A 115,343-nucleotide genomic window follows, 5' to 3' on the forward strand; every position below is an offset into this window, starting at 1 on the left:
GGCGCGACCGCACATGCCGTAGTTGCCGGCGCCGAACGAGCCGCCGATGACGACGGTGAACTTGGGGACGACGCTGCAGGCGACCGCGGTGACCAGCTTGGCGCCGTCGCGGGCGATGCCGGCGTTCTCGTACTCGCGCCCGACCATGAAGCCGGTGATGTTCTGCAGGAAGACCAGCGGGATGCCGCGCTGGTTGCACAGCTCGATGAAGTGCGCGCCCTTGCGGGCCGACTCGCCGAAGAGGATCCCGTTGTTGGCGACGATGCCGACCGGGTGGCCCCACACGTGCGCGAAGCCGGTCACCAGCGTCTCGGCGTACAGGGCCTTGAACTCGCTGAACCGGCTGCCGTCGACGACGCGGCGGATGACCTCGCGGACGTCGTACGGCGTGCGCGTGTCGGTCGGGACGACGTCGTGGAGCGTCGCCGGGTCGAGCGCCGGCTCCTCGACCTCCCGCACCTCCCACGGAGCAGGGGGTGCGACCGGGAGGGTGTCGACGATCCCGCGCACGATCGCCAGCGCGTGGGCGTCGTCGTCGGCGAGGTGGTCGACGACCCCGGACCTGCGGGCGTGGACGTCGCCGCCGCCGAGGTCCTCGGCGCTCACGACCTCGCCGGTCGCGGCCTTCACCAGCGGCGGGCCGCCGAGGAAGATCGTCCCCTGCTCCCTGACGATCACGGTCTCGTCGCTCATCGCCGGCACGTAGGCACCGCCGGCGGTGCACGAGCCCATCACGCTGGCGATCTGGGGGATGCCCCGCGCGGAGAGGTTGGCCTGGTTGAAGAAGATCCGCCCGAAGTGCTCGCGGTCGGGGAACACCTCGTCCTGCATCGGCAGGAACGCGCCGCCGGAGTCGACGAGGTAGAGGCACGGCAGCCGGTTCTCGGCCGCGACGGCCTGCGCACGCAGGTGCTTCTTGACCGTCATCGGGTAGTAGGTGCCGCCCTTGACGGTCGCGTCGTTGGCGACGACGACGACCTCGCGGCCCTCCACCCGGCCGATGCCCGTGACGATGCCGGCGCTGGCCACCGCGCCGCCGTACATGTCGGTGGCGGCGAGCGCGCTCAGCTCGAGGAACGGGCTCCCCGGGTCGAGCAGCCGGTCGACCCGGTCGCGCACCAGGAGCTTCCCGCGGCCGGTGTGCTTGGCCCGGGCCGCCTCGCTGCCCCCCAGCCGGGCGGCGGCCAACCGCTCGCGCAGGTCGGCCACCAGGTCACTCATCTCGCTCACCCGCTCAGGTTAGCGATCGTTAACCACCCCGTCCACCGGCCCGGGCGGGGTAGTCCCGGACGTTCGGCCCCCCTTTCCGGGCGGAGGTGGGGCCGATCGTCCGGGACTACCCCGGGCGCCCACTCCTCGGACGGAAATTGTCTAGTGATTCAGTATGGTTCAGGATGGCGAGCACCCGACCCGAGGAGCGTTCCGCATGTCCTTCCGTCCCGAGACCCTGGCGGTCCACGCCGGCCAGGAAGAGGCCGACCCGACCACCAACGCGCGTGCGGTGCCGATCTACCAGACGACGTCGTACGTCTTCAACGACACCGAGCACGCCGCGAACCTGTTCGCGCTCGCCGAGCCGGGCAACATCTACACGCGGATCATGAACCCGACCCAGTCGGTCTTCGAGGAGCGGATGACGCAGCTCGAGGGCGGCGTCGGGGCGCTCGCGACCGCGTCCGGCTCCGCGGCGACGACGTACGCCGTCCTCAACGTGGCCGGCACGGGCGACAACATCGTGGCGCTCTCCACGCTGTACGGCGGCACCTACGCGCTCTTCGCGCACACGTTGCCCCAGTTCGGCATCACCGTGCGGTTCGTCGACCCCGAGAAGCCCGAGGACCTGGCCGCCGCCGTCGACGACCGCACCCGCCTCGTCTTCGCCGAGACCGTCGGCAACCCGAAGATCAACGTCGTCGACATCCGCGCCTGGGCCGACGCCGCGCACGCACAGGGACTGCCGCTGATCGTCGACAACACCGCCCCGACGCCCTACCTCGCGCGGGTCTTCGACCACGGCGCGGACGTCGCGGTGCACTCGGCCACGAAGTACATCGGCGGGCACGGCACCTCGATCGGCGGCGTCATCGTCGACTCCGGCAACTTCGACTGGGCGGCGCACGCCGACCGGTTCCCCGGGCTGACCGGCCCGGACGCGGCGTACCACGGGGTCGTGTGGACCGAGGCCGTCGGCAACCTGGCCTTCATCATCCGCGCCCGCACCGTGCTGCTGCGCAACACCGGAGCCGCGATCACGCCGATGAACTCCTGGCTGTTCCTCCAGGGCCTCGAGACGCTGCACCTGCGGATGGAGCGGCACAGCGCGAACGCGCTGCGGGTCGCGGAGTTCCTCTCCGCGCACGCGGAGGTCTCGTGGGTCAGCTACCCGGGCCTGCCCGACAGCCCCTACAAGGACGTCGCCGACCGCGTCCTCACCGGCCGCGGGTACGGCGGGCTGCTCAGCTTCGGGGTGAGGTCCGGCCGCGAGGGCGGGAAGCGCTTCATCGAGGCGCTCGAGCTGTTCTCGCACCTGGCCAACATCGGCGACGCCAAGTCGCTGGCCATCCACAACGCCACCACGACGCACTCCCAGCTCGAGCCCGCCGAGCTCGAGGCGGCCGGTGTGCCCGAGGACATGGTGCGTCTCTCGATCGGCATCGAGCACGTCGACGACCTGATCGCCGACCTCGAGCAGGCGCTGGCCGCCACCAAGTGAGTCACCGGTGAGCCCCGCATGACCGACGCCGAGCGGGTCGTCCTCGCGACCGAGGACGACCCGCTCGTGCTGGAGCACGGAGGCCGGCTCGACCACGTCGAGGTCGCCTACGAGACCTGGGGAGAGCTCGCCCCGGCGCGCGACAACGTGGTCTTCGTCTGCCACGCGCTCACCGGCGACGCGCACGCCGGCGGCGACGGCGGCTGGTGGGCCAACCTCGTCGGGCCCGGCCGGCCGCTCGACACCGACCGCTTCCACGTCGTGTGTCCCAACCTGCTGGGGGGCTGCCGCGGCACCACCGGCCCCTCGTCGCTCGACCGCGCGACCGGACGCCCGTGGGGCCTGGACTTCCCCCTGCTCACGGTGCGCGACCTGGTCGCGGTGCACCGGCGGCTGCTGGCGCACCTCGGCGTGGAGCGGCTGCACGCCGCGATCGGCGGGTCGCTCGGCGGCATGCAGGTGCTGCAGTGGGCGATCGACGACCCGGCGGCGATCGACCGGGCGGTGCTGGTGGCGGCGTCCTCGCGGCTCTCGGCCCAGAGCATCGCCTTCTCCGCCGTCGCCCGCGACGCCATCATGCGCGACCCCGACTTCCAGGACGGTCGGTACGTCGGCACCGGTCGCCGACCCGACCACGGGCTGGCCGTCGCCCGCCGGATGGCCCACATCACCTACGTCTCCGAGGGCTCCCTCGAGGCGAAGTTCGGGCGCGCCCGGCTCACCGACGGGCCGCCCACCCACGCCACCGACTTCCAGGTCGAGGCCTACCTCGACCACCAGGCCGCGGCGTTCCTCGCGCGCTTCGACGCCCTCTCCTACCTGTACCTGACCCGCGTCATGGACTACTTCGACCCCTTCGCGGACGAGGGCGCCGCGGCCCGGGCCGGGTCCGGCGGCACCGACTTCCTCGTGGTCTCCTTCGACACCGACTGGCGCTTCCCCACCGCCCAGTCGCGACGGATCCACGACCACCTCGCCGCGGCCGGCGCCGCGAGCCGCCACGTCGAGATCGCCTCGCCGTGGGGGCACGACTCGTTCCTGCTCGAGCCGGCCGGTTACCACGACGTCGTCCGCGAGCACCTGGCCCGGCGCCCGGGGTGGGCCGTGGACGGTCCCGGACCACGGCGTTAGCGATCGCTAACCTGGACGCCATGACCGGGGCCACGACCACCCGCCGCGAGCAGATCCTGGCGACCGCCGCCGACCTGTTCGCGCGCCGCGGGTTCCACGGCGTCTCGGTCGCCGACCTCGGCGCCGCGTGCGGCGTCTCCGGGCCGGCGCTCTACAAGCACTTCGCGTCCAAGGACGCCGTCCTGGCCGAGATGCTGGTCTCGATCAGCGAGGAGCTGCTGAGGGTCGGGCGCAAGCGGGTCGAGGACGCGGCCGGCCCCGCGGACGCCGTCACCCGGCTCGTCGAGTGGCACGTCTCGTTCGCCCTCGGACGTCGTGCGCTGATCGTCGTCCAGGACCGTGACTGGTCCTCGCTGCCCGATGCCGCCCGCGAGCAGGTGCGCACCCTGCAGCGCTCCTACGTCGACCTCTGGGCCGCCCAGCTCCGCCTGCTCGACGACTCGTTGTCGCTCGACGCGGCCCGGTCCCAGGCGCACGCGGCCTTCGGGCTGATCAACTCCACCCCCCACAGCGGGCTGCTGCCCGACGGCGTCATGCACGACCTGCTCGCCGGGATGGCACTGCGCGCGCTCGGCGTCGACGGAGCCTGAGCCCGAGCCGCGGCTCCCTCGAACGCCGGGTCCACGAAGCGCAGGGTCCACGAAGCGCAGGAGCCGGCGCCGGCCCCGAGGCGACACCGGCTCCCGACGAGCTGCTCCGGGTCAGCGCACGACGCGGACCACCGTCGTGGTGCTGGACGCCTTCACCGTCGGCGTGCCGAGGAAGCGCACCGTGAGGGTCTTCGAGCCGACCTTGGCGAACTTCTTCAGCGTGATCACGACCCGACCGGTGCTGTCGACCCTGCCGGTGCCGATGACGGTGCCGCCGAAGCGGACCTCCACCTTGCCGGACACGGCCGCACCGGGCGCGGCCACCTTGACGGTGACCTTGGCCTGCGTCGTCCGCACCTTGATCCTGCCGGGCGCGACCTTGGTGACCGCGACGCTCGAGGCGACCGGCGCGACGACCGGCGCGGTGACGGTGACCGGGACCGGCGCCGAGGTGCCGGCGGCGGTCAGGTCGTCACCGGCGTACGCCGCCTGCACCTGCTGGGTGCCGGCCGTGGTGAACGGACCGACCTGGGCGGTGCCGGTGCCGTCGGGGCCCAGGGTGATCGCGCCGACGGTCTGGCCGCCGGCGGTGAGGACGACCTGGCCGCTCGGCGCGAGGCCGAACTCGTTGGTCGCCGTCACCGTGACGGACGCCGCGGTGCTCTGGCCGACCTTCAGCGACGCCGGGCTCACGCTCAGCGTGACGGTCGGCGCGGCCTGCGTCGGCGCCCAGCCGGCCTCGGCGACGCCCTTGCGGTACCGGGTGTCGGCGGGGTTGGTCGGGTCGTAGCCGGCCTCGATGTTGCCGGCGGAGTCCTCGGAGTACCAGTAGATCCTGGTGCCCTTGTCGACCACGAGCTTCTCGCCGGGCTCGCGCACCGACGCCGGCTGGATCATCGGCGACGCCGCGGTCGGCTGGGTGCCGTCGAGGGTGTAGTGGATGTCGGCCGACTCGTTGCTGGTGATCCGGACGTTGACCTTGGTCGGGTCGTCGGCCGTCTCGGTGACCACCAGGGTGGACTCGGCGGGCGTGACGTCGACGTCGAGGTCCCGGGCGACCCGGACGAGCTCGATGAGCCCGTTCGCGTACTCGAGGGTCTCGTCCTTGGCGTTGGCGACACCGACCTCGGCCGGGGTGACCGGCGTGAGGTTCGGGTTGCGGAACGGCGGCTGGAAGGTGCTGCCGACCTCGAAGCTCCAGCCGTAGATGCCGTACTTGTACCAGGCCTGGTCACCGGAGTTGCCGGCCGCCGAGTAGAGGACGTCGATGATCGGGCCGGTGCGGGCCGGGGTGACCGACAGGCCACGGTGCCGCTTGATGCCGGTCAGGATCTTCTCCGAGGCCTCCCAGAAGAACGCCTCCTCCTTGACCGAGGGACGCGGCGACGCCTCCCGGTCGGCGGTCTTGTAGGCGCCGGGCGCCCACATGAAGTAGTTGCCCGAGGAGTGCATGTTCATCGAGAACTTGATGTTCGGGTGGGCCATGATCCAGTCGACGTTCTGCGCCTCGGGCTCGGAGAGCTCGGCCGGGCCGGCGTTGGTGTCGCTGGTGCAGCTCACCGTGGACGGCGTCGCGCCGGAGTACCCGTCGAACGCGCTGTACATCTCGAAGTTGCGGTTGACGTCGACGCCCCACTGGTTGCGGGCCAGGACGTCGTTGCTGCCGCCCTCGGTGCAGTAGCGCTTCATGTTGCGACGCTGCGAGGCGTAGTCGTAGAACGAGTAGTGCCCGCCGTCGGGGTTGATGGACGGCGCGATCCAGATCTCGAGGTTGTCCACGAGCTCGCGGGTGCCGGCGTGCGAGTCGTAGTTGCGCAGGAGGCGCTCGGCGGTCTCGAGGGTCACCAGCGGCGGGACCCACTCCCGGGCGTGCTCCTGGGCGTAGGCGAGGACGCCCGGCTTGGAGCCGTCGCGCGTCTTGCCGATCTTGATGGCCCACACGGTCTGCGGCTCGCGGGAGACCGACTGGGGGGCGGACAGGTTGTCGCTCAGCGCGATGACCGGGGTCGCCGACACGACGCCGGCGCCGGTGTTGCCGCGGTAGGTGTAGACGTCGACCAGGTCCATCGCGGCGGTGTTCGTCCTGAGTGCGGCGATCACCTCGGCCGCGCTGCTGATGATCGCGCCCGAGGCGTCGGTGCGGGCGTTGACCTTGATGAAGCTGTCGGTGACCGAGATCGACAGCGGCGACGACGCGACGCCGGGGTCGGCGATCTGCGCGGTCACGTCGTTGCCACCCTCGTGGCCCCAGGCGCGGGTCTCGATGCCGATGCGCGAGGCGTTGCCGGGCGTGGTGCCCGGGAACAGCTGCACCGACGCGCTGCCGGCGTTGCGGATCTTCGCGGCGTCGGCGTTGGAGATCCCGACGACGGGGATGGTCACGCCGGCGACGGTGCCGGTCGGCGCGGTGCCCGCGCCGCTGGTGTTGTTGGCGAGCAGGACGGCGACCGCACCGGCGGTCTGGGCCGCGAGGGCCTTCGCCTCCAGGGTGCAGGTGCCACCGCGCTCGACGACCGCGATCGTGTTCGCGAGCGAGGACAGCGGCTGGCAGGCCTGGGCGGCGACGTCCGGGTCGACGCCGGCGGCGGTGACCCGGCGGGCGGTCGTGGCCGCGGCCGGGAAGCCGTCCGGGGTGACGGCCGTGGGGGCCCAGGCGCCGGTGCCGGCGGCGTACGTCGAGGTGACGGTGGTCCCGCCGACGGTCATCACGAGGCGGTTGGTCGGCTCGAGCATCGCCATCGCCTTGCGGCGGTAGCCGTTGGTCTGGTTGGGCAGCGCGATCAGCTCGGAGATGTCGGGGTAGGTGTCCGCGAGCTGCTTGATGCGGGCGTAGAGGTCGGTCGGCGTCAGGTAGCTGTTGACGAAGTCCTGCTGGTAGCCGGCGCCCTTGAACGGGTCCTTCTCCGACCCGGTCGGCAGCCAGTCGCGGACCTTCGCGACCGCGACGTCACCGGACGGGCTGGTGATCCGGATCTGGTCGGGGCGCACGGGGAGGCGGCCGCCGCCGCCCTTCTCGTCGGTCATCACGTTGGACGCGCCGCGGTGGTAGAGGTACGCGCCGGCGTCGACGAAGCGGCTGATGACCTGGGTGCCGCCGGAGCCCATCGGCGTCCCGGGGCCGCTGTCGCGCTCGACGGTGAGCGGGGTGTTCTCGCTCAGGCCGTTGGCCCACTTCGCCTCGACCGACAGGGTGCCGACACCGAAGGAGGTGTAGTAGTCGGCCCGCACGATCTTGACGTCGGAGACGTCCTCGTGGGTGGCGTCGGCCGCGAAGTTGCGGGCGGCCTTCGTGGTCCTCGCGATCGTCGCGGCCCGCTCGGCGAAGGCGCGCTCGGAGTCGGCGTCGCTGTAAAGCGTCTCGCCGATCGTGTAGCCGGCCTCCTCGAGGGCAGCGATCTCGGTGTCGGTGACGACGGCACGCACGACGAGGACGTCGCCCTCCTGCTCCACCCCGTGGTCGAGGTCGACCCCGGTCGCGACGAGCCGGTCGAGCTCGGCGGTGTCGGCCAGCTCGACCTCGACCACCTTCGTCGACTCGTCGGGGAAGCGCTCGAGGACGACCTCCGGGTCGGGGGCCGCCGTGGCCGGCGCTGCCTGACTGCTCGTGCCGGCGAGCGCGGTGCTCGCCAGCAGGGCCGTGCCCAGGACGGCGACGCCGATCCTGGCTGCGCGACCGCGCTGTCTCTTCAGGGGTGATCGGGACACGTACCGCTCCTCGGGATGGTGGCGGAGAGGTCCTCGGGGCGCACCGGACTCGGCGTCGGCCCGGTGGGGCCGACGTCGACGAAGGGGGAACGACCAAGGACGTCGGGGGGTAAAGGGAAACCAACCAGGCAACTGCATTACCCGTCAACGACTGGTCTGGACCTGAGGCGCCGACTGCCGAATCGTGATAAGGGTGCCCTCACCCAGCCCTCGCGCCGGCTCGCGCCGGCTCGCGCCGGCTCGTGCCGGCCTCACGGAGCCCGCACGCGCCCCGGCCCGGCGCCTACCCGCGCGGCCGCCGGTCCGACCGGTGACGGGCAGGTGCGGCCGCAGCCGGTGCGAGGACCCGGACCGGGCCCACCCTCACAGCAGGTGGTCGATCGATCCGGCGTCGCCGGTGTCGAGGAGCTCGAGGATGCGGACGGCGCGGGCGGCGGCGTCGACCGCGGAGTCGAGCTCGGCCTCGTCGTCCTGGTCCTCCTCCAGCGACGAGGGCGGCGCGACGGTGCGGGCGTGCAGCCGGGCGAGCAGGTCGTCGCGGGGCAGCCCGCGCAGGTGGAGCAGGACCATCGGGTCGGCGTCGACCAGCCAGGCGACCTGGGACAGCACGGCGAGCGCGTGCGGGCAGGGGTCGAGCCAGCCGACGCAGGTGCACGTCGCCTCGAGCTCGTAGCCGTCGGGCAGGAGCTCGACGCCGGCCTCGTCGGCGTGCTCGACCAGGCCGTGGGGCAGGTCGCCGGCCAGCAGCGAGCCGACCCGGCCGGCCTCCGCGGCGACCACCTCGACCAGGCCGGCCAGACCCTCGGCGTCGAGGACCGGCAGCCGGCAGTCGACGGTGACGAGCCCGTGCTGGACCCGCTCGTCGGCGACGGCCGCGACCATCCGGCCGGTGGCCAGCGAGATCCCGCCGACGGCGCCGCGCCGCGCGAGCGAGCGGCCCTGGCGCAGGTCGCTCTCGGTGTAGGCGGCCTCCTCGACCGCGCGGACCCAGGCCTTGCCCCACCAGGTCGTCGCGCGCGGTGCGCCGCGGCGCGCCGGGATCGGCGGGTGCGCGACGACGGCGGCGCTCACCGGGTCACCGGCCCCGCGCCGTCATCGGCGCAGCTCGACGAGGTCGCGCAGCTCGTCGTCGTCGAGCTCGGTCAGGGCCTGCTCGCCGCGCCCGAGGACGGCGTCCGCGAGCGCCCGCTTGCGACCGAGCAGCTCGGCGACCTTCTCCTCCACGGTGCCGCGCATGATCATCCGGTGCACCTGCACCGGCCGGGTCTGGCCGATCCGGTAGGCGCGGTCGGTGGCCTGCTCCTCGACGGCGGGGTTCCACCAGCGGTCGACGTGGACGACGTGGTCGGCGCGGGTCAGGTTGAGCCCGGTGCCGCCGGCCTTGAGCGAGAGCAGGAAGACCGGGACGTCGCCCGCCTGGAACCGCGCGACCATCGCCTCCCTCTCGCGCACCGGGGTGCCGCCGTGCAGGAGCTGGTGCGGCACGCCCCCCTTGGCGAGGTGGGACTCGAGCAGCCGGGCCATGGCGACGTACTGGGTGAACACGAGCAGCGCCCCGCCCTCGGGCAGCACCGTGCCGACGAGCTCGTCGAGGAGGTCGAGCTTCTCCGAGCGGCCCGTGAGCCGGACCGCGCCGGACTGCTTGAGGAACTGGGCCGGGTGGTTGCAGATCTGCTTGAGGCCGGTGAGGAGGGCGAGGACCATGCCGCGGCGGGCGTCCTCGTCGGCACGCTCGATGCGCTCCATCGTGTCGCGCACGAAGGCCTCGTAGAGGACGACCTGCTCGCGGGTGAGGGTGAGCGGGTGGTCGGTCTCGGTCTTGGGCGGCAGCTCGGGCGCGATGCCGGGGTCGGACTTGCGGCGCCGCAGCAGGAACGGCTCGACGAGGTCGGCGAACTGCCGCGCCCTGGTCGGCTCCTGCCCGGACTCGATCGGTGCGGCCCACGCCTTGCGGAAGGCGTTGCGGCTGCCGAGCAGGCCGGGGATCGCCCAGTCGAGGATCGCCCAGAGCTCGGTGAGGTTGTTCTCCACGGGCGTGCCGGTGAGCGCGACCCGGGCGGCGCTCGGGATGGTGCGCAGCGCACGGGCGGTGGAGGACGCGGGGTTCTTCACGTGCTGCGCCTCGTCGGCGACGACGAGGTCCCAGCCGACGGCGGCCAGCGTCCTCGCGTCGACCCGCATGGTGCCGTAGGTGGTGAGCACGAACCCGGAGCCGGAGCCGTCGATGGTCTGCTCCTCGGGCCCGTCGGGCCCGCCCAGCCCGTCGAGGCTGCGCTGCGACCCGTGGAAGCGGCGCACGGCGGTGCCGGGGGCGAACCGCCGGATCTCGGCCTCCCAGTTGCCGAGCAGGCTCGCCGGGCACACCACGAGGGTGGGGCCCGGGTGGCCCGCGGCGACGCGGTGCAGGTGCAGCCCGATGAGCGTGACGGTCTTGCCGAGCCCCATGTCGTCGGCCAGGCACGCACCGAGACCGAGCGAGGTCAGCTCGGCCAGCCAGGTCAGCCCGTGCTTCTGGTAGTCGCGCAGCTCGGCCCGCAGCGCCGCGGGTGGCTCGACCGGGTCGCGGGTGGCGGCCGTCGTGAGCCGCTCACGGACCTTCAGCAGGGACGCGCCGACGACCACCGAGGTCTCGACGTCGGGCTCGACCTGGACGACGCCGGTGAGGACGGCCGCGACCGCCTGGGCCGGCTTGACGGTGCGGATCAGGCGCTTGCGGGCCTTCCGGGCGACGCTGGGGTCGACGACGGTCCACGCGCCGCGGAGCTTGAGGACCGGCGACGCGGCCTGCGCGAGGGCGTCCATCTCCTCGGCGGTGAGCGGATCGCCGTGCAGGGCGAGCTGCCAGCGGAAGCTGAACAGCGTCTCGGTGCCGAGCAACGGCTGGTTCAGCGGCTCCTCGCGGTGCCCGGCCGCAGCCGCGCCCTGCCGCGGCGTCGCGTCGAGGACGGCGGTCGAGCTGAGGTCGCGGCCGAGGGCGCGCGGCCAGAGGACGTCGACCCCGCGCTCGCCCAGCGCGCCGACCCCGTGGTCGAGCAGGCTGACCAGCTCGTCGGTGTCGAGCGTGATCTCGTCGGGCACCCGCAGGGCCAGCAGCCGGTCGAGGACCGGCCAGGCGTCGGCGGCGCTGCGCAGCGCGATGCTGGCGTGGGTGCGGGCCCGGTCGCCGAAGCCGTGCACGTCACCGTCGGCGGTGAACAGCAGGCCGGCGTCGCAGACGTGGAGCGGGTCCTGCTCGTCGTGGACCTGGAGGACCACGCGCAGCGAGCCGCCGACGAGCTCCTCCTCGTCGGCCTCGACGCGCAGCGAGATCCGCACGAGCTGCGGCAGGTCGGCGCGCGCGGCGGGCGTGCGGTGCCGCGCGATCCGGGCCTGGAGCCGCTCGGCGAACGCGTCGGCACCCGCCCCGGACCGCACCGGCTGCCGGGGCGGCGCACCGGCGCCGACCGGGCGCCGCGACGTGCTCACCGGCGCGCTGCGCGGCATCGTGTCGGCGACGGCGTCGAGCACCTGCCGCACGACGTCGGCGGCCGAGGCGACGTCGAGGTCGTCGTGGGCGCGGGCACGGGCCAGCTGCTCGACGCGGGCGCGGTCGGCCTCGTCGAGGGGCGCGACCCGCCAGCTCGCGAGGTCGGCGCCGGGGCCGAACTTGCCGGCCGCCACCAGCCGCATCCCGAGCAGGACGGCACCGGCGAGCAGGCCCACGCTGGGGTGGACGTCGTCGCGGCCGCGGGCCTTGGTCAGCACCGGGAGCGCGGCCCGCATCGGGAGGGCGATCGTGCGCCGGTCGTCGCTGAACTCCACCACGCTGTCGCGGGGTGGATCGGCGGCGCGGAAGGTCGCGACGCCGGTGACGGGCACGAAGCTCACGGGCGACCTCGGGGAGGGGTGACGGCAGGGACTCCGACGGTAACGACCGGCACGGACAGCAGGTTCCCCGGTCGCCTCCGACGGGTCCTCCGGCGGCCCTGCGGCGCGTCCTCCGGCGCGTCCTCCGGCGGGTCCTCCGGCGGGGCCTGTGGAGGACGGGAGCGGGACGACGCCGTCCTGGGTGACCCTGGCCGCATGAACCCGACACCGCCCCGGAACCCGCCCCTCCGTCCCGTGATCCGCAGCCAGGCCGACCTCGAGCGCGTCTGGCGGGACCTCATGGAGCCGCTCGGCTTCTCCGGCCACAGCACCTGGATGATGCTCGTCGACGCCGACGACCGCCCGCTCCCCCGGCTCACCCAGGTCGAGGACTGCGACCGGGTGCCCGAGCCGGAGATGCTCACCGGCTTCGCCGAGCTCGCCGGCCACCTGCTCGAGGAGGTCGCTCCCGGCGGACGCTGCGCGCTGCTGCGCAGCCGGCCCGGCGCCGGCGTCACCGACGTCGACCGCGCGTGGGCGCGCGGCCTCGTCGAGGCCTGCCGCGAGCTCGGCGTGGCGACCGACGTGGTGCACCTGGCCACCGACGTCGACCTGGTGCCGCTGCCGCTCGACGCCCTCGCGGCGTGACTACCGCCGGCGGCGGCGGGCGGCGCGCACCGCTGCGAGCGCCGCGTCGGCGGCGTCGAGCGCGGCCGGGACCGTGCGGTCGGGGTCCTCCCAGGTCGCCGGGTCGACCGGAGCCGGTCGCAGGTCGTCGAGGTCGCCGACCACGTCGACGCCGGAGCCGCGCGCCCAGGCCACCCACTCCGACGTCCGCTCCTCGACCCAGCCGGCGTGGCGTGGGTCGAGCCGGACCCGCGGGGAGCCGCGGTCCGTCAGGGCGTCGCGGACGACGTCCTGCACGACCGCGTGCAGCCGTCCGCCCCGCGACGCGGCGACGCCCAGGCGCTCGTTGAGGGCGCGGAGGAGCTGCGCCTCGGGCAGGCCCACGGCGTCGTTGGACCGCGCGGCCTCCTCCGGCGCCCAGGCCGGGTCGAGACCGGCGACGCCGAGGAAGCGCGTCCACAGCAGGGTCCGGTCGCCGCCCTCGGGAGGCACCGTCACGAGGTGCACCCGGCCGGCGTCGCCGAGGGCCTCGGTCCAGCGACCGAGCACGCTCGCGACGTCGTAGGCGCGCATCGGCTTGAGCGCGCCGTCGCGAGCGGCGTCGAGGTAGGCACCGAAGGTCCGGGTGCCGCCGTGCTTGAGGCCCTCGAGCCACCCCGAGACGAGCTGGCGCGCGAGGTCGCGCGCGGTGTAGACGACGTCCAGCACGGCGCCGGTGCCGCGCAGGTCGGCCACCGCCCGAGCCACCGCCGCGGCGTCCGCGCGCGCGAACGCCTCGTCGCTGACCACCGCGGTGCCGCCGGTGGCCACGTGGTCGCCGACCACCGTGACGAGCCGGTCCCACCAGCCGTCGGTGTAGCCACGCCCGCGCCCCAGGCGGACGCCGGTCAGGTCGAGCGCCGCGCGGAAGGCCAGGCTCGCCGGCCCGTCGGCGGCGTCGGCGCGCGGCACCAGGACGCCGTGCACGGCGAGCGCGACCGCGTTGCGGTGCAGCCGGCTCTGCAGGTAGGTCGTGCCCGACTTGGGCGCGCCGACGTGCAGCACCACGCGTCCCGGCTGCCCCGACCCTCTCCTCACCCGACGCATCCTGCCGGACGCCGCCGGGTCGAGGGCCGCTCGGTCAGCCGGCGTACGGCGGCGGCGGGGCGGACGGGGGAGGGCCGGCCGGGGTGGGGCCGGACGGGGTCGAGCCGGCCTGCGCGGCGATCCGGCGGGCGCGCGCGGCGACCAGCAGCAGCGCGGCGCCGCCGAGGACGCCGACGACCAGCGCCCACAGGCTGGGCCGCTCGACCGCGAGCACGGCCATCCCGGCGGGCAGGACCGAGGCCGTCATCGCGACGCCGACCAGGCGGAAGCCGGGGGCGTCGGTCAGGTAGGCCGCGACCAGCCAGGCCGCGACGAGCAGGGTCGCGAGGGCCAGGATGACGTAGACGTCGTTGTCGTAGCTGGGCTCCTCGGGCGGGCCGGTGGCCTCGGGGTCGTAGGACGCGAAACCCGCGAAGAGGCTGGCGAAGGCGATGAACGCCATCAGCCCGAGGTAGGCACCCACGGCGACGACGCCCGCCGACACGCCGACGACGACCCGGGCGGCGGGCAGGAACCAGGCGATGGCGCTCACGAGCAGCACGAACACGGCGATCGCGACGGCGGCCTGGATGAAGCCCTCGTCCTCGGTGTCGAGGATGCCGGTGTCGTCGAGGGTCTGGCCGTAGACCAGGAGCAGGCCGAGGACCGCGGCCACGACCGGCGGCGCGCTCGGCGACAGCACGTAGGCGGCCGCCGCGAGCGCGACGACGAGGACGCCGGAGACGTAGGCGGTCGCGCCGGCGTCGTCGAGGGCGACGCCGATCATCAGGCCCGCCCCGACGGCGCCGAACGCGAGCGGCCACGACGACAGGTCGGTGGTGCCCTCCGCGCCGGCGTAGAGGAACCGGATCCCGGCGCCCACGACGAGCAGCCCGATCGTGGCGGCCAGCCCGACGCCGTACGTCGACCAGTCGAGCTCGCCGTCCGCACGGGAGTACACGGTGGAGATCACGATCGTGGCGGCCAGCAGCGCGACGCCGAGCCCGACGATCGCGCTGTCGGCGCGGAGGGTCGCGGGGCGCGAGGCCGGCTCGGCGGACGGCGGGACGGGGGGCGGCGGCGGGGTCGCCGAGGAGGCGAAGGGAGCGGTGGTCACGGAGGGCACCGTGCCCCGTGTGGCCGGATCTAGGCCTGCAGGCCGGGCAGCACCTCGCGGGCCACGCTCTCGAGGACGTCGACCGAGCCCTCGTAGGGCGAGTCCGGACGCGGCCAGTGCGTGATGAGGTCGGTGAACCCGAGCCCGGCGGCCCGGCCGGCGAGGTCGGCGAAGAACGCGGTGCTGGTCAGCGCGAAGCGGCCCGCCCCACCGAGCTGCGGGGCGGCGTCGGTCAGCAGGTAGCGGGGACGGGGTCCGCGCCCGGCCGCCTCCAGCGCCTCGTCGTACGTCGCCACCGCGGTCGCGAGGCCCGCGAACCACTCGTCCACGGTGTCGGCCGGCCCGCCGGTGGTGACCCAGCCGTCGCCCACCGTGGCCGCGAAGCGCAGCGAGCGCGGTCCGTTGGCGGCCACCAGCAGCGGGGTCCGGCGCAGCGGCGGCAGCGTGCGGGCGTCGGCGGTCGAGAACCACCGTCCGGGGGAGGTCACGTGGTCGCCGTCGCGGAGCTGGACGAGCAGCCGGACGAGCTCCTGGAACCGCTCGACACGCTCCCCCACGCTCAGCGCGGTGTCGCCGAGGACCTCGGCGTCGAGGTTGCCGCCGGTGCCGACGCCGAGCAGGAACCGGCCGTCGCTGACGTCCTCCAGGGCCTGGGCGTCACGGAAGAGCAGGTAGGGGTGCCGGAAGTTGGGCGAGGCGACCAGCGTGCCGAGGCCGATCCTCGAGGTGACCTGGGCGGCCGCACCGAGCACCGGGGTGGACGACGTCCAGGGCGCGTCCGGCAGGCCGCCCCACACCAGGTGGTCGTAGGTCCAGGCGTGGTCGAAGCCCATCTCCTCCACGGCCGCCCAGCGTGGACGGGCCTCGGCCCAGGGAAGGTCGGTCAGCAGGGTGATCCCGAAGCGCATGCCTCGACCCTACGAGCCCCCGGGCCTGCGCACCCGCAACCCTGGCCGACCGTCACCGGCGCCCACTACGCTCCGGCGCATGAGCGATCCGGTGATGTTCACCCTCGACCCGTCCGAGGAGGTCACGCACTGGTACAACATCGTCGCGGACCTCCCGACCCCGCCTCCGCCGCCGCTGCACCCGGGCACGCACCAGCCGGTGGGCCCCGACGACCTGGCGCCGCTGTTCCCGATGGAGCTGATCGCCCAGGAGGTCACCGGCGAGCGGTACGTCGAGATCCCCGAGCCGGTGCTCGAGGTCTACCGGCAGTACCGGCCGAGCCCGCTGCACCGCGCCCGGCGCTGGGAGCAGAAGCTCGGCACGAAGGCCCGGATCTACTACAAGTACGAGGGTGTCTCCCCCGCCGGCTCGCACAAGACCAACACGGCGATCCCGCAGGTCTACTACAACGCCGTCAACGGCATCACCCGGCTGACCACCGAGACCGGCGCCGGTCAGTGGGGCACCGCGCTGTCGTACGCGTGCTCGCTGTTCGACGTCGAGTGCGAGGTGTGGCAGGTCGGGGCGTCCTACGACACCAAGCCGCAGCGCCGCACGCTGATCGAGGTGTTCGGCGGGAAGGTCCACCGCTCCCCGAGCCGGCTCACCGAGTCGGGGAGGGCGTTCGCCGAGGACCACCCGGGCTCGCTCGGCATCGCGATCTCCGAGGCGGTCGAGCTGGCGGCGAAGGACGAGGGCGCCAAGTACGCCCTCGGGTCCGTGCTCAACCACGTGCTGCTGCACCAGACGGTGATCGGCGAGGAGGCGTTGCGCCAGCTCGCCAAGGCGGGCGAGACGAGGGTCGACCTCGTCGTCGGCTGCGCCGGCGGCGGGTCGAACTTCGCCGGCCTCGCGTTCCCGTTCCTGCGCGAGAAGCTCGCCGGCACCCAGGACCCGCGGATCCTCGCCGTGGAGCCGACGAGCTGCCCCACGCTCACCCGCGGCGAGTACCGCTACGACTTCGGCGACACCGCCGGCCTCACGCCGCTGATGAAGATGTACACCCTGGGCCACGACTTCGTGCCGTCGCCGATCCACGCCGGCGGCCTGCGCTACCACGGGATGGCGCCGCTGGTCTCCCACGCGGTGCACGAGGGTCTGATCGAGGCGACCGCCCTGCACCAGCGCGAGTGCTTCGAGGCCGCGGTCGAGTTCGCCCGCACCCAGGGCGTCGTCCCCGCCCCGGAGTCCTCGCACGCCCTGGCCCAGGTCCGTCGCGAGGCCCTGGCCGCGACCGACGAGCAGGTCATCGTCGTCGGTCTCTCGGGTCACGGTCTCCTCGAGCTCGGTGCCTACGAGAGCTTCCTGGCCGGCCGCCTCGAGGACGACGCCCTCTCCGACGCCGACCTCGACGCGGCGCTGGCGGGGGTCCCCACGATCTGACCCGTCAGGTGCGCGGACGCCGCACGCCGACCGGGACGCGCGGAGGTCGAGGAGGCCCAGGAGGGCCCGGAGGGCCGAGGCGTGCGGCGGGCGACGTCAGCGTTCGACGCCGAGGGTGAGCGGCAGGACGGCGTCGGCGCCGCGGGCGCGGAGGGCGACGGCGGCGCGGGTGAGGGTCCAGCCGGTGGCCACGAGGTCGTCGACGAGGAGCAGCGAGCTGCCCTCGACCGGCTCGTCGAGCTCGAGGGCGAAGCGGCGGCCCACGGCGGAGACGCGCTGGGCGGAGTTCATCGCGCCGCGGCCGGGCTCGATGTCGGGGTCGACGACGGCGTAGCGGCCGACGACGGGCCTCTTGAGGAAGCGGGAGAGGTTGGCGGCGAGGTCGGCGGTGAGCATCGGGCGGCTCATCGACTCGACGACGACGATGCCCTGCACCTGCGGGCGCCAGTCCATCAGGACGTCGACCAGGGCGCGCGCCAGCCCGTCGGGGACCGGGACGTCGCCGGCGCCGGCGGCGAAGAGGCCTCGCAGGGCCTGGCCGTGGCCGAGGTCGGTGAGCCGGGCGACCGCGCGGCCCTCGTCGGCCCCGGCCGCGATCTTCCCCTTGAGCTCGATGCCCATCGCGGCCAGCCCGGTGGGCCACATCCGGCGGGGCTCGATCGGGACGCCGGGGCGGCTCAGGCGCTCGGTGGCCTCGGCGACGGCGACGTCGGAGACCGCGGCGTCGAGGGTGAGGCCGCCGCAGTTGTCGCAGCGTCCGCAGTCGACGGCGTCGGGGTCGTCGAGCTGCTCGCGCAGGTAGCGCATCCGGCAGACGTCGGTGTCGAGGTAGGCGAGCATCGCGGCCTGCTCGCGCTCGCGGGCCTCGCGCACCCGGCGGTAGCGCTCCTCGTCGTAGGACCAGTCGCGTCCGGTGGCCTCCCAGCCGCCGCGCACCCGGCGGACCGCGCCGTCGACGTCGAGCACCTTGAGCATCTGCTCGAGGCGGGTGCGGCTGAGCTCGACGCGGGTCTCGAGGCCGGCGGTCGACATCGACCGGCCCTCCTCGGCGAGCACCTCGAGCGTCTGGCGGACCTGCTGCTCGGGCGGGAAGGAGAGCGAGCCGAAGTAGGCCCAGATGTCGCGGTCCTCCAGGGCGGGCAGCAGCACGACGGTGGCGCTCTGGCCGTCGGCGAGACCACGGCCGGCGCGGCCGACCTGCTGGTAGTAGGCGACCGGGGACTGCGGCGCCCCGAGGTTGACGACGAAGCCCAGCGTGGCGTCGAAGCCCATCCCGAGCGCGCTCGTGGCCACCAGGGCCTTCACCCTGCCCTCGGCCAGCGCCGACTCGAGGCCCAGCCGCTCGGTCTGCTCGGTCTGCCCTGAGTAGGCCGCGACGTCGTGACCCCGGGAGCGGAGGTAGTCGGCGACCTCCTGGGTCGCCGCGACCGTGAGGCAGTAGACGATGCCGGAGCCGGGCTGCTCGGCGAGGTGGTCGGCCAGCCAGGCCAGCCGCTGCTGCGCCGTCTTGAGCCGGACGACGCCGAGCCGCAGCGACTCGCGGTCGAGCGTGCCGCGCAGGACCAGCGCGTCGGTGCCGAGCTGCTCGGCGACGTCGGCGGTCACGCGGGCGTTGGCGGTGGCGGTGGTGGCCAGCACCGGGATGCCGTCGGGCAGGTCGCCGAGGAGGGTGCGGATGCGGCGGTAGTCGGGGCGGAAGTCGTGGCCCCAGTCGCTGATGCAGTGCGCCTCGTCGACGACGAGGAGGCCGCACGTCGCCGCCAGCTCGGGCAGCACCTCGTCGCGGAAGCCCGGGTTGTTGAGCCGCTCCGGGCTCACCAGCAGGACGTCGACCTCGCCGGCCGCGATCGCGCGGTGCGTCTGGTCCCACTGCTCGAGGTTGGTGGAGTTGATCGTGACCGCCCGGATGCCGGCGCGCTCGGCGGCGGCGATCTGGTTGCGCATCAGCGCCAGCAGGGGCGACACGATGACCGTCGGTCCGGCGCCCTCGGCCCGCAGCAGCAGCGTGGCCACGAAGTAGACCGCCGACTTGCCCCAGCCGGTGCGCTGCACGACCAGGGCACGGCGCCGCCCGACCGCGAGGGCCTCGATCGCCGTCCACTGGTCGTCGCGCAGGCTCACGTCGTCTCGACCGACCAGGGCGCGCAGGTGCGCCTCGGCCCGCTCGCGGGTCACGGTGGTCGTCGGGGACTCCATGGGGTGTGTCTACCAGCGGCCACCGACGGCCCGCTCCGGCCCTCCACAGGGGACCGCACCGGCCGGCACCGCGTCGGGCCCGAGGCTCGCGCCGGCCTAGACCACCGGAGGGCCTGACAGGTTTCCCCCAGGATTCCGAAAGCCTCGTGAGGACGCTGTCGACATGCGCCAGAACCCCACGCCACGTCGCACCACCACGACCACCTCCGGCAGCGCGGGCTCCGTCGTCCTGGAGGAGCTGCCGGCCGCCGAGTCGGGCCCGGACCGCGTCGTCTTCGTCACGAACGCCGTGCGCCGTCGCGGCGGGCTCCGCACCCGCGGCGAGCAGCACCGTCCGGTGCTGGCCGTCGTCGTCCGCTGAGCGGGGGCTCGGCGGACCGACGGCGCCGCCGCTACCAGATGCGGACCCGCGCGGCCGGGTCGAGCCACAGCCCGTCGCCCTCGACGGTGCCGAAGACCTCGTGGAACTCGTCGAGGTTGCGCACGATGTTGGCGCGGAACTCCGGCGGGCTGTGGGGGTCGACGGTGAGGTACTGCTGCTCCTGCTCCGGGCGCCGCTTGGTGCGCCAGACGAAGGCCCAGTTGAGGAACAGCGTCTCGCGCCCCTCCTGGGTGGTCTCCTCGCCGTGCCGGGCGCGGTTGATCGCGTAGGCCTTGAGGGCGATGGTGAGGCCGCCGAGGTCGCCGATGTTCTCGCCGACTGTGAGTGCGCCGTTGACCCGCTCGCCGGGGAGGGCACGCGGCTCGAAGACGTCGTACTGCTCGACGAGGGCCTTGGACTTCAGCTCGAAGGCGGCCTTGTCGTCGGGGGTCCACCAGTCGTTGAGGTTGCCCTGGCCGTCGTACTGCGCGCCCTGGTCGTCGAAGCCGTGGCCGACCTCGTGGCCGATGACGGCACCGATGCCGCCGTAGTTCTCGGCCGGGACGGCGTCCGGGCTGAAGAACGGGCTCTGCAGGATCCCGGCCGGGAAGCAGATCTCGTTGGTGCCGGGGTTGTAGTAGGCGTTGACGGTCTGCGGCAGCATGAACCACTCGTCGCGATCGACCGGCGCCCCGATCTTCGCGAGCTGGCGGTCGGTCTCGAACGCCGACGCCGCGTGCACGTTGCCGAGCAGGTCGTCGCGGGTGACCCGGAGCCCGGAGTAGTCGCGGAACCGCTCGGGGTAGCCGATCTTGGGCCGGAAGGTCGCGAGCTTCTCGTAGGCCCGTTCCTTGGTGGTGTCGGTCATCCAGTCGAGCGCGGAGATCGACTGCCGGTAGGCCTCCATCAGGTCGGCGACCAGCTCGTCCATCAGGGCCTTGGACGCCGGGGGGAAGTGCCGCGCGACGTACTCCTTGCCGACCGCCTCGCCCATCGCGCCCTCGACGAAGGCGACGCCGCGCTTCCACCGGGCGCGCAGCTCGGGCGTGCCGTTGAGGGTGCGGCCGTAGAAGTCGAAGTTGGTCTCCACGAGCTCGTCGGTGAGGTAGGCCGCGCACGAGCGTAGGACGTGGCTGAGCAGCCAGGCCCTCCAGTCCTCGAGCGGGACGTCGGCGAGCACCGTCGAGAGGTGCTCGAAGTACGACGGCTGCCGCACGCACACCTCGGCGATGGTGGCGCGGTTGCCGCCGAGGTTGGTGACGTAGGCGTCCCAGTCGAAGCCGGGGCAGAGCTCGACGAGCTGGTCGCGGGTCATCAGGTTGTAGGTGCGCTGGACGTCGCGGGTCTCCGCGCGCTCCCAGTGCCCGGCGGCCAGCCGGGTGTCGATCGCCAGGACGGTGGCCGCCGCGGCGTCGGCGTCCTCGTGCCCGCCCAGCGCGAGCAGCCGCGTCAGGTAGGCGAGGTAGGCCTCGCGCTTGTCGGCGAACTTGTCGTCGCGGTAGTAGGACTCGTCGGGCAGGCCGAGCCCGCCCTGGACGAGGTTGACGAGGTAGCGGTCGGAGTTCTTGTCGTCGTTGTCGATGTAGGAGCCGAACAGGCCGTGGCCGCCGAGCCGCTCGAACTCACCGAGGAACGCCGCCAGGTCGCGGACGTCGCGCAACCCGTCGACGGCGGCGACGAGCGGCCGCAGCGGCTCGATCCCCCGCGCGTTGATCGCGTCGGTGTCCATGAAGGAGGCGAAGAGGTCGCCGATCTTGCGGGCGTCCTCGTCGTCCGGCCCGACGTCGCCGCGGGCGGTGGCGAGGGCCAGGGACTCGATGATCTCCTTCACCTGCGCCTCCGCCGCGTCGGCGAGCTGCACGAACGGGCCCCAGCTCGAGCGGTCGCTGGGGATCTCCACCGTGTCGAGCCAGCGGCCGTTGACGTGACCGAAGAGGTCGTCCTGCGGGCGGATGTCGAGGTCCATGCCCTCGCGGGCGTCGTCGAGAATGCTCACGATCATCGAGCCTATCCGCCGGGGCCCGACGTCCGTAGGGTCGCGGGCATGACCTCCTCGTTGCGCGTCGTCGCCACCGTCCCGATCGACCCTGCCCGCGCCGCCGACGCGGCGCCGGCCCTGGCGGCGCTCGCCGAGGCCTCTCGGGGCGACGCGGGGTGCCTCGCCTACGACGTCTACGAGTCGGCCGCGGTGCCCGGGCTCTTCGTCACGGTCGAGGAGTGGGAGTCGCAGGCCGACCTCGACCTCCACATGACCCAGCCCCACGTCGCCACGGCGTTCGAGGTCGCCGGGCCCCTGCTGCAGGGCGAGGTCGCGATCCACCCGCTCACCTCGCTCTGACGTCCGCCCGGCGGGACTACCGCACGGGGGCGGGGCGGAACGCGCCGTCGGCGAGGAGCGGCACGGTGGTGCTGGCGTCGGTCTCGGCGGCGATCCGGACGTCGGCGGCGAAGCCCCGGGTGACGAGCTCGGCGCCGCTGGCGCAGGCGAGCAGGGAGTCCCGCAGCGTCCCGGCGACGGCGCGGTACGCCGCCGCGGCGTGCGCCGCCTCGGGGCTCGCGACGCCGGGTCCGACGGCGTCCTCGAGCGCGGCCAGGACGGCGCCGGCGCCCCAGAGGTCCTCGACGGCCGGGCGGAGGGTGCCGTCGGGCCAGCGCTCGCCGGCCGCGACGACGGCGACGGTCGCGCCGTCGGCGACCAGCGGGGTCAGCCAGGCCGCGACCGCGCCGGCGTTGCGCAACGACGCCCCGACCACCGCGCAGCCGCGGTCGGCGAGGGCGAAGCAGATCGCCGAGCCGTTCGGCGAGGGCAGGACCAGGCGTGCGGGCACGTCGGCCGGGGCGAGCGAGGCCAGGCTCGCCGGCGAGAGGGAGACCCCCGCCTGACCGTACCGCGCCTCGAGTCGTCCGACGGCCAGGACGGCGTGCCGTTCCGCGGCGTGGGCCGCGGCCCGCTCGTCCCGCCAGCGGTAGGGGTGGACCGTGACGCCGCGGTCGAGCGCGACGACCAGCGTCGTGGTGAACGACAGCACGTCGACCACCACGGCAACGTCCGCCGGGACGTCCGCCGGGACGTCCGCCGGGACGTCCGCCGGCACGCCGGCAGCGACCGCCGCCGCGCCGGTCGGCCCCCACTCCAGCCGGACCCGGTGCCCGGCCTGGGTGTGGGCGGGGTCGAACGGGTCAGTCACGGACCCGGACGACGAGCTTGCCGAGCGCCCGGCGCTCGTCCATGTCGACGAGGGCCTGGCCGAAGTCCTCGAGGTCGTAGAGCCGGCCGACCGGGGGCCTGACCGCCCCGGACTCGATCATCGGCACCAGCCGCGCCCACTGCTCCTGCATGTAGCCCGGCGTGCTCATGGCGAACTCACCCCAGGCCGCGCCGCGCACGTCGGTGTTGGTGAGCAGCAGCCGGTTCACCTTGACCTCGGGGATGCCGAGGCCGGAGGCGAAGCCGAGCACGATCAGGCGACCCTGGCGGCGCAGGCAGCGCAGCGAGTCGAGGAACGCCGGACCGCCCACGATGTCGGCGACCAGGTCGACGCCGGCGCCGCCGGTGAGCTCCTTGACGGCGTCCTTGAAGCCCTCGAGCAGGACGACGTCGTCGGCTCCCGCGTCGGTCGCGGTCTGCTTCTTCGCCTCGGTGCTGACGACGCCGATCACCCGCGCGCCCATCCCCTTGGCGACCTGGATGGTCGCGGTGCCGAGGCCGCCGGCCGCGCCGTGCACCAGCACGGTCTCGCCGGAGCGCAGTCCGCCGCGCTCGTGGAGGGCGAACTCGGCGGTCAGATAGTTCATGGGCAGGGCCGCGCCCTCGTCGTACGACATCGCGTCCGGCAGCGCGAAGGTGAACTCGGCCGGGATCGCCACCCGCTCCTGCGCGCCGCCCCAGCCGCCGACCGCCGCGACCCGCTGGCCGGGTTCGAAGCCGCCGCCGCTGATCACCGTGCCCGCGACGTCCACCCCGAGCGAGAAGGGCGGGTCCGGCTTCATCTGGTACTCGCCGCGACTGAGCAGCAGGTCGGGGAACGCGACGCCGACGCGGTGCACCTCGACCAGGACGTCGGCGGGTCCGGGTGTCGGCTCGGGGACGTCGTTGACGACGAGGTCGGAGGGTCCGGTGAGGGTGACGACCTGGAGTGCGCGCATGACGGCCATCCAACCAGCGCCCCGGTGCCGGCCCGCCGGGGTGCGTCCCAGCGGCCGGATGACCGGCCCTCGTGCCCGCCACGGCAGCGCCGCGAGACCGACGCCGCGAGACCGGCGCCGCGAGACTGGCGCCGCGAGACCGGCGCCGCGAGACCGACGACCGCGCCCGGAGGAACCTTCCCCGGCGTCGGCCCTTGACGTCCCCCGGCGGTCGGCGAAGGATGCGAACAACGGTTCGCGTTCGTGGGCCGTGTCTCTCGGGAGGTCCACCATGTCCACACGAGCCACCAGCCCCGCAGGCGGGCGCCGAGCGATCAGGCGGACGGCGGCCGTCGCGACGGCCGCGCTCGCGCTCGCGTCCCTGAGTGCCGCCGGCCAGGCCCGGGCGGCCGACCCGGCCCTCGGTCCCGTCGAGCAGGAGCGCACCGCCCCGGTCGAGCAGGAGCTCGGCGGGGTCGAGCAGGAGCGCGGCGGCGTCGAGCAGGAGCGCACGGTCGCGGCGGAGCCGGCTGCGGCGGCCGCCGCCGACCTGCCGTCGACCGCGGTCGCCATGGGCGACTCGTTCATCAGCGGCGAGGGCGCCGGCGACTACGCCGCGGTCACCGACCAGCACGGCGTCAGCCAGGGTTTCCCGGGCTGGTCGGCCCCCAACGCCAACCCCTACTTCTGCCACCGCTCGCCGAACGCGAGCATCGCGGTCGCCGACCTGCCCGGCATCGCCCAGCGGGTCAACATCGCCTGCAGCGGCGCGCAGCCGCAGGACATGGCGAACCCGTCGAGCGCCCGCGAGAGCGGTCGGACCGTCGCCAGCCAGATCGACCAGCTCCGCCAGGTCGCGGCCACCGGCGACATCGACCTGGTGCTGATCGGACTGGGCTCCAACAACGCCCAGTTCACCTTCGGCACCGTGGCCGCCGAGTGTGCCGGCCGCTTCGTCGGCGACGGCTACACCGGCTGGTGGGAGGTCTGGATCGACCTCATCAACTGGATCAACGGCACCGAGCTCAACGAGGACCCCTGCACCGACGCCGACCTCGGCAGCCCGGCGCAGTTCGCGGCCGCCCAGGCCGACACCACCGCCGCCCTGCGCCAGGTGGTCGACGTCCTGGCCGAGATCGACCCCGACGGCCAGCACCGGATCGTGCTGCAGGACTACACCAACCCGCTGCCCGAGGCCTTCGCCGACCCGTACCTCACCGAGGCCGGCCGCGACGACGAGCGCGACAAGTACCGCGGACTGGTCGACGAGCGGTACGCCGCCGGCTGCCCCGCCGACGTCGCCACCCTCGCCCCGGCCCACCGGTTCAGCCAGGGCCTCGGTGCGATGGTGGGCGGCGCGGCCGCCACGCTGCGGGCCGAGCGTCCCGGCCTCGACCTCACCTACCTGAACGTGCAGCACGCCTTCGACGGCGCCCGGCTGTGCGAGCAGGCAGGCAGCCCGGGCAACGCCCTGGCGACCCCGCTGCGGGTGATGGACGGGCCGACCGGCGTCAAGGTCGAGAGCTTCTCGCCGTTCGACAAGCTCGACATCAAGCGGGTCACCACCACCTGCCAGGACTACTACCAGACCTGCCAGGAGTCGTGGCACCCCAGCGCGGCCGGCCACCAGGTCCTCGGCCAGTGCCTCGCCGACGCGTGGGGCGCCGCCGCCGGCGACCTGACCTGCGCGCGCCAGCCCGACGGCTCGGTCAGCGTCGGCTGACGCCCGCCCGCCCATGACCAGCGCCCGCGCGCCCCAGCAGCACCGGTCCCGTGCCACCGTCGAGCGGATCCTCGACGCGGCGGAGACCGAGATCGGTGAGCTGGGGCTGGCGGGTGCCAGCACCCGCGGCATCGCTGCCCGGGCCGGGCTCAGCGTCGGCGCGCTCTACCGGTTCTTCCCCGACAAGGCCGCGGTCTCCGACGCCCTGGCCCGCCGCTACCTCGCCGACCTGATGCCGCCCTACGCCACCACGGTCGCGGGCGTCGGACCCGGCGCCGACCTCGACGCGGTCGTCGCCACCCTGGTCGGCCAGGCCGCCGAGCTCCAGCTCACCCACCCCGGCTACTACCGGCTCACCGAGGAGCTGCCGCCCGAGTGGGGCGACTCCCCGGCCCACCAGGTGCGCGAGCAGGTGCTCGACCTGTTCACCGCGGCGATCCGCGCCGCCGGCATCGACGCGCCCGACGCCGACGTCCGCCGCGTCGTCGCCCTCTGCGTCGAGACGGTCCGGCACGCCCTGGTCCGCGCCCCCGTCCGCCAGGGCCGCGACGCCGCCGTCGACGAGCTCGCCCGGATGGTCTCGGCCTACCTGCGCGCCCGCTTCGCCGTCTGAGCCGCGTCCGCTGGTCGGGATTTCCCCGGTCGACCGGGGAAATCTGAACTTGTCGACCGGGATCCCGGTCGACAAGTTCAGGGATGGGCCGCCCAGTCGTGGCCGACGCCGGTTTCGCTGCCCGAGGGACACTGGAACCATGAGCCCCGACAGCACGGATGCCCGGGGCACGATCGTGTACGACGCCGACTGTGGGTTCTGCACCCGCACCGCCGACTGGGTCGGATCGCACGGCACCGCGACCACCCAGCCGTGGCAGACCCTCGACCTCGAGCCGCTCGGCCTCACCGTCGACGACGTCACCACCGCGGCGTACTGGCTGGACGCCGACGGCCGGGTCGCCGCTCGCGGCGCCGGCGCGGTCGCCGCGGCCCTGAAGTCCTGCCCAGGCGGATGGCGGGTGCTCGGCCACCTCGCCTACGCCAAGCCGGTCCGTCCGCTCGCCGACGTCGTCTACCGCTGGGTCGCGGCGAACCGGTACCGGATGCCGGGAAGCACCGACGCCTGCCGGATCTCCTAGCCCGGAGGTCGCGCCGCCCGGTCAGGCGCCGTCCGGGTCGGCCGCGCCGTCCGGTCAGCCGCGCCGTCCGGGTCGGCCGCGCCGTCCGGGTCAGCCGGGCCGTCCGGGTCAGCCGGGCCGTCCGGTCAGCCGGGCCGGACGATCCGGTCCAGCTCGAAGTGCATCGGGTCGGTGTAGCTCCAGTCGCCGCCCCAGGCGAAACCCCACCGCTTGAAGATCGCGACGACGCCGCGGTCGATCTCGCCGACGGTGCCCCGGCCGTTGCCGGGGACGTTGATGTCGAAGGCCAGGCCGAACGAGTGGTTCGAGAGCTTGGTGGAGCCGGCGATGAAGCGCGGGTAGTAGCAGCCGGCGTACTCGCCGGGGTGGATCTCGGCGGCCAGACCCTGCGTCACGATCTCGGCGAGCGCCGCCTTGAGCTGCGGCATCATGTACTTGTTGCAGGTCACCGAGCCCAGGATCGGGACCACCTCGGTGGTGATGTGGCTCGCGACCCAGACCGGGTCGGGCACGATCCGGCCACCGGTGGTCGGGGTGTAGTTGAACACCCCGACGGCGTCGGCGAAGGTGCCGAGGATCTGCACCGACAAGAACGCGTCGGGGTCGAGCCCGTAGCGGGCGACGGCGTCGAGGTTCTGCACCGAGACGGCGTCCCCGACGATGTCCTCGATCGGCTCGCGCAGGGTGCCGGGAGCGGTCTCGCCGGTGTTGATGACCAGCGCGTTGTCGGGCACCATCCCGAGCGCCTCGCCGCGCTTGGCGTTGACGACCATGTCGATCTGCTCGACCTGCGGCGCGTAGGCCCCGACGTGGACGGCGTCCTCGCCGCCGCTGCCGAGCTGGACGAAGTCGTCGGGCTGGAGCGGCAGCCTCTCCTGCAGCGCCGAGGCCACCGCGACCTCCCCGCGGGCGACGCGGTCCCACTGGTCCTGGAAGTCGGCGCTGTCGGCGACGGTGAACAGCCGGTACTGCGCGGGGTCGACCGCGGCCAGGTTGTAGACCTTGTTCTCGACCGGCACGTTCGACAGCGAGATCGTGGTGACGGCGACGACGCCGTCGAGGTCGGCGATCCGCTCGACGACGCCCGGGTCGAGGGTCGCCTTCGAGGACACCAGGATGTCGCCGACCGTGACCGGGCCGGTGCGCCGACCGGGCGGCTCGACCGCGAACGCCGGGTCGAGGGTCGGCGCCCCGGTGCTCTCCGGGCTCGGGGTCACGTCCGGGGTCGCGGGCGTCTCCGTGCCGGCGCCGGGGGCGCTCGGGGCGGGCTCCTCGGTTCCGTCGGCGCCGCCGGTGCCGTCGGTGCCGCAGGCGGTCACCAGCAGCACCGCCGTCGCGGCGGCCAGCGTGCGGGTGCGTCGGCCCATGTCCCCTCCTCGCCGTCGAGGGTAGAGGCCGTGCCCAGGCCGCGCCGCCGATCCCACCAGCCCGCCCGTGGGCCCGCCGGCGTGCCCAGCCCTCAGCGCAGCACCCGGGCGGCGATCCAGGCGAGGTCGTCGGCGGTCGCGGACGGCGGCGCGCTGGGCTGCATGACGTGGCTCAGCACGACGCGCACCACCATGTCGACGGCGGCGTCGAGGTGCGCCGCGTCGAGCGGGACGTCGTACGGGGCGATCCGCTCGACGATCACGCCCTTGGCGACGCCGAGCAGGGACTGCGCGTGGGTGGTGAGCAGCGGCAGCAGCTCGGTGTCGGCGCCGTGGGTCGCCGACACGACGGCGTGCAGGAGGCGGTTGTCGTGGGCGTGCTCGAGGACGCCGCGCGCGGCGCCGCGGATCGCCTCGACCAGGTCGTCGGGGTGGGCGTCGAAGGAGAGCTCGACGACACCGAGGAACCGCGTCAGCTCGCGCAGGATCATCGCCTCGGCGAGCCCGGCCTTGGTGCCGAGCTCGTGGTGGACGGTCTGCCGGCTCACGCCGACCGCGTCGGCGAGGCGCGACATCGTGACCCTGGCCCAGCCGTCCTCGGTGGTGAGCCGGACGGCGGCGTCCACGATCCGCTCGTGCAGGCTCGGCGTCGCGGGCAGGGTCACGACGTCCAGCCTAGGCAGCGGCGGTCAACCCCCACCCGGGGAGACCCCGCCGCACGACCCCTCACGACCCCTCACGACGCCGCACGACGCCGCACGACGCCGGGCGACGCCACGACCTCGGGCGGCCTCAGGCGACCTCGGGCTCGACGGCGACGAAGTCGACCTTCTCGCGCACACCGCAGTCGGGGCAACACCAGTCGTCGGGGATGTCGGCCCAGGCGGTGCCGGCGGCGAACCCCTCGAGCTCGTTGCCCGCGTCGACCTCGTAGGTGTAGCCGCACCCGGGGCAGCGCGCGGCCAGCACCTCGGCGGCCGCGGCCGCGGCCGCGAGGGCGGCGTCCTCGGCGGCGACCCGCTCGGCCTCGAGCACCGCGGCCGGCCGCGGGTAGCGGGCGAGATACGCCTCGCGCCGGCCCGGCTGGATGTTGGCGAGGGTGACGTCGCCGCCGAAGTGGCGCACCACGCGGGCGTCCATCACCCGGCGGAAGACCGGCGGGACGAGGGCGAGCACGATCATCCCGGCGTACCCGGTGGGGAGCACGGGGGACTCCTCGAAGTCGCGCAGGGTCTGGTAGCGCCGGGTCGGGTTGGCGTGGTGGTCGCTGTGCCGCTGCAGGTGGTAGAGCAGCACGTTGGTGGCGATGTTGTTGGAGTTCCACGAGTGCGACGGGTCGACCCGCTCGTAGCGCTGCCGCTCCCCCACGCCGACCTTCTGCCGCAGCATCCCGTAGTGCTCCATGAAGTTGACGACCTCCAGCAGCGAGAACGCGACGACGGCCTGGAGCACGAGGTAGGGCACGATCGCGACGCCGAGCCACGCGACCAGGGCGCCGAACAGCACCGCCGACATCAGCCAGGCGTTGAGGACGTCGTTGCCGAGGTGGAAGGGATGGGTCTTCCTCCGGGCGTAGCGGCGCTTCTCGATCCGCCAGGCGCTCCGCAGCGAGCCGAGCACCGTGCGCGGCCAGAACGCGTAGAACGTCTCCCCGAGCCGGGCCGAGGCCGGGTCCTCCGGCGTCGCGACGCGCACGTGGTGGCCGCGGTTGTGCTCGATGTAGAAGTGGCCGTAGAAGCTCTGCGCCAGCGCGATCTTGGAGAGCCAGCGCTCGTTGGCCTCCCGCTTGTGGCCGAGCTCGTGGGCGGTGTTGATGCCGATCCCGCCGATGGTGCCGATCGAGACCGCCAGCCCGATCTTGTCGAGCGTGGTGAGCTCACCCGGGCCGAACGGGGCGCCGTTCGCGACGAGGTGCAACGCGCCCACGAAGCCGGCGTACTGGATCGGGAGGAACAGGTAGGTGATCCACCGGTAGTACCGGTCCTGCTCCAACGCCTCGATCGCGTCGTCGGGCGGGTTGGTGCGGTCCAGCCCCGCGACCAGGTCGATCGCCGGCACGACGCCGAGGACGACGATCGGCCCGAGCCAGAACCACACCCCCCACCCGGTCCACGCCCACATCCCGGCGGCGACGAACGCCAGGGACGGCACCACCAGCCCGATCAGCCACAGGTGGCGCTTGCCGTCGCGCCAGGCCTCCGTCGACCCGTCGGGGACGGTGCTGCGCGGGACCTGCTCGGACCGGGTCTGCCCCATGGCTGCCTCCTGCATCGCTGCTGGTTGACAGAAACGTAGGCGATGTCAAGCGACTTGACAAGAGGGGCCATCTTGTCAAGTCAGTCGACGGTGCGCGCCAGGTCGACCATCTCGGCGAGCTCGGCGGCCCCCGGGACGTCGCGCGCGACGAGCGGGTCGACCCGCTCGGCGAGGTCGTCGAGGGTCACGGCGCGCTCGGCGAACGGCTCGGCGCCCTTGACGACCTGCGCCAGGTCGGCGGCCGCCGTCGAGAGCTGCCACGCGTCGGACGGCGCCCCGTCGTTGCCGTCCGAGCCCGGGTCGGCGGCCAGCAGCTCGATCGTGGCCTCCTGCGGTTCGCCGGTCTCGACCGAGCGCCACAGCACGGTCGCCCGGCCGATGCTCGCGCCGGGCTCGACGCCGTCCGCGAGGGTGACCTCGTAGAGCGCCGTGGCGCGGTGGCCGGAGCCCAGCTCGCCGGCGTCCACGGAGAGGTCCTCGAAGTCCTCGTCGGCGATGTCGCGGTTCTCGTAGCCGATCAGGCGGTACGACTCGACCACCTCGGGGTCGAGGGCGACCTGCGCCCGGGCCTCGGCAGCGACCGGGACCAGCGTCGTCGTCAGGTCGGTGCCGAAGAGCTGCTCGGCCTCGTCGTAGGTGTCGACGTAGGAGTAGAAGCCGTCGCCCAGGTCGGCGACCTGCTCCATCAGGTGGTCGTTGTAGCTGCCCATGCCGAACCCGACGGTGACCAGGTGGATCCCGTCGGCGCCCTCCTCGGCGATCCGCTCGGTGATCGAGCCGGGACCGGTCGCGCCGATGTTCGCGACGCCGTCGGAGCAGATGACGACGACGTTGACGGCGTCCTCGTCGAAGGCCTCCCGTGCCTGCTCGTAGCCGAGCCGCAGGCCCGCCTCCAGGTTGGTGCCGCCGCCGGGACGCAGCTCCTCGATGGCGTCCAGGATCGCGTCCTGGTCGCGGACCGGGGTCGGCTCGAGGATCGACTCGGCCTCGTCCTGGAACGAGACGACCGAGACGGTGTCGTCGTCCTCGAGCTCCTCGGCGAGGACGGCGAGCGAGGACTGCACCAGGCCGAGCCGGTCGCGGGTGTCCATGCTGCCGGACCGGTCGACGACCAGGGTCACGTTGACCCGCGGGCGGTCGGCGGGGTCCACCTCGCGGGCGCCGACGCCGACCCGCACCACCTGGGCGCCGTCCATCGTGGGCGACAGCCCGGTCTCGGTCACCAGACCGAGGTCGGCGTCGGTGGGCGGCGCGTCGCCGTACGGCAGGGCGTTGATCCACTCCTCGGGCCGCACCGACTCGGGCGGCACCTCGTAGCCGTCGTTCATCAGGGTCCGGGCCACGCCGAACGAGCCGCTGTCAACGTCCAGGCCGAACGTCGACAGCGGGTCCTCCTCGGCCCACACGAAGCCGTTCGTGCCGGCCTCGCGGAACTCGTTCAGCTCGTCGGGCGCCGGCTCGTAGGGGCCGTCGTCGGTGCCGCGTGCGCCGCCTGGCGAGGGAACCGCCTGCGGCACCGCCCCCGAGTCCTCCATCGGCGCCACCTCGTAGTCCTCGTAGTAGTCGCTCGGGGCGCCGGTCGCGGCCGACCCGCCGGAGTCGCCCTCGCTCGAGTCGTCGCCGCTGCACCCGCTCAGCACCAGCGAGGTCGTGAGGCCGAGGCCGGCCAGGATCGTGGTCGCTCGTCGTGTGTCCATGCGGGGTCCGACGACGGCGTCGGGCGTCCGGTTCCCGGGTCGGGGCGGACGACGTGTGCCGCAGGTCACCACGAAGGGGACAATGGCGCCATGACCCCACCCGCGCCCTCGTTCGACGTCGACGAGGACGACCGCGCCGAGCCTCCGACGTTCCTGCGGGTGCTCAAGCGGTGGCGTGCGGTGATCGTGCTGCTGCCGCTGCTGGTCGGGATCGGCATCGCGGCCAGCATCGGCGCCTCGATGCTGTGGGCCGACGACGCCGACGCGCCGGGGCCGGAGCCCGACGTCACCTGCTGGGACCGCTCGGTCGCGCCGGCGTCCGAGTGCCCGGAGCCGACCGGCCTCGTCGGCCTCCGCTGGGTCTACCCCGACCTCCCGGCCCGGGCCGCGGGCTGCACCCCCGAGGGCAGGGCCGACGAGGCGACCGGCACGCTCGCCTACGTGTGCACGCTGCCGCTCGGCGGCGACGAGGTGCGGGTGCTCTACACCCGGCACGCCACGACCGAGGCCGGGCTCGAGCGCGCCGCCCGGCGCCACCCGGGCGTGACGGCGGAGGAGGACGACGGTCGCGTCGTCTACCGCGACGCCCGGCCCGAGCGGGGCCGCTGGTCGCTCACCGCGGCGTACGCCGACCACCCGTTCTCGGTGACCGTCGAGGCCGCGACCGCCCGGCTGCGCGACCTCGCGCTCTCCGAGCTCGTCTCCCGCGCTCCCGACGACGTCACGGTGCGTCCCACCGGCTGAGGGCCCGCGCGCGCTGCCCGGTCGGGCTCGGACTCCGTCGCCGCGACCGCTCAGCCGCGGATGGCGGCGGCGACGGCCTTGGTGACGTCGGGGTGGAAGACCGTCGGGATGATGAAGCTCGGGTTGAGCTCGTCGTCCTTGACCACGAGCGCGATCGCCTCCGCGGCCCGGATCAGCATGTCGATGGTGATCTCGGAGGCGCGGGCGTCGAGCAGGCCTCGGAAGACACCCGGGAACGCCAGGACGTTGTTGATCTGGTTGGGGTAGTCGGATCGGCCGGAGGCCACCACGGCGGCGTACTTGCCGGCCTCGCCGGGGTCGACCTCGGGGTCGGGGTTGGCGAGGGCGAAGACGACGGCCCGGTCGGCCATGTCCTTGATCCACTCGGGGTCGAGGATGTTGGGTGCGCTGACGCCGACGAAGACGTCGGCACCCTGCAGCGCGTCGCGCAGCCCACCGGTGACGCCGCGCGGGTTGGTCTGCCCGGCGAGCACCTGCTGGGCCGGCGAGAGACCCTCGAGGTCGGGCACCAGGCAGCCGACGCGGTCGTAGACGACGACGTCGGTCACCCCGGCCGCGATCAGGAGCGTGACGATCGCGGTGCCCGCGGCGCCGGCCCCGGAGACGACGATGCGGGCGGAGGCGAGGTCCTTCTCGACGACCCGGAGGGCGTTGGTGAGCGCGGCGAGCACGACGATCGCCGTCCCGTGCTGGTCGTCGTGGAAGACCGGGATGTCGAGGCTCTCGCGCAGCCGCCGCTCGATCTCGAAGCAGCGCGGGGCGGCGATGTCCTCGAGGTTGATGCCGCCGAAGCCGGGGGCGATCATCTCGACCGCCTTGACGATCTCGTCGGTGTCCTGGGTGGCCAGGCAGATCGGCCAGGCGTCGATGTTGGCGAAGCGCTTGAAGAGCGCGGCCTTGCCCTCCATCACCGGCAGCGCGGCGCCGGGACCGATGTTGCCGAGGCCCAGGACGGCCGAGCCGTCGGTGACCACCGCGACCGAGTTGCCCTTGATGGTGAGCCGGCTGACGTCGTCGGGGTTCTCGTGGATCGCCATGCTGACCCGGCCGACTCCCGGGGTGTAGGCCATCGAGAGGTCGTCGCGGTTCTTCAGCGGCACCTTCGAGGCGACCTCGATCTTGCCGCCGAGGTGGAGCAGGAAGGTGCGGTCGGAGACCTTGTGGACCTCGACGCCGTCGATCGCGTCGACGGCCTCCTCGAGCAGCTTCGCGTGGTCGGCGTCGCCGGCCGAGCAGGTGACGTCGAGCACGAGCCGGGTGTTGTGCGACTCGACCACGTCGATGGCCGTGACGATCCCCCCGGCCGCGGCGATCGACGTCGCCACCGCTCCCACGACCGCGTGGTCGGGCGCGGTGTGCAGGCGCATGGTGATCGAGTACGACGAGGTGGTGGCGGTCCGCGACATTCGCTCACCCTGGCGCGCCGGTCGGGTTACGGGCAAGTAGCCGGGGGTTGCGGTCGTAGTGGTCGCGGCCGGCGGCCGGTCACCCCACGCCGAGGTGCGCCAGCAGGTTCTTGGAGAACCGGTCGCCCATCGTCGCCATCACGCCCTTCATGGCGGTGCGGACGGCGGGGCCGGACAGCCTGGGCAGCGGCAGGTCGACGCAGATGTCGAGGCTGGTCTCGAGCCGGACGGCGTCCGCGCGGCCGTCGACGTCCGACAGGGCGTACCAGCCGTGGACGCCGGCCCGCTCCTTCGCGCCGCGGGGCGGGTCGTGGACGAACTCGATCCGCTTGCCGTCCTCGAGCGTCATCTGCTCGGTGAAGGTCGCGGAGAAGCCCTTGCCGAGCACGGTGAGGCCGGACAGGTGCCAGATCCAGTGGTCCTCGCCCTGCGGCTCGATCCACTTGATGAACGGGGTGAGCTCGGCGACCAGGGCCGGGTCGACGAGCACGTCCCACACGCGTTCGCGGGCGACCGAGACGATCGCCTCCGCCGTCGTGGACGCCGAGAAGGTGCTCACGTCAGGCCCTCGAGCCGGCGAGCGCCTTCTCGATGTCGCCGGCCATCTTCTCCGGCTTCGTGGTCGGCGCGTAGCGGTCGATCACCTGGCCGTCGCGACCGACGAGGTACTTGGTGAAGTTCCACTTGATCTTGCCGCCGAGCAGGCCGCCCTTCTCCGACTTCAGCCACTGGTACAGCGGGTGCGCGCCGTCACCGTTGACCTCGACCTTGCTCATCATCGGGAACGTGACGCCGTAGTTCTTCTGGCAGAACGCGCCGATCTGCGCCTCGTCACCCGGCTCCTGCCCGCCGAACTGGTCGCACGGGAAGCCGATCACCACGAGCCCCTGGTCGGCGTAGCGCTCGTGGAGCTGCTGCAGGCCCTCGTACTGGCCGGTGAAGCCGCACTCGGAGGCGGTGTTGACGACGAGGACCACCTGGCCGGCGTAGGCCGAGAGGTCGACCGGCTGCCCGTCGAGCGTGGTGGCGCTGAAGTCCTTCAGAGAGGTCATGGGCCCGATCCTCTCAGGCCCGGTCCCACCGCACGATCTCCGCCAGGGGGAGGCGCTCGCGCACGCGCTGCTCCCGCTCCCGGTCACGCTCGGGGACCAGCGCCGGGTCGCCGCGGACGCCGATCGCGATGGCGCTCATCAGCCGCACGTGGTCGGGGACGCCGAGCGCAGCCGCGGCGCCGTCCTTGTCGAAGCCGGCGAGCTGGTGGGCGTGCAGGCCCATCGCCCGCGCCTGCAGCGTGACGTGCGCGGCGGCCTGGCCGAGGTCGTAGCGCGCGTAGTCGGGGTCCTTGACGTCGACGACCTCGCAGCCGGCGACCAGCACCACCGACGCCGCCGGGACCCAGCGGGCGTTGCCGCGGCTCAGGTGCGGCACGAACGCCGCGTGCGCCGCGCTCCCCCGCACGGCCACCACGAACCGCCACGGCTGGGAGTTGCCTGCGCTGGGCGCCCACCGGGCCGCGTGCAGCAGCCGGACGACGTCGGCGTCGGGGAGCACGTGGTCGGCGTCGAAGACGCTCGGGCTCCACCGCGAGCGCAGCGGCTCGGCGAGGTCCTCGGCTCCGGGCATGGGGGCGTGGTCCACGTCGTCAGTCCACCACGGCCCGCCGGGCACCTCGACCGACGTCACGGCCAGACCGTGCCGGTCGCGGCGGCCACGTGGTCGAGGAGCGCCCGGCGCGCGGCCGGGTCGGTGCGCCGCTGCACCGGGTACGTCGTCGGGCGCGGCCGGCGGTCGTGCCAGAAGTGGTGGGTCCCGGCGGAGTCGGGACGGGTCGCGACCAGCCACACCGCGGTGTCGGCGCCGCTCCCCGCGTCGCGCAGCAGCGGGCCCATCACCTTGTCGAAGCCCGGCAGGCTGTCGGTGATCCCCGGCGTCGCGGCCCAGCCCGGGTGGCAGCTCTCGACCCGGACGACGGGGCCACCGACGGGGCCACCGGCGACGTCGGGCCGGTCGTTCCACGCGTCGGCGATCTCGACCTGCATCCGCTTGGTGCGCGCGTAGCCGCGCACACCGGAGTACTCCTGCTCGCCCTCGACGGGGCGGAACTCGATCTCGTCCGGGGTGCTCCGCAGCCCCGCGCTGTACATCCCGCCCGACGACATCCACACGACACTGCCCGGGCTGCCCGGGTCCGCCCCGAGGAGCGGCAGCAGCCGCTCGGTCATCAGGTGCGGCCCGAGCACGTGGACGGCGAGCGCGAGCTCGTGGCCCTGGGCCGTCTCGGTGCGCTCGGTGACCATCGCGCCGGCGTTGTGCACGAGCCCGCGCAGCGCGCCCTGGTCGCCGTCGGCGGCGAGGCGAGCGGTCAGGTCGTCGCACCAGGCCCGGACGGCGTCCAGGTCACCGACGTCGCAGACCTCCTCGACCAGCTCGGCGCCCGGCAGCGTCCGGCGCACCTCGGCGACGACGGTGCTCACCTTGGCGGGGTTGCGCCCGAGCACGTGCACGGTCGCGCCGAGCCGCGCGAACGAGGTCACCATGGCCTCGCCGATCCCGGACGTCGCCCCGGTGACCACCACGCGTTGCCCGGCGAGGCAGCCCGGCTCGGGATCGGCCGGCCACCACCGGCGCCGCAGCGCCGGGCCGATCCTGGTGTAGCCGAGCACGAGCGACCGGTCCAGGACCGTGTCGAGGGCCGAGGTGAGGCGGGACGCGGCACGAGCGGACACACCGTGAGGCTACGGAGTCGGTGGCGAGGGCGTGATCCTCGGACGGGTGAGACCCCGACGAAGAAGCCGCCCCCCGCTCTCCCCCCACGGTCGAGCAGGGGACGACTGCCTCCACGGTAACCAGTCGACCCAGGGTGCACGGCCCGGGAACGCGCAACATTTACGCAAGGTTGGGGACGGACCGGCCGCTCCAGCGCGAGTCCGCGAGGTGCGACCGGAGGTTCACCCCGCCCCGCACTCCCGCCACCCGGCAGGACGGCGGCAGAGACCGAGCTGCAGGTACGTCTCGGTCTCGCCCGGCGCGTAGTACGTCGCCTCGAGGTAGCGCAGCCGTCGGCTCGGCACCGGCAGCCTCCACCGGGCCACCCCGCGAGCATCGGTGACGACGCGGGCGCTCAGCCGGCCCCCGGTCCTGCGCGTGGCCTGGAACCTCACGGTGGCACCCCGGACGGCATCCCGGGAGGCGCGGCGCACCAGCCGCACCTGGTAGGAGCTCGCCGTGACGTCAGCCGAGGAGAAGGCGTAGACCCGCCACGTCGGCGGACCGGGCTGCTGCGCCGCAGCCGACGAGACGGGGGCGGCCGATGCCGTCGGGAGGCCCGGCAGCAGCGTGGCGGACAGCGCGACCACGGTGAGGAGGGAGAGCAGGACTCCGCGAGGTACACGTCGACGCACGGGCGGTACCTGACTGGGGAAGGACATCGGTGCGCTCCTGGCTCGGCGTGCGGACGGTGACGGCTCCCCCTACCTGACCCGGACGGCCTCCGGTCAAACGTCCGCCAGCGCGGGACCGACGAGCGCGCGACCTCGGGGAGGGATCGCATCGTGACCTGCTCCCCGAACAAGCCCAGCCCGGAGGCCCAGCACGTCCAGCCGAGTCGCCGGCGCAGCTGGACCCGTGGTCTGCCGGGAGTCTGGCCGGATTCACCGGGGTTACGCGGTTCGGCGGGTGAGCGTGAGGTGGATGGGAGCGACGAGCCAACCGACTGCGGCGCAGAGGAGCGGCACACCAAGGATGAGCAGTCCGAGCGCGGTCCAGGGGGTGGGCGTGCCCGGGGCGTCGAAGACCTGGAGAAGCGAGGCGCCTGCGAGCGTTCCGAGCATGGCGCCGATGCCGGTGCCGAGGGCGCCGACCAGGAGGGCGTGGGCTGCGGAGGTGGCGCGTCGTGTCCATCCGGGTGCGCCGATCGCGGAGAGGGTGGCGGCGTCGTCGCGCCCCTCGGCGGCAGCCAGCGCTACGATCATTCCCACGACCAGCGCGATCAGCAGTAGGGCCCCACCGGCGAGAGGGAGAGCCAGGCCGGAGCGATCCTGGACCCAGGATTCCTCGGTCCAGACCTCGACGCCGTGGAGCCGTAGGCGTTCGACCTCGGCTGCGTCGATACCTCCCGTCAGCCATGCGGTCTGGGCCGGACGGACGTCGTAGCCGAGTCGTTGCGCCGCGGCGACACTGATCCAGGTGGCGTCGCTTGGGCGCCACGGCAGCTGAAGGACATGGGCTGGGACTTCGGTGCGGGCCGCGCTGCGATCGTTGCCGATGCGCAGCTCCGTGGTGTCGCCGCGGGCCGTCGACCTGCGGTTGACGACGAGTGCCTCTCCGGCCGCGAATGCCTCGCGTCCCGCGTCGTCGACACCGGCGAGCCGAAGGAAGGCGTCGTCTACGACCAGCACCTGACCACCCTGCCGGTCGGTGACCGGGCGCTCCCGGTCGCGGGCGACGTGCCAGGTCACCAAACCGTCTGCGCCGGCGACCTCGGCGCCGGTCCGTTCGAGACCCCGCAGCGCATTCTGATCGGCTGCCTGCGCGGTGCTGAGATACACCTCGGCGCTACCGGCCGGGCTGCTCGACGGCACGGGCGGTGGTGGCACCGAGGCCTGGGCGGTGAGGCCGAAACCCGTGATGACGACCCCGGTGGTGACGGCGCCGATGGCCAGGACCGCCGCCGTGGTGCGGGCGCGGTTCCGGGTAGCGTCGCGGGCTGCAAGACGCCACGGCAACCACCGCCCTCCACCGCTGCGCCCGACGATCGTGACCACCCACGGCAGCACCAGGACTGTCCCGCCCAGGGCGGTCAGCGCGCAGAGGGCGCCCAGGAGGACCGGTACCGGGGATTGCGATCCTCCGGTCGCGAAGCAACGCGAGGTCCAGAACCCACATGCCACGAGGCCAAGGACCGCGGCGCCAAGCAGTGCGAGCCCGGGGTTGCGGAAGCGGTGCCGAACGGCTCGCCTGCCCGCCGCGATGTGGCCGTCGAGCATCTGCGATGCCGTGAGACGACCGACCCCCCACGCAGGCACCGCCGCGGCCAGGACTGCACTGGCAAAGCCGAGCACGACGACGACAACGAGGCTGCCGATCGGAACGGTGTACTGGTAGATCGGCGTGTCGACCAGGCGACCGAGAGGTTCACGGCCCAGGAAGAGGATTCCGCCGCCTGCGGCGGCACCGAGGACGGAGCCGGCCAACCCGATCCACACGCCGGTGGCAAGGACCGATCGCCGAACGTCGGCGGGTGTGCCGCCCGAGGAGACCAGCAAGCCCAGCGCTCGTGATTGCCGGCGCGCGCTGACCGCGAACGCGGCGCCCACCAGCACCAGCACCTCGGTCAGCCCGATGCCGACGACCAGTGCGCCGACGGCGGCAGCGGCCGGGTCGACGGGCGGCGGCGTTGGGGCCTGAAGCCCCCAGCTGTGGGGATGAAGCGCGGCGTCTCGCATCCAGGACGACACTCCGACCTCAGCCAACGAGCTGTGCAGAGCCCGAGCCTGTTGCGAACTCAGGTCGGGCAGGTCGACCAGGTACTGAGCCGATGGGACATCACGGTCCACACCCGTGATGTCCGGTGCAGTTGCCCTAGCCAGGTACGGCGACGACGGGGCCAGGACAAGACGGTTGAACGTCTCGTTGTCGTCGTCGACCGGCAGCAGACCCACGACGCTGACATCGCCATCAGCAAGCTCAAGGGTGGCGCCGGATCGCAGGTGCCCGTCGACCAGGAGGCCGAGCTCGTCGGCGACCGGGAGGGACACTGCAGCCTCGTCGGGCGCGGTCGGTGCGCGACCCGAGGTGACCTCGAGGCCGAGGTAGCCGTGCGTGAGGGGATCGGTGAGGTCCACGATGTCCGCCCAGATCCGGCCTCCAGTGGCCAGGAGCACCTCGGTGGACCCCACGCGCGCGACACGCGAACCGGTGGGAAGCAGCCCGGACACATCGACGCTGGCGGGGTCGCGAGTCGCGCCGGACTGCTCGAGCGCCTTCGGAACAGAGGCCGTGGTGTATCGGCCGTCCTCGATCCGTACCCGGACCCGCGCGTACGGCGTCACCTCCAGTCGAGCTTCCGCCGCGCCGTTGAGGTAGTAGAGCTCGTTGGGCGCGTCGTAGTCGATGGTGGCGGCCATGGTCGCGGCGACTACGGCGGCAGCCACGGGCAGGGCGACCAGCACTGTGACGACGGCGGTTCGCAACTTGTGGGTGACCAGGTCGCGCCACGTCATTCGCAGGGCCGGGCGCCACCGGGCGGTCCAGGTCAGCACTTCAGGACCCCGCCAGCAGCGACTCGGGCTCGCTCGGACGCCCGGTGTCGTCGAGGACAGCGCCGTCGCGCAAGAAGACCACCCGGTCCGCCCAGGCGGCGTGGCCGGCATCGTGGGTCACCATCAGCGCGGCAACCCCGCGGGCACACCGTTCGCGCAGCAACCGCATCACCTGCTCACCGGTCTCGGAGTCGAGAGCGCCAGTCGGTTCATCAGCCAGGATCAACGACCGCTCGCCGACGACCGCCCGTGCGATCGCCACCCGCTGCTGCTGGCCGCCCGACATGTCCTGGGGCAGCCGGTCGGCCAGATCGGCCAGGTCGACCTCGGCCAGCGCCTGCACGGCCTGCCCACGCGCGGTTCGGGCGCGGACCCCGTCCAGCTCGAGGGGCAGGGCGACGTTCTCAGCCGCCGTCAATGACGGGATCAGGTTGAAGTCCTGGAAGACGTAGCCGACACGGCGGCGACGCAGCTTCGCGAGCTCCTTCGGCGACAGCTCGCCCAGCTCGGCTCCGTCGACGAGAACCTGCCCTGCCGTGGCACGGTCGAGCCCACCGGCCAGGTTGAGCAGGGTCGACTTGCCGGACCCGCTCGGCCCCATCACCGCCACCAGCTCGCCGACGCCGACGTGGACCGTCAACCCCCGCACGGCGTGGACCGCGGCGTTGCCGCGGCCGTGGATGCGGTCCACTTCGACCAAGGAGAGGGCCGTACTCATCGGAGGGCCTCCTGCGGGTCGGCAGAGGGCTGGTCAGGAACCTGATCTGACCCCGGGGCCGGGGCCGGCGCGGACGTCGCCGCGGCAGGGCGAGCGCGGGTGAGTGTGCCTTCGCAGTGCTCGAGCCAACGCAGCTCGGCCTCGGCCATGAAGCGGAGGTTGTCCAGCACCAGGATCCAAGCCAGGTCGGTGTCCCCGGACACCGTGGGACCGGGGTCGCGCTTGAGGCGGGTGAGCTCCTGGAGCCGCTGCATCGTTGCGACCCGCTGGACTTGGACGACTGCGCGGACATCGACGCCCGCGGCGGTGGCGGCCAGGGCGAGCTTGATGGCCAGCTCGTCGCGCGGGCGGTCGCCAAGGGTCACCGGCCTCGAGAACCAACCAGCCAGCGTCTCGCGGCCTGAGGCTGTGAGCTCGTACCGCAGCCGCCCCTCCCCATCAGGCGCATGCCCGGCGACTTGGCCGTCGCGCTCGAGCCGCGCCAGGGTCGTGTAGACCTGCCCCACGTTCAGGGGCCAGGTCGAGCCGGTGGCCCGTTCAAACTCGACGCGCAGCTGGTAGCCGTAGCGGGGGCCGTCCTGCAGGAGGGCCAACAATCCGTGAGCGATACTCATAGATACGGAGTATGCATACCGGGTATGCCCATCGCAACCGACACACCGCCCGCGCTCATACCGTCTTCCATCGGTGAGGACTGTCAGAGCCTCGGCTGCAGCGTTCGTTGGTCTCGTGCTCGCCGGGTACGGGCAACAGACTGCGATTGCAGACAGTGAGGACACCTCGGGTGCCGCGTGGGTCGAATCCGACCGGACGCGGGCCCCAACCGAGACAGCCGGACTCGTGACAGCCGACTGCCCTTCTCGTCGGAGCTCTGGGGGCACCATCGACGTCATGCCGCCGACCACTCGGTCCGAGGCGACAGCGTGGGCGCGGAGCCCGTACGAGGCGGCCCGTGACACCCAGACCGCGCCAGCGTTCGAGGAAACCCTGGGACGTGGCGAGCTGGTGGAGCAGGAAGCCTCGGGCAGGAAGGTCGTCTACGCCGTGATGGCGGGCGACAGGGAGGTCGGCCGACTCACCGTCCGCCCGGTGGGGTTCGGGGCGTTCGCGACCGAACAGGTGGAGGCGTGCAGCCCCTAGGCGGAGCACTCCCGCGCCGCCCGGCCATGCCGCGCACCGGCCCGACACCGATGGCTTCAGCGACTTCTTGCTGCGTGACCCAAGCCTCCTGGCGGGCCCTGCGCACGTTTGCACCTAGCAGCTCGAGGTCTGCCTGCAGGCCGGGGTCCCGCGACTCCTCGACGACCCGGGACGCGTCCGGACTGGCACATCCGTGGGGCCGGCACAGTCGTTCGAGACGCGGCGGGAGGAAGTGGCGGTACAACTCACGCCTTCTCCGCCGAGCCGGGAACGAAGAAGGCCCCTGACCGTCGTCCCTGGTCAGGGGCTTCTTCACATTCCTGGACCGACTCGGTGGAACCACCTGAACCGGTCCTGGTGCGCGAGGGGGGATTTGAACCCCCACGCCCTTTCGGACACTGGCACCTGAAGCCAGCGCGTCTGCCGTTCCGCCACTCGCGCAAGTAGCCGGGCAAGACTAGCCCAGGGCCTCGGGCTCCGGCCAATCCGCCCCCGCGCGGCCGGGATGCACCGGGCGGACGCGGTGCGTGGTGCGCCGCTCCCGCGCCGGGTCTCGCTACGATCGACCGAGCCTCCGGTCCACGGACCGGCGGTCGTCATGCCGTGCCGGACCTAGGAGCCGGGCACGGGAGGACCCACGACCGACGGACGACGAGCGACACGAGGAGGTGCGGGATGGGCGGGTTGCAGCGCTTCGAGCGGAAGCTGGAGTCGGTGATCTCCGGGGCCTTCGCGCGCACCTTCCGCAGCGCCGTGCAGCCGGTCGAGATCGCCGCCGCGCTCGAGCGCGAGCTCGACCAGAACGCGCAGATCCTCTCGCGCGACCGGCGGCTGGTGCCCAACGACTTCCACGTCGAGCTGTCCGGCACCGACCTGTCCCGGCTGGCGCCGTACGACTCCACGCTCGCGCGCGAGCTGTCCGACCAGCTGCAGAAGCACGCCGACGGCCAGGGCTACGTGTTCCCCGGCCCGATCCGGATCGACTTCGAGACCGCCGAGGACCTCACGACCGGGCGGTTCCGCATCCGCAGCGAGGCCCAGGCCAAGGTGGTCGGCACCGCCACGCACACCCAGGTGCGCCAGGCGCTCGCCGTCCTCGAGGTCAACGGCACCCGGCACCCCCTGCACCCGCCCGGCCTGGTGGTCGGGCGCGGCACCGACGCCGACCTGAGGATCAACGACCCCGGCATCAGCCGCCGCCACCTCGAGTTCATGATCACCGCCGGCCGCGGCGGCGACGAGCTCCCGCTGATCGAGGTCCACGACCTCGGGTCCACCAACGGCATCAGCGTCGACGGCCGCAAGGTGCCCCGAGCCACCCTGCACGAGGGTTCGCAGGTGAAGGTCGGGACCACGACCATGACGGTGCGCATCGTGACCGAGACCCACGACTCACCCAGTGAGCCAGGAGCTGCCGATGTCTGAGCTGACGTTCTTCCTCATCCGGATCGCCTACCTGGCGATCCTCTGGATCTTCGTCCTCGCCGCCATCTCCGTCATCCGCTCCGACATGTTCGGCGCCCGCGTCCCCGAGGCCGTGCGCACCGCACCCGGCCCGGCGCCGGCCAAGCAGAAGAAGCCGCCGAAGCGGCGCGGCTCCCCCACGCACGTCGCGGTCACCCAGGGCAGCAACACCGGCGCCACCGCCGGCCTCGACCGCGCGCCGATCCTCATCGGCCGCGGCACCGACGCCGCCATCCGCCTCGACGACGACTACGTCTCCACCCGGCACGCGCGAATCGCCGCCAGCGGCGACCAGTGGTTCGTCGAGGACCTCGGCTCCACCAACGGCACCTACATCGGCAGCGTCCGGATCACCCAGCCGACCACGATCACCCTCGGCACCCAGGTGCGGATCGGCAAGACCATCCTGGAGCTGAGGAAGTGACCGGCAACCCGGGCACCGACCAGCCGCTCGAACCCACCGACGGCCCGATGGGTGGGCCGGTGGGTGGGCCGGTGGGTGGGCCGGTGGGTGGGCCCGACGCGACGGCCGACGACGCCACCGTCGTCACTCCCCCGCCCGACGGCGCGACCACCGACGCGACGCTCGCCCCGGCCGCCCGTCCCGCCCTCGCGCTGCACTACTCGGCGATCTCGGACGTCGGGCGGATCCGCAAGGACAACCAGGACTCCGGGTATGCCGGCCCGTGGCTGCTCAGCGTCTGCGACGGCGTCGGCGGCGCGGCCCGCGGCGACATCGCCTCCAGCACCGCGATCTCCGAGCTCCGCAACCTCGACGCCGCCCCGCGCCCGCCCGGCGACGGCCACCCCGGCGATCCCGACGTCCTCGACCGCGTCACCGACGCCCTGCACGAGGCGCACGCCCAGATCGGCCGCCTCGTCGACGCCGACCCGGCCATCAACGGCACCAGCACCACCGCGACCGTCGCCCTCTTCGACGGACGCCGGCTCGGCATCGGCCACGTGGGCGACAGCCGCGCCTACCTCTTCCGCGACAACGAGATCTCCCAGCTCACCACCGACCACACCTTCGTGCAGAGCCTCATCGACGAGGGCCGGATCACCGAGGCCGAGGCGCGGGTCCACCCGCACCGCAACCTCATCCTCAAGGCCCTCGACGGCATCCACGAGGCCGAGCCCGACCTGTTCGTGCTCGAGCTCGTCGCCGGCGACCGGCTGCTGCTCTGCAGCGACGGCGCCAGCGGCGTCCTCGACGACGGGCGGCTCGCCGACATCCTCTCGATGGGCACGCCCGACTTCGCCGCCGTCGAGCTGGTCCGCGCCAGCCTCGAGGCCGGCAGCTCCGACAACGTCACCTGCATCGTCGCCGACGTCGTCGACGCCGAGACCGCCGCGGCCGACCCGGCGTTCGCCGAGCTCGAGCCGCTGCTCGTCGGTGCCGCAGCCGAGCTCAAGCGCAAGCTCCCGCGCGGGCTGTTCCGCGGCCACCGCTCGGGTGACACCGGCGAGCTCGAACCGGTCGACGCCGAGATCCCCGACGACCTGCCCTTCGCGATCCCGTCCGACCCGCTGCTGCCGCCCGACCCCGAGGCCGCCCGCTACGCCCCCATCCCACCGCCGCGCTACACCTGGCTGCGCCGCGCGATGGTGCTCGCGATCGTCCTCGGCCTGCTCTGGATCGGTGCCGCCGCGGCCTGGTCCTACGTGCAGCAGCAGTACTACATCGGCGAGGAGGACGGCGTCGTGGTGATCCACCACGGCCTCAACGCCTCCCTGCCGGGCATCGAGCTCTCCGACGTCGTGGTGGTGACGACGCTGGCCGTCGACGACCTCGAGGAGTTCGACCGCGAGTCGGTCCGCGACGGCATCCCGGTCGACGACCTATCCGAGGCGCGCGAGCGCGTCGAGGAGCTCGCCGCCAAGCGGACGACCGCCAGCGCGGCCGCCGGTGGAGGCGCGAGCTGAGCATGGCCACCACTCCGGGCACCGGGGCCCTGATGGGGTTCGTCCACCGCCGCCGGCGGGGGGCCGAGCTCTTCCTGCTCGTGCTGGCCCTCGCCGTCGGCGTGGGCGGCTACGCCGCCGTCGGCCTCGGCGTCGACGGCGAGGTGCCGGCCAACATCGTCGGCTACGGCGGCTGGCTGGCCGGGCTGATGGTGGCCGCGCACGTCGCCGTCCGCCTCGTCGCGCCGTACGCCGACCCGGTCCTGCTGCCCGTCGTCGCCGCCCTCAACGGCCTCGGCCTGGCCGTCATCCACCGCCTCGACCTGGCCGAGGGCGACTCCTTCGCGCCGCAGCAGCTGACCTGGATGACCCTCGGGGTGATCCTCTTCGTCCTGACCCTGCTGGTGCTGCGCGACCACCGGGTGCTGGCCCGCTTCACCTACACCGCCGGGCTGCTCGCCATCGTGCTGCTGATGCTGCCCATGGCCCCGGTCATCGGCAAGCAGGTCAACGGCGCCCGGATCTGGATCCACCTCGGCCCGTTCAACTTCCAGCCCGGCGAGGTCGCCAAGGTGCTGCTGGTCGTCGCCTTCGCCGGCTACCTCGTGCTGCACCGCGACGCCCTCGCGCTGGCCGGGCGCCGGGTGCTGTTCGTCGACCTGCCGCGGGGCCGCGACCTCGGTCCGATCCTGGTGATGTGGCTGATCAGCCTCGGCATCCTGGTCTTCCAGCGCGACCTCGGCTCCAGCCTGCTGTTCTTCGGGCTGTTCCTGCTCATGCTCTACGTCGCCACGGAGCGACCCGGCTGGGTCGTGGTCGGCGCCCTGCTGTTCAGCGGCGGCGCCGTCGCCGGCTACCGGCTCTTCGGCCACGTGCGGGTGCGCGTGGACACCTGGCTGCACCCGTTCGAGTACTACGACGGCGGAACCGGCGAGAACAGCTACCAGCTCGTCGAGGGCCTGTTCGGCTTCGCCTGGGGCGGCCAGATCGGCAAGGGCCTCGGCGAGGGCGACCCGGGCCGGGTGCCCGAGGCATCGTCCGACTTCATCATGGCCGCGATCGGCGAGGAGCTCGGCCTGACCGGCGTCCTGGCCGTGCTGCTGCTCTACGGGATCGTCGTCGAGCGGGCGCTGCGCACCGCGCTGATCTGCCGCGACAACTTCGGCAAGCTGATGGCCACCGGCCTGGCCGGCGTGTTCGCGCTGCAGCTCTTCGTCGTCATCGGCGGCGTCACCCGGCTGATCCCGCTCACCGGCCTGACCACGTCGTTCCTGTCCTACGGCGGCTCCTCGCTCGTCATGAGCTGGGTGATCATCGCGCTGCTGCTGCGGATCTCCGACCAGGCCCGCCGTCCCGTCCCCGAGCTGACCCCCGAGGTCGAGTCGTCGCCCGACGACGAGTCGACCCAGGTCATCAAGCTGAGCAAGACATGACCACGCGACGCGCAGGTGCGCCCCGACGTCCCTCGGCTCCCCGGCTGCGCTCCTCCAACGGACGACGCCGCAGGGACCCCGGAGAAGCCTCATGAACAAGCCCATCCGAAGCGTCTCGATCTTCTGCCTCCTCCTCTTCCTGGCGCTGATGCTCAACGTCACCTACCTGCAGTTCTGGGAGGCCGACAGCCTCAACGACCGTGCGGAGAACCGCCGGGTCAAGGAGGCCGCCTACTCCAGCGAGCGCGGCGCGATCCTGGTCGGCCGGACGCCGATCGCGGAGAGCAAGCCGGTCGACGACGAGTTCAACTACCTGCGCACCTACCCGGCGAAGGGCCTCTACGCGCCGGTCACCGGCTACTTCTCCTTCGGCTCCTCCAGCGGCATCGAGTCCTCCCAGAACGAGGTGCTCTCCGGCGACGACCCGCGGCTGTTCATCGGCAGCCTGGTCGACCTGCTCAGCAACAAGGCCCCGAAGGGCGGCAACGTCCAGCTGACCCTCGACCCCGACGCGCAGCAGGCGGCGTACGACGGCCTGGCCGCGCTCGGCGACGACGTCGAGGGCGCCGTGGTGGCCCTCCAGCCGTCGACCGGCAAGATCCTCGCGATGGTGTCGCTGCCGACGTTCGACCCCAACCGGCTGGCCTCCCACGACTTCGCCACCCGCGACGCGCTCTACGCCCGGCTGCTCGAGGACGACAAGGACCCGCTGCTCAACCGGGCGATCCAGACGCGGCTCTTCCCGGGCTCGGTGTTCAAGCTCGTCACCGCCGCCGCCGCCCTCGAGTCCGACAAGTACGAGGGCGCCGACGCGATGGTGCCCGGCGGCGCCACGTTCCAGCTCCCGCAGACCTCCGGCGAGGGCGGCCTGATCGACAACGAGGGTCGCTACTGCGGCAGCGGCGAGATCACCCTGCGCCTGGCGATGGAGCAGTCCTGCAACACCACCTTCGCGCAGCTGGCCATCGAGGTCGGCGCCGAGGGGATGCTGCGCCAGGCCGAGCAGTTCGGCTTCAACAGCAGCTACCTCGAGGACCTCGGCGGTCAGGTCCGCTCGAGCTTCCCCGACGAGCTGACGCCGCCCGAGGTGGGGCAGGTCGGGTTCGGTCAGTTCGAGGTGCAGGCCACGCCGCTGCAGATGGCGATGGTCGCCGCCGCGATCGCCAACGACGGCGTCGTGATGCGCCCCTACATCGTCGACGAGGTGCAGTCGGCCGACTACGACGCGCAGACCACCGACCCCGAGGAGCTGTCCCGCGCGATCAGCGAGGAGACCGCCGAGGCCCTGCGCGAGGTGATGGTCTCCACCGTCGACGACGGCACCGCGTCGCCCGCGGCCATCTCGGGCGTCTCGGTCGGCGGCAAGACCGGCACCGCCCAGCGCGGCGTCCCCGGCGAGCCGCCGTACGGCTGGTTCGTCTCCTTCGCCCCCCAGGACGACGCCGACGTGGCCGTGGCCGTCATGATCCAGGAGGCGCCCGGCAGGGAGATCGCCGGCGGCGCGCTCGGCGGCCCGATCGCGAAGGCCGTGATGGAGGCCATCATCCGATGACACGACACGGGAGGGGCACAGCATGAGCGAGCTCACCGACAACTTCGCCGACGACGCCGGCCGGTTCCGGCTCGAGTCGCGCATAGCCACCGGCGGGATGGGCGAGGTCTGGCGCGCCACCGACACCGTGCTCGGCCGCCAGGTCGCGGTCAAGCTGCTCAAGACCGAGTTCGCGGACGACCCGACCTTCCGGGCGCGCTTCGCCACCGAGGCCCAGCACGCCGCCGCCCTGCACCACCCGGGCATCGCGTCGGTCTTCGACGTCGGCGAGAAGGCGGCCACCGACGGGTCGGGCAACCCCCGCCCGTTCCTGGTGATGGAGCTCGTCGAGGGCCAGCCGCTCTCGGCCCTGATCGGCGGCGCCTCCGGCGGTCGCGACCTCGACCCGCAGGCCGTCCGCGACCTGCTGTCGCAGGTCGGCGAGGCCCTCGGCGCCGCGCACCGCGCCGGGATCATCCACCGCGACGTCAAGCCGGCCAACCTGCTCGTGACGCCCGAGGGGAAGGTGAAGGTGACCGACTTCGGCATCGCCCGCGCCGCCGACGGCGTCGGCATCACCCGCACCGGCGCGGTGATGGGCACGCCGCAGTACCTCTCCCCCGAGCAGGCCGAGGGCCGCCCGGCCACGTCGGCGTCCGACGTCTACGCCCTCGGCGTCGTCGCCTTCGAGTGCCTCGCCGGACGCCGTCCGTTCGAGGCCGACTCGCCCGTCGCGACCGCGCTGGCGCACCTGCGCAACCCGATCCCCGACCTGCCGGCCAGCGTGCCGGCCGACCTGGCCGCCGTCGTCCGCCGGGCGCTGGCCAAGAAGCCCGAGGAGCGGTACGCCGACGGCGCGGCCTTCGCGGCCGCGCTGCGCGACCCCACGGCCGCCGTCCCGGCCACCCGGGCCACGCCGCGCACCCCCGTCGCCCCGGTGGTGCCGGTGGTGCCGGTCCCCCCGGTCGGCGACACCACCGCCACCCAGGTCCTGGGCGCGGCCCCGGCGTACGACCCGACCCCGACGCCGCCGCCCACGGGGCCGGTGACCGGCACGACCGACACGGCCGGCTCGACGGTGCCCGACCGGAGGAACCCGTGGCCGGTCGTGGCCGCGGTCGCACTGATCGTCGCGCTCGCGATCGTGCTGACGCTGCTCCTCACCGGCGGTGACGACGACGGTGACGACACCACCGACACCAGCACGACCCCGACCCGCACCCGCACGCAGTCGCAGTCGCAGTCGGCGACGACGTCGGGCCCCGCGACGATCGAGCTCGACGCCTCCGACTACGTCGGCGACCCGATCGAGGACGTCGAGGACGCCCTCGAGGGCCTGGGCCTCCAGGTCCGGCGCGACGAGCAGGACAACGACGACCCGGGTCGCGACGGCGTGGTGGACGGCCTCAACCCGACCGGCACGGTGACCGAGGGCGACACGATCACGGTCAGCTTCTGGGGCGTGGCTCCCGAGGAGACGACGGAGCCGACGACCGACCCCACCACCGAGCCCACGACCGAGCCGACCACCGAGCCCACCTCGGAACCGCCGACCGAGCCCACCACCGAACCGACGCAGACCGAGACCAGCCCGACGCAGCCCACCGACGGAGAGAGCTCACCGTGAACGACCCAGCCCCCACCGTGGTCGGTGGCCGCTACGAGCTGGGCGAGATGCTCGGCCGCGGCGGCATGGCCGAGGTGCGCAAGGGCACCGACAGCCGCCTCGGCCGGATCGTGGCCGTCAAGCGGCTGCGCACCGACCTGGCCAGCGACGCGACCTTCCAGGCCCGCTTCCGGCGCGAGGCGCAGTCGTCGGCGTCGCTGAACCACCCCTCGATCGTCGCCGTCTACGACACCGGCGAGGAGCCGGCCACCGACGGCTCGGGGGTCGCCCAGCCCTACATCGTGATGGAGTTCGTCGCCGGCCGGACGCTGCGCGACATCCTGCGCGAGGGCCGCAAGATCCTTCCCGAGCGCGCCCTCGAGATCACCAGCGGCGTGCTCTCGGCCCTCGACTACAGCCACCGTGCCGGCATCATCCACCGCGACATCAAGCCCGGCAACGTGATGCTGACGCCGTCGGGCGACATCAAGGTGATGGACTTCGGCATCGCCCGCGCGATGAGCGACGCCGCGAACTCGATGACCCAGACCGCCGCCGTCGTCGGCACCGCGCAGTACCTCTCCCCCGAGCAGGCGCGCGGAGAGTCGGTCGACTCCCGCTCCGACGTCTACTCCGCCGGCTGCCTGCTCTACGAGCTGCTCACCGGCCGGCCGCCGTTCGTCGGCGACAGCCCCGTCGCGGTGGCCTACCAGCACGTGCGGGAGCAGCCCTCCCCGCCGTCCGACCACGACACCGAGCTGCCGCCCGCCGTCGACGCGATCGTCCTCAAGGCGCTGACCAAGCGGCTCGAGGACCGCTACCAGTCGGCCGGCGCGATGCGCAACGACATCGAGCGCTACCTCGCCGGCCGCCCGGTCGAGGCCACCGTCCCGCCACCGGCCCCGGCGCCCGAGCCGCCCCCGCCGGCGCCCGTCGCCGCCCCGGTCGCGACGCCGCCGCGGCGCCCCGAGCCGACGCCGCTGCCGCTCTCGCACGAGCCCGGGCCCCCGCGCACCGGGTTGTGGGTGCTGCTCGGCCTGCTCGTCGTCGCCCTGCTCGTGGCCGGCTGGTTCCTCGTCAAGGACGAGCTGTTCCCCGAGCCGCCGGAGCGCACGCCGGTCCCGGGCGTGATCGGGATGACCGAGGACCAGGCCCGCCAGACGATCGGCAACGCAGGGCTCACCGTCGACCCGCAGGTCGTCTACGAGAACAGCGACACCGTCCCGGCCGAGGAGGTCATCGAGCAAAGTCCCTCCAAGGACGACTACGTCGCCCCGGGCTCACCGATCACCCTGACCGTCTCCATCGGCAAGGAGGAGGTGGCCGTGCCGAGCGTCGTCACGTTGTCGCTGAAGGACGCCAAGGCGGAGCTCCGGGAGCAGGGCTTCACCAAGGTCCGCCAGGAGGAGGTCGAGAGCGACCGGCCCCAGGGCGAGGTGCTGACCCAGAACCCCGCGGCCGGCACCATGGTCGAGAAGGGCGCCTCGATCACCCTCGAGTACTCCGAGGGACCCAAGGAGGTGCCGTTCGTCATCGGCAAGACCGAGCGTGAGGCCACCCGGCTGATCGAGGAGGCCGGCTTCGTCGTCGACGTCCGGCCGGACGCGGTGTCGACCGAGGTCAAGGGCACCGTCACCGACCAGGCCCAGGAGGCCGGCCAGCCGCTGCCGCAGGACAGCGTCGTGGTGATCTTCGTGTCGGTCTACGTCGAGCCGACCACGACCTCCCCGCCGCCGACCACGCCGCCGACCACCACGGACCCGGCGCCGACCGACCCGTTGCCCACCGACCCGCTGCCGTCCCGCGGCCCCGCTGCGTCGGACGACGACGAGGACTGACCTGCCGCTCGACGGTCCCTGGCTGCTGCCCGTGCTCGTCGCGGGCCCAGCGGGTGCCCAGCGCGTGCCCAGCGCGTGCAATTGCCGACGTGTGGCCAGTTTTCAGCGCCGAACGTGGCCGATTCGCGGCAATTGCGCGCGCTGGGCAGGTCCGACACCCCACCCGCAGCGGGGCCGATCAGTCCTGGGGACGGGCGGAGTCCATGGTGATCAAGCCTTCGTACGGCGGCGCCTCGAGCTCGGGCTCCTGCTCGAGCTCCCAGCCGATGCCGATGTCGGGCGAGGCGGCGTCGAGCCGGAAGCCGGTGACGTCCTGGTCGGCGTCGATGGCCGCCTGGAGCGTCTCGGGGTCACCGACCGCCTCGATCTCGTAGGGCTCCGGGTAGGGCACGCCCTGGAGCTGGACGGTGCTGCCGGTGCACCGGATGCCGGTGGTGCTGACGACGCGCTGCCCCTGGATGGTGACGGCGTCGGCGCCGCCGGCCCACAGGGCGTTGACGACGGCCTGGATGTCCTGCTGGTGCACCACCAGGCGTTGCAGCCTGGCCTCCGGGTCGGGTTCACGCAGGGCGTTCTCGAAGGCGTCGTCGGGCGCGTCGGACAGCACGATGCGCAGCCCCGGCCCGCTGACCGCCTCGAGACCGGCCGGCCCCCTGAGCGTGTCGGCGACGCGGTGCTCGCGGCGCACGCGGGCGTCGTCGATGTCGTTGGTGAGCGCCTCGACCTCGGTCCGGAGGGCGGCCGCCTCGGCCTGGAGCGCCTCGTAGGACTCCGACTCCGACTGCGTCAACGACGCCAGGTCGGTGTAGCGACCCGGGCGGAGGTCGGTGCCACCGCTCGTGGTGGCACTCGCGACGAAGAGCACACCGGACAGCAGGACCACGACCGGCGTCCCGATCCGCCACGGACCGCGCGAACGCGCGACCGGAGCCGCGACCTCGGCTCGGCCGTCGGCTCCGGTGTCGGCTCCGGCGTCGACTTCGGGGTCGACCGGGTGGGCTGGGTCCATGCCGACTAAGGTAACTCGCGACCGCGACGCGCCGTGGCGCGCCCGGCCCCGTCCGCAGCACCCATCAGATCGGAACCGACCCGTGGCCAAGCTCAAGGCGAAGCAGCAGACCTTCGACCCCGACCGGGGGCCGGTGGTCAGCATCCGCTTCGCGGTCGCGATCGCCCTGGTCGTCCTCGGCATCGCATGGATCGCGTTCTACTACATCGGTGTCCGCGCTCCCGACGGCCTCAACTCCGAGGGCGCGCCGTACCCCGCGACCGGTCCGGGCTTCATGCAGGACCTCGACCAGTGGAACTACCTGATCGGCTTCGGCCTGTTCTTCCTCGGCCTGGTCGTCGCCGCGCACCCCTCCACCCCGCTCGGCCGCGGCCGCGGCGTCGTGGTCGGCATGCTCGGCTGCTTCCTGCTCGGGCTCGCCTGGATCTGCGTCTTCTACGCCATCGCGAACCAGGCCGACCCGTCGCTGCCGATCTTCAACGACCTCGGCCAGAAGAACCTGGGCGTCGGTATCGCGTTCATGGCCGTCGGCTTCACCTTCGCCACGCGCTGGGAGTGACCCGACGCGGGAGCGCGACTGCCTCCCGCACCGGCGCCCACCGGCGCCACCCCTGCTGAAGCTCCGGAACGACCCCGGCCCTCGCCCAGACGGCCGGGGTCGTCCTGCGTCCACAGCCAGAGTTATCCACAGGCTTCTCCACACCTGTGGAACGAATGACACGCATGTAGTTATCCACCGGTTGTTCCACAGCTGTGGACAACTGCCCCCACGACGACGCCGACCCGTCAGTGATCGCTGACGGGTCGGCGGGCGTGGGACCGGGGTGGAGACGGGGCGGGGGTGGGCTCAGGCCAGGGCGGCCGAGCGGGCGATCACGGCGAGGGCCAGCAGTGCCGTGAAGGCGAAGAGCAGGCACCCCTGCACGACCGCCCGGCGGGGACCACGCGGGGCGTAGATGAGCGCTGCCGTCACGACGACGCCGCCGACCAGGCCACCGAGGTGGCCCTGCCAGGAGATGCTGAGGCCGGGCAGGAAGGTGATGACGACGTTGACGAGCAGCAGCCCGCCGATGCTCCGCAGGTCGCTGCCGACCTTGTGGACGATCACGGCGAAGGCGCCGAAGAGCCCGAAGATCGCCGTGGAGGCGCCGAGCGTGTAGCCCTCGGTGCCGGAGAGCCAGTAGACCGCGACCGAGCCGGACAGGCCCGAGAGCAGGTAGAGCGCGACGAACCGGAGCCGACCGAGAGCGGCCTCGAGCTGCGGTCCGAGCACGTAGAGCGAGAGCATGTTGGCCCCGATGTGCCAGACCTGCTCGTGGGTGAACATGCTGGTGACGAGCTGCCAGTAGGCGCCGTCCGCGACACCGGGCACCCAGCTGCCGTCGCCGCCGCCGACCATGGCGCACGAGGCGGCGGACTCCACGCCGCGCCAGTACGACGCGGGGTCGGAGACCGACTCGCAGATGCCGCGCGCCGAGATGGCCAGGCGGCCCAGGAGCGGGCTCTGCGACCACCCCGTGACCACGATCGCCAGCCAGACGGCGAGGTTCGTCCCGATCAGGACGAACGACGTGAGGGCCGGGTTGGCCGAGCGGGCGCCGCCGTACGCGCCCTGGGCCTGCCGGGTGGTGCGGGCGCCCTCGGCGATGCACGTGGGGCACTGGAACCCGACGGCGGCGTCGCGCATGCAGTCGGGGCAGATCGGGCGCTCACACCGCTGGCAGCGGATGTGCGCCTCACGCCCGGCGTGCCGGTAACAGACCGGGACGCCGGGCGCAGGAGGCCCCGCAGGGCCGGAGGTGCTCAACGAGCCAAGCTCACTTCTCGGAGCCGCCGACGATCTCGACGGACTCGATCACGACGGGCTCGACCGGGCGGTCGCCCGCGGCGGTCGGCGTCGCACCGATGGCGTCGACGACGTCGCGCGAGGCCTGGTCGGCGACCTCGCCGAAGATCGTGTGCTTGCGGTTCAGCCACGGGGTCGCACCGAGGGTGACGAAGAACTGCGAGCCGTTCGTGCCCGGCCCGGCGTTCGCCATCGCGAGCAGGTAGGGCTTGTCGAAGACGAGCTCGGGGTGGATCTCGTCCTTGAACGTGTAGCCCGGGCCGCCGGTGCCGGTGCCGATCGGGCACCCGCCCTGGATCATGAAGCCCGAGATGACGCGGTGGAAGCCGAGCCCGTCGTAGAACTTGCCGGTGCGGCCGTCGGGCGTGCTGTACGCCTTCTCGCCCGTGGCGAGGCCGGTGAAGTTGGCGACCGTCTCGGGCGCGTGGTTCGGGAACAGGTCGATCGTGATGTCGCCCCTGTTCGTCTTGAGGATGGCCTGCTGGTCAGCCATGACTGCCCTTCGTGGTCGGGGTGATGAGGTGGGACGTGCGCACGCGCGCCCGTGGTGGACGCGCGTTCGTGCACCCGATCCTGCCACGCCGCCCACAGCCGCGGCGCCGGGCTCACCCGACCTGGGGTGGTCGGCGTTTGTCGCGACGTGGTTGGCTGGTCCTCCACGCAGACGTACGGCCGCGAGGCCAGGAAAGGGAGGCTCGACATGGGACTCCGCAAGAAGAAGTCACTCGTCGACCAGGCCCGCACGCAGGCCAGCGACTACGTCGACGCCCTCAAGCCGCACGTCGAGTCGGCTCTCGAGCAGGCCAAGGACTTCGTCCAGGACACCGCGATCCCCGCGATCCACGACGCGCGCGACAAGGCCGGCCCCGTGCTGGCCGACGCTCGTGACAAGGCGGGCCCCGCTCTCGCCGACGCCCGGGCGAAGGCCGCGCCGATCGTCGCCGGTGGCGCCGCGCTCGCCGTCGAGAAGGCCTCCGAGGTCCGCGAGAAGGCGGCCCCGCTCGTCGCGAGCGGCGCCTCGGTGGCCGCTGCGAGGGCGACCCAGGCCCGCGAGCTCGCCGACACCCAGGTCGCCAGGATCAAGGGCGAGGAGCCGAAGAAGAAGGGCAAGCTGAAGAAGTTCGCCCTCCTCGCGATCATCGCCGGCGCCGTCGCCTTCGTCGCCAAGAAGCTCCAGGGCGGCAAGGACGACAACTGGCAGTCCTCCTACAAGCCGACGCCGGCCCCCGCGCCCAAGCCGGCGGCCAAGCCGGCCACCGCGCCGACCGCGACGCCGGTCACGCCCGCCACCACCACGATCGACGACTCGGCAGGCGCCGCGCCCGACGAGGCGATCGCCGACGCCGCCGAGGCGCCGCACCCGGTGACGACGCCCGACGAGCCGGCCGAGATCGTCGACATCGACCCCGACGACAAGCCGAACACGCCCGACTGACCACGTCGAGCACCAGGCTCAGCCGCCCCGAGGACCCCGGTCCTCGGGGCGGTTCTGCTTGATCCAGTCGTCGATGCGCTCCCACCAGTCGAAGAGCCACTCGATGCGCGCCTCGCGCCCCTCCGGGATCTCCTCGCGCGGCACCTGCCACCACCGCATCACGATCTGCTTGTCCATCGGCAGCGCCCGCCAGAGGTCGCCGACGGTGAGCAGGTGGTCGAGCCCGGTGTGGGCGACGAGGACGACGTCGGCGTCCGGCGCCGCGTCCAGGGCCGCGATCAGTCCGCCCGGACGCGGGGCGAGCACGGTGGTCATCTGCTCGGCCCGCTGCGCCATCCGCTCGAGCCCGAGCCGCCGCAGCCGGGCGATCGCGCGGTCGCGACGCTCCTCGGTGAAGTTGCCGCCCTCGGGGAAGATCACGAAGGCGTCGTTCTCGTCGAGGCCGCTGGCCAGGGCGTGGATGAGGCTCGCGAGGTCGGCGTCCGGGCCAGGGTTCGGGGCGATGAAGCGGGCCGGGATCCGGTTCAGGAGGACGTCGACCGCCGGGTCCCAGGCCAGGGTGTCCTTCAGGACGACGCGCGGCTCGCGCTGGTACCAGTGCATCAGCGCGTGGATCAGCGTGAACGAGTCGCCCGGGCCGGCGTGCCGGCAGGCGACGAGGATCGGGACGCCGGGGTGGGCGTCCGGCGCCGGGCCATCCGTCGCGATCGACAGCTTGAGCACGCGACGCGCCTCGCGGAAGAACACCCACATCACGCCCTGGACCAGGTCGTAGTGCACCCCCTCCCAGTACGGCGTCCGCACCCGGCGCCCGAAGCCCGAGGCCAGCCACCACCCGAGGAGCACGACGAGCACGAGCGCCTCCGTCGTCAGGTACAGCACGAGGAGCCACAGCAGCCTCAGCGCCCGCCACCGACCGGGCAGCACCGGCGAGAGGGCGGCCGCGAGCAGGAGCCACACCGGCAGGGTCACCCAGGTCACGACCGCGAGGCCGACCACCGCGGGGGCCAGGACGAGACGGCGGAACCCGTGCCTCACGCGGGGACGTCGCGGCCGTCGAGGTAGGCCGTGCACGCCTCGTAGGTCTGCTCGATGCGCCGCTCGACGCTGGCGAAGTCGCGCGAGGCGCGCAGGGTGTCGTCCTTCTCGGAGGTCCCCCGCGCCGGCAGCACGTGGCACTCGACGCCGTCGGGCAGCTCGTCGAGCTCGCGGACGAAGCGGTGCCGGCGGGCGATCTCGAAGGCGACCCGCGCCACCTCCCACGGCTTGCGCGGCGCCTCGAGCGGCCGGTCGAAGCGACCGACCTGGAGCACGAAGACCCGGGTGGCCCCCAGCGCGACGGCGCGGCCCAGCGGCACCGAGTTCACGATGCCGCCGTCGAGGTAGTGCTCGCCGTCGACCTCCGCGGGCGGCAGCAGCCCCGGGACGGCGGCGCTGGCGATCACCGCGGGCACGACCGGCCCGCTGGTGAACCAGTGCTCGGCCGCCCGCTCGATGCTGGCCGCGCAGACCTGGAAGCGCACCGGCAGCTCCTCGAAGCGGACGTCGCCCAGCTCGTCGGCGAGCCGGCGGGCCAGCGGCTCGGCGCTGTACAGGTGGGTGCCGCTGGTGACCGCCCGACGCACCGTGCGCAGCGGGGTGTCCCCCAGGACGTCGCGTCCCGACGCCGCCGCGCCGCGCCACAGGTCGAGCAGCCGGTCGACGACGGCGAGCTCGGGCTCGCGGGCGACCAGGGCGCCGTTCATCGCGCCGATGCTGGTGCCCAGCACCAGGTCGGGCACCACCCCGTGCTCGAGCAGCGCGCGGACCATGCCGACCTCGACCGCGCCGAGGACGCCGCCGCCGCCGAGCACGAACGCGGTGGTCACGCCTACGGGGTCGTGGCGGGTGTGTCGGCGCCGTGCTCGCGGCGCACGCGGGCCGTGGCGCGGTGCTCGGCCCAGAACGACAGCAGGGGCACGGTGCCGCACAGGAGGGTGACGGCGGTGTAGGGGATGTCCCAGTCGGCCCGGCGGGAGAGCAGGAAGGCGGCGAACAGGAAGATCATGTAGAGCCAGCCGTGCGCGACGCCGAGGTAGCTGGTGATCCAGGCGCCGAGCTCCTGGCCACCGGTGCCGTCCTCGAGGAGGTACTTCAGCGGCACCCCGACCAGGATCAGCACGACGAGCAGCACCCCGACGATCGTCGCCATGACGCGGTAGGCGAGCAGGGCCCGGCGGATGTCGGGTCTGGTCTCGAAGCTCACGTCGACGACGGTACCGGGTGCTCCGCGAGCGCCGGGGCACGGGACTCGCGCACGAAGCGCCACCAGATGAAGCCGGCGAAGGCACCGAAGACCCACCACTCGATGGCGTAGAGGATGTTCTTCAGCGCGGTGGTGCTGCTGGGCTCGGGGAGCTCCTCGAGGTCCCCGGCCGGGAGCCCGTCGATGCCGTCCTCGGCGACGGCGTAGGCGCCGTACAGGTCGCCGTCGACCCGCTGGACGAGGTCGGCGACCCGCAGCTGCGGGAAGACGTCGTCGGTCGGGTCCTCGTCGGTGGCACCGGTGCCCTCCGGCGGCTGCAGCCAGCCGGTCACCTCACCCGCACCGGACGGCGGCGCCGGCGCGTCGGCCGGGTCCTCGACCCACCCGCGCACCACCGGGACCGCGGGCTGGTCGGCAGCACCGCTGGTGATCGGCGTGACGACCCAGTAGCCGTCGACACCCTCGTGCCGGCGGTCGGCGACGAAGACCGTGGCGTCGGGCAGCCAGGTGCCGCTGATCTCGACCGGCTGGCCGACCCGGGCGGCCGGGAACCCGTCGTCGGGACCCAGGACGTCGGCCAGGGCCACCGGCTCGCCCTGGGTCAGGTCGACCCGCTCGTCGTCCCGGTGCTGCTGCCACGCCTCGTACTGCCACACGCCGAGCCCGCCCGCCACCAGCACGCACACGAGGCCCACCAGGTGCGCCCCCAGCATCCTCGGGGTCAGCAGCTCACGCACCCCTCCAGGGTACGGAGCCGGTGGGGGAAGGCTCCGGTCGGGATGGTCCCGGCTGTCCGGGTCGCCGACCGCCCCGGACGACGAGCCGATCGGCCGGGACTGTCGCCCGGGCCGGCGCCGGTCTGCCACGATGCCGGGGTGATCCACCACCTCAACTGCGCGTCGTTCCACCCGCCGATCGTGGGCGCGATGGTGACGCACGTGCTGCTGGTCGAGCGGGCCGCGGGCCTGCTGCTGGTCGACACCGGGTTCGGGACCGCCGACGTGGCCTCCCCGCAGCGGCTCGGACGGGCGTTCAAGGCGCTGATGCGCCCCCAGCTGCGCGCCGACGAGACCGCGCTCGCGCAGGTCGCCGCGCTGGGGTACGCCGCGGACGACGTCACCGACATCGTGCTGACCCACATGGACCTCGACCACGTCGGGGGCATCTCCGACTTCCCCCGCGCCCGCGTGCACGTCTACGAGGCCGAGCTCGCCGCGGCGCGGGACCCGCACGGCATGGAGCACGGCCGCTACCTGGCGGCCCAGTGGAGGGACGCCGACTTCGTCACCCACGGCACCGGCGGTGGACAGGGCACCGGCGAGGACTGGTTCGGCTTCGAGTCGGTCACCGTGCTCGGCGACGACGTCCTCATGGTGCCGCTCGCCGGGCACTCCCGCGGGCACGCCCTGGTCGCGGTGCGCGACGGCGAGGGCTGGCTCGCGCACGCCGGCGACGCCTACTTCCACCGCGACGACCTCGCCGCCCCGCCGTCCGGGCCGCGCGCGCTGCGCGTCGTCCAGCGCCTGCTCGCCCAGGACGACGAGCGGCGCCTGGCCAACCGCGACCGCCTCGGCGAGCTCGTGCGCGGCGGCCACGACGGGCTGCGGGTGTTCAGCGCGCACGACCCGGTCGAGCTCGCGGCGTTCACCTCCGCGGGCTGACCGGCGACGAGTCCGTCGCCGGGGGCTACCGGCCCGGGGCGGAGCGTCGGGCCCGCTCCACGGCGGCCGGCACCCGCTCGACCAGGTACGGCGCCAGGGTGCGCACGAACGACGCCGTCAGGTGCGCCTTGTTGCGGTAGACCACGACGTTGCCGACGACCGGCAGGCAGGTCTCCTCGGTGCACATCAGGTCGCGCAGGTCGACCAGGGCCGAGCCCGGCGTCTGCTCCACCGCGCGGGCCAGGGCGTCGAACGGGCCGATCGCCTCGTCCCGGGCGCGGCTGCACCGGGCGACCGCCTCGCTCTCGTGCTCCTCGACGCACCGGACGACGTCCGCGGCGCCCGCCGGGTAGTCGCGCAGCGCCACCACCACGGCCCCCCGCGCGATCTCGGCCGCCCACGCCTCGTGGTGCCCGGCGACGGTCGCCTCGCGAGCGGTCTCGCCGGCCTCGGGCTCGGCGAGGTAGCCGCCCTGGTCGGCGGTCGTGAGGATGACGTCGTACGGCGGGCTCGCGGCCAGGTGCTCGGCGAGCGCCTGCTTCCACTCGCTGCACTCGCCGGCGTAGGTCTCGGTGCGGCCGCCCTGCGGCCGGGTGCCCCACGAGCAGCCGGCGCGGGTGGCGACGTCGACGTGCCACCCCAGCTCCGCCGCGAGGCTCTCGTACGCCGGCAGGTAGCCGTAGCTGTGGGAGTCCCCGACCGCGAGCACCCGCGGCGCCGCCGGGTCGTCGCTGCCGAACCCGCACAGCCGCAGCTCGGTCACCCCGAAGAACGCCCAGCAGTCCGGGTCGACGTAGTCGTCGATCGACGCGCTGGACGGTGGCGGGACGAGCGTGTCGCCGAGGTCGTCGCACCCCGTCGACCGCGGGTCCATCGCCGCCGCCCCCAGGCAGTCGGCGTCGCCCGAGAGCAGCCGCGCCCGCGCCTCGGCGAGCTGGTCCTCCTGCTCGCGCACCGCGGACCGCGCGCCGAGGACGGCGATCGCCGCCACCGCCAGCGTGGTCACCAGGGTCGCGGCGAGCACGAGCGCGCCCCGGTGGCCGCCACGGAGACCGGGCGCGGATCGGAGCGGGTGCTCGACGTAGGCCGTCGAGGCCCAGGCCAGCACCACCGTCACCACGGCGATGGCCAGCTTGTGCGCGGTGCCGAGGGGCTCGTCGGTGACGTACGGGACCAGGACGATCAGGGGCCAGTGCCACAGGTAGACCGCGTACGAGACGTCCCCGAGCCAGCTCACCGGCCGCCAGGTGCTCGCCCACGCCACGGGGCCCCGGTCGTGCGCGGCCAGCACCAGGACGGCGCCGAGCACCGGCACCAGCGCGACGGCGCCCGGGAACGCGCCACCGTCGAACGTCGCCGCGGAGACGAGGATCGCCCCGAGGCCGACCGCGCCGGCGACCTGCCGCGGCACCGGGCCGAGCCGCAGGCGGGTCGCCGCCAGCAGCGCGCCCGCCAGGAACTCCCACGCCCGGGTGAGGGTGGAGAAGTACGCGACGCCGGGATCGGTGCCGGTGCTCACCACCGACCAGGCCAGGCTGGCCGCCGCGAGGACGCCGAGCAGCGCGACCGGCCACCAGCGACGCGCCCGCTGCCCGGCCCGGCCGCGGGTGAGCAGCAGCCCGGCGACGAGCACGAGCGGGAGGGCGACGTAGAGCTGCTCCTCGACGGCGAGGCTCCAGTAGTGCTGCACCGGCGCCGGGGCGGCGTCGATCGCCAGGTAGTCGACGGCCTGGTCGGCGAGCACCCAGTTCTGGACGTAGAGCGCCGAGCCGGCGACCTGGTGAAGGAAGTCCTCGCGCGCGCTCAGCGGCACGACCGTCAGGACGGCGACGGTGACGGCCGCCAGCACCAGCAGGGACGCCGGCAGCAGCCGTCGCGCACGGCGTGCCCAGAAGCGGCCGAGCCGGATCCGCCCGGTGCTCCCGAGCTCGGCCAGCAGGTGTCCCCCGATGAGGAACCCGGAGATGACGAAGAAGACGTCGACCCCCACGAAACCGCCACCGAGCCGGTTCGGCCACAGGTGGTAGACGAGCACCAGGCCCACCGCCAGCGCCCGCAGACCCTGGATGTCGAGGCGCTGGGCACGACCGCTCACGGTGCCGGTGTCGCCCACGCTGCCTGCTGTGCTCATCTCGCGCGGCCCTCGCGGCTGGTGGTGGTGGAGCCTAGGGGACTCGAACCCCTAACCCCCTGCTTGCAAAGCAGGTGCGCTACCAATTGCGCCAAGGCCCCGTGCGGTCACGCCGGACCGCGGATCAGGTCAGTGTGCCTTGCGGACCGTGTCGGTGGCCTCGGCCCAGAGGGCCTGCTCGTCACGGCCGTCGGCCATCTTCTTGCGGACGACGACCGCGCCGGCAGCGGCGAGCGCGAGCAGCAGGATCTTCTTCATCGCATCTCCATCTCGCGCCGGATCGGGGGCAGCGGCCCCACGTGCGTGGGCCTAACAGGACTTGAACCTGTGACCTCTTCCTTATCAGGGAAGCGCTCTAACCGTCTGAGCTATAGGCCCGAACCGCCCGCGTGAGCAGGCGGTGGAACGTTACCTCAGGGCACCGAGGTGGTCCCAATCGAGGTGGGTCAGTTGTCCTCGGCGAGGGTGACCTCGATGCCGCCCAGGAGCGCGGCGGACATGTTGTACAGGAACGACGTCAGCGTCGCGATCGCGGTGATCAGGACGACGTCGACCGCGGCGACCAGCATCGTGAAGCCCAGCACGCGCTCGGTGCCGACGTAGTCCTCGATGTCGAAGTCGGCCGTGCTCGGCTCGTTGACGACCTCCTTGACGGTGTCGTTGATCGAGGTCCAGACACCGGCGGCCCCGATGACCTCCCAGATCATCGCCACGGCGACGACGGTGACGATGCCGAAGGCGATGGAGAGCAGGAACGCCGTCTTCATCACCGACCACGGGTCGATGCGGGTCAGCCGGAGCCGGGCCCGCCGCGGACCGCGCTGCTTGGCCTTGGTCGCCTTGGAGGTCGCGGTGGGCGCGGCCCGGTCGGTGTCGCGGTCGGCACCGTCGTCGGGCCGGTCACCGCCGGCCAGCTTGGCCTGGATGCGCTCGGCGAGCCCGGGCCGGACGACGGTGTCGCCGGCACCCGGCGACGCGTCGGGGCGGGGCTGCTTGCTCGGCTTCGGCTGCTTCGGGGCCTGGGGAGGCTTCGGCGTCCGGGCCTGCGGTGTCGGGCTCGCGGCCGGCGGCGGAGTCGTCGGCGGCGGGCTCGTCGGTGCGGGCCGATCACTCATCAGCCTTGGTCCTCACCCTCGGGTACGACGTCCGCGGCGGACGCCTCAGCGTCGATTGTGTCATCCGCTACCACATCCGAGGAAACCTCGACACCTCCGACACCCTCGCCGGCACCCTCGCCGGCACCCTCGACGACGTCCTCCTCGGGCAGCTCGCCCCCGGCCTCCTCGACGACCTTCGCCTCGATCGAGCGGGCCACGACGGCGACGGCGTCGCCCTTCTTCGGGGACACGAACTTCACGCCCTGCGTCGAGCGACCCAGCGGCCGGAAGTCGGCGTTGATGGGGCTGCGCACCACCTGGCCGCCCTGGGTGATCGAGAGCACCTCGTCGCCGTCCTCGACGATGAACGCGCCGACCAGGCCGCCGCGGTCCTCGTTGGTGAGGGTCATCGCCCGCACACCCTTGGTGCCGCGGTTGGTGAGCCGGTACTCGTTGATCCGGGAGCGCTTCGCGAAGCCGCCGTCGGTCATCGTGAAGACGTACTGCACCTTGACGTCCTCGCTCTCGTCGGCGTCCTCGGCCGCGGCCTGCGCGGCCCGGATCACCGACATCGAGAGCACGGAGTCCGCGTCGGCCGTCGCCATCCCGGTGACGCCGGACGTCGCCCGGCCCATCGGCCGCAGCTGCCCGTCGTCGGCGCGGAAGCGCACCGCCTGGCCGCGCCGCGACACCAGCAGGATCTCGTCGTCGGGGCCGACCAGCTCGGCGCCGATCAGCTCGTCGTCGTCCTCGCGGAAGTTGATCGCGATGACGCCGGCCTGGCGCGGGGAGTTGTAGTCACCGAGCCGGGTCTTCTTGACCAGGCCGTTGCGGGTGGCGAGCACGAGGTAGGGCATCTGGTCGTAGTCGCGGATCGCGAGCACCTGGGCGATCGACTCGTCGGGCTGGAAGCTCAGCAGGCCGGCGACGTGCCCGCCCTTGGCGTCGCGCTGGGCCTCGGGCAGGTTGTAGGCCTTCGTGCGGTAGACCCGGCCGGCGGTGGTGAAGAACAGCAGCCAGTGGTGGTTGGTCGTGGCGATGAAGTGCTCGACGACGTCGTCGCCGCGCAGGGTCGCGCCGCGCACGCCCTTGCCGCCGCGCTTCTGGCTGCGGTACTGGTCGGCGCGGGTCCGCTTGGCGTACCCGCCGCGGGTGATCGAGACGACGAGGTCCTCGTCGGGGATGAGGTCCTCCATCGACAGGTCACCGTCGGCGGCGATGATCTGCGTGCGTCGCTCGTTGCCGTACTTCTCCACGATCTCGTCGAGCTCGTCGGAGATGATCTGCCGCTGCCGGCCCAGGTTGGCGAGGATGTCCTCGAGGTCGGCGATCTCGAGCTCGATGGCGGCGAGGTCGTCGAGGATCTTCTGCCGCTGCAGGGCCGCGAGCCGGCGCAGCTGCATGTCGAGGATGGCCGTGGCCTGCACCTCGTCGACCTCGAGCAGCTCCATCAGGCCGGTGCGGGCGTCCTCGACGTCGGGCGAGCGGCGGATGAGCGCGATGACCTCGTCGAGGGCGTCGAGCGCCTTGGCCAGGCCGCGCAGGATGTGGGCGCGCTTCTCGGCCTCGGCGAGGCGGTAGCGGGTGCGCCGCTGGATGACCTCGACCTGGTGCTCGACCCAGTTGGAGATGAACTGGTCGATCGACAGGGTCCGCGGGACGCCGTCGACCAGCGCCAGCATGTTGGCGCTGAAGTTGGTCTGCAGCTCGGTGTGCTTGAGCAGGTTGTTGAGCACGACGCGCGCGACGCCGTCGCGCTTGAGGACGACGACCAGCCGCTGGCCGGTCCGGTCGGAGGTGTCGTCGCGGACGTCGGCGATGCCCTGCACCTTGCCCGAGTCGGCCAACTCGGCGATCTTGAGGGCGAGGTTGTCGGGGTTGACCATGTAGGGCAGCTCGGTGATGACCAGGCAGGTGCGTCCGCGGTTGTCCTCGTCGACCTCGATCACCGCGCGCTGGGTGATCGACCCGCGCCCGGTGCGGTAGGCGGTCTCGATGCCCTGGCGGCCCACGATCAGGGCGCCGTTCGGGAAGTCGGGGCCCTTGATCCGCTCGAGCAGCGCCTCCTGGAGCTCCTCGCGCGAGGCGTCGGGGTGCTCGAGGGCCCAGCGGGCGCCGTCGGCGACCTCGCGCAGGTTGTGCGGCGGGATGCTGGTGGCCATGCCGACCGCGATGCCGGCCGAGCCGTTGACCAGCAGGTTCGGGTAGCGGGCCGGCAGGACGACGGGCTCCTCGGAGCGGCCGTCGTAGTTGGGCTGGAAGTCGACGGTGTCCTCGTCGATGTCGCGCACCATCTCGAGCGCGAGCGGCGCCATCCGGCACTCGGTGTACCGCATGGCCGCGGCGGAGTCGTTGCCCGGCGAGCCGAAGTTGCCCTGGCCGTTGACCAGGGGCGCGCGCATCACCCACGGCTGCGCCAGGCGCACCAGGGTGTCGTAGATCGCGGTGTCGCCGTGCGGGTGGTACTGGCCCATCACGTCACCGACGACGCGCGAGCACTTCGAGAAGCCGCGGTCGGGCCGGTAGCCGCCGTCGAACATGGCGTAGAGCACCCGGCGGTGCACCGGCTTGAGGCCGTCGCGGACGTCGGGCAGCGCGCGACCGACGATGACGGCCATCGCGTAGTCGATGTAGGCGCGCTGCATCGAGGTCTGCAGCTCGACGGGCTCGATCCGGCCGCCGAGGGGAGGAGTGCCGCCGTCAGTGGGGGTCTCGGTCACGTGTCTTCGTCTCTCTGATCTGTTCTACCGATGTCTAGGACGGTTCTTAGAACCCTAGATATCGAGGAATCGGACGTCCTTGGCGTTGCGCTGGATGAAGGAGCGGCGCTGCTCGACGTCCTCGCCCATCAGGATCGAGAAGATCTCGTCGGCGTGCGCGGCGTCGTCGAGGGTGACCTGGAGCATCAGGCGCTGCTCGGGGTCCATCGTGGTCTCCCACAGCTCCTTGGCGTTCATCTCGCCGAGGCCCTTGTAGCGCTGCACCGGGTTCTCGCGGGGCAGCTTCTTGCCGGCCTCCACGCCGTCGCGCAGCAGCGCGTCGCGCTCGGCGTCGGAGTAGACGAACTCGTGCTCGGCCGGCTTGTTCCAGCGCAGCCGGTACAGGGGCGGCTGGGCCATGTAGACGTAGCCGCCCTCGATCAGCGGGCGCATGAAGCGGAACAGCAGCGTCAGCAGCAGGGTGTTGATGTGGTGGCCGTCGACGTCGGCGTCGGCCATCAGCACGACCTTGTGGTAGCGCAGCTTGTCGACGTTGTACTCCTCCTGGATGCCCGTGCCCAGGGCGGAGATGATCGACTGCACCTCGGTGTTGCCGAGCACCTTGTCGATCCGCGCCTTCTCGACGTTGAGGATCTTGCCGCGGATCGGGAGGATCGCCTGGATGCGCGGGTCGCGGCCCTGGCGGGCCGAGCCGCCGGCCGAGTCGCCCTCGACGATGAAGACCTCGCACTCCTCGGGCCGGTTGGACTGGCAGTCCGACAGCTTGCCGGGCAGCCCACCCCCACCGAGCAGCCCCTTGCGGGACCGGGCCAGCTCGCGCGCCTTCTTCGCGGCCTGCCGCGCCTGCGCCGCGGCCTGGGCCTTGCGGACGATGTCCTTGCCCTCCGCCGGGTTCTGCTCGAGCCACATCTTCAGCTGGTCGTTGACGATGCGCTGGGTGAAGCCCTTGGCCTCGGTGTTGCCGAGCTTGGTCTTCGTCTGGCCCTCGAACTGCGGCTCACCCAGCTTGATCGAGATGATCGCGGTCAGGCCCTCGCGGATGTCGTCGCCCGAGACGCGGTCCTCGGGCTTCTTCATCAGGCCCCACTCGGCACCGGCGTTGTTGATCAGCGAGGTGAGCGCCGCGCGGAAGCCCTCCTCGTGGGTGCCGCCCTCGTGGGTGTTGATGGTGTTGGCGAAGGTGTGGACCGACTCGGTGTAGGTCGTGTTCCACTGCATCGCCACCTCCAACGACATGTGGTTGTCGCTGGAGTCCGGGGTCTCGGCCTCGAAGGCGATGACGCTCGGGTTGGCGGGGGTCTTGGCGCGGTTGAGGTGCTCGACGTAGTCGACCAGGCCGCGGTCGTACTTGAAGACCTGCTCGGTGCCGCCGTCGGCCCCCGCGCCGAGCGCGTCGTGACCGGCGGAGTCGAGGTCGTTGTCGACCGTGTCGTCGGCGACGGCCTCGGCGACGGCGTCCGCCCCGACCCGCTCGTCGCGCACGACGATCTCCAGGCCCTTGTTCAGGAAGGCCATCTCGCGGATCCGGCTGGTGATGGTCTCCAGCGAGAACGTCGTGGTCTCGAAGATGTCGGGCGAGGGGTAGAACGTGATCGTGGTGCCGGTGCGCTCGCCCTCGGCCATCGTGCCGACCTGGTCGAGGCTCGTCGCGGGGTCGCCGACCTCGAACTCCTGGCGCCACTTGCGTCCGCGGTTCTTGACCTCCGCGATCACCCGCGACGACAGCGCGTTGACCACCGAGATGCCGACGCCGTGCAGTCCGCCGGAGACCTTGTAGCCGCCGCCGCCGAACTTGCCACCCGCGTGCAGGACGGTCAGGGCGAGCGTGAGCGCCGGCAGCTCCTGGCCGGGCGCGGTGTCGGTCGGGATGCCGCGGCCGTTGTCCTCGACCCGGATGCCGCCGTCGGCGAGCAGGGTCAGCACGATGCGGTCGCAGTGCCCGGCGAGCGACTCGTCGACGGCGTTGTCGACGACCTCCCAGATCAGGTGGTGCAGGCCGCGCTCGCCGGTGGAGCCGATGTACATGCCGGGCCGCTTGCGCACGGCCTCCAGACCCTCGAGCACCTGGATCGAGGAGGCGCCGTACTCGGCGTCGACGGTCGAGCTGCGCAAGCCGGGTGCGGCGGTGTCCTCCGGCTCGACCGGTGCCCGGACTACGTCGGCCCCGGCCTCCGGACCGGTCTCGGGAGTCGTCTCGGGGCTGGTCTCGGGCACAGACTGGTCAGACACGCGCGGGCCTCTCCGGAGGGTTGAGCAGACATGACGAAGGTCGCGGCACGCAGGTCCGAGATGGCGGGACCGGAGTGCGGGCGACCTCGGGCCCCATGCTACCGCTCCACGGGCCGCAATTCACGCGCGCCGCCCGGGGCGGGGGCCCGGCCGGGTGCAGAAGCGGCCCTCTGCGGCCCGTGAACGGGTCCTGGACGGCCCCGGAGGGGGGTGTCCTGGTCCCGGTACGGAGTCCGGCCCCTCAGATCGGCTGCACGGCGTCCACGTCGGTCCCGGGACTCCCGGGCCGCACCCGGGGTGTGAACTCCGGCGCGACGGTGCATGATCACCGCGTCGCGCCCACTCCCCCGCCCGGAGGCAGATGTGTCCACGCCGTACCGCCGCTTCCAGCACTGGCGCGCCGAGCGCCGTCGCCGCAGGAAGGGCGGGTGCGACGGGCTCGACGCCTGCGGCGAGTGCGGCTGCGACCTGTTCCTGCTATCTCCGCTGCTCCTGGCGCGGGTGCTGCTCGGCTCCTTCGGCGCCGGCGCCGTCGACCCGTACATCGTGCGCCCGGCCCGGTCCGGTGGCCGGGGGGCTGCGCGCCTGGTGCGGTCCTACCAGCTCCACGTCTCCGCCCGCCGCGCCCGCCCGGTCTGCCGGATGACGCCGACCTGCTCGCGCTACGGACTGCAGGCGCTGTCCGCGCACGGGCTGCTGCGTGGCACCTGGTTGATCGCCCGGCGGCTGCGGCGCTGCGGCCGGGCCGACGTCACCCTCGACCCGGTCCCCTCGCGCCGCTGAGACCGGCCCGGTCCGGCCGGCGCGTGCGGAGGCTGGTCTCTCCGGTGCCCCAGCCGCGCAATTGCCGCGAATTGGCCGGTCTCGGGCCGCCGCGTTGACCATCCCGCGGCAATTGCACTCGTCCGGCCACCACGGAGAGCCGGCGCCGGCACCCGCACGACCGCCGCTCAGCCGTAGGTGTCGCGGGGCCCGCGACCGTCGCGGGTCGAGCGCCGGCCCTTCTTCCAGGTCGGCAGGTGCGGACCGAGCACCTCCAGCACCCGCACCGTGCCCGGGCCCAGGTCGGCGTTGAGCCGGCCGAGGACGGTCGGGGTGAGCAGCTTGAGCTGGGTCGCCCAGGCCGTGGAGTCGGTGCGGACCACCAGGACCCCGTCGTTGAACGACTCCGGCGTGCAGTGCGCGGCGACGTCGTCGCCGACCAGGTCGGGCCACCGGGCGAAGACGCCGCGCATCCGCAGCGGGAGCTCCCAACCGCCGCGGCCGACCAGGCGGGCGACCTCGCCCTCGAGCAGCTGCGGGTCGCGCTCGTCCGGGTGTGCCCCGGAGAGCCGGCCGCGGCGGCGGTCGTCGGTCGGCGTGCTGCCCTGGACCGGACGCTGCCGGCGCCTGCGGCGGGCGGCCGGCGTCGTCCCCGCGGTGGCGCGGGTGATCTGGCGGGCGAGGTCGAGGCCGTCGTCGTCGCGGGGCGCGGCGGCCGGTCCGTCCGTCTGGTCGGCGGCGGCGGTGTCGTCGTCGTCAGTCGGGCTCACGGGTCACCTCACCCCCGCCGACCAGGTAGCGGACGCCGGCCAGCACGGCCGGCACGTCCTCGGGGACGGCGGCGGTGACCAGCACCTGCTCGGCGTCCGCGACGAGGGCCGCCAGCTGGGCCCGCCGCTCGGAGTCGAGCTCGGCGAACACGTCGTCGAGGATGAGGATCGGGTCGTCGCCGTCGGCGCGCAGCAGGTCGTAGGCCGCCAGCCGGAGCGCCAGCGCGAAGGACCAGCTCTCCCCGTGCGAGGCGTAGCCCTTGACCGGCAGCCGGGTTCCGGCGGCGTCGGACGAGCCGGTGTGGGAGAGCCCGAGCGACAGCAGGAGGTCGTCGCGGTGCGGTCCGACGAGGCAGACGCCGCGGTCCAGCTCGTCGTTGCGACGGCGTCCGAGCTCGGCGAGCAGTGCCTCGGTCAGGTCGCCGCGGTCGGGGGCGTGCGGGGAGGCCACGACCGAACCGGGGAGCTCGAACGACGAGCGGTAGGCGATGTCGGCGTCCTCGCGGGTCGCGCCGCGCGCGACGGTGGCGTAGGCGGCGCCGACGTAGGGGCGCAGCAGCTCGACCAGGGCGATCCGCTCGGCGAGCAGCTCGGCGCCGGCGCGGGCCAGGTGGGCGTCCCACACGTCGAGGGTCGACAGGGCGGCGTCCTGGCTGCTGGAGCCGCGCCGGGCGTGGCCGGCGGTCTTGAGGAGGGTGGCGCGCTGCTTGAGGATCCGGTCGAGGTCGGAGAGGGTCCCGCTCAGCCGGGGGGCGCGGAGCACCAGCAGGTCGTCGAGGAACCGGCGCCGGTCGCCGGGGTCTCCCTTGACCAGGGTGAGGTCCTCGGGGGAGAAGACGACCGTGCGCACCAGCCCGACCAGGTCGCGCACCCGCGGCAGCGGCGACTTGTTGATCCGCGCCTTGTTGGCCCGGCCCGGGTTGAGCTCGACCTCGAGCACCGCCGTGCGGCCGTCCTTGACGACCGCCGCGCGCACCACCGCCTGGGGAGCCCCCGCCCTGATCAGCGGCGCGTCGCTCGAGACCCGGTGCGACGAGAGGCGCGAGAGGTAGTCGATCGCCTCGACCAGGTTGGTCTTGCCCTGCCCGTTTCGCCCGACGAACGCCGTCACGCCGGGACCGAGCGGCACGTCCACGAGCGTGTAGGAGCGGAAGTTGTGGAGCGCCAGGTGGGAGACGTGCACCCCGTCGCTCCGTTCCCGCCCACCGGGTCGACCCCGGTTCGACCCTGGTTCTCGCGCGGCACGTGGTCGTGCTGCTCCACCGAGAGCCTACGGTCCGTAGTCTTCGGCCATGACCGAAGACCCGCTCGCGAAGCAGCCCCCTGAGAACAGCAACCCCTACGGCCAGCCCCAGCCGCCGCCGCAGGCCCCGCCGCAGGGCCAGTACGGCCAGCAGCCCACCCCCTACGGCCAGCCCCAGCAGGGCTACGGACAGCCCCAGCCCGGGTACGCCGGCCAGGGCGGCCCCACCGGGCCGTTCTTCATCTCCGCCATGGGCGGCGAGCAGGGCCCGCTCGACATCAACCAGCTCGCGCAGATGGCGACCGGCGGCAGCATCAAGGGCGAGACCATGGTCCGCACCCAGCAGAACCAGAACTGGTTCCCGGCCAAGCAGGTGCCCGGCCTGTTCTCGCAGAAGGAGTGGCTGACCACCCTGCTGCTCTCGGTGCTCCTCGGCGGCCTCGGCGTCGACCGGTTCTACCTCGGCCACATCGGCCTCGGCATCGCCAAGCTCGTCACCCTCGGCGGCTGCGGCATCTGGTCGATCATCGACATCGTCCTCGTCGCGATGCGCAAGATCACCGACTCCGATGGACGCCCGCTCGCCTGAGCGCCGATCCCGGCTCCCGGTCGCCGGCTCCGAGTGGGTCGCGGCCGGGGGTCTCGTGGCGCTCGGCGCCAGCTTCGTCCTGAGCCCGAGCGGCGTCGACGACGGTCCGGTCATCTGCCCGTTCCGCCGGGTGACCGGTCTCCCGTGCCCCGGCTGCGGGCTGACCCGGTCCTGGGTCGACCTGGCGCACGGTGACCTCGCCGGGGCGTGGTCGATGAACCCGTTCGGGATCGTCCTGGTCGCGGCCCTCGTCGTGCTCGTGGTCGGCGTCGTCCGGGCCCGCATGCGCGGCCAGGCCCCGCCACGGCTCGATACCTGGCTCCGCAGGCCCACCGTCCTGGTCGTGCTCGCGGTCTGGCTGGTGTTCGGCGTCGTCCGGATGACCGCCTGAGACCCGCCGCGGGGCTGGGCCGGCCCGGTCAGCCGTGGTCGGCGTCGCCGCCCGGCGGCGGGGCGGTGTGCACGGCGTGGCCGCCGAACTGGTTGCGCATCGCGGCGACGGCCTTCATCGCCGGGCTGTCGTCCTGGCGCGAGGTGAAGCGCGCGAACAGCGACGCGGCGATCACGTGCATCGGGACCGCGTTGTCGATGGCGGCCTGCACGGTCCAGCGTCCCTCGCCCGAGTCGTCGGCGTAGCCGCGCAGCTGCTCGAGGTGCTCGTCCTCGTCGATGGCGGCGGTGAGCAGGTCCAGCAGCCAGGAGCGGATCACGGTGCCGGTGCGCCAGGAGTCGAACACCGCGGGGACGTCCTCGACGAGGTCGACCGCCTCGAGCAGCTCCCAGCCCTCGGCGTAGGCCTGCATCATCGCGTACTCGATGCCGTTGTGGACCATCTTGGCGAAGTGGCCCGCGCCGGGCTTGCGGCCCGCGTGCACGTAGCCGCCGTCGGCGGGCTTGAGCGCGTCGAGGGCCGGCTGGACCTTCGCGACGTCGGCAGCCGCGCCGCCGACCATCAGGGCGTAGCCGTTCTTCAGGCCCCACACGCCGCCGGAGACGCCGCAGTCGACGAACCCGATGCCGGTCGCGGACAGCATCTCCGCGTTCGCCTGGTCGTCGGTCCACCTCGAGTTGCCACCGTCGACGACGAGGTCGCCCTCGGTCAGCAGGCCCCCGAGCTCGGCGATCGTCGAGCGCGTCGGGTCACCGGCCGGCACCATCACCCAGACCACCCGGGGACCGTCGGCGGGCAGCGCCTCGACGAGGGCAGCCAGGCTGTCGACGTCGGCGAGGTCGGGGTTGCGGTCGTAGCCGACCACGGTGAGACCGGCGTCGCGCATCCGGGTGCGCATGTTGCCACCCATCTTGCCGAGTCCGACGAGTCCGATGTGCATGCAAGCCTCCGAGGTCGGGGTTCAGGCGGTCAGGGGTGGGTCAGGAGAGCAGTCGGCGCGGCATCAGCAGGTAGCGGAACCCGGGGTCGTTGCTCTCGTCGCCGTCGGGGACCAGGCCGCTGATGACGACCGGCTTGGACGCCTGGGTGAAGGCGAGCTCGACGACCGCCTGGTCGATGGCGCCCAGGCCGTCGAGCAGGAACTGCGGGTTGAAGCCCGTGGTGAGCTCCTCGCCCTGGATCGTCGCCGGGATCGACTCCGAGGCCTGCGCCTCGTCGCCCGATCCGGCGTCGAGGGTGAGGACGCCGTCGCCGAACTTCAGCTGGACGGCGGTGTTGCGCTCGGCGACGAGCGCCACCCGCTTCACGGTCTCGATCAGCGCGGCCTTGTCGACCTGCGCGGTCGTGAGCTTCTCGTTGGGGAACAGGCTGCGCACCTTGGGGAACTCGCCGTCGAGGAGGCGCGTCGTCGTGCGGCGCACCCCGCCGGGTCCGACGCCCTCGAAGCCGATCAGGCCCTCGCCCGTGCCGCTGTTCGACAGGGCGATGGTGACCTCGCTACCGGAGGTGAGCGACTTGGCGGTGTCGCCGAGCACCTTGGCCGGCACCAGCGCGGCGACCGACTCGTCCGGCGTCCGCGGGTCCCAACCGAGCTCGCGGTGCGAGAGACGGAACCGGTCGGTGGCCAGCAAGGAGATGGTGGAGCCGTCGATCTCCACCCGGACGCCGGTGAGCACGGGCAGCATGTCGTCGCGTCCGGCGGCGGTCACGGCCTGGGCGACGGCGTGCGCGAAGACGTCGCTCTGCACGGTGCCCGTGGCCTGCGGCATGTCGGGGATGGTCGGGTAGTCCTCGACCGGCATGGTCTGGAGGCTGAAGCGGGCCGAGCCGCACGTGAGCGAGACCCGGGTCCCGTCGATCACCATCTCGACCGGCTTGGCCGGGAGGCTGCGGCAGATGTCGGCGAGGAGGCGGCCGCTGACCAGCGCCTTGCCCTCGTCCTGGACGTCGGCGCGCAACGTCGCGCGGGCCGACGTCTCGTAGTCGAACGTCGACAGGACGAGCCCGTCGTCGGTGGCCTCGATGAGCAGGCCGGCGAGGACCGGGGCACTGGGACGGACCGGGAGGCTGCGGGCAGCCCAGGCGACGGCATCGGCGAGCACGTCGCGTTCGACTCGGAACTTCACGTCAGGGTCCTTCGAGGTGTTCGCGGTGGGTCGACCGGCGATCCGGCCGGTCGGTCAGGCAGTCCGTGGTGCCGCGGGCCGGGTGGGTGGCCTGCGTTCGGGGTTCGCATCCTGCCACGCGTGCCCCGTCGTCCACAGGGGGTGGGCCGGATGGAGTACGACCGATGATCGATGCGTAGATGGGCTCGTAGCAGTCGTAGGAGCTGTGGGATCTGTGGATGAACCACGTCGTCGCAGGTCGTCAGGCATGAACGTCCTCCACAGGGGCTGTGGAGAAGGGTGTGCGACCAGCGTCGGGGGCTGTGCACCGGCGCGGGTCGTGCCCGACCTCGTCCACAGTCATCCACAGATCCTCCCCGTGTAGTTCGGACCCTCGCCGGAGGTTCGTCCACAGGCGGACGACACGAACCGACCGCCGGTCCGGGACCCGCGCACGACGGGGGCCTCAGGACTGACGGGCCTGCATCTTGACCCGGTTGGTGAGCTCGCTGACCTGGTTGAAGACCGCGCGACGCTCGCCGAGCAGCTGGTTGATCTTGCGCTCGGCGTACATGACGGTGGTGTGGTCGCGGTTGCCGAACTGGGCGCCGATCTTCGGCAGCGACAGGTCGGTGAGCTCGCGGCACAGGTACATCGCGATCTGGCGCGCGATGACCAGGTGCCGCCCGCGGCTCGGTCCGGTGAGCTCGGCGATGTCGAGGCCGAAGTACGCCGCGGTCTGGGCGATGATGAGGGGCGCGGTGATCTCGGGCTCGCCGCCCTCGGGGATCAGGTCCTTCAGGACGATCTCGGCCAGGGTCATGTCGACCTCCTGGCGGTTGAGGTTGGCGAAGGCCGTGACCCGGATGAGGGCGCCCTCGAGCTCGCGGATGTTGGTCTGGATCTTCGAGGCGATGAACTCGAGCACGTCGGGCGGGGCGGTGAGCCGGTCCATCGCCGCCTTCTTGCGCAGGATCGCGATCCGCGTCTCGAGGTCGGGCGGCTGGACGTCGGTGATGAGGCCCCACTCGAACCGGTTGCGCAGCCGGTCCTCGAGCGCCTCGAGCCGCTTGGGTGCTCGGTCCGAGGTCAGCACGATCTGTTTGTTGGCGTTGTGCAGGGTGTTGAAGGTGTGGAAGAACTCCTCCTGCGTCTGGGTCTTGCCCTCCAGGAACTGGATGTCGTCGATGAGCAGGACGTCGACCTCGCGGTAGCGACGCTTGAACCGGTCCTGGCGGTCGTCGCGGATCGCGTTGATGAACTCGTTGGTGAACTCCTCGCTCGACACGTAGCGCACCTTGGCGCCGGTGTAGAGGCTGCGCACGTAGTGCCCGATCGCGTGCAGGAGGTGGGTCTTCCCCAGACCGGAGTCGCCGTAGACGAGCAGCGGGTTGTAGGCCTTGCCGGGCGCCTCGGCGACGGCGACGGCGGCGGCGTGCGGGAACCGGTTGGACGATCCGATGACGAAGGTCTCGAAGGTGTACTTGGGGTTGAGGCGCGTCTCGAGGGCCGAGCCCTTGCTGGGGTCGGCGCCGAGGAGCTGGTCGCGGTCACGCTCGCGTGGCTGCGGCTCGACGGCCGGCGTGGAATGTGTCGACATGTCGACATGTCCACTTGTCGATACGCCATGACGGCTGTCGTCGAGGGTGTCGTCACCGAGCTCGGGGTTGACCGTCACGAGGATGCGGATCTCGTGGCCGAACCGATCGGTGAGGGCGTCCTCCAGCTGACCGCGCAGCCGGCCCTCGAGCTGGGAGCGGGTGAAGTCGTTGGGCACCGCGACGATCGCGGTCTTCTCGTGCAGGGTCACCGGCTGGCTGTCGCGCAACCACGCCTGCTGGTGGGGCTGGAGGTCGTCGACGACCGAGCGCCAGGCGTCGTCGAGGTCCGGGACCTCGGCCGGCCGGTCGGGCCCGCCCCCGGGTCCGTCGGTGGGGCGGCTGAGCGCGTCGTCGGTCACGGGTGAGGCTCCTGCTTCGTCGGGGTGGTGCATACGCCCACGATCCCCTGGAGATCGTGATCCACAGGTTTGTCCACAGGATGTGAACCAGGCGCGAGGCCTGTGGAGGGCGCCGTCCGGAGAGCCGTCCAACACGCTGGGAACCTCGGCCCGCGCGATGTCTGCGCAGGTCAGCGGCCCTCGACGGGGTGTTCCGACCGGATCGACCTCCGGTGGGGGGCGACCGTGGTCGGCGGTTGGCAGGGACTCCCGGACACCGCGAAACTAACCCGCCCGCCGCGAGCCGGGCAAGCTGTTGTCCACAGGGTCGGTCTCGGGCCTGTGCAGAACTCGCGCCGGCTCGCGGCGCCGGTTTGACCCTGTCTCGCGCCAACGCGTACCGTTCATTGGTCACCCGGGGTCGACCGGTGCCGCATGTCCACGGAGCTCACACCTCCGCGGACGGGCGGTGCCAGCCGAACGGCGGGCCGCTCGTGCGTCACCTCGATGCTCGCAGTGGTCGCGCGGTCAGGCTTGCACAGCACACGACCGGTGTGACCCCCGGACCGATCAACGAAGGAATGCCGTGAGCAAGCGCACCTACCAGCCGAACAACCGTCGTCGTCACAAGGTGCACGGGTTCCGTCTCCGCATGCGCACCCGTGCCGGCCGAGCGATCCTGTCGGACCGCCGCCGCAAGGGGCGCAAGAGCCTGGCCGTCTGAGCCTCCGCTCAGCAGCCACGCTCCAGCGCCCCGGCCGACCCATCACTGTCGGCGCCGTGCTGCCCGCAGCACACCGCCTGACCGACGCCGCCTCGTTCCGCGACGCGTCGCGTCGGGGCAGGCGCGCCTCGAGCCCCCACCTGGTCACCCATCTCTGGGTCGACGAGGGTGCGGGGCCGCTGGGCGTGGCGTCCGGGACGCCGGCGCGGGTCGGCTTCGTCGTCAGCAAGGCGGTCGGGAACGCCGTGGTCCGCAACCGGGTGAAGCGGCGGCTCAGGCACCTGAGCCGGTCGTGGGTGGCCGCGCTGCCGTCGTCCTCGCTGCTCGTGGTTCGGGCGCTCCCGGCCGCGGCCGACGCGTCGTACGCCGAGCTGGGCGACGACCTGGCGCGCTGCCTGCGCCGCTCCGGCCTCGAGGGGCGGTTCGGCTCGTGAAGTACGTGCTGATCGGCCTGCTGAAGGCCTACCGGTTCGCGATCAGCCCGCTCTACGGCCAGGTCTGCCGCTACTACCCCACGTGCTCGGCCTACGCGCTCGAGGCCGTGCAGGTGCACGGCAGCGTCAAGGGATCGTGGCTGGCTGCGCGCCGGGTGGCACGCTGTCACCCGTGGGCGGCCGGCGGGGTCGACAAGGTCCCGCCCCGCGTGCCCCGGGGCTCGCGCCCCACCGGGTCTGTCCTGCCCCCCGACCAGCCCGTCAGCCAGCCCGTTTCCCAGCAAGGAGCTTGAGTACCCGTGGGTTTCCTCTCCGACATCGGCAGCTTCATCATGACGCCGCTGTACTACGCCATCTCCGGCATCATGCTCGCCTGGCACGAGCTGCTGAGCACCTTCATGGACCCCGAGGGCGGGCTCTCCTGGGCGCTGTCGATCATCGGCCTGACCCTGGTGATCCGGGTGCTGCTGATCCCGCTGTTCGTCAAGCAGATCAAGTCGCAGCGCAACATGCAGCTGATCCAGCCCAAGGTCAAGGAGCTGCAGAAGAAGTACGGCCACGACCGGCAGCGGCTGGGCGAGGAGACGATGAAGCTCTACAAGGACGCGGGCACCAACCCGTTCGCGTCCTGCCTCCCGCTCATCCTGCAGATGCCGATCTTCTTCGCGCTGTTCCGGATCCTCGACCAGGCGTCGAAGAACGGGGAGGGCCGCGGCTTCCTGAGCGACGCTCGTGCCAAGGACTTCGCCGACTCGCTGATCTTCGGTCACATCCCGATCAAGGAGTCGTTCTGGCAGGCCCGCGTCTGGGGTGACGACGGTGACGTCACGGTGATGCTGGTCGCCGTCGTCCTGGTGATCGCGATGACCGCCACGACCTTCACCACGCAGCGCCAGCTGATGAGCAAGAACATGCCGGCCGACGCTCTCTCCGGCCCCTACGCCCAGCAGCAGAAGGTGCTGCTCTACGTGCTGCCGCTCGTCTTCGGCATCAGCGGCGTGGCCTTCCCAATCGGCGTCCTGCTCTACTGGACGACGTCGAACCTGTGGACGATGGGCCAGCAGTTCTACGTGATCCGCAACAACCCGGCCCCCGGTACGCCGGCCTTCAAGGCGAAGCAGGACCGTGACGTCGCCAAGGGCCGCGCCAAGGGCATCGCGGCCGGCGAGGTCGAGCCCGAGCCGGAGCCCGAGCTGGAGCGGCGTCCCGCCGTCCGCCAGCAGCCGCGGCGCCAGACCAAGGCGCAGCGCCAGGCGGCGGCCCGTCCCGCCCGCCCCACCGAGACCCCGCGCCCCTCCCCCGCGGGCCCGTCGCTCGACAAGACGCCGTCCTCCGGGGCGGCCGAGTCGAGCGAGGCGTCCCCGGGGCCGACCACCGGAGGGGCGACTCGTCCCGCCGGCGGCCGGACGGGCGTTCCCAGCAAGAACAAGAAGAAGAAGCAGGGAGGCCGCTGATGAGCGCCGACACCGAGATGACCCAGCACGACGAGCAGGGTCCGGACGAGCAGGTTCCGGGCGAGCAGGTTCCGGGCGGGCAGGTTCCGGGCGAGCAGGTTCCGGGCGAGGTGGTCCCGGACGAGCAGGGCCCCAGCAGCGGGGTCGAGGACGGACCGACGTCCGCTCGGCCGTCCGGCCGGCTCGAGCAGCTCGAGCAGGAGGGCGACATCGCTGCGGACTACCTGGAGGAGCTCCTCGACATCGCCGACCTCGACGGCGACCTCGACATGGACGTGGAGGGCGACCGGGCGGCGGTCTCGATCGTGGGTGCCGAGCTCCAGCAGCTCGTGGGGCGCAACGGCGAGGTGCTCGAGGCGCTCCAGGAGCTCACCCGGCTCGCGGTGTACCGCGAGACCGGCGAGCGCTCCCGCCTGATGCTCGACGTCTCCGGCTTCCGCGCCGCGCGGCGCGCGACGCTGGAGGAGCTGGCCGCCGAGACCGTGACCCAGGTCCGCGAGTCCGGAGCCCCGGTCTCGCTCGACCCGATGTCGCCGTTCGAGCGCAAGGTGGTGCACGACGCCATCGCCGACGCCGGGCTGACGTCGGAGTCCGAGGGCGTGGAGCCCCGGCGCTACGTGGTCGTCCTGCCCCAGTGAGCCCCTGTAGGTGCGGACTCCGTGACCGGGTCCCCGCGTGACGGACGACGTTTCACGTGAAACACCCCCCGTGCCGGACGAGGCCCGGGGGGTGTTTCCGCCTGATCGCCTGTCCCTGGCCGAGCGGTTCGCCGAGCTGCTGGCGACCGACGGCGTGGTGCGCGGCCTGATCGGTCCCCGTGAGGCGCCGCGTCTCTGGGAGCGGCACCTCCTCAACTGCGCCGTGCTGGCCCAGGAGGTCCCGGACGGCGCGGCGGTCTGCGATGTCGGTTCGGGTGCCGGACTGCCGGGGATCGTGCTGGCCGTCGCTCGGCCCGACCTGACCGTGACCCTGGTGGAGCCGTTGCTGCGTCGGACGACGTTCCTCGACGAGGTGGTGGCCGAGCTCGGGCTGGCCGTCACCGTGCGTCGCGCCCGCGCGGAGGCGCTCCACGGTGTGGAGCGCTTCGACGTGGTGACCTCGCGTGCGGTCGCCCCGCTCGGGCGCCTGCTCGACTGGAGCATGCCACTGGTCTCACCACATGGATCGCTCGTGGCGATGAAGGGCTCGAACGTCGGCGCAGAGGTCGTCGAGGCTGCCGAAGAGCTCCGGGCCTGGCGTTGCGCGGCACCGGTGGTGCTCGAGCTCGGGGCCGGTCTGATCCCGTCCACCACCCACGCCGTCCGGGTCGCGTGGGCGGACCCGGCGTCGGTATCGTGGCCGCCCTCGCGTCGTTCCGCAGGAGGTCGCGGGTCCCACGGGGGCCCGTCGCGTCCGGCGGGTCCTCGGGGGCGCGGTGGCAGGGCCGGAGGGCGTCGGCGTCCGTCGTGAGCAGCTGCCGGAGCTGCCTGCAGAAGTTATCCACCGGTGGGTTCCCGCCTGAGAGGGCAAGTTTTCCACAGGTAGTCCCGAGTTTTCCCCAGGCTTGATCCCGCATTGGCAGTGAGCCGATCCGGACGTGTTTCACGTGAAACGGAGTCACCAGTGTCGAACACCCCTCCCCCGCCAAGCCGACCCACGGGCCGCCCGACGGGCCGACCGACCGTGCGCACCGCCGGCGACCTCGCGTCGTACGACGCGGGCTTCGACTCCGAGGAGACCCCGCTGGCGCGCGCTGCCCAGCACACCCTGCTGGCCCGGCGCACCACGACCAGCACCGGGGGCAGCCTGAGCGCCGTCCCCCGCCCGCGCGGCACGCGGGTCATGGTCGTCGCCAACCAGAAGGGCGGCGTGGGCAAGACGACGACGACGGTCAACATCGCCGCCGCCCTGGCGCAGCTCGGCCAGCGGGTCCTGGTCATCGATCTCGACCCCCAGGGCAACGCGTCCACGGCGCTCAGCATCGAGCACCGGCGGGGCGTGCCGTCGACCTACGACGCGCTGGTCGACGGCCGAGCGCTGGTCGACATCGCCCAGCCCTGCCCCGAGCTGCCCTCCCTGTACGTCGTCCCGGCCACGATCGACCTGGCCGGCGCCGAGATCGAGCTCGTCAGCGTGGTGGCCCGCGAGGGACGCCTGCGCAAGGCGATCCACGCCCACCCGCTCGTGGGTGCTGAGTCCCTGGCCGGCGAGGACCGGTTCGACTACGTGTTGATCGACTGTCCACCGTCGCTGGGCCTGCTCACGCTGAACGCGCTGGTCGCCGGCGACGAGATGCTGATCCCCATCCAGGCGGAGTACTACGCCCTCGAGGGGCTGGGGCAGCTGCTGGAGACCGTCGACATGGTCCGCGCGCACCTCAACCCGGACCTCGCGGTCTCCACGATCCTGATGACGATGTACGACGCCCGCACGCGGCTCGCGGCCGGCGTGGCCGAGGAGGTGCGCAGCCACTTCGGTGACCAGGTGCTCCGCACCAACATCCCGCGCTCGGTGCGGGTCTCCGAGGCGCCGTCGTACGGCCAGACCGTGATGACCTACGACCCGGGCTCGCCCGGCGCGCTCTCCTACCTCGAGGCGGCCCGCGAGATCGCGACCAAGGGCGTGCACGGATGAGCGGCTCGTCCGGGCAGCGTCGGGGCCTGGGCCGTGGGCTGGGTTCGTTGATCCCGACCGGACCGCCTCCGTCGGCGGCCTCGCCGGCCGACCGGTCGCCCTCGTCCGGCGCCGGGGGAGGGGGAGGGGACGAGTCGGCGCCCGAGGGCCTGGCCCCGGTCGCCGGTGCGTACTTCGCCGAGCTCCCGATCGACCAGATCGTGCCGAACGCCGTCCAGCCGCGCCAGGTCTTCGACGAGGAGGCGATGGCCGAGCTCGTGCACTCGGTGACGGAGGTCGGGCTGCTCCAGCCGATCGTGGTGCGGCGCACCGGACCGGACGCCTACGAGCTGATCATGGGCGAGCGCCGCTGGCGCGCCTCGCAGCAGGCCGGACTCACCGCGATCCCGGCGATCGTGCGGCAGACCGACGACGTCGACATGCTCCGCGACGCGCTCCTGGAGAACCTGCACCGCAGCCAGCTCAACCCGCTCGAGGAGGCGGCTGCCTACGCCCAGCTCCTGGAGGACTTCGGGTGCACCCACGAGGAGCTCGCCACCCGGATCGGCCGCTCGCGACCGCAGATCAGCAACACGCTCCGGCTGATGCGGCTGAGTCCCGCGGTGCAGCGCCGCGTCGCCGCCGGCGTCCTCTCCGCGGGACACGCTCGCAGCCTGCTGTCCGTGGAGGACGGCGACCTGCAGGACCGGCTCGCCCAGCGCGTGGTCGCCGAGGGCATCAGCGTGCGCGCGCTGGAGGAGATCGTCGCCGTCGCGGACGGCGAGCTGTCCGGACGCACCCGGCGCACGCGGAGCAGGCCGGTGGCTCCCGGGCTCGCCGACCTCGCTGAGCGGCTGTCGGACCGCCTCGAGACCCGGGTGAAGGTCGACCTCGGTCAGCGCAAGGGCAAGATCACCGTCGAGTTCGCGACGCTGGAGGACCTGCGCCGCATCGTCGACGTGATGGACCCGCGCAACCGCGACGACCGCCCGATCTAGGTCTCACCGCACAAGAACTACTTGTCGACAAGTCGATAAGTAGACAAAGCGACTTGTAGACTCGTCGGGGTCGGTCGCTACTTCCGCTTCGCGGCGCGCTGCTCGGCCCGCCGGGCGGCGCGAGCACGCTTCTCCTCGGCGTCCAGGCGGACGGCCTCCTCGGGAGTCGGCGCACTGCCGCCGTACGCCGCCGGCAGCCACCACGACCCGGGGGGCTGCTCGGCGGCCGGGTAGGTGCGGATGGTCTCGTCGAGCAGCGCGGTCATCACCCGGTGCAGCGTCGCGGTCTCGCCCACCGGGTCCGCACCCGTCGGGTGCAGCGGCGGGGCGCAGCTGACCGCGATCGTCTTGCCGCGACCGAAGTCGCGGTCGTGGTCCTTGGTCATCATCCGGTGCGTCCCCCAGAGGATGACCGGGACGACCGGGACGCCGGCCTCGGCGGCGATCCGCACGGCGCCGGTCTTGAACTCCTTGAGCTGGAAGGAGCGGGAGATGGTCGCCTCGGGGAAGATGCCGACCGCCTCGCCGGCCCGGAGGTACTCGACGGCCTTCGCCGCCGAGGCCACGCCGGCGCCCCGGTCGACCTCGATGTGGTGGAACGAGCGCATGACCGGCCCCCCGACCGGGTGGTCGAAGATCTCCTTCTTGGCCATGAAGCGCACCAGCCGTCCGGACGGGTTCGCGGCGAGGCCGCCGTAGACGAAGTCGACGTAGCTGATGTGGTTCACCGCGAGCATCACGCCGCCGGTGCGGGGGACGTGCTCGGTGCCGCTCATCTGGAAGGTCTGTCCGAGAGCACGGAACAACGTCTTCGCGGTCAGGATCACGGGCGGGTAGGTCAGGTCGCGCATGCGGTGGCTCCTGGACGGTGGGACAGGGCGATGAGGTGGAGCGGGCGGCGGGCGGTCAGCGGCGGGTGGCGAGGAAGTCGGCGATCCGGCCGATCGCCTCCTCGAGCATGGCGACGTCGGGCAGGGTCACCAGCCGGAAGTGGTCGGGGCGCGGCCAGTTGAAGCCGGTGCCGTGGGTGACCAGGAGCTTCTTGGCGCGCAGCAGGTCGATGACGAACGCCTCGTCGTCCTCGATCGCGTACACGGCGGGGTCGAGCCGGGGGAAGCAGTAGAGGGCGCCGCTCGGCCGCACCGACGAGACGCCGGGGATCTCGTTGAGCAACCGGTGCGCCAGCATGCTCTGCTCGTAGAACCGTCCTCCGGGGACGATCAGCTCCTCGATCGACTGGTAGCCGCCGAGGGCGGTCTGGATCGCGTGCTGCGCGGGCACGTTGGCGCACATCCGCATGTTGGCGATGAGGGTCAGGCCCTCGAGGAAGTCGGTCGCGACCTCCTGGGGACCGGAGATCATCACCCAGCCGGCGCGGTAGCCGCAGACGCGGTAGGCCTTCGAGAGCCCGCTGAAGGTGAGGCACAGGACGTCGTCCCCGGCGGCGGCGGCCGCGTGGTGGTGCACGGCGTCGTCGAAGAGGATCTTCTCGTAGATCTCGTCGGCGAAGACGACCAGCTCGTGCCGGCGGGCGATGTCGACGAGGCCGGCCACGATCTCCTTGCTGTACACCGCCCCGGTCGGGTTGTTCGGGTTGATGATGACGATGCCCTGGGTGTTCTCGGTGATCTTCGACTCGATGTCGGCGAGGTCGGGGTTCCACCCGTTCTCCTCGTCGCAGAGGTAGTGCACCGGCGTGCCGCCCGACAGGGTCACCGCCCCGGTCCACAGCGGGTAGTCCGGCGCCGGGACCAGGATCTCGTTGCCGTCGTCGAGGAAGGCCTGCAGCACCATCGAGATCAGCTCGGAGACGCCGTTGCCGATGAAGACGTCGTCGACGGTCGTCTCGCGCAGCCCGCGCTGCTGGTAGTACTGGGCCACCGCGGTGCGCGCGGAGAAGATGCCCCGGGAGTCGCTGTAGCCCTGCGAGTGGGCCAGGTGGTGGGCCACGTCGGCGAGGATCGCCTCGGGCGCCTCGAAGCCGAACGGCGCCGGGTTGCCGATGTTCAGCTTCAGGACGCGGTGGCCCTCGGCCTCGAGGCGCTGGGCCTCCACGAGGATCGGACCCCGCACGTCGTAGCGGACATCGTGGAGCTTCTTGCTCTGGCGGATCTGACGCACCTCGGCATCCTCGCAGGTCACCCCGCGGCCGCGCTGCCGCACTACCCTTGGAGCCATGACGCGCCGGATGGTCCGGTTGACGCCCGACCGCCTCGAGGCGCTCGGTCGGGTCGGCGTGCCGTGCCACGGGTGCGTCCGCTGGGAGCTGGACCCCGTGCGCCGGGCCCGGCTCGACCGGACCGACGACCCCGTCGCGGGCGCCGTCGCCGAGAAGGAGGCCTGGCTCTCCCACGTGCTGCGCGAGTGGGGGTCGTGCGGGCGGGTGGCGCTGCTGGACGACGCCCCGGTCGGCTACGTCGTCTACGCCCCGCCGGCCTTCGTGCCGGGCGCTGCCGCGCACCCGACGGCGCCGGTCTCACCGGACGCCGTGCTGCTGACCACCGCCTACGTCGCCCCGCAGCACGCCGGCGGCGGGCTGGGCCGGGCCCTGGTGCAGGCGATGGCCCGTGACCTCGTCGAGCGCGGCGGCATCCGGGCCGTCGAGGCCTTCGGTGACACCCGCTCCCGGGGCCGGTGCGTGGTCAGCGCCGACTTCCTGGCCCGGGTGGGCTTCAAGACCCACCGCGCCCACCCCACGACGCCGCGGCTGCGGATGGAGCTGCGTTCGGCCCTGACCTGGAGGGACGAGGTCGAGGCGGCCGTCGAGCGGCTGGTCGGGGCGGTGCGGCCCCGGACGTCGCCCGCCCCGGCGCGGTCCCTGCGAGAAGCAGCGACCCCGGACGCCTGAGGCGTCCGGGGTCGGGTGCTGCGTGGAGGAGCCGCGTCTCAGGCGGTGAACTCCTCGAGCTCCTTGAGGAGCGCGGCCTTGGGGCGGGCGCCGACGATGCTGCGCACGACCTCGCCGCCCTGGTAGACGTTGATCGTCGGGATGCCCGTGACCCGGTAGGACGACGGGGTGACGGGGTTCTCGTCGACGTTCATCTTGAGGAACGTGATCTTCTCGCCGTGAACGGACTGGATCTCGTCGAGGATCGGGGCGACCTGGCGGCAGGGGCCGCACCACTCGGCCCAGAAGTCGACCAGGACCGGCTTCTCGGACTTGAGGACCTGTGCCTCGAACTCGGCGTCGGTGACGGCTGCGATGTTGCCCACGGTGCTTCCCTTCTCTGCTGCTTCGGATGTCTCGGTGTACTGGCACAACGCCAGGGGTGCGGCCGGTGTTCCCGGTGCGGTGCCCCCGGTGCGCGACGTCAGAGTGCGGCGACCTCGTCGGCCCGCTCCTGCGCCTCGGCGGGGGAGGGGGGCGCCGACCTGGTGGCGCCGAGGTGGTCGAGCTCGGCCAGGTAGCGCTCGGCGTCGAGCGCGGCCGCGCAGCCGGTGCCGGCGGCGGTGATGGCCTGGCGGTAGTGGTGGTCGACCAGGTCGCCGGCCGCGAAGACGCCGGGCAGGTTCGTGCCGGTGCTGGGGTGGCCCTCGGTGTGGCCCGCGAGCACGTAGCCGTTCTCGTCGAGGTCGACCTGGCCGGGCAGCAGCTCCGAGCGCGGGTCGTGCCCGATCGCGATGAAGAGCCCGGTGGCGTCGAGGTCGCGGGTCTCGCCGGTCACGGTGTCCTTCAGGGTCACCGACTCGAGGCTCTCGGCGCCGTTGATGCTCTCGACCACGGAGTTCCAGACGATGTCGAGCTTGGGGTCGGCGAAGGCCCGCTCCTGCATGATCTTCGAGGCGCGCAGCTCGTCGCGGCGCACGATGAGCGACACCTTGGACCCGAACCGAGTCAGGAAGGTCGCCTCCTCGATGGCGGAGTCGCCGCCGCCGACGACGGCGATGTGCTGGTCGCGGAAGAAGAACCCGTCGCAGGTCGCGCACCAGGAGACGCCGCGACCGGACAGGGCGTCCTCGTTGGGCAGCCCGAGCTTGCGGTAGCCCGAGCCCATCGCCAGGATCACGGCGCGGGCGGTGTAGGTGTCGGTGGCGGTCCTGACGACCTTGACGTCGCCGGAGAGGTCGACCTCGACGACGTCGTCGGCGATCATCTCGGCGCCGAAGCGCTCGGCCTGGGCCCGCATCTCGTCCATCAGGGCCGGGCCCATGATGCCGTCGCGGAAGCCGGGGAAGTTCTCGACCTCGGTCGTGTTCATGAGCGCACCGCCGGCGGTGACCGAGCCCTCGAAGAGGAGGGGCTCGAGGCTGGCGCGCGCGGCGTACACGGCCGCGGTGTAGCCGGACGGGCCGGAGCCGATGATGATGACGTTGCGGGTCGACATGGAAGTGGTGCGCTCCTCGGCTGGGTGCTCGGGTGTTCGGGTCTCGCTGGTGGAACCGATCGTAGGCGAGCGGGATTCCCCGGAGGCCGCGGCCGACCGGGTGGTCAGGGCGCGGGCAGCACCGTCGAGCGCAGCACGTCGCCGGTGCCGCAGCGCAGCAGCTCGACCGGCTGGGTGTCGCCGCGGGCCGGGCGGTAGGCCAGCACGGCCGGCCGGTCCTCGTACTCGACGCCGAGCAGCAGGCCTGGACCGGTCGGGGTGGCGTCGCAGAGGAACATCGCGTCCGCGCTGAGGTCGGCGCCGGTGACGACGGTCCCGGCGTCCGCGCGGACCACGGCCCGCCCGCGCAACCGGGCGGCGTCGGTGGCGAAGGCGTCGACGGAGACGGTCGGCGGCCGGGCGCTCGTGGACGGCGGCGCCCCGGGGTCCGACGTCGCCTCGGACGGCGCCGCCTCGGGAGCCTCGGACTGGCGGCCGGGGGCGTCCTCCGCGTCGGCGTAGTCGGACATGCTGCCGCCGGAGCTCGCGTCGCCGCCGCTGTCGTCGCTGCCGCCGCCGGAGAGGTCGGTCACCTGCCCGATGCCGACCCCGACCACCACGACCGCGGCGGCCGCAGCGAGCAGCCCGGTCACCCGGCGCCGCCGACGGGCGCCCAGCTCGTCGACCGGGGCGGGTCGGGACGGTGGGGGAGGGTCGATCGCCCGGGGACCCTCGGAGACCAGCTGCGCGAGCACGCCGTCGAGCCGCTGCGCCACCTCGGGCGGCAACGGCTCGGTGTGGCGTGCCTCCGCGAGCAGCCGGCGCACCTGCGCCTGCTGCTCGGGTGTCGCCTCGGGCTGCTCGTCGGACATGGGTCTCTCTCGCTGGTGGTGGAGGTCGGCGTGCTCAGGCCGGTGGGCCGCGTGGCGGGTTCGAGGGTGGGACGGCGCCCGGCGGCGGCGGGTTCCGTGGTGGCGGGTGAGCCGGGCCACGTGCGGGCGGCACCAGGTCGGCCAGCAGGACCGCGAGCCGGGACCGACCGCGCGAGCACCTCGACTTCACGGTACCGACCGCGCAGTCGAGCATCCGCGCGACGTCGGCGACCGGGTAGCCCTCCATGTCGACCAGCACCAGGGCCGCGCGCTGCTCCTCGGGGAGCTGCTGCAGCGCGGCGAGCACCTGGCGCCGCTGCTCGGCGGCGACGCTGAGGTCGGCCGGGTCGATCTCCGCGTCGGACCGGGTGGACGTCGCGAGCGAGCCGCGGCCGCCGTACTCCTCGAGGTCGTCGGGCAGCGCCTCGGCGCGGCGGACCTTGGCGGCCCGGAGGCGGTCGAGGCAGGCGTTGACGACGACGCGGTGCAGCCAGGTCGTCACCTGGGCCTCGCCCCGGTACGACGCCGCCCGGCGGAACGCCGCGACCATGCCGTCCTGGAGGCCGTCGGCGGCGTCCTCGGGGTTGCCCATCGTCCGCAGCGCGACGGCCCAGAGCCGGTCGCGGTGGCGGCCGAAGAGCTCGCCGAAGGCCTGCGGGTCACCGGCGACGTGCGCGGCGAGCAGCTCGGGGTCGCTGCGGCCGGCCAGGGCCTCACTCACCGCGGACCACCACCTCGGCGACGCTGCCGCGGAACCGTCCGTCGACGCGGGGCAGCGACGTCAGCCAGACGACCAGGTGGGTGCCGCGGACGCCGGCTCCGCGCGACACCGTCGGGAGGCTGAGCCGCGCCGCCTCGGCGGTGCCCTCGGCGACCGGGTCGAGGTCGGCGACGCCCTCGGGCACGCCGTTGCTCACGTAGAGCGACACGGCGGTCGGCGCGCCGTCGAGGGTCAGGTCGACGTCGGTGACGGTGCGCTCGCCGCCGAGGTCGAGGAGCAGGCCCACGCCCGTCTTGAGGCCGGGAGGCGGGCCGAGCTGGTCGTTGTAGGTGAGCGTCGTCCAGGTGGTGTCTGGGTCGCCGTCGACGGCGTTCGGGGCGGTGGAGTCGTTCTCGGCGCCGTCGTCGTCGCTCGCGCCCTGCGGGTCGAACCCGGTCGCGGTCAGCCCGGTGAGGACGGCGCCGTCGAGGCGGGCGGCCCCGGTGGTCGCCGACGGCGACGGCGACGGCGCGGGGTCGGGCTCGCCACCGAGGACGTTCTTGCCGCGGCCGAGGTTGACGGCCACCACGACGGCCAGGACGAGGACGACGACGGCGGCGATCATCGTCGCCAGGCGCAGGAAGGTGCGGCCCGGGACCGGCTCGTCCTCGACCGTGGCGAGAGTCGTGCCGGTGGTGACCGGGGCCCCGGTGCCGGTGTCCCAGGGCCAGAACTCCTGGCCCGACCCGCTCGTGCGGGTGCCGGCCCGCGGGACGCGCACCGGCTCGCCGGCGGCCGGCGCGGGGGCGAACAGCGGCCGCTCGGGCGGGTCGACGAACGGGGGCGGGGGCGGAGCGGGCGTCGTGCGGCGCTGGAGCCAGGACACGTCGTCGTCGTCGCCGAAGATCGGGACGCCGGCCTCGGTGGGGCGGTCCTCGGTGATGTCGTCGGCGTCGCCCGGCTCTGCGGCGCCTGCCGGTCCGGCGCTGCCCGGCCGGCCCGGCTCGGCCCGGCCGTCGGCCGCGGAGGTCGGCGGCCCGGCCGCGACGACCGGGAGGCCCGCCACCACGGTCCGGGTCCCGATCGGCTCCGGCGGCTCGTCGGCGAGGTGGGGTCGCAGCTCGGGCACCGGCGGCAGGACGACCTGCTCCTCGTCGGGCAGGACGTCGGGCGTCGCGGCGAGCAGCGCCTCGGGCATGCCGGTGCCGTCGCCGACGAACTCGGAGAGGAACTCCGCGATCCCGCGCGCGCTGACCTCGAGCTCGCTGGTCTCGCGGTGCCGGTCGCCGGCGGCCGTGTGGTGCAGGACGTCGTCGCACAGCGCGTCGAGGGGGCGGGGGACGCCGGCCCGCACCTGGCGCGGTCGCAGCGCCTCGCCGTTCACGCAGGGCGCGGCGGCGACGATCGACCGCGACGGGCCGGCCCACTTCGTGGTGATCGCGCAGTAGAGCAGTCCGGCGAGGTCCTCGACGTCGGTCTCGATGGCCTGCTCGGTCGCGACGTCGGTGACGCCGTGCAGCGCCGCGTCGACGCACAGCCCGATGATCCGGATGCCCCCGGCGCGGTCGATGAGCACGTTCTCGGGGTTGAGCCGGCCGTGCGCGACGCCGGCCTCGTGCGCCAGTGCCAGGGAGTCGGCGACCTCGGCGACCAGCCAGGCCGCCCGGCGGGGGCCGAGCGGGCCGGTGCCGGTGACCACGATGTCGAGGGAGGTGCCCCAGCCCCACTCGTTGACGACGTAGCAGACCTCGTCGGTCACCTCCGCGTCCAGCACCCGCAGCATCCGGCGGTCGAGCACCGTGGCCGAGCGGCGGGCGGCCGCCATCAGCGCCGGCGCCCGCTCGTCGCCGGCGGCGATCACGTGGACGGCGACGTGGCGCTCGAGGATCCGGTCGTGGGCCCGCCAGAACCGGCCGCCGCCACTCTCGGTCAGCAGGTCCACCAGGCGGTAGCGGTCGCCGAGGAGATCACCGGGTCGGGTGGCGTGCGGCACCTGACGTGTCTCCTGGATGCTGACGGACGGGGGGTGAGGACGGACGGGCGGCGGGGGCGGCCCGCGGCCGGGCCCTCATCGTAGGACGGTTCAGGCTCGTTGGGCGCGGGACAGGCGGCGGGTGAAGGTGTGGATCACCTCGGTGACCTCGCCCAGGCGCAGGATCCGGGCCACGACGAGGAACGCCGCCACCTCGACGCCGGCGACGACGCCGCCCCGCAGCCCGGCGACGATCCAGTGCGGGTCGCCGAGCACCCGGCCCAGGAGCAGCGCGACGGCGCCCGCGACGGCGGTGGCCAGACCGACGGCGAGGAGCAGCCGGACGAGGAACCTGACCAGCCGCGCCGAGTCGAGGCCGCCCACCCGTCGGGCGAGGGCGGCGTAGGAGATCGCGGCGCCGACGGCGTACGAGACGAGGTAGGCCAGCACGAGCGCGGGGGAGGTGTGGACGGCGTCCGCGGCGCGCACCAGCACCACCGCGGCGACGATGTTGACCGCCGAGACCGCGCACTGGATGAAGAAGACCGCGCGGGTCTGCTCGAGGGCGTAGAACCCGCGCAGCATCAGGTAGTGGACGGTGAACATCACCAGGCCGGGTCCGAAGAGCGCCAGCGACGGCGCGTAGCGGTCGAACTGGTCCGCCGCGGCGCCGTGGCCCCAGATCACCTGGGCGACGTCCTCGGCGACCAGCGGCAGCAGCGCCGCGAACGGGACGACGACCGCGAGCGTCGTCCGCAACGACGACGACAGCGTGCCGCCGAGGCGGTGCAGGTCGCCGGAGGCCGCCTGCTCCGACAGCCGCGGCAGGATCGCGGTCGCCAGCGACACCGTGATGATCGAGTGCGGCACCATCACGATGAGGAACGTCGAGGAGTAGATCGAGTAGCCGGTGCCGTCGCCGCCGTCGACCGTGCCGGCGGACGCGAGCCGCACCACGACGGTGTAGGCGACCTGGTTGACGATGACGAAGAGCACCGTCCACGTCCCGAGCCGGAAGGTGTGGCCCAGGCCGGACCCGCGGAAGTCGAAGCGGGGGCGGAAGGTGAACCCGGCCCGCTTGAGGTAGGGCACCAGGATGACGAGCTGGGCGGCGATGCCGATCGTCGACCCGACGCCGAGCAGGAGCTCCTGGCCGCTGGAGTAGGGGCCGGTGGTCTCGGCGCCCCGGGCCGGCCCGAAGACGACGAGGTAGACGACGAGGGTGGCCACCGAGATCACGTTGTTGGCGATCGGCGCCCACATCATCGGCCCGAACCGGCCGCGGGCGTTGAGGATCTGCCCGACCAGGACGAACATCCCGTAGAAGAACACCTGGGGCAGGCAGTAGCGGGCGAAGGTGATGACCGACTCGAGGTGGGCGGCACGGTCGGGTCCGTCGAACCCGGCGTCGAGGTAGAGCGACATCACCTGTGGCGCGAAGGCGACGAGGGCCACGGTCACCGTGGCCAGGAACAGCGCGGCGAGGGTGACGACGCGGTTGGTGTAGGACTCGCCCTGGTCGGGGTCCTGGCGCATCGCCCGCACCAGCTGCGGGACGAGGACGGCGTTGAACACCCCGCCCGCGAGCAGGATGTAGAGCATGTTGGGGACCGTGTTGGCGATCGAGAAGATGTCGGCGTGCAGGCTCGCCCCGAGCGCGGCGGCCAGCAGCGCCGAGCGGACGAAGCCGCTGAGCCGCGACACGATCGTGCCGGCCGCCATGACCGCGCTGTTGGCCAGCACGGTGCGCTGGCCGTCGTCGTCCTCGGTGGTGGAGCGGATCACCGGGATGCTGGTCGTCGACTCGCCCGGGTCGATGTCGTCCGGCACGTCGGCGCGGTAGTACTGCGCGAGCCGCTGCTGGCGGCGGACGATCGGGATCGCGCGGGTGGGCTCCCGGTCGACGACCGGCGGTCGCGGCGGCCCGACGGGCGGCCCGACGGGTGGCCCGACAGGTGGCCCGACGGGTGGCCGGGACTGCTGCGTGCCGGCCGGCTGCTTCTCGGCCGGCTGGGCGTCGGTCCGCCGCGCCTCGGCGGGTCTCTCGGCCGCCCGGGTGACCCGGGTCGGCGGCGGCGGGACCGGCTCGGTCTCGACGTACCGCTCGACCGGGGCCGGCACCAGTCGCTCCATGGTCGGGTCGTGCGGGCTCGGCTGCCCGGCGCGCTCGTCGGGGACGGCGGGCTCGCCGTCCGGCCCCAGCGGCCGGCCGGGTGCGCGGTGCTTGCCGCCCGGCCCGGTCACGGCACCTCGGCGGGTTCGGACTGCTCGCCGCTGGCCCGGGCGGCCTCGGTCTGCTCGGCGCGGGTGGCGAAGAGGTCGGGTGCCTCGCCCCGGCGCGCGGCCCGGACCCGCCGGACCACCCGCACGGCGATCGCGAGGAACAGCAGCCCGGCGCCGGTGCCCATGATCAGCCAGATCACGTCGCTGACCTGTGCGGACCGGACCGGCACCTCGGCCGCCGACCCGAGCTCGTTGCCGGCGAGGTCGGTCACGACCAGCTCGACGTTGTGCACCCGGTTGGTCGTCGTCCGCGCCGTCAGGAGCTCGGTCGTGCGGCTGCCGGCCGCGAGCTCGATCCGGTCGGGGCCGGTGATCTCGATCCCGGAGTCGGACTTGCCGCGGACCCGGACCTCGACGGCGTGGTCGAGGGTGTTGTCGAGGGTGACCACCACCGGTCCGGACGTCCCGGAGAGCGTCACGCCCGGGGACGTGGTGATCTCGACCCCGCCGAGCAGGCTCTGCACCCAGGTGAGGGACTGGCCGAGGCTGAGCTGGGTGGTCGACTGCGAGGCGCGCCCGGCGTACGAGAGCCCGGTCAGCGCCTCCTCGGTGAGCACCGCGCCGACGTCGTTGTTGTCGAGGAGCACGTTCTGCAGGACGTCGCCGGCCTCGATCAGCGCGGCGACGTCGTCGAACGTCGTGCGGTCGAGCTCGCGCTGCTCCTGGACGCCGGGGTAGTCGAGCGCGTCGACGTCGACCGGCGTGGCGACGGTGGCCTCGTCGAGGTCGGCGACGGTGCCGAGGTCGAGCCAGGGCACGTCGAGTCCGGAGAAGAAGCCGAGCGGGTCGTTGAGGCCCCACCCCTGCGGGAGGACGACGGTCAGCGGGCGCGGCTCGCCCTTGACCAGCCGGACGGCGGCCTCGGCGAGGAACCGCTGGCGCAGCCCGACCGACGTGCGTGAGGGACCCGGTCCCGGGCTGCCCTGGTCGACGGCGTACGACGCCGCGACGAGCCGGCGTCCCTCGACGGAGGCGACCGCAGGCGCCTCGGGGTCGCGCTCGGCGCCCGCGGCGGTCCCGCCGGCCCCGCCGCCGAGGGTGTCGAGCATCCGGTCGGTCACCACGATGGTCGTCTCGGGATCGAGGGCGGCGATGCTCGCGGCGTCGAGGTAGCCGCTGGGCGACATCACGCCGGGGCTGGACTCGATGCCGAGGTCGGCCAGCACCGTGCTCCGCTGGGCCAGGGCGAGGTCGAGCAGCCGCTCGTCGTGACGGACGGCGGCCGGGACGTCGACGTTGCCGTAGGGGAGGGTGAGCACCTCGTCGCCCGCGACCGCGTCGCGGAACCGCTCGAGCCAGGCGGTGGCCGCCAGCGCCTCGGGGCCGACCGGCTCGGCGTCCGCGGACGGCTCCTCGGTCGGGCTCGGAGTGTCGGTCGGGGTGGAACCGTCGGTCGGGGCCACCGCGGTCGGCTCGATGCTGCGCGCCGGGTTGCCCCGGGCGAGCAGCCCGACGGCGTCCACCAGCGCGGGGTCGACGAGCCAGGTGACCGGGGTCGAGCCGGCCTCGACGAAGCCGAGCAGCCGGGAGAGCCGACCCTCGGGTGCCAGCCAGCGCCGCCAGGTCTCGACCGCGGCGAGCGAGCCGTCCCCCGCGTAGCGCACCGGAGCGGTGATCGGGACGACGATCGCCGCGGGCAGCGGCGTCTCCTCGAAGCGACGGGGCACGTAGGGCATGAACGTGCGCGCTCGTCCGTCGGCCTTGTCGTCGCGGGGGGACGACGCACTGGCTCCCATCGCGTGGACGCCGAACCAGTAGACCCCGGCGCGGGTGACTGTCAGCTCGCGAGCCGGCACCGTGACCGCGAACTGCCTCTCCTCACCCGGGGCGATCCCCTCGATGGTCGGGACCCGACCCACGTCGGTGAGGCGCTGACCGAGCTCGGCGTCGGCCGGCACGTCCATGGCGGCGTCGAGCTGGGCCTGGGTGCGCATCGCGCCGTCGTCGGTGCCGTCGCCGAAGAACGTGTAGACACGGACGTCGCTCCACACCTCGTCGGTGCGGTTGGTGACCGTCCCGCTGATCCGCACCGGGCCCTCGGCCGGCAGCGTCGAGGGCGAGAGGGTCTTGATCCGGACGGCCAGCGGCGTCGCACCCGCCCGGACGTCGTCCGCCTCGGCCGTACTGGGCGCGGCCGTGGCCACCTCGGCCGGGGCGGGCGCCGGGGCTGCCGGGACCGCTGTGGCCGGTGTGGCACCGAGCCCGGCGAGGGTGCTGGCCGTCACGAGTCCTGCGGCGGCCACGAGGGCGCGCAAGAACGTCGGAGGTCGGACCACACGACGAGGGTATCCGGCCGGGACCGGCGCCCCGTGCACTCCGTAGACTCCGCGCCGTGCCTGCCCCGTCGAACCCGGAACCGCTCTCGATCGTCGAGGTGCAGCGACGGGTCGACCGCGAGCTCGACCGGCTCGCCCCGCTCCTCGACGGCCTGGGTGCCCTCTTCGCCGACGCCGGCCACGAGCTGCACCTGGTCGGCGGGCCGGTCCGCGACGCGATGCTCGGCCGCTCGCACACCGACCTCGACTTCACCACCTCCGCGCCGCCGGAGGTCACCGAGCGGATCCTGAAGCGCTGGGGCGACGCGCTGTGGGACATGGGACGCGACTTCGGGACCATCGGCGCACGCAAGGGCGACTGGATGGTCGAGGTGACGACGTACCGCTCCGAGACCTACGACCCGGCGTCCCGCAACCCGGTCGTCGCCTACGGCGACACGCTGGCCGGCGACCTCGGCCGGCGCGACTTCACCGTCAACGCGATGGCGGTGAGCGTGCCGGGCCGCGGCTTCGAGGACCCCTTCGGCGGCATCGTCGACCTGGCCCACCAGGTGCTGCGCACGCCGGGTCGGCCCGAGGACTCCTTCGGCGACGACCCGCTGCGGATGCTGCGCGCGGCACGGTTCGCGGCCCAGCTCGGCTTCACCGTGGCACCCGAGGTCGTCGCGGCGATGACCGCCATGGCGGAGCGGATCACGATCATCTCCGCCGAGCGGGTCCGCGACGAGCTGGTCAAGCTGATCTGCGCGCCGTACCCCCGCCTGGGCCTGACCCTGCTGGTCGAGACCGGCCTGGCCGCGCTGGTGCTGCCCGAGCTGCCGGCGCTGCAGCTGGAGCGCGACGAGCACCACCGGCACAAGGACGTCTACGAGCACACCCTGACCGTGCTCGAGCAGGCCATCGACCTCGAGCCGCGGCTCTCGGTCGACGGCGGCCCGGACTTCGTCTCGCGCTTCGCCGCCCTCATGCACGACGTCGGCAAGCCGCGCACCCGCCGGCTCCTCGACGACGGCACCGTCACCTTCCACCACCACGACGTCGTCGGGGCCAAGCTGACGGCCAAGCGGATGAAGGCGCTGCGGTTCTCCAACGACGAGATCGCCGCGGTGAGCCAGCTCGTCGAGCTGCACCTGCGCTTCCACGGCTACGGCTCGGGGGAGTGGACCGACTCCGCGGTGCGCCGCTACGTCCGCGACGCCGGCGACCAGCTCGCCCGTCTGCACGTGCTGACCCGTGCCGACTGCACCACCCGCAACCAGCGCAAGGCCGACCGGCTCCGCCGCACCTACGACGACCTCGAGGCGCGGATCGAGCGACTCTCGGAGGAGGAGGAGCTCGCCTCCCTCCGCCCCGACCTCGACGGCAACCAGATCATGGAGATCCTCGGTGTCGGTCCCGGCCGCGAGGTCGGCGAGGCCTACCGGTTCCTGCTCGAGCTGCGCCTGGACCGCGGCCCGCTCGACGAGGACGCCGCCCGCGCCGCGCTCCTCGCGTGGTGGGCCGAGCGCCCGTCGTCCTGATCGGGGTCCGGGTCGTCCGGGATCCGAGCCGGCGTGGCCGGTGCGGCCCTCCGCGGTGGCCAGTCAGCGCAATTGCCGACGCTGGCTCGGTCCCGCCCCGTGGGAGCTGCCCAATTCGCGGCAATTGCGCGGGATGGCCACCCAGGAGCTGACGCCGACACGGAGACCCACCGAGCGGCCGGAGGATCTCGGACGTGCGGGATCCGCGTCCACGGGTGCTTGACCTTGTCCTTGGGGCAGGCTCCAGCCTCGAGGGACCGGCGAACCGTTCGCCGGACCACGAGGAGCGACCCGTGACCGACGACCGGCTGCTGAGCATCGGCGACGTCGCCCGCGCCAGCGGGCTCAGCGCCAAGGCGCTGCGCCTGTACGACGACTCGGGGCTGCTGGTCCCGGTCGACGTCGACCCGGTGACCGGCTACCGGCGCTACGCCGTCGACCAGCTCGACCGGGCCCGGCTGGTGGCGCGGCTCCGGCTGGCCGGGGTGCCGCTGGCGCGGATCCGGGTCGTCGCCGACCTGGTCGACCGGGCCCCGGGCGCGGCGGCGGCCGAGCTGACGTCGTACTGGCGCCAGGTCGAGGCCGACACCGCGTCGGCGCGGGCACTGGTCGCAGACATCGTGGCAGCACTGAGCACGGAGGACCACGACATGACCCCCACCCACGGCACGACCGTCCTGACCCACCCCCGCGCAGCCGCCCGGGAGGGCATCGGCGCCCGCCGCACGCAGGAGGACGCCGTCCTCGTGGGCGACGGGGTGTACGCCGTCGCCGACGGGATCGGGGACGTCGCCGACGGCCTGAGCGCCGTCGTCGTCGCCCGGCTCGCGGAGGTCGAGCGGGCCGGTGACCCCGTCGCGGCTCTCGACGCCGCCGTCACCGCGGCGGCCACCCTCGTGACCGAGCGGTACGCCGACCGGCCGGGTGCGGGCTGCACCCTCACCGCCGTGCTGCTCGCCGACGACCAGGCGGTCCTCGCCCACGTCGGCGACTCCCGCGGCCACCTCGTGCGCGACGGCCGGCTGGAGCGGCTGACCCGCGACCACACCGTCGTCCAGACCCTCGTCGACGAGGGCAGGCTCACCGCCGAGGAGGCCCGCCTCGACGAGCGGCGGGTGCAGCTGAACCGGGCGATCGCCGTCGGCGGCGCCTACCAGCCCGACCTCGGCGTCCACGCCCTGCGCCCCGGCGACCGGATCGTGCTCACCACCGACGGCGTCCACGGCCGGCTCGCGCCGGCCGCCCTGGCCGACCTGCTCGTCGCCGACACCGGCCCGGACGACGTCGCGGCGGCCGTCGAGGCCGCCGTCCTGGCCGCCGGGGCCGACGACAACTACGCGGTGGTCGTCGTCGACCTGTGAGACGCGAGGAGGGCGGGCGTCCCGTGCGGGACGCCCGCCCTCCGGCGGTGGTGCGGGTGGATCAGGTCACTCGGCGCCGGCGATGAAGGCTTCGACGCGGGCGCGGCCCTCGTCGTCGGGCAGCTGCACCGGCGGGCTCTTCATCAGGTACGACGACGCGCTGATGATCGGGCCGCCGATGCCGCGGTCCATGGCGATCTTGCAGGCGCGCAGGGCGTCGATGATGATGCCGGCCGAGTTCGGGGAGTCCCAGACCTCGAGCTTGTACTCGAGGTTGAGCGGGGCGTCGCCGAAGGCGCGACCCTCGAGGCGGACGTAGGCCCACTTGCGGTCGTCGAGCCAGGCGACGTAGTCGGACGGGCCGATGTGCACGTTGCGGCTGTCGATCTTGCCGGCGAGCTCGCCGGTCAGGTTCGACGTGACGGCCTGGGTCTTGGAGATCTTCTTGGACTCCAGGCGCTCGCGCTCGAGCATGTTCTTGAAGTCCATGTTGCCGCCGACGTTGAGCTGGTAGGTGCGGTCGAGCACGACGCCGCGGTCCTCGAACAGCTTCGCCATCACGCGGTGGGTGATGGTGGCGCCGACCTGGCTCTTGATGTCGTCGCCGACGATCGGGACGCCGGCGTCCTCGAACTTCTTGGCCCAGGTCGGGTCGGAGGCGATGAAGACGGGCAGAGCGTTGACGAAGCCGACGCCGGCGTCGATGGCGCACTGGGCGTAGAACTTGTCGGCCTCCTCGGAGCCCACCGGGAGGTAGGACACCATGACGTCGACCTGGCGGTCCTTGAGGACCTGCACGACGTCGACGGGGTCGGCGCCGGACTCCTCGATGGTCTGGCGGTAGTACTTGCCGAGACCGTCGAGCGTCGGGCCGCGCAGCACGTCGAGGCCCAGGGTCGGGACGTCGGCGATCTTGATCGTGTTGTTCTCGGAGGCGTTGATGGCCTCGGAGAGGTCCTTGCCGACCTTCTTGTCGTCGACGTCGAACGCGGCGACGAACTCGATGTCGGAGACGTGGTAGTCGCCGAAGGCCACGTGCATCAGCCCGGGGACCGTCTCGGCCGGGTTGGCGTCGCGGTAGTAGTGGACGCCCTGGACGAGGGAGCTGGCGCAGTTGCCGACTCCGACGATTGCTACTCGAACCGAACCCATCGGGATACCTTTCGTGGATCTGCTGGTGGTCCCGGACGGGACCGTCGGGTGGTGCAACGGATGGTGCTACGGGGTGGCCGGCGGTGCTGCCGGGCCGTGCTGCTGCTGGTTGCGCTCGGCGTTGATGAGGTCGGAGAGCCACTGGACCTCGCGCTGGGCGGACTCGACGCCGTGGCGCTGCAGCTCGGCCGAGTACCGGTCGACCTCCGCCTCGGTCATCGACAGCTGCGACTGGACGCGGTCGAGCCGCTCCTGCAGCCGGGTGCGCCGGCCCTCGAGGACCCGCAGCCGGATCTCCATGTCGGCGCGGCCGAAGAACGCGAACCGGATGCCGAAGTCGTCGTCCTCCCAGGCGGCCGGTCCGACGTCGGACATCAGGCGCTCGAACTCCGCCGTCCCGGCCGGGGTGACCTGGTAGACGATCTTCGGACGCCGGGAGACCGGGGTCATCTCCGGCGGGAGCTCCTCGATGAGGGTGCCGCGCAGCATCTTCTTCAACGTCGGGTAGAGCGAGCCGTAGGACAGCACCCGCCCCCACCCGAGCATCAGGTTGAGTCGCTTGCGCAGCTCGTACCCGTGCATGGGTCCCTCGTGCAGCAGACCGAGGACGGCCAGCTCGATGGACTCTCCGCGTCGTGCCATGCGATGCATCGTAGCGATATATCCAGCGAATAGGAATCACCGATGGTTCGCGTCGAGGTACGCGGGCTGCGGGCGTGGCCAGGGACGGGTGCGCAGTGGGTTGGTCCTGCCTGTTTCGACGTGTCCAGATCCGTGCAATTGCCGAGGCTGGCTCAGTTCTGGTCGCGCGAAATGGCCAATCTGCGGCAATTGCGCGGCTCAGCCCGGTCTGTCAACGCTCCCGCGGGCAGGGCAGCCGTCGATGCCTGTGGAGAACGAAAACCCCGGGTGCGCAGATCGGGCACCGTGCTGCGGGTGAGCGCACTGCGGCAGGGCCCCGACCCGGATCCCGGTCTCGACCTCAGCGAGCCCTTCACCTGCGCGCAGCTCGTCGCCGCGGGCTACTCACGACGGATGGTGAGGCAGAAGCGCTTCGCCGAGATCGTGCCGGGGGTCCATGTGCTGTCGTCGGCCATCGGCCCGACGACGCTGATCAAGGCCGCGCTGTTGATCCACCCGGCCGACGCCTGCGCCAGTCACGGTTCCGCTGCGGTCCTTCTCGGACTGCCCGTGCCGGACCCGGGATTCGCCCACGTCACCGTCTTCCGCCAGAAGGACCGCCGCTACCGCCGGGAGATCAAGTCGCACGTCACCACGCGCCGCCGCCGCATCGTCCTGGCCCAGGGGGTGCGGGTGACCGATCCGATCACCACGTTCATCGCGTGCGCCGGCCAGCTGGGCCTGGTCGACCTCGTCGTCCTGGGCGACGCGCTCGTGCGGCGGTGTCGGACCAGCCCGGCGCAGCTGGTGCGCGCGTGCCAGGTCAGTACCGACTACTACCGCAAGCGTGCGCTGGCCGCCGCGCTGTTCGTCCGGGAAGGGGTCGACTCGCCGATGGAGACACGTCTGCGGATGCTGATCGTGCTGGCCGGCCTGCCTGAGCCGGTCGTGAACCACCGGACCTTCTGGGAGGACGGGAGCCTGCGCCGCAGGTTCGACCTGTACTACCCCGGCATCCGACTCATCGTCGAGTACGACGGGCGCCAGCACGCCTCCGACACGAGGCAGTGGCAGGGCGACCTCGATCGCCGGGAGGAGCTCGACGACGAGGGGTACCGGATCCTCGTGGTCACGGCCGAGGGCGTCTTCCGGTCCCCCGGGCGCACCCTCGAGCGCGTCCGCCGCCAGCTGGTCGAGCGCGGGATGGACGGCGTCCCGGCGATCGACGCGACCTGGCGCGAGCACTTCCCGAGCTGACGCGGCCGAGCGACCGTGCTGGGACGGTCGCCCGCCCCTGTGCGGCCGGCGGACCTGGCAGGAGCGATGCAATTGCCGCGATCTGGCCGGTTCCGGGACGACGAGTCGAGCAATCTGCGGCAATTGCACGCGTGGGGCCGGCCGAGCAGGACGACGCCCGAGCAACGCTCGGCTTTGGGACGCCTCCCCAGCGCCTGCGTACCCTGATGAATCGTGCCGACAGGTCCGGCGCGCCCAGACGAGCGATGAGGTGACAGTGGCAGGGAAGCGCAGGTCCGACGCGGCGACGTCGGGTTCGGGTGGGTTCCTGGGCAGGTTCCGCCGTCGGCGTGCGGAGCGCGACGCGGAGCCGCGGCCCCCGATGACCTGGAAGCGCCGGGTCCTCAAGGTGTTCAAGTGGGGCTTCATCACCGGCCTGGTGCTGACCCTGATCGGGATCGCGGGGTTCGTCTACCTCTACAAGACGACCGACATCCCCGAGCCGAACGCCGAGCTGCTCACCAACGCCACCTTCGTCTACTACGACGACGGCGAGACCGAGCTCGGTCGCTTCGCCACCCAGTTCCGCGACTCGCTCTCCTACGAGGAGATGCCGCAGAACATGAAGGACGCCGTCGTCGCGGCCGAGGACCAGTCGTTCTGGACCAACAACGGCATCGACCCCAAGGGCATCCTGCGCGCGGTGTTCAACAACGCCAGCGGTGGCTCCCAGCAGGGCGCGTCCACGATCACCCAGCAGTACGTGAAGATCCTCTACCTGACGCAGGAGCGCAGCTACGAGCGCAAGGTCAAGGAGGCGATCCTCTCGCTGAAGATCCAGCGCGAGTACTCCAAGGAGCAGGTCCTCACGGGCTACCTCAACACCATCTACTTCGGCCGCGGCGCCTACGGCATCGAGGCGGCCGCCGACGTGTACTTCAGCAAGAAGGCCGCCGACCTGACCCTGCGCGAGACCGCGGTCCTGGCCAGCGTCCTGAACAACCCCAACGGGCTCGACCCCGCCGACGGCAAGGCCGTCCGCCTCGAGCTCAAGGGCCGCTACGAGTACGTCCTCGGCGCGATGGCGAGCGAGGGCTACATCACCGACGAGGAGTCCGAGCAGGCCCGGCGCAAGCTGCCGAAGTTCCCGGAGCAGGACGTCGAGGACAGCTACGGCGGCCAGACCGGGCACGCGCTCACCCTGATCAAGAACCAGGTGCTCGGCCTGACCAACTCCGAGACCGGCGTCCCGTTCACCGAGGAGGAGATCGACGGCGGCGGGCTGCGGATCACCACCACGCTGACCAGCAAGGCGATGGACGCCGCCCGGGAGGGCGTCGAGGAGGTCCGGCCGAAGGGCTTCCCGGGTGCGAAGGACCTGCACATGGCGGCCGCGACCGTCGAGCCGGGCAGCGGCGCGCTGCGCGGCTTCTACGCCGGCCAGGACTTCCTCGAGTCGCAGCTCAACTGGGCCGTCGCCGGCGGCCAGGCCGGCTCGACGTTCAAGCCGTTCGCCGTGGCCGCCGGGCTCAAGCAGGGCTTCGCGCTCAAGGACACCTTCGACGGCAACTCGCCCTACGAGATCGAGGGCACCGACGCGGAGGTCGAGAACCAGGGCGACGAGGACTACGGGAGCTCGGTCTCGCTCACCCAGGCCACCGAGGACTCCATCAACACCGCCTTCATCGACCTCACCCTCGCGATGGACGACGGGCCGGAGAGCATCATCGAGACCGCCGAGGCCATGGGGATCCCCCCGGCCAAGGCGAGGAAGCGCGGGGCCTACGGCATCCCGACGTCCTCGCCCGGGCTCGACCCGGTCACCGGTGTCGCGCTGGGGTCCCAGACCGTCAGCCCGATCAACATGGCCAACGGCTACGCCACGATCGCCAACGAGGGCGTCGCGGCCGACGTCCACGTGATCTCGAAGGTCGTCAACAAGGCCGGTGACGTGCTCTACGAGCACAAGGTCACCGGAGACCGGGCGATCAGCGCCGACATCGCCTCCGACGTCAGCTACGCGATGCAGCAGGTCACCGAGGCCGGGTCGGGCACCCGCGCCAACCTCGACGACGGCCGGCCGATCGCCGGCAAGACCGGCACCGCCACCAAGGACGGCGGCGCGGTGTCGTCGTCCTGGTTCGTCGGCTTCACCCCGCAGCTGTCCACCGCGGTGATGATGGTCCGCGGCGTCGGCAACGGACAGCTCGACGACTGGGTGCCCGCCTCCGACGACGGGGTCGACGGCTACTTCGGTGGCAACTACCCCGCCAGGACGTGGAAGGCGATCATGGAGCGCGACCTCGAGGGGGTCGACCCCGAGGACTTCCCGGAGCCGGCCTTCGTCGACGGCGAGGCGCCCTCGGAGGGCCACGCGCCGTACACGCCGCCGCCGCCGGCGCCGTCCACGACGCGCCAGCCCCCGAAGACGCCGAGCATCGACCCGGACCCGCCGACGAGCGACCCGCCGACGTCGGAGCCGACCCAGGAGCCGCCGACCACGACGCAGCCGCCCTCGACGCCGCCGGACCCGCCGGAGACCTCCACCCCGCCGGACCCGCCGGAGACGTCGGCCCCGCCCACGTCGCCGGCGGCGCCGGCCGTCCCGGCCAACCCGCGTGAGCGCTCCCGTGCCCCGCGGCGCCGTCCGTCCCGGACCCGTCGGACCCTCGCCGTCCGGTGACCCACGTCGACCCGACCCACGACGACCCGGTCGTGGCGGGGATGAGCGGGGCGGTCGGCGGGCCGCTCGGGGAGCGCGCCGCCCGCGGCGGGGCGTTCAGCGTGCTCGGCGTCCTGCTCGCGATCACCGCGCTGACCTTCGCCCTCGGGCTGCTCACCAAGACCACCTGCGCGAACGACGACTGGTCGCCGCAGCAGGCCGACAGGTTCACCCACGCCTGCAGCTCCGAGGTGGCCGACGAGTACACCGGCACCGGCCTGGTGGAGCTCGCCTGGCCGTGGTCGGGGGACGAGGCGACGCGCGAGCGGTACCCGGTCACCGACGAGCCCGCGCTGGTCGGGCTGTGGACCTACGCCACCGCCCGGGTCACGCACCTCCTCAGCGGCTCGCCCGACATCTCCGAGCGCTACCGGCAGCCGGCCACGACCGTCGCACAGTCCGACGACGCCGCCGCGGAGCGCTCGCTCTTCATGGCCGTCAACGCCGTCCTGCTCGCCGGCGTCGCGATGCTCGCGACCGCCGCGCTGGCCGCGGTCCACCGACGCCGTCCCTGGGACGCCGCCGGGTTCGCCGCCGCCCCGGTGCTGGCCGTCGCCGGGGCGATCTCCTTCGACCTGCTCGCGGTGGCCGCGGTCGCCGGGGCGCTGTGGGCCTGGTCCCGCGGTCGCGGCGTGCTCGCGGGCGCCCTGCTCGGCGTCGGGGCCGCCGCCGGCGTCTGGCCGGTGCTGGTGCTGGCCGCCTTCCTCCTCGTCGCCGTCACCGAGCGCCGGGCGACGTGGGTGCTGCCGACCGTCGTCACGGCGGTCGGCACCTGGGCGGTCCTCAACGCGCCGGCGTTCCTCACCGGCCGCACGCAGTGGGAGCGGGCCTGGTCGGCGACGTTCGAGCGCAGCGCCGACCGCGGCTCGCTGTGGCGGATCGTCGCCGACACCGCCGGCCTCGCCACCGACGTCGGGCTGGTCGTGTCGTGGCTGCTCGTCGCCCTGTGGACCGGCCTGGTCGTCGCGCTCGTGCTGCTCGCGCCGGCCCGTCCCCGGGTCAGCCAGGTGGCCCTGCTCCTCGTCGCGGGCTACGCGCTGCTCGGCATCGTCTACGAGCCCCAGCAGGCGCTCTGGCTGCTGCCGCTCGCGGCGCTGGCCCGCCCGCGCTGGCGCGACCTGCTGGTCTGGCAGGCCGGCGAGGTGTTCTTCCTCGCCGCCACGTCGTGGTGGGAGGGCGGCCTGCTCTCACCCGGCGACGGCGAGCAGTCCGGCTTCTACTGGGTCGCCATCGTGATCCGCCTCGTGTGCACCGGCTGGCTGGTCGCCGTGGTGGTGCGCGACCTCTGGTGGCCCGAGGCCGACCCGGTCGAGGACCCCGAGACGCCGCCGGCCGGCCGGAGCGGGGACGAGGCTCAGGACAGCACGATGCGGTCGAACGTCGTCGCGGTGTAGCGCACCCGCACGTCGATCTCGTCGCCCACCGTGGGCACCCGCGCGCCGCTCGGCAGGAAGAGCATCGAGGCCTGCATGTGCGGCGGCTCGGCGAAGAGCCGCTGCTTGTCGTCGATCGAGAACGGCGAGCGCACGAACCCGACGGCGTCCAGGCCCCCGCGCGCCAGCGTCGCCGCCCGGGCCTTGATCGAGGAGCCGCCGGTCGGCGCCTCCAGGCCGATCCCGTGCGCCGTGCCGCCGCTGACGACCAGCAGGTGGCCCGCCTTCGGGACGGTCCGACCGCGGTAGCCGAAGGAGTCGCCGCGCTCGACCTCGTGGACGTCGAGCACGGTGGCCGTCACGGCCAGGGCCGCGCGGTCGCCGAGCCACAGGTCGGTGCCCATCCGGGGCCGGACCGTGAAGTCGGCGTACGACGTCCGCAGCGCCGTGAGCTCGGTGGCGGTGAGGTGGCTGACCCAGACCGTGTCGAGGCCGCCCTGGCCGGGCTGCTGGAGCCCGGCGCCGACGGCGTCGTTCATCAGCCGTCGCACCTCGCCCAGGTGCGAGCCCTGGGCCAGCGGCAGGTGCAGCGCCACGCCCTCCAGCCGGGCCGAGCGGTGCCGGCGCAGGTGGTCGGCGGCGTCCCACAGCCCGCGGGCGGCGAAGCCGTGCCGCTTCATCGACGTCAGCAGCTCCAGCACGAGGCGGGCGCCGGGCTGCCGGGTGAGCAGGGCGTCGACGTCCTCGACCCGGCCGACCGTGTGGATGACCCGGCCGGCCAGCTCGGGGGCGAGGTCGGCGACGAACGGCCGCCACGGCGTCAGCACGAGCAGCGACCCGTCGAAGCGGGAGGCGACCTCGGGCAGCTCCTCGTAGGTGCCGACCGCGATCGTGTCGACGCCGAGCCACTGGCTCTTGCGGGCCAGCCGGCCCGGCGTGAAGCCGTAGCCGTTGCCCTTCACGACCGGCACGAGGCCGGGGTGCGCCTCGGCGACGCCGCGCAGGTGGCTGCGCCAGCGGTCGCCGTCGACGGTCAGGGTGAGCGACACCTGCGCCTACCTCCGTCTCTTCAGGTACTGCTGGAAGGCCGCGTAGAGGACCCGGTTGAGCGGGAGGTCCCACTCGCCGGCGTACTCGACGGCCTCGCCGCCGGTACCCACCTTGAACTGGATCAACCCGGCGTGGGAGTCCTCGGCGTCGAGGGTGTCGGTGATGCCGCGCAGGTCGTAGACGTCGGCCCCGGCGGCCAGGGCGTCCTGGATCATCGCCCACTGGACGGCGTTCGACCCCCGGACGTCGCGCTTCTCGGTCGACGACGCGCCGTAGGAGTACCAGGCGTGGGCGCCGACCCGGATCGCGATGGTGGCGGCCACGAGGTCGCCCTCGTGGCGGGCGAACCAGAGCCGGATCCGGTCGGGGTCCTCCGCCGCCAGGGCGTCGACCATGGTGCGGAAGTAGCCGAGCGGGCGGGGCGTGAAGTGGTCGCGCTCGGCGGTGTGCAGGTAGAGCGCGTGGAACGCCGCGAGGTCGGCGTCGGAGACCCCGGCGGCGGCGTCCGGCGTCGTCACCTCGACGCCCTCCTTCGCCGCCTTCTTGATGTTGCGGCGCCAGAGCTGGTTCATGGCCTTGAGGACGTCGGCCTCGGTCTTGGCCTCCCCGACCCCGTCGCCGGAGCCGTCGGCCGGGTGTCGCAGGGGCACCTGGAAGACGTACTGCGGCTGACCGGCGGCGAAGCCGCCCTCCACGGCCTGCGGTCGCCAGCCCAGGTCGTGCAGCTGGGAGACGACGCGGGCACCGGTCGCGTCGCGCTCGGTCGGGGCGACGTCGTCGAGCCGGCGGACGGCGGGGTCGGCGAGGCCGGCCTTCACGGCGGCGGCGTCCCAGCGGCGGACGACGGCGGGCGGCCCGATCCGGATGCCGAACGCGCCCTGCTTCCTCACGTGCGCGGCGAGCGGGCGCAGCAGCGCGCCCAGGTCGTCGCTGCCCCAGTCGAGGACCGGACCCTCGGGGAGGTAGGCGAGGTAGCGACGCAGCCGGGGGAGCTTGCGGTAGAGCACCAGCGCGGCGCCGACCTGCTCGGCGTCCGGGCCGGCGCCGCGGAAGAGGCCGACCAACTCGCGGCGCCACTCGCTCTTCACCCGGCCCCACGCCGGGGTCTGCAGGAAGCTCGCCGAGCGGCGCGACGCCACGAACGCGAGGTGGTCGGCCTCGGAGGTCACGCGTACGTCGATGCTCACCGTCCCGAGGCTAGTGCGCCTCCGGGCCCCCGTTCCAAGCGGCCCTCCACCGGCCCCCGGGGGCCGATGTTTCACGTCGAACCAACCCCGGCACCTGCCCGCTCTCCGGCCCAGCTGCCCCCGGAGGCCGAGCAAGCGAGCGCCGACGAAGCCGGCCGTCCTGCCGGGCCGGGCTGGCCTCGGTGGGCCAGGGGTCTCGACTCGGCTCGCTGGCGCTCCCCGGCTCGACCAGCGGGGGTTGCCGGTGGTCGAGCCGCGGGGACGGAGTCACCGCGAGTCTCCGGTGGTCGAGCCGCGGGGACGGAGTCACCGCGAGTCGAGACCTGTTGGCGGTGGGGGTGGTCTCGACTCGGCTCGCTGGCGCTCGCCGGCTCGACCAGCGGGGGTTGCCGGTGGTCGAGCCGTGGGGACGGAGTCACCGCGAGTCGAGACCTGGCGGGGTGGGGGTGGTCTCGACTCGGCTCGCTGGCGGCATCCGGTGGTCGAGCCGCGGGGACGGAGTCACCGCGAGTCGAGACCTGGCGGGGTGGGGTGGTCTCGACTCGGCTCGCTGGCGCTCGCCGGCTCGACCAGCGGGGGGCCGGTGGTCGAGCCGCGGGGACGGAGTCACCGCGAGTCGAGACCCGCGGGGTGTCCGGTGGTGCTCGGCTCGATCCGTGGTAGGTCGACGACAAGGGGATGACACGTGAGCTGGAACAACCCGAGCATGCACTGGGCCGAGCTCGAACGACGGCTCAGCGGCCGGCCGGGCGCCGACGACGCACCGATCTCGCGGCGCAAGCACGCCCGCGCCACCGGTCGCCCGATCGAGCGGCCGACCGGGGCCACGCCGTACGCCGAGCTGCACTGCCACAGCCACTACAGCTTCCTCGACGGCGCCAGCTCGCCGACCGAGCTCGTCGAGGAGGCGGTGCGACTGGGGCTGCACGCGATCGCCGTCACCGACCACGACGGGTTCTACGGCGCGCCGATGCTGGCCGAGGCAGCCGCGGAGCACGACCTGCTGACGGTCTACGGCGCCGAGCTGTCGCTGGGCCTGGGCGGCCCGCAGAACGGCGTCCCCGACCCCGAGGGGTCGCACCTGCTGGTGCTGGCGCACGGTGTCACGGGCTACCACCGGCTGGCGTCGGCGCTCACCGACGCGCACCTGGCCGGCGACGAGAAGGGACGCCCGGTCTACGACCTCGACGCGCTCGGAGCCACCGGGCGCGGGCACTGGACGGTGCTCACCGGGTGCCGCAAGGGTGCGGTCCGCGCCGCGCTGGCGGCCGGCGGCCCGCGGGCGGCGTCGGAGGAGCTCGACCGGCTCACGTCGCTGTTCGGGATCGAGCACGTGCTCGTCGAGCTGTCGCCGCACCCCGGCGCCGACGACACCAACGCCGCGCTGGCCGCCCTGGCGCGCACCCACGGGCTCGACGTCGTCGCGGCCGGCAACGTGCACCACGCGACGCCGGCGCGGCACCGGCTGGCCACGGCGATGGCCGCGGTCCGGGCCCGGCGCAGCCTGGCCGAGCTCGACGGCTGGCTCGACCTGTCGGCGTCCGCGCACCTGCGCAGCGGCGCCGAGATGGCGGCCGCGCTGGCGCCGTACCCGGGTGCGGTCGAGCGGAGCGTGGCGCTGGCCGACGAGCTGGCCTTCGACCTGCGCAAGGCGTCGCCGTCGCTGCCCAAGCACCGCATCCCGCCCGGCCACACCGCCGACTCCTGGCTGCGCGAGAAGACGATGCAGGGCTTCGCCGAGCGCTACGCCGGCACCCCCCAGGAGGAGGTCGCCCGCGACCGCGTCGAGCACGAGCTGCGGGTGATCGCCGAGAAGGACTTCGCCGGCTACTTCGTCATCGTCCACGACATCGTCGACTTCGCCCGCAGCCGCGGCATCCTCTGCCAGGGTCGGGGCTCGGCGGCCAGCTCGGCGGTCTGCTACGCGCTGGGCATCACCGCCGTCGACGCGGTCTTCTACCGGCTGCCGTTCGAGCGGTTCATCTCCGCGCACCGCGACGAGGAGCCCGACATCGACGTCGACTTCGACTCCGACCGCCGCGAGGAGGTCATCCAGTGGGTCTACGACACCTACGGCCGGCGCAACGCCGCGCAGGTCGCCAACGTGATCGGCTACCGGCCGCGGATGGCGGTGCGCGACGCGGCCAAGGCCCTCGGGCACTCCCAGGGCCAGCAGGACGCGTGGTCGAAGCAGATCGACGGCTGGAAGTCGGTGGTCGCCGGCGACCAGGGCGACCCGACGGCGCACGACGTCCCCGCGTCGGTGGTGGCGCTGGCCGAGGAGCTGATGGGGGCGCCGCGGCACCTCGGCATCCACTCCGGCGGGATGGTGCTCACCGAGCGGCCGATCGGGGAGGTCTGCCCGATCGAGCGGGCCAGGATGGACCGACGCACGGTGCTGCAGTGGGACAAGGACGCCTGCGAGTCGATGGGGCTGGTGAAGTTCGACCTGCTCGGCCTCGGGATGCTCGGCGCACTCGACCACATGATGCGGATGACCGCGGAGCACCTGGGGGAGCCGTGGACGCTGGCGACGATGCCGAAGGAGGAGCCGGCCGTCTACGACATGCTCTGCCGGGCCGACTCGATCGGCGTCTTCCAGGTCGAGAGCCGCGCCCAGATCGGCACCCTCCCGCGGTTGCAACCGCGGGAGTTCTACGACCTGGCGATCGAGATCGCCCTGATCCGGCCGGGCCCGATCCAGGGTGGCGCCGTGCACCCCTACGTGCGGCGGGCGACGGGCAAGGAGGAGGTCACCTACGACCACCCCGACCTGGTGCCGGTGCTGGAGCGGACCCGCGGCGTCCCGCTGTTCCAGGAGCAGCTGATGGCGATGGCGGTGGCACTCGGTGACTGCACCCGTGACGACGCCGACCTGCTGCGTCGCGCGATGGGCTCCAAGCGCGGCGTGGAGCGGATCGAGTCGATCAAGGAGAAGCTGTACGCCGGGATGGCCCGGCGCGGGCTGGTGGGGGAGAAGGCCGACTCCATCTACGTGAAGATCCTGTCGTTCGCGAACTTCGGGTTCGCGGAGTCGCACGCGCTGTCGTTCGCGCTGCTCGTGTACGCGAGCTCGTGGTTCAAGCTGCACTACCCCGCGGCGTTCCTGGCCGGGCTGCTGCGCAACCAGCCGATGGGGTTCTACTCGCCCCAGTCGCTGGTGGGCGACGCCCGGCGGCACGGCGTGGAGGTGCGCCGCCCCGACGTGCAGGTGTCGATGGCCCGGGCCGGCCTGGAGCCCGTGGCCGGCGCGGCCGGACCCGAGGGGCTGGGCGCGACCGGTCACGAGGCGTGCCTGCGGCCGCGCTTCGAGCGCACCGAGTGGCGTCCCGGCACCCCCGACCCGACGGCGGTGCACCGGCGCGACGGCCGGTGGGCGGTGCGGCTGGGGCTCGACGAGGTGCGCAGCATCGGTGCCGACGTCGCCGACCGGATCGTCGCGGCCCGGGCCGAGGCGCCGTTCGTCGACGTCACCGACTTGTCGCGTCGCGCCGACCTCACCTCGACCCAGCTCGAGGCGCTGGCCACCGCGGGCGCCTTCGACTCCTTCGGCCTCGACCGGCGCCAGGCGTTGTGGGCGGCCGGGTTCGCCGAGCGCGGCGACCAGATCGCCGGCACCACGCCCGCGCCGACGGCGCCGACCCTGCCCGGGATGAGCGAGGTCGACCTGACCCTGGCCGACCTGTGGGCCACCAGGATCTCGCCCGAGCGGCACCCGCTGGAGCACCTGCGCGAGGAGATCCGCCGCGCCGGCATCCGCTCGGTCGCCGACCTCGAGACCACCGAGTCGCACCGCCGGGTCCACGTGGCCGGTCTGGTGACGCACCGTCAGCGACCGGGCACCGCCATGGGCGTCACCTTCCTCAACCTCGAGGACGAGACCGGGATGCTCAACGTCGTCTGCTCGGTGGGGGTGATGAAGGTGCACCGCCAGGCGGCGCGCAACCGTGTCGCCGTGGTGGTCCGGGGCACGCTGGAGCGGTCCGAGGGTGTCACCAACCTGATCGCCGACCGGGTCTCCTCGCTCGACGACGTCGTCCCCGGTGCCGGCGCGGTGCTCCAGTCGCGACAGACCTCGCGCGACTTCAAGTGAGGCGCCCGGGCCGCCGCGCTGGTTCAATGTGACGATGGTCACGGCACGCGATCACGAGATCTTCTCGTGCACCAGCGAGATGGCGGCGACCTGCGCCGTCTTCGACTGGTCCACCACGTGCCTCGGCCCGGTCGACGGGTGGAGCCAGGGCCTGCAGACGGCGACCGCGATCCTGCTGCGCAGCGGGTTCCCGATGTGCCTGTCCTGGGGCGAGGACCTGGTGCTGCTCTACAACGACGCGTTCATCCCCACCCTGGGGGCCAAGCACCCCACCGCGCTGGGTGCCGAGATCGCCGTGGTGTTCGCCGAGATCTGGGACCAGGTCGGACCCCTGCAGCGCTCGGTCCTCAGCGGCGGTGACGCCGTCTTCCACGAGCAGCTGCCCCTCGTGCTCGAGCGCGGCTCCGGCCCGGAGGAGCGGTTCTTCACCTTCTCCTACTCCCACGTGCCGGACGTCGGGCGCGGCGGCGGCCCGGGCGGCGTGCTCGCGGTGGTCTCCGACTCCACCCGTGCGGTCGTGGGGGCGCGACGCATGGGGTTGCTGCGCACGCTCGCGACCGCCACCAGCGAGGTCACCGACCGGCGCGTGGCCGCCACCACGAGCCTGTCGGTGCTCTCCGACGCCTCGTCCGAGCTCGACCACGGCGCCTGCTACCTGCCGGGCGCCGACCGACGTCTGGACCTCGCCGGTTCGTTCGGCGCCGGTCGCACCTGGCCGGAGTCGATCGACCCGGGTGCCGACGAGGCCGTCGAGCGGGTCCAGGCCAGCGGCCGGGCCCTGGTCGAGACGCTCCCGAAGACCCACGACGGTGCCCGGGTCCGCGTGTCGGTGCCCCTGCGCGTCGGGTCGCCCGACCCCGGCGTGCTGGTCCTGGCCCCGCACCCGCTGCGCCCGCTCGACGAGCGGCACCACCGCTTCCTGCGCCTGGTGGCCGACCACGTCGGCCAGGTGCTGGCCGTGGCCTCGGCGCGAGCCGACGAGCAGACCCGGCTCGCCCTGCTGGCCGCCGCCGACCGGGCCAAGTCGACGTTCCTCTCCAACATCAGCCACGAGTTCCGCACGCCGCTGACCCTGCTCCTCGGTCCGCTCGAGGAGGCGCTGGGCGACGGCCGCCCCCTGGATCCCACGGACCTCACGTCGATGCACCAGAGCGCGCAGCGGTTGCTGGGCATGGTCGACGCGCTGCTCGCGGCAGCGCAGGGCGACGCCAGCCCCCGCCCCGCCGCGCCCGAGGCCGTCGACGTGGTCGGGCTGAGCGACGGCCTCCTCCAACCGTTCCGTGACGCCGCCGACCGGGCGGGCCTCGCGCTGAGCATCCGGCTCGATCCCGCGCTCCCGATCGTCGAGCTCGACCCCGGCCTGTGGGAGACGATCGTGCTGAACCTCGTGGCGAACGCCCTCAAGTACACCATGGAGGGGCGGGTGGAGGTGGTCCTCGGCGCCCACGACGGCGCCCTGGTGCTGCAGGTGCGCGACACCGGCATCGGCATCGCCGCCGACGAGCAGGCCCGGGTCTTCGAGCGGTTCCACCGGGTCGCCGGACCGGCCGGTCGCACCATCGAGGGCGTCGGTCTCGGCCTCGCCCTGGTCACCGACGCCGTCCACGCGCACGGCGGCACGGTGAGCCTCACCTCGACCCCCGGCGAGGGCTCGACGTTCGTGGTGTCGCTCCCGCTGGTCGAGGCCGCGGCGTCGGCGACCGCCCGCGTGCGGTTCGACGCGGCGGCCGCGGCCGCGCTCGCCGGTCACGCCGTCCCCGCGGACGCCGTCCCGGCCGTCGTGGACCACGACCACCCCGGGCCGTTCGTCGTCGTCGTCGACGACAACGCCGGCATGCGGCACCACCTCGTCCGGTCACTCTCCGGACTGGGGCACGTCGTGGCCTGCGTCGACGGCGTCGAGGCGCTCGCGCTCCTGCGCCGCCGCAAGCCCGACCTGGTCGTCACCGACGTCACCATGCCCCGGCTCGACGGCATCGGCCTCCTGCGGGAGATCCGGGCCGACCCGGACCTGGCCGCCACCCCGGTCGTCCTGCTCTCGGCGCGCGCCGGCGGCGACGCGGCGACCCAGGCGCTCGACACCGGGGCCGACGACTACGTCGTCAAGCCGTTCACCCGCGACGAGCTGGTCGCGCGCTGCCGCACCACGATCGAGCTCGCCGCGCTGCGGGCCAGTCGATCGGCCGAGGCCGCCCGGGCCACCATGCTCGCCGGCATCAGCCACGACATGCAGACGCCCGTCTCCGTCGTCAGCGCATCGCTCCAGATGCTCCGGGACGCCGACCTCGACGCCGAGCAGCGCCGCGAGCTCCTGCGGCGCGCCTCCTCGCGGACCGCCCAGCTCGCGCAGCTGGTCGCCCAGTTCCTCGACTGGTCCCGCCTCTCCGCCGGGGTGGAGATCGCGCCCCGCGCGGAGCACGTCCACCTGGCCGAGCTCCTCGACGCCGTCGCCCGTGAGCACGACCGCGCCCGCCTCTCGGCGACGGCGGCGTCGTCGACCCGGGTCGTCGTGTGCGACCGGGCGCGGACCGAGCGCATCCTGCACAACCTGCTCGACAACGCCCGGGTCGCGGCGCGGGAGCGACTGCTGGTCGAGGTGGTCGAGCTCGACCGCCAGGTGGAGGTCCACGTGGTCGACGACGGACCGGGGGTCGACGACCGGGTGCGGCCGTGGCTCTTCGCCGCGTTCGGCCCGCCCGGGCGGATCACGGGCACCGGGCTCGGGCTGCACGTGTCCCGGGCCGCGGCCCGCGCGCAGGGTGGCGACCTCGTCCTGGCCGACACCGGCCCGAGCGGCAGCCGGTTCGTCCTGCGGCTCCCGAGCGCCGGTGCGTGACGTGGACGTGCTGGTGGCCGACGACGACCCGGACATCCGGTTCGTCGTCGAGATCGTCCTGAGGCGGAGGGGCTGGCGGGTGACCAGCGCCGAGAGCGGGGCGGAGGCGGTCGCCGTCCTGTCCGGCGACCAGGCGTTCGACGCGTTGGTGCTCGACCAGAACATGCCGCCGGGCTCGGGCCTCGAGGTCGTGGAGTGGCTGCGCGGGCAGGGCGACCGGACGCCCGCCGTGCTGTTCACCGGGCTCGTGTCGGTGCTCGACCTCGCCGCGGCGGAGGCCCGGGGCGTGCGCGTGCTCGACAAGGTGGCGGTCGAGCAGCTGCCCGCCCTGCTCGACGAGCTCGTCGGCCCGGACGGCCCGGGCGGTCCTCCCAGCCCCTGAGGGGTCGGACGGGCCCCGACCACTCGTCGGTGGCCGGCGCCGGGACCGGCGGCCCGCACCCGAGGTGGTCGCGCTCCGGCGACGACCCGTCACGACGGATCGATGCCGCGACCCGCCCGGGCGCAGCGCTGCGACAGGAGGTCGAACGCCGCGGCGAGCTCGGGCGGTCCGACGACCTCGACCTCGGCGTCGAACCGGCACAGCGACGCCGCCAGCGCCGTCCAGGACCAGGCACCCGCGACGAGCCGGGTGCGGTCGGGGCCGAGCGCCTCGACGACCCCGTCGCCCGCGTGCGGCCGGACGTCGGCCCACGGCAGGTCGAGGACGACCTCACCCTCGCACGGCCAGCTCCGCGATCCCTCCGAGCCGCGGAACCGGCCGGTCACGAAGGTCGCGACGTCGCCGCCGGGCAGGTCCCGCGGGGCGAACCGCGGGCCGGTCGGGACCCGGGGCGTGATCCGGTCGGCGCGGTAGGTGCGCCAGTCCTTGCGGTCGAGGTCCCAGGCGACGAGGTACCACCGTCCGCGCCAGGTGACGAGGTGGTGCGGCTCGACCCGTCGTGGCGGCCGGTCGCGGTCGAGGGCGGCGCCGTCCGCACCCGCGTAGTCGAGGCGGAGCACCTCGCGGGCGTGCACCGCTGCGCCGAGCGCGAGCAGCACGGCGCCGTCGACGTCGGAAGGCGGCCCGCCGGGTGGCTCGACCACCGTCACGGGAAGGGTGTCGAGGCGCCGTCGAAGCCGGGCGGGCAGCACCTGACGGAGCGTCGTCAGTGCTCGGAGGGCGCCGTCGGCGACCTGGGTGCCGAGCCCGGCACCGGTGGTCGCGGCGAGCTGCAGCGCGACGGCCACCGCGATCGCCTGGTCGTCGTCGAAGAGCAACGGCGGCAGGTCGGCGCCCGCGTCGAGCCGGTAGCCCCCGTCGGGGCCCTTGGTCGTCGCGATCCGGTAGCCCAGCCCACGGAGCCGGTCGACGTCGCGCCG

97 protein-coding genes and 3 tRNA genes (2 of these 100 running past the window's edge) are annotated in these 115,343 nt (G+C 73.2%); 42 read left to right on the forward strand and 58 right to left on the reverse strand.

Going from position 1 to position 115,343, the window contains the following annotated elements:
- Positions 1-1,221, reverse strand: the 5' portion of a protein-coding gene (locus E4623_RS06600) for a carboxyl transferase domain-containing protein (protein WP_134766399.1). It extends 303 nt beyond the left edge of the window; the window shows 1,221 of its 1,524 coding nt (coding positions 1-1,221); the start codon lies at positions 1,219-1,221; the stop codon falls past the left edge of the window.
- A gap of 205 nt (positions 1,222-1,426) precedes the next feature.
- Here E4623_RS06600 and E4623_RS06605 point away from each other — a divergent pair, with 205 nt between their 5' ends.
- The 3 genes from E4623_RS06605 to E4623_RS06615 are packed head-to-tail and all read left to right on the forward strand — an operon-like array spanning position 1,427 to position 4,434.
- Positions 1,427-2,713, forward strand: coding sequence for an O-acetylhomoserine aminocarboxypropyltransferase/cysteine synthase family protein (locus E4623_RS06605; RefSeq protein WP_134765756.1), 1,287 nt, complete (start codon positions 1,427-1,429; stop codon positions 2,711-2,713).
- A gap of 18 nt (positions 2,714-2,731) precedes the next feature.
- The gene (locus E4623_RS06610; RefSeq protein ID WP_134765757.1) at positions 2,732-3,844 is read left to right on the forward strand and encodes a homoserine O-acetyltransferase; all 1,113 of its coding nucleotides are present in this window, start codon (positions 2,732-2,734) and stop codon (positions 3,842-3,844) included.
- A gap of 20 nt (positions 3,845-3,864) precedes the next feature.
- Positions 3,865-4,434 carry a TetR/AcrR family transcriptional regulator gene (locus E4623_RS06615; RefSeq protein WP_134765758.1) on the forward strand — a complete coding sequence of 190 codons (570 nt, stop codon included), beginning with the start codon at positions 3,865-3,867 and terminating at the stop codon, positions 4,432-4,434.
- A 111-nt stretch (positions 4,435-4,545) separates the two neighbouring features.
- Here the strand turns inward: E4623_RS06615 and E4623_RS06620 are convergent, their stop codons facing one another.
- The 3 genes from E4623_RS06620 to E4623_RS06630 form a co-directional block, all read right to left on the reverse strand.
- Positions 4,546-8,139: a M14 family zinc carboxypeptidase gene (locus tag E4623_RS06620; protein ID WP_134765759.1), complete on the reverse strand. Its 3,594-nt coding sequence runs from the start codon at positions 8,137-8,139 to the stop codon at positions 4,546-4,548.
- Between the two features lie 363 nt (positions 8,140-8,502).
- Positions 8,503-9,210 carry a hypothetical protein gene (locus E4623_RS06625; RefSeq protein ID WP_245154939.1) on the reverse strand — a complete coding sequence of 236 codons (708 nt, stop codon included), beginning with the start codon at positions 9,208-9,210 and terminating at the stop codon, positions 8,503-8,505.
- 21 nt (positions 9,211-9,231) lie between these two features.
- Positions 9,232-12,006: a DEAD/DEAH box helicase gene (locus E4623_RS06630; protein WP_209020551.1), complete on the reverse strand. Its 2,775-nt coding sequence runs from the start codon at positions 12,004-12,006 to the stop codon at positions 9,232-9,234.
- 195 nt (positions 12,007-12,201) lie between these two features.
- Between E4623_RS06630 and E4623_RS06635 the strand changes: the two genes are divergently transcribed.
- Entirely contained in the window at positions 12,202-12,633 is a 432-nt protein-coding gene (locus E4623_RS06635; protein ID WP_134765760.1) for a hypothetical protein, read from the forward strand.
- On the opposite strand, the gene E4623_RS06640 is transcribed toward E4623_RS06635, so the two are convergent.
- Genes E4623_RS06640 through E4623_RS06645 form a run of 3 tightly spaced genes read right to left on the reverse strand, consistent with a single transcriptional unit; the run spans position 12,634 to position 15,702 of the window.
- Positions 12,634-13,689 carry a hypothetical protein gene (locus E4623_RS06640; protein WP_134765761.1) on the reverse strand — a complete coding sequence of 352 codons (1,056 nt, stop codon included), beginning with the start codon at positions 13,687-13,689 and terminating at the stop codon, positions 12,634-12,636. It abuts the gene before it with no gap.
- A 43-nt stretch (positions 13,690-13,732) separates the two neighbouring features.
- Entirely contained in the window at positions 13,733-14,794 is a 1,062-nt protein-coding gene (locus E4623_RS22520) for a hypothetical protein (RefSeq protein ID WP_167736513.1), read from the reverse strand.
- 29 nt (positions 14,795-14,823) lie between these two features.
- A complete protein-coding gene (locus tag E4623_RS06645) occupies positions 14,824-15,702 on the reverse strand; it encodes an LLM class flavin-dependent oxidoreductase (protein WP_134765762.1) in 879 nt (292 codons plus the stop codon).
- Between the two features lie 79 nt (positions 15,703-15,781).
- Here E4623_RS06645 and E4623_RS06650 point away from each other — a divergent pair, with 79 nt between their 5' ends.
- On the forward strand, positions 15,782-17,125 hold the full coding sequence (locus E4623_RS06650) for a TrpB-like pyridoxal phosphate-dependent enzyme (RefSeq protein WP_134765763.1): 1,344 nt from the start codon (positions 15,782-15,784) through the stop codon (positions 17,123-17,125).
- A 96-nt stretch (positions 17,126-17,221) separates the two neighbouring features.
- On the opposite strand, the gene E4623_RS06655 is transcribed toward E4623_RS06650, so the two are convergent.
- The gene (locus E4623_RS06655; RefSeq protein ID WP_134765764.1) at positions 17,222-19,321 is read right to left on the reverse strand and encodes a DEAD/DEAH box helicase; all 2,100 of its coding nucleotides are present in this window, start codon (positions 19,319-19,321) and stop codon (positions 17,222-17,224) included.
- A gap of 163 nt (positions 19,322-19,484) precedes the next feature.
- Between E4623_RS06655 and E4623_RS06660 the strand changes: the two genes are divergently transcribed.
- Positions 19,485-19,682 carry a hypothetical protein gene (locus E4623_RS06660; protein WP_134765765.1) on the forward strand — a complete coding sequence of 66 codons (198 nt, stop codon included), beginning with the start codon at positions 19,485-19,487 and terminating at the stop codon, positions 19,680-19,682.
- 31 nt (positions 19,683-19,713) lie between these two features.
- Here E4623_RS06660 and E4623_RS06665 read toward each other — a convergent pair whose 3' ends face one another.
- The gene (locus tag E4623_RS06665) at positions 19,714-21,678 is read right to left on the reverse strand and encodes a M13-type metalloendopeptidase (RefSeq protein ID WP_134765766.1); all 1,965 of its coding nucleotides are present in this window, start codon (positions 21,676-21,678) and stop codon (positions 19,714-19,716) included.
- 48 nt (positions 21,679-21,726) lie between these two features.
- Between E4623_RS06665 and E4623_RS06670 the strand changes: the two genes are divergently transcribed.
- On the forward strand, positions 21,727-22,020 hold the full coding sequence (locus tag E4623_RS06670) for a putative quinol monooxygenase (protein ID WP_134765767.1): 294 nt from the start codon (positions 21,727-21,729) through the stop codon (positions 22,018-22,020).
- A gap of 16 nt (positions 22,021-22,036) precedes the next feature.
- On the opposite strand, the gene E4623_RS06675 is transcribed toward E4623_RS06670, so the two are convergent.
- Positions 22,037-22,870 carry a 2-phosphosulfolactate phosphatase gene (locus E4623_RS06675; RefSeq protein WP_134765768.1) on the reverse strand — a complete coding sequence of 278 codons (834 nt, stop codon included), beginning with the start codon at positions 22,868-22,870 and terminating at the stop codon, positions 22,037-22,039.
- Positions 22,863-23,828 carry an NADPH:quinone oxidoreductase family protein gene (locus tag E4623_RS06680; protein ID WP_134765769.1) on the reverse strand — a complete coding sequence of 322 codons (966 nt, stop codon included), beginning with the start codon at positions 23,826-23,828 and terminating at the stop codon, positions 22,863-22,865. The genes E4623_RS06675 and E4623_RS06680 overlap by 8 nt, the downstream gene beginning before the upstream one ends.
- A gap of 271 nt (positions 23,829-24,099) precedes the next feature.
- On the opposite strand from E4623_RS06680, the gene E4623_RS06685 reads away from it, so the two are divergent.
- From E4623_RS06685 to E4623_RS06695, 3 genes are all read left to right on the forward strand, one after another.
- Positions 24,100-25,530 (forward strand): hypothetical protein, encoded by a 1,431-nt coding sequence (locus tag E4623_RS06685; protein WP_209020553.1) that lies wholly within the window; start codon positions 24,100-24,102, stop codon positions 25,528-25,530.
- 13 nt (positions 25,531-25,543) lie between these two features.
- Complete coding sequence (locus tag E4623_RS06690; RefSeq protein WP_134765770.1) at positions 25,544-26,143, forward strand: TetR/AcrR family transcriptional regulator; 600 nt, start codon at positions 25,544-25,546, stop codon at positions 26,141-26,143.
- A gap of 139 nt (positions 26,144-26,282) precedes the next feature.
- A complete protein-coding gene (locus E4623_RS06695; RefSeq protein ID WP_134765771.1) occupies positions 26,283-26,663 on the forward strand; it encodes a DCC1-like thiol-disulfide oxidoreductase family protein in 381 nt (126 codons plus the stop codon).
- Positions 26,664-26,788: 125 nt separating this feature from the next.
- Here E4623_RS06695 and E4623_RS06705 read toward each other — a convergent pair whose 3' ends face one another.
- The 4 genes from E4623_RS06705 to E4623_RS06720 all read right to left on the reverse strand — a co-directional run bounded on the left by E4623_RS06705 (position 26,789) and on the right by E4623_RS06720 (position 31,983).
- On the reverse strand, positions 26,789-28,030 hold the full coding sequence (locus E4623_RS06705) for a M15 family metallopeptidase (RefSeq protein WP_209020554.1): 1,242 nt from the start codon (positions 28,028-28,030) through the stop codon (positions 26,789-26,791).
- A gap of 92 nt (positions 28,031-28,122) precedes the next feature.
- Entirely contained in the window at positions 28,123-28,695 is a 573-nt protein-coding gene (locus tag E4623_RS06710) for a TetR family transcriptional regulator (RefSeq protein ID WP_245154940.1), read from the reverse strand.
- A gap of 127 nt (positions 28,696-28,822) precedes the next feature.
- Entirely contained in the window at positions 28,823-30,286 is a 1,464-nt protein-coding gene (locus E4623_RS23430; protein WP_134765773.1) for a fatty acid desaturase, read from the reverse strand.
- Positions 30,287-30,366: 80 nt separating this feature from the next.
- Positions 30,367-31,983 (reverse strand): von Willebrand factor type A domain-containing protein, encoded by a 1,617-nt coding sequence (locus E4623_RS06720; protein ID WP_134765774.1) that lies wholly within the window; start codon positions 31,981-31,983, stop codon positions 30,367-30,369.
- A 90-nt stretch (positions 31,984-32,073) separates the two neighbouring features.
- Here E4623_RS06720 and E4623_RS06725 point away from each other — a divergent pair, with 90 nt between their 5' ends.
- Positions 32,074-32,727 (forward strand): hypothetical protein, encoded by a 654-nt coding sequence (locus tag E4623_RS06725; RefSeq protein ID WP_134765775.1) that lies wholly within the window; start codon positions 32,074-32,076, stop codon positions 32,725-32,727.
- Between the two features lie 50 nt (positions 32,728-32,777).
- Here E4623_RS06725 and E4623_RS06730 read toward each other — a convergent pair whose 3' ends face one another.
- The 9 genes from E4623_RS06730 to E4623_RS06770 form a co-directional block, all read right to left on the reverse strand.
- Entirely contained in the window at positions 32,778-34,115 is a 1,338-nt protein-coding gene (locus E4623_RS06730) for an NAD-dependent malic enzyme (RefSeq protein WP_245155000.1), read from the reverse strand.
- 118 nt (positions 34,116-34,233) lie between these two features.
- A complete protein-coding gene (locus tag E4623_RS06735) occupies positions 34,234-34,713 on the reverse strand; it encodes an SRPBCC family protein (RefSeq protein ID WP_134765777.1) in 480 nt (159 codons plus the stop codon).
- A gap of 1 nt (position 34,714) precedes the next feature.
- Positions 34,715-35,206, reverse strand: a complete 492-nt coding sequence (locus E4623_RS06740) for a glutathione peroxidase (RefSeq protein ID WP_134765778.1) — start codon at positions 35,204-35,206, stop codon at positions 34,715-34,717.
- A gap of 13 nt (positions 35,207-35,219) precedes the next feature.
- The gene (locus E4623_RS06745; protein WP_245154941.1) at positions 35,220-35,792 is read right to left on the reverse strand and encodes a nitroreductase family protein; all 573 of its coding nucleotides are present in this window, start codon (positions 35,790-35,792) and stop codon (positions 35,220-35,222) included.
- Between the two features lie 41 nt (positions 35,793-35,833).
- A complete protein-coding gene (locus E4623_RS06750) occupies positions 35,834-36,880 on the reverse strand; it encodes an SDR family NAD(P)-dependent oxidoreductase (protein ID WP_134765779.1) in 1,047 nt (348 codons plus the stop codon).
- Positions 36,881-37,102: 222 nt separating this feature from the next.
- Positions 37,103-37,555 (reverse strand): hypothetical protein, encoded by a 453-nt coding sequence (locus E4623_RS06755; protein ID WP_134765780.1) that lies wholly within the window; start codon positions 37,553-37,555, stop codon positions 37,103-37,105.
- Positions 37,556-37,813: 258 nt separating this feature from the next.
- Entirely contained in the window at positions 37,814-40,414 is a 2,601-nt protein-coding gene (locus tag E4623_RS06760; protein WP_134765781.1) for an FtsX-like permease family protein, read from the reverse strand.
- Between the two features lies 1 nt (position 40,415).
- Positions 40,416-41,132: an ABC transporter ATP-binding protein gene (locus tag E4623_RS06765; RefSeq protein WP_134765782.1), complete on the reverse strand. Its 717-nt coding sequence runs from the start codon at positions 41,130-41,132 to the stop codon at positions 40,416-40,418.
- Positions 41,129-41,746 (reverse strand): PadR family transcriptional regulator, encoded by a 618-nt coding sequence (locus tag E4623_RS06770; RefSeq protein ID WP_134765783.1) that lies wholly within the window; start codon positions 41,744-41,746, stop codon positions 41,129-41,131. The genes E4623_RS06765 and E4623_RS06770 overlap by 4 nt, the downstream gene beginning before the upstream one ends.
- 73 nt (positions 41,747-41,819) lie before the next feature.
- Between E4623_RS06770 and E4623_RS06775 the strand changes: the two genes are divergently transcribed.
- Positions 41,820-42,272, forward strand: coding sequence for a hypothetical protein (locus E4623_RS06775; protein WP_134765784.1), 453 nt, complete (start codon positions 41,820-41,822; stop codon positions 42,270-42,272).
- A gap of 355 nt (positions 42,273-42,627) precedes the next feature.
- Here the strand turns inward: E4623_RS06775 and E4623_RS06780 are convergent.
- Positions 42,628-42,713 (reverse strand) — tRNA-Leu (locus tag E4623_RS06780).
- A gap of 234 nt (positions 42,714-42,947) precedes the next feature.
- Between E4623_RS06780 and E4623_RS06785 the strand changes: the two genes are divergently transcribed.
- The 7 genes from E4623_RS06785 (at position 42,948) to pknB (ending at position 52,049) form a co-directional block, all read left to right on the forward strand.
- Positions 42,948-43,697: a DUF3662 and FHA domain-containing protein gene (locus E4623_RS06785; protein ID WP_134765785.1), complete on the forward strand. Its 750-nt coding sequence runs from the start codon at positions 42,948-42,950 to the stop codon at positions 43,695-43,697.
- Positions 43,690-44,160 carry an FHA domain-containing protein gene (locus tag E4623_RS06790; RefSeq protein ID WP_134765786.1) on the forward strand — a complete coding sequence of 157 codons (471 nt, stop codon included), beginning with the start codon at positions 43,690-43,692 and terminating at the stop codon, positions 44,158-44,160. The genes E4623_RS06785 and E4623_RS06790 overlap by 8 nt, the downstream gene beginning before the upstream one ends.
- Positions 44,157-45,662 carry a protein phosphatase 2C domain-containing protein gene (locus tag E4623_RS06795; protein ID WP_245154942.1) on the forward strand — a complete coding sequence of 502 codons (1,506 nt, stop codon included), beginning with the start codon at positions 44,157-44,159 and terminating at the stop codon, positions 45,660-45,662. The genes E4623_RS06790 and E4623_RS06795 overlap by 4 nt, the downstream gene beginning before the upstream one ends.
- A 2-nt stretch (positions 45,663-45,664) precedes the next feature.
- Positions 45,665-47,074, forward strand: coding sequence for an FtsW/RodA/SpoVE family cell cycle protein (locus tag E4623_RS06800; RefSeq protein WP_134765787.1), 1,410 nt, complete (start codon positions 45,665-45,667; stop codon positions 47,072-47,074).
- Between the two features lie 91 nt (positions 47,075-47,165).
- Positions 47,166-48,626 (forward strand): penicillin-binding protein 2, encoded by a 1,461-nt coding sequence (locus E4623_RS06805; protein ID WP_134765788.1) that lies wholly within the window; start codon positions 47,166-47,168, stop codon positions 48,624-48,626.
- A gap of 22 nt (positions 48,627-48,648) precedes the next feature.
- Complete coding sequence (locus E4623_RS22935) at positions 48,649-50,232, forward strand: serine/threonine-protein kinase (protein ID WP_209020555.1); 1,584 nt, start codon at positions 48,649-48,651, stop codon at positions 50,230-50,232.
- Complete coding sequence (gene pknB / locus E4623_RS06815) at positions 50,229-52,049, forward strand: Stk1 family PASTA domain-containing Ser/Thr kinase (protein ID WP_134765789.1); 1,821 nt, start codon at positions 50,229-50,231, stop codon at positions 52,047-52,049. The genes E4623_RS22935 and pknB overlap by 4 nt, the downstream gene beginning before the upstream one ends.
- A 178-nt stretch (positions 52,050-52,227) precedes the next feature.
- Here pknB and E4623_RS06820 read toward each other — a convergent pair whose 3' ends face one another.
- On the reverse strand, positions 52,228-53,058 hold the full coding sequence (locus tag E4623_RS06820; protein WP_245154943.1) for a DUF881 domain-containing protein: 831 nt from the start codon (positions 53,056-53,058) through the stop codon (positions 52,228-52,230).
- Positions 53,059-53,140: 82 nt separating this feature from the next.
- Between E4623_RS06820 and E4623_RS06825 the strand changes: the two genes are divergently transcribed.
- Complete coding sequence (locus E4623_RS06825; RefSeq protein ID WP_245154944.1) at positions 53,141-53,617, forward strand: cell division protein CrgA; 477 nt, start codon at positions 53,141-53,143, stop codon at positions 53,615-53,617.
- A 288-nt stretch (positions 53,618-53,905) separates the two neighbouring features.
- Here E4623_RS06825 and E4623_RS06830 read toward each other — a convergent pair whose 3' ends face one another.
- On the reverse strand, positions 53,906-54,865 hold the full coding sequence (locus tag E4623_RS06830) for a rhomboid family intramembrane serine protease (RefSeq protein WP_134765791.1): 960 nt from the start codon (positions 54,863-54,865) through the stop codon (positions 53,906-53,908).
- Positions 54,866-54,875: 10 nt separating this feature from the next.
- Positions 54,876-55,397: a peptidylprolyl isomerase gene (locus tag E4623_RS06835; RefSeq protein WP_134765792.1), complete on the reverse strand. Its 522-nt coding sequence runs from the start codon at positions 55,395-55,397 to the stop codon at positions 54,876-54,878.
- A gap of 207 nt (positions 55,398-55,604) precedes the next feature.
- On the opposite strand from E4623_RS06835, the gene E4623_RS06840 reads away from it, so the two are divergent.
- The gene (locus tag E4623_RS06840; RefSeq protein WP_134765793.1) at positions 55,605-56,339 is read left to right on the forward strand and encodes a hypothetical protein; all 735 of its coding nucleotides are present in this window, start codon (positions 55,605-55,607) and stop codon (positions 56,337-56,339) included.
- 18 nt (positions 56,340-56,357) lie between these two features.
- On the opposite strand, the gene E4623_RS06845 is transcribed toward E4623_RS06840, so the two are convergent.
- Genes E4623_RS06845 through E4623_RS06860 form a run of 4 tightly spaced genes read right to left on the reverse strand, consistent with a single transcriptional unit; the run spans position 56,358 to position 59,321 of the window.
- Positions 56,358-57,377, reverse strand: a complete 1,020-nt coding sequence (locus E4623_RS06845; protein WP_134765794.1) for a 1-acyl-sn-glycerol-3-phosphate acyltransferase — start codon at positions 57,375-57,377, stop codon at positions 56,358-56,360.
- Positions 57,374-58,207, reverse strand: a complete 834-nt coding sequence (locus E4623_RS06850) for a patatin-like phospholipase family protein (protein ID WP_134765795.1) — start codon at positions 58,205-58,207, stop codon at positions 57,374-57,376. The genes E4623_RS06845 and E4623_RS06850 overlap by 4 nt, the downstream gene beginning before the upstream one ends.
- 2 nt (positions 58,208-58,209) lie before the next feature.
- Entirely contained in the window at positions 58,210-58,584 is a 375-nt protein-coding gene (locus E4623_RS06855; RefSeq protein WP_245154946.1) for a DUF3817 domain-containing protein, read from the reverse strand.
- Positions 58,581-59,321, reverse strand: a complete 741-nt coding sequence (locus E4623_RS06860; protein ID WP_134765796.1) for an SURF1 family protein — start codon at positions 59,319-59,321, stop codon at positions 58,581-58,583. The genes E4623_RS06855 and E4623_RS06860 overlap by 4 nt, the downstream gene beginning before the upstream one ends.
- Before the next feature lie 138 nt (positions 59,322-59,459).
- Here E4623_RS06860 and E4623_RS06865 point away from each other — a divergent pair, with 138 nt between their 5' ends.
- A complete protein-coding gene (locus E4623_RS06865; protein WP_209020556.1) occupies positions 59,460-60,245 on the forward strand; it encodes an MBL fold metallo-hydrolase in 786 nt (261 codons plus the stop codon).
- Between the two features lie 25 nt (positions 60,246-60,270).
- Here the strand turns inward: E4623_RS06865 and E4623_RS06870 are convergent, their stop codons facing one another.
- From E4623_RS06870 to gyrB, 7 genes are all read right to left on the reverse strand, one after another.
- Positions 60,271-62,376, reverse strand: coding sequence for an acyltransferase family protein (locus tag E4623_RS06870; RefSeq protein WP_134765798.1), 2,106 nt, complete (start codon positions 62,374-62,376; stop codon positions 60,271-60,273).
- A 25-nt stretch (positions 62,377-62,401) separates the two neighbouring features.
- Positions 62,402-62,477, reverse strand: a tRNA-Ala gene (locus E4623_RS06875).
- 28 nt (positions 62,478-62,505) lie between these two features.
- The gene (locus tag E4623_RS22940) at positions 62,506-62,634 is read right to left on the reverse strand and encodes a DLW-39 family protein (protein WP_209020557.1); all 129 of its coding nucleotides are present in this window, start codon (positions 62,632-62,634) and stop codon (positions 62,506-62,508) included.
- Between the two features lie 46 nt (positions 62,635-62,680).
- Positions 62,681-62,754: transfer RNA gene (locus E4623_RS06880), tRNA-Ile, on the reverse strand.
- Between the two features lie 68 nt (positions 62,755-62,822).
- The gene (locus tag E4623_RS06885; RefSeq protein ID WP_134765799.1) at positions 62,823-63,491 is read right to left on the reverse strand and encodes a DUF3566 domain-containing protein; all 669 of its coding nucleotides are present in this window, start codon (positions 63,489-63,491) and stop codon (positions 62,823-62,825) included.
- A complete protein-coding gene (gene gyrA / locus E4623_RS06890; RefSeq protein ID WP_245155001.1) occupies positions 63,491-66,118 on the reverse strand; it encodes a DNA gyrase subunit A in 2,628 nt (875 codons plus the stop codon). Before gyrA ends, E4623_RS06885 begins: the two co-directional genes overlap by 1 nt.
- A 129-nt stretch (positions 66,119-66,247) precedes the next feature.
- On the reverse strand, positions 66,248-68,305 hold the full coding sequence (gyrB, locus tag E4623_RS06895) for a DNA topoisomerase (ATP-hydrolyzing) subunit B (RefSeq protein WP_134766407.1): 2,058 nt from the start codon (positions 68,303-68,305) through the stop codon (positions 66,248-66,250).
- Between the two features lie 480 nt (positions 68,306-68,785).
- On the opposite strand from gyrB, the gene yidD (E4623_RS06900) reads away from it, so the two are divergent.
- Positions 68,786-69,205, forward strand: a complete 420-nt coding sequence (gene yidD, locus E4623_RS06900) for a membrane protein insertion efficiency factor YidD (protein WP_245154947.1) — start codon at positions 68,786-68,788, stop codon at positions 69,203-69,205.
- Positions 69,206-69,372: 167 nt separating this feature from the next.
- Here yidD (E4623_RS06900) and E4623_RS06905 read toward each other — a convergent pair whose 3' ends face one another.
- Together E4623_RS06905 and recF are read right to left on the reverse strand one after the other, a co-directional pair.
- Positions 69,373-69,954, reverse strand: a complete 582-nt coding sequence (locus tag E4623_RS06905) for a DciA family protein (RefSeq protein ID WP_134765801.1) — start codon at positions 69,952-69,954, stop codon at positions 69,373-69,375.
- Positions 69,941-71,137 (reverse strand): DNA replication/repair protein RecF, encoded by a 1,197-nt coding sequence (recF, locus tag E4623_RS06910; protein ID WP_134765802.1) that lies wholly within the window; start codon positions 71,135-71,137, stop codon positions 69,941-69,943. Before recF ends, E4623_RS06905 begins: the two co-directional genes overlap by 14 nt.
- Positions 71,138-71,246: 109 nt before the next feature.
- Here recF and E4623_RS06915 point away from each other — a divergent pair, with 109 nt between their 5' ends.
- Both E4623_RS06915 and E4623_RS06920 read left to right on the forward strand, forming a co-directional pair.
- Positions 71,247-71,786, forward strand: a complete 540-nt coding sequence (locus E4623_RS06915; protein WP_134765803.1) for an NINE protein — start codon at positions 71,247-71,249, stop codon at positions 71,784-71,786.
- Positions 71,767-72,177: a DUF2752 domain-containing protein gene (locus E4623_RS06920; protein WP_134765804.1), complete on the forward strand. Its 411-nt coding sequence runs from the start codon at positions 71,767-71,769 to the stop codon at positions 72,175-72,177. Before E4623_RS06915 ends, E4623_RS06920 begins: the two co-directional genes overlap by 20 nt.
- 28 nt (positions 72,178-72,205) lie before the next feature.
- On the opposite strand, the gene gnd is transcribed toward E4623_RS06920, so the two are convergent.
- The 3 genes from gnd to dnaA form a co-directional block, all read right to left on the reverse strand.
- The gene (gene gnd, locus E4623_RS06925; protein ID WP_134765805.1) at positions 72,206-73,117 is read right to left on the reverse strand and encodes a phosphogluconate dehydrogenase (NAD(+)-dependent, decarboxylating); all 912 of its coding nucleotides are present in this window, start codon (positions 73,115-73,117) and stop codon (positions 72,206-72,208) included.
- A gap of 40 nt (positions 73,118-73,157) precedes the next feature.
- Entirely contained in the window at positions 73,158-74,303 is a 1,146-nt protein-coding gene (gene dnaN / locus E4623_RS06930; RefSeq protein WP_134765806.1) for a DNA polymerase III subunit beta, read from the reverse strand.
- A gap of 445 nt (positions 74,304-74,748) precedes the next feature.
- Positions 74,749-76,242: a chromosomal replication initiator protein DnaA gene (gene dnaA / locus E4623_RS06935; protein ID WP_245154948.1), complete on the reverse strand. Its 1,494-nt coding sequence runs from the start codon at positions 76,240-76,242 to the stop codon at positions 74,749-74,751.
- Between the two features lie 565 nt (positions 76,243-76,807).
- On the opposite strand from dnaA, the gene rpmH reads away from it, so the two are divergent.
- From rpmH to E4623_RS06975, 8 genes are all read left to right on the forward strand, one after another.
- The gene (gene rpmH, locus E4623_RS06940) at positions 76,808-76,945 is read left to right on the forward strand and encodes a 50S ribosomal protein L34 (protein WP_134765807.1); all 138 of its coding nucleotides are present in this window, start codon (positions 76,808-76,810) and stop codon (positions 76,943-76,945) included.
- A 56-nt stretch (positions 76,946-77,001) separates the two neighbouring features.
- Positions 77,002-77,379, forward strand: a complete 378-nt coding sequence (gene rnpA, locus E4623_RS06945) for a ribonuclease P protein component (protein WP_134765808.1) — start codon at positions 77,002-77,004, stop codon at positions 77,377-77,379.
- Entirely contained in the window at positions 77,376-77,672 is a 297-nt protein-coding gene (gene yidD, locus E4623_RS06950; protein WP_134765809.1) for a membrane protein insertion efficiency factor YidD, read from the forward strand. Before rnpA ends, yidD (E4623_RS06950) begins: the two co-directional genes overlap by 4 nt.
- Positions 77,673-77,678: 6 nt before the next feature.
- Positions 77,679-78,833 carry a membrane protein insertase YidC gene (yidC, locus tag E4623_RS06955; protein ID WP_134765810.1) on the forward strand — a complete coding sequence of 385 codons (1,155 nt, stop codon included), beginning with the start codon at positions 77,679-77,681 and terminating at the stop codon, positions 78,831-78,833.
- 209 nt (positions 78,834-79,042) lie between these two features.
- The gene (locus E4623_RS06960) at positions 79,043-79,471 is read left to right on the forward strand and encodes a R3H domain-containing nucleic acid-binding protein (protein ID WP_245155002.1); all 429 of its coding nucleotides are present in this window, start codon (positions 79,043-79,045) and stop codon (positions 79,469-79,471) included.
- A 91-nt stretch (positions 79,472-79,562) separates the two neighbouring features.
- Entirely contained in the window at positions 79,563-80,282 is a 720-nt protein-coding gene (gene rsmG / locus E4623_RS06965) for a 16S rRNA (guanine(527)-N(7))-methyltransferase RsmG (protein WP_245154949.1), read from the forward strand.
- A gap of 213 nt (positions 80,283-80,495) precedes the next feature.
- Complete coding sequence (locus E4623_RS06970) at positions 80,496-81,446, forward strand: ParA family protein (RefSeq protein ID WP_280633641.1); 951 nt, start codon at positions 80,496-80,498, stop codon at positions 81,444-81,446.
- Positions 81,443-82,423 carry a ParB/RepB/Spo0J family partition protein gene (locus tag E4623_RS06975; protein ID WP_134765812.1) on the forward strand — a complete coding sequence of 327 codons (981 nt, stop codon included), beginning with the start codon at positions 81,443-81,445 and terminating at the stop codon, positions 82,421-82,423. Before E4623_RS06970 ends, E4623_RS06975 begins: the two co-directional genes overlap by 4 nt.
- A gap of 77 nt (positions 82,424-82,500) precedes the next feature.
- Here the strand turns inward: E4623_RS06975 and E4623_RS06980 are convergent, their stop codons facing one another.
- Positions 82,501-83,274, reverse strand: coding sequence for a lysophospholipid acyltransferase family protein (locus tag E4623_RS06980; protein ID WP_134765813.1), 774 nt, complete (start codon positions 83,272-83,274; stop codon positions 82,501-82,503).
- 55 nt (positions 83,275-83,329) lie between these two features.
- Complete coding sequence (locus E4623_RS06985; protein ID WP_134765814.1) at positions 83,330-84,544, reverse strand: pyridoxal phosphate-dependent aminotransferase; 1,215 nt, start codon at positions 84,542-84,544, stop codon at positions 83,330-83,332.
- A gap of 55 nt (positions 84,545-84,599) precedes the next feature.
- Here E4623_RS06985 and E4623_RS06990 point away from each other — a divergent pair, with 55 nt between their 5' ends.
- Positions 84,600-85,271 (forward strand): GNAT family N-acetyltransferase, encoded by a 672-nt coding sequence (locus E4623_RS06990; RefSeq protein WP_134765815.1) that lies wholly within the window; start codon positions 84,600-84,602, stop codon positions 85,269-85,271.
- A gap of 38 nt (positions 85,272-85,309) precedes the next feature.
- On the opposite strand, the gene trxA is transcribed toward E4623_RS06990, so the two are convergent.
- The 7 genes from trxA to E4623_RS07025 form a co-directional block, all read right to left on the reverse strand.
- Positions 85,310-85,636: a thioredoxin gene (gene trxA, locus E4623_RS06995; RefSeq protein WP_134765816.1), complete on the reverse strand. Its 327-nt coding sequence runs from the start codon at positions 85,634-85,636 to the stop codon at positions 85,310-85,312.
- Positions 85,637-85,734: 98 nt separating this feature from the next.
- Positions 85,735-86,748, reverse strand: coding sequence for a thioredoxin-disulfide reductase (trxB, locus tag E4623_RS07000; protein WP_134765817.1), 1,014 nt, complete (start codon positions 86,746-86,748; stop codon positions 85,735-85,737).
- Positions 86,749-86,852: 104 nt separating this feature from the next.
- Entirely contained in the window at positions 86,853-87,599 is a 747-nt protein-coding gene (locus tag E4623_RS07005) for a hypothetical protein (protein WP_134765818.1), read from the reverse strand.
- Between the two features lie 34 nt (positions 87,600-87,633).
- A complete protein-coding gene (gene sigM, locus E4623_RS07010; protein WP_134765819.1) occupies positions 87,634-88,320 on the reverse strand; it encodes an RNA polymerase sigma factor SigM in 687 nt (228 codons plus the stop codon).
- Positions 88,313-90,292 carry a protein kinase family protein gene (locus E4623_RS07015; protein WP_134765820.1) on the reverse strand — a complete coding sequence of 660 codons (1,980 nt, stop codon included), beginning with the start codon at positions 90,290-90,292 and terminating at the stop codon, positions 88,313-88,315. The genes sigM and E4623_RS07015 overlap by 8 nt, the downstream gene beginning before the upstream one ends.
- Before the next feature lie 90 nt (positions 90,293-90,382).
- Positions 90,383-92,515: a murein biosynthesis integral membrane protein MurJ gene (murJ, locus tag E4623_RS07020; protein ID WP_245154950.1), complete on the reverse strand. Its 2,133-nt coding sequence runs from the start codon at positions 92,513-92,515 to the stop codon at positions 90,383-90,385.
- Entirely contained in the window at positions 92,512-94,830 is a 2,319-nt protein-coding gene (locus E4623_RS07025; protein ID WP_134765821.1) for a DUF6049 family protein, read from the reverse strand. The genes murJ and E4623_RS07025 overlap by 4 nt, the downstream gene beginning before the upstream one ends.
- Before the next feature lie 56 nt (positions 94,831-94,886).
- On the opposite strand from E4623_RS07025, the gene E4623_RS07030 reads away from it, so the two are divergent.
- Together E4623_RS07030 and E4623_RS07035 are read left to right on the forward strand one after the other, a co-directional pair.
- Positions 94,887-96,350 carry a CCA tRNA nucleotidyltransferase gene (locus E4623_RS07030; protein WP_134765822.1) on the forward strand — a complete coding sequence of 488 codons (1,464 nt, stop codon included), beginning with the start codon at positions 94,887-94,889 and terminating at the stop codon, positions 96,348-96,350.
- A 293-nt stretch (positions 96,351-96,643) separates the two neighbouring features.
- Positions 96,644-97,711: a MerR family transcriptional regulator gene (locus E4623_RS07035; RefSeq protein ID WP_134765823.1), complete on the forward strand. Its 1,068-nt coding sequence runs from the start codon at positions 96,644-96,646 to the stop codon at positions 97,709-97,711.
- A 66-nt stretch (positions 97,712-97,777) separates the two neighbouring features.
- On the opposite strand, the gene E4623_RS07040 is transcribed toward E4623_RS07035, so the two are convergent.
- Positions 97,778-98,863 (reverse strand): inositol-3-phosphate synthase, encoded by a 1,086-nt coding sequence (locus E4623_RS07040; RefSeq protein ID WP_134765824.1) that lies wholly within the window; start codon positions 98,861-98,863, stop codon positions 97,778-97,780.
- 66 nt (positions 98,864-98,929) lie between these two features.
- Positions 98,930-99,505, reverse strand: a complete 576-nt coding sequence (locus tag E4623_RS07045) for a PadR family transcriptional regulator (RefSeq protein WP_134765825.1) — start codon at positions 99,503-99,505, stop codon at positions 98,930-98,932.
- Positions 99,506-99,547: 42 nt separating this feature from the next.
- Here E4623_RS07045 and E4623_RS07050 point away from each other — a divergent pair, with 42 nt between their 5' ends.
- The 3 genes from E4623_RS07050 to E4623_RS07060 all read left to right on the forward strand — a co-directional run bounded on the left by E4623_RS07050 (position 99,548) and on the right by E4623_RS07060 (position 104,836).
- Entirely contained in the window at positions 99,548-100,741 is a 1,194-nt protein-coding gene (locus E4623_RS07050; RefSeq protein ID WP_209020559.1) for a DUF559 domain-containing protein, read from the forward strand.
- A gap of 361 nt (positions 100,742-101,102) precedes the next feature.
- A complete protein-coding gene (locus tag E4623_RS07055) occupies positions 101,103-103,403 on the forward strand; it encodes a transglycosylase domain-containing protein (RefSeq protein ID WP_134765826.1) in 2,301 nt (766 codons plus the stop codon).
- A complete protein-coding gene (locus E4623_RS07060) occupies positions 103,400-104,836 on the forward strand; it encodes a hypothetical protein (RefSeq protein WP_134765827.1) in 1,437 nt (478 codons plus the stop codon). Before E4623_RS07055 ends, E4623_RS07060 begins: the two co-directional genes overlap by 4 nt.
- Here E4623_RS07060 and E4623_RS07065 read toward each other — a convergent pair.
- Both E4623_RS07065 and E4623_RS07070 read right to left on the reverse strand, forming a co-directional pair.
- Positions 104,797-105,864 (reverse strand): alanine racemase, encoded by a 1,068-nt coding sequence (locus E4623_RS07065; RefSeq protein ID WP_134765828.1) that lies wholly within the window; start codon positions 105,862-105,864, stop codon positions 104,797-104,799. The two genes, E4623_RS07060 and E4623_RS07065, sit on opposite strands and share 40 nt — an antisense overlap.
- A 6-nt stretch (positions 105,865-105,870) precedes the next feature.
- Positions 105,871-107,052, reverse strand: a complete 1,182-nt coding sequence (locus E4623_RS07070) for a peptidoglycan bridge formation glycyltransferase FemA/FemB family protein (protein WP_134765829.1) — start codon at positions 107,050-107,052, stop codon at positions 105,871-105,873.
- Positions 107,053-107,737: 685 nt separating this feature from the next.
- Here E4623_RS07070 and E4623_RS07075 point away from each other — a divergent pair.
- The 3 genes from E4623_RS07075 to E4623_RS07085 are packed head-to-tail and all read left to right on the forward strand — an operon-like array spanning position 107,738 to position 114,363.
- Entirely contained in the window at positions 107,738-111,145 is a 3,408-nt protein-coding gene (locus E4623_RS07075) for an error-prone DNA polymerase (protein WP_134765830.1), read from the forward strand.
- Positions 111,146-111,179: 34 nt separating this feature from the next.
- Entirely contained in the window at positions 111,180-113,981 is a 2,802-nt protein-coding gene (locus E4623_RS07080; RefSeq protein ID WP_134765831.1) for an ATP-binding protein, read from the forward strand.
- Positions 113,974-114,363, forward strand: coding sequence for a response regulator (locus E4623_RS07085; RefSeq protein ID WP_167736514.1), 390 nt, complete (start codon positions 113,974-113,976; stop codon positions 114,361-114,363). The genes E4623_RS07080 and E4623_RS07085 overlap by 8 nt, the downstream gene beginning before the upstream one ends.
- Before the next feature lie 89 nt (positions 114,364-114,452).
- On the opposite strand, the gene E4623_RS07090 is transcribed toward E4623_RS07085, so the two are convergent.
- Positions 114,453-115,343, reverse strand: the 3' portion of a protein-coding gene (locus E4623_RS07090) for a WYL domain-containing protein (RefSeq protein WP_134765833.1). The gene runs 111 nt beyond the window's last position; only the last 891 of its 1,002 coding nucleotides appear in the window; its start codon lies beyond the right edge, outside the window; it ends in the stop codon at positions 114,453-114,455.

This window comes from Nocardioides sp. 1609, assembly GCF_004522105.1.
Taxonomy (GTDB): Bacteria; Actinomycetota; Actinomycetes; order Propionibacteriales; family Nocardioidaceae; genus Nocardioides.

What these genes read in the sequence shown, in the direction of transcription:
- E4623_RS07040 (WP_134765824.1), bottom strand. Translation starts at nt 98,863, where the DNA reads ATGGGTTCGGTTCGAGTAGCAATCGTCGGAGTCGGCAACTGCGCCAGC.
- gyrA (WP_245155001.1), bottom strand. Translation starts at nt 66,118, where the DNA reads ATGCAGCGCGCCTACATCGACTACGCGATGGCCGTCATCGTCGGTCGC.
- E4623_RS06685 (WP_209020553.1), top strand. Translation starts at nt 24,100, where the DNA reads ATGTCCACACGAGCCACCAGCCCCGCAGGCGGGCGCCGAGCGATCAGG.
- E4623_RS06655 (WP_134765764.1), bottom strand. Translation starts at nt 19,321, where the DNA reads ATGGAGTCCCCGACGACCACCGTGACCCGCGAGCGGGCCGAGGCGCAC.
- E4623_RS06660 (WP_134765765.1), top strand. Translation starts at nt 19,485, where the DNA reads ATGCGCCAGAACCCCACGCCACGTCGCACCACCACGACCACCTCCGGC.
- E4623_RS06730 (WP_245155000.1), bottom strand. Translation starts at nt 34,115, where the DNA reads ATGCGCCTGCACACCGCGCCCGACCACGCGGTCGTGGGAGCGGTGGCG.
- E4623_RS07055 (WP_134765826.1), top strand. Translation starts at nt 101,103, where the DNA reads ATGACCTGGAAGCGCCGGGTCCTCAAGGTGTTCAAGTGGGGCTTCATC.
- E4623_RS06605 (WP_134765756.1), top strand. Translation starts at nt 1,427, where the DNA reads ATGTCCTTCCGTCCCGAGACCCTGGCGGTCCACGCCGGCCAGGAAGAG.
- trxB (WP_134765817.1), bottom strand. Translation starts at nt 86,748, where the DNA reads ATGTCGACCCGCAACGTCATCATCATCGGCTCCGGCCCGTCCGGCTAC.
- E4623_RS06820 (WP_245154943.1), bottom strand. Translation starts at nt 53,058, where the DNA reads ATGGACCCAGCCCACCCGGTCGACCCCGAAGTCGACGCCGGAGCCGAC.
- E4623_RS22940 (WP_209020557.1), bottom strand. Translation starts at nt 62,634, where the DNA reads ATGAAGAAGATCCTGCTGCTCGCGCTCGCCGCTGCCGGCGCGGTCGTC.
- E4623_RS06805 (WP_134765788.1), top strand. Translation starts at nt 47,166, where the DNA reads ATGAACAAGCCCATCCGAAGCGTCTCGATCTTCTGCCTCCTCCTCTTC.
- E4623_RS06785 (WP_134765785.1), top strand. Translation starts at nt 42,948, where the DNA reads ATGGGCGGGTTGCAGCGCTTCGAGCGGAAGCTGGAGTCGGTGATCTCC.
- E4623_RS07045 (WP_134765825.1), bottom strand. Translation starts at nt 99,505, where the DNA reads ATGGCACGACGCGGAGAGTCCATCGAGCTGGCCGTCCTCGGTCTGCTG.
- E4623_RS06670 (WP_134765767.1), top strand. Translation starts at nt 21,727, where the DNA reads ATGACCTCCTCGTTGCGCGTCGTCGCCACCGTCCCGATCGACCCTGCC.
- E4623_RS06615 (WP_134765758.1), top strand. Translation starts at nt 3,865, where the DNA reads ATGACCGGGGCCACGACCACCCGCCGCGAGCAGATCCTGGCGACCGCC.
- E4623_RS06720 (WP_134765774.1), bottom strand. Translation starts at nt 31,983, where the DNA reads ATGGACACACGACGAGCGACCACGATCCTGGCCGGCCTCGGCCTCACG.
- E4623_RS07005 (WP_134765818.1), bottom strand. Translation starts at nt 87,599, where the DNA reads ATGTCCGACGAGCAGCCCGAGGCGACACCCGAGCAGCAGGCGCAGGTG.
- E4623_RS06870 (WP_134765798.1), bottom strand. Translation starts at nt 62,376, where the DNA reads ATGAGCACAGCAGGCAGCGTGGGCGACACCGGCACCGTGAGCGGTCGT.
- E4623_RS06635 (WP_134765760.1), top strand. Translation starts at nt 12,202, where the DNA reads ATGAACCCGACACCGCCCCGGAACCCGCCCCTCCGTCCCGTGATCCGC.
- E4623_RS23430 (WP_134765773.1), bottom strand. Translation starts at nt 30,286, where the DNA reads ATGGGGCAGACCCGGTCCGAGCAGGTCCCGCGCAGCACCGTCCCCGAC.
- E4623_RS06740 (WP_134765778.1), bottom strand. Translation starts at nt 35,206, where the DNA reads ATGACCTCTCTGAAGGACTTCAGCGCCACCACGCTCGACGGGCAGCCG.
- E4623_RS06705 (WP_209020554.1), bottom strand. Translation starts at nt 28,030, where the DNA reads ATGGGCCGACGCACCCGCACGCTGGCCGCCGCGACGGCGGTGCTGCTG.
- E4623_RS06790 (WP_134765786.1), top strand. Translation starts at nt 43,690, where the DNA reads ATGTCTGAGCTGACGTTCTTCCTCATCCGGATCGCCTACCTGGCGATC.
- E4623_RS06835 (WP_134765792.1), bottom strand. Translation starts at nt 55,397, where the DNA reads ATGGCTGACCAGCAGGCCATCCTCAAGACGAACAGGGGCGACATCACG.
- E4623_RS06725 (WP_134765775.1), top strand. Translation starts at nt 32,074, where the DNA reads ATGACCCCACCCGCGCCCTCGTTCGACGTCGACGAGGACGACCGCGCC.
- E4623_RS22935 (WP_209020555.1), top strand. Translation starts at nt 48,649, where the DNA reads ATGAGCGAGCTCACCGACAACTTCGCCGACGACGCCGGCCGGTTCCGG.
- gnd (WP_134765805.1), bottom strand. Translation starts at nt 73,117, where the DNA reads ATGCACATCGGACTCGTCGGACTCGGCAAGATGGGTGGCAACATGCGC.
- E4623_RS07080 (WP_134765831.1), top strand. Translation starts at nt 111,180, where the DNA reads ATGGTCACGGCACGCGATCACGAGATCTTCTCGTGCACCAGCGAGATG.
- E4623_RS06990 (WP_134765815.1), top strand. Translation starts at nt 84,600, where the DNA reads ATGACGCGCCGGATGGTCCGGTTGACGCCCGACCGCCTCGAGGCGCTC.
- E4623_RS06680 (WP_134765769.1), bottom strand. Translation starts at nt 23,828, where the DNA reads ATGCGCGCACTCCAGGTCGTCACCCTCACCGGACCCTCCGACCTCGTC.
- E4623_RS06840 (WP_134765793.1), top strand. Translation starts at nt 55,605, where the DNA reads ATGGGACTCCGCAAGAAGAAGTCACTCGTCGACCAGGCCCGCACGCAG.
- E4623_RS06975 (WP_134765812.1), top strand. Translation starts at nt 81,443, where the DNA reads ATGAGCGGCTCGTCCGGGCAGCGTCGGGGCCTGGGCCGTGGGCTGGGT.
- E4623_RS06800 (WP_134765787.1), top strand. Translation starts at nt 45,665, where the DNA reads ATGGCCACCACTCCGGGCACCGGGGCCCTGATGGGGTTCGTCCACCGC.
- E4623_RS06645 (WP_134765762.1), bottom strand. Translation starts at nt 15,702, where the DNA reads ATGCGCTTCGGGATCACCCTGCTGACCGACCTTCCCTGGGCCGAGGCC.
- E4623_RS06610 (WP_134765757.1), top strand. Translation starts at nt 2,732, where the DNA reads ATGACCGACGCCGAGCGGGTCGTCCTCGCGACCGAGGACGACCCGCTC.
- E4623_RS07050 (WP_209020559.1), top strand. Translation starts at nt 99,548, where the DNA reads ATGGTTCGCGTCGAGGTACGCGGGCTGCGGGCGTGGCCAGGGACGGGT.
- E4623_RS06915 (WP_134765803.1), top strand. Translation starts at nt 71,247, where the DNA reads ATGACCGAAGACCCGCTCGCGAAGCAGCCCCCTGAGAACAGCAACCCC.
- E4623_RS06765 (WP_134765782.1), bottom strand. Translation starts at nt 41,132, where the DNA reads ATGAGTACGGCCCTCTCCTTGGTCGAAGTGGACCGCATCCACGGCCGC.
- E4623_RS06690 (WP_134765770.1), top strand. Translation starts at nt 25,544, where the DNA reads ATGACCAGCGCCCGCGCGCCCCAGCAGCACCGGTCCCGTGCCACCGTC.
- E4623_RS06650 (WP_134765763.1), top strand. Translation starts at nt 15,782, where the DNA reads ATGAGCGATCCGGTGATGTTCACCCTCGACCCGTCCGAGGAGGTCACG.
- E4623_RS06885 (WP_134765799.1), bottom strand. Translation starts at nt 63,491, where the DNA reads ATGAGTGATCGGCCCGCACCGACGAGCCCGCCGCCGACGACTCCGCCG.
- E4623_RS06920 (WP_134765804.1), top strand. Translation starts at nt 71,767, where the DNA reads ATGGACGCCCGCTCGCCTGAGCGCCGATCCCGGCTCCCGGTCGCCGGC.
- E4623_RS06980 (WP_134765813.1), bottom strand. Translation starts at nt 83,274, where the DNA reads ATGCGCGACCTGACCTACCCGCCCGTGATCCTGACCGCGAAGACGTTG.
- E4623_RS06695 (WP_134765771.1), top strand. Translation starts at nt 26,283, where the DNA reads ATGAGCCCCGACAGCACGGATGCCCGGGGCACGATCGTGTACGACGCC.
- E4623_RS06770 (WP_134765783.1), bottom strand. Translation starts at nt 41,746, where the DNA reads ATGAGTATCGCTCACGGATTGTTGGCCCTCCTGCAGGACGGCCCCCGC.